Here is a 113,773-nt window from a genome sequence, read left to right as displayed (position 1 = left end):
CTGAACCTGCTGACCCGTTCGAACGGCGTGCGCCGCCGGTCGGCGCGGGCCGCCGGGGCGGCCGGCTGGTCCGCGCGCACCCAGCCCACGGCCCCCGGGACGGGCCCCGCGCCGGCCCCGGACAGCAGCCTGGCCCAGGCGCCCAGGGCCACCGGCTCGGGCGGCAGCACCGGCACCGGCAGCGCTCCCCTGCGCGCCTCGGCCGGGACGCCCGCGGGGGTGCGTACGCGCAGGGCGGCCGCGCCGCCCAGCGTCTCGCCGCGGCTCAACTCGCAGAACAGCACGGGCAGTCGGGTGCGGTTCCACAAGCGTTGCGGCAGCGGCTGGAGCACGGCGACCGGGCCCTGCCGGGAGAGGTGGTGCAGCAGCCGGTGCGCGTGGCCGCTGTGCCACAGGGGGCCCGCGCAGTCGCTGACGAACAAGACGATCCGCCGGCCGGTGGGATCGCTGAGCCGATCCGCCGAGTGCATCGGGGCCGCGTAGGCGTCGGGGCTGCGGCTGACGGCCGGTTCACCGTCCGGCCCCTGGTGGAGATGACTGACCTGGATGTCGGAGAAGGCGCCCAACTGGCCGAAGACCTGCTGGAGTTCGACGAACAGACGGTCCCACACCCGCATCGAGGACGAGGCGTCCAGGACCAGCTGGAGCCGGGCGTCCCCCCGGGTCACCGCCCGGTACACGGGCAGGATCAGGCCCCCCGCCTGCGCGCTGCGTTCCGCCGTCGCCGTCTCGTCGAGCCGGGTGCGCAGCGGCGGTGCGGGGCTCCGGTAGCGCTGCAACCGCCGTAAGGCGCGCTGGAGTTCGAGCGGGGCGGGCAGTACGGGGGCCGCGGGTACGCCGACCGGCAGCGCGGCGGCCCGCCCCGCGCCGCGGGTCCGTTCCACCCCGTCCTGCGGGACCGGGTACAGGCTGACCCGCCCGTCGGCCCCCACGTCCTGCGGTGGCCGCTCCTGCCGTTCGGGGCGCTCCCCCCGCGTCCGTCCGTCCCCGTCCGGGCCGCGTGCGCCGTCCGGCCGGGGCGCGGGCCCGCCGCCGGTCCCGGCGGGCCGGTCCTCCTCGTCGGGGGCCTCGACCGGCCGGGTCCAGCGCGCCAGCCAGAGCGCGTCGCACAGCTGCGGCACATCGGGGTCGAGCCCGACGTCACGCAGCCGCGCGACGAGTTCGGCGAGCGGATCGCCGCCGCGCGGCACGGGGGCCGGGGCGCCGCCGGGCTCGACGGGGCCGCCAGAGGCCGGTCCGGCGCCCGGGGTGCCGGGACGGCGGCCGTCGGGCGGGACGGGGCCGTGGCGGGCCGCTGCGTCGGGCATCAGGCCCTCACCTCGGGCGGTCGAGTCGCTGGATGAGCAGGTCGGCCAGGCGGTCCCGACTGGGCGGCGCTGCCGCGTCGGTGAGGTAGATCGCGTTCAGCAACTGGTCCGCCGCGAGGAGTTCACTGCGCGACCGCTCCAGGAACCGCGTGATCAGATCGTCCCCCGCGCGCGCCGCCTCGTCGCCGAGGTGGGCGCGGACGAAGGTGGCGAGCCGGTTGTGGTCGGGGCGCCCCAGCTCCAGGTGGATGCACCGGCGCATCAGCGGGGCCGGGAAGTCGCGCTCCCCGTTGCTGGTCAGTACGACGAACGGGAAGGCCCGGCAGCGCACCCGGCCGTCCCGCACCCGGACCTTGACGCCGTCGGCGGTCAGCACCTCGGCCTCGCCGTCCGGCAGTCGGTCGGCGATGCGCTCCAGCTCGGGAATGGCGAACTCGCCCTCCTCCAGGACGTTCAGCAGGTCGTTCGGCAGGTCGATGTCGCTCTTGTCCAGCTCGTCGATGAGCAGCACGCGCGGGGTGTCGGAGGGCAGCAGCGCGGTGCCGAGCGGTCCCAGCCGGATGTAGCTGCCGATGCCCTCCACGGCGCCCGGCGAGCCCGCCGCCGACCCGAACCCGCCCTGCGCGGCGATCTGCACGTCCTGGAGCCGGGCGATCGCGTCGTAGTGGTACAGCCCGTCCTGGAGCGCGGACCGGCTGACGATCGACCAGCGCAGCACGTTGCCGAGGCCGAGTTCGTACGCCACCGAGTGGGCGAGCGTGCTCTTGCCCGCGCCGGGGCTGCCGGTGACGAGCAGGGGGCGGCGCAGGTAGAGCGCCGCGTTGATCATCTCCAGCTCCTCGGCGCCCGGCCGGTGCAGTTCCGCCAGGTGCCGGTGCGCGCCGAGCCTGCGGTCCTGCGAACCGTCGCCGGAACCGGCCGCGTCACGGCTGGTGAAGTCACGCCAGGGGGGCGGATCGGGCAACCGCTCGATCCCGTCGTGCGGTTCGCCGGCGCCTCGGTAGATGAGCCACTCACTGGATTCGGTCATGATCCGGTCCTCATCACTCGTCCACCGCCGCGGCCGTCCGAACGTGCATCACGTTATCCATCCTGGAGGTGCCTGGTAAGGGGCCGGCCGGCCCCGCGGGCGGGTGCGTTCAAGGGGCCTCCAGCAGGTCTCCGGTCCCGGGCAGCGGCTGGTGGGGGTCGTCGTACAGCAGGGCGACGCCGTCGGCCCAGAACGACTCCGTGCGGCCCGCGCGCAGCCGCATCCGGAGGTCGTGCACGGCCTCGGGCAGGTGCTGCGCGCTCGGCGGTTCGGCGACGCCGTCGATCGTGCCGCGGTGGAACTCCCCGCAGACCGCGTCGGCCCGGCCGTGCCGCCGGCGCCACAGGGCGACGCCGTAGCCGCCGAGCACGATCCGGGCGAGTGCCTCCGCGTCGTCCTCGTACCGGAGGTCGCCGTACCGGCAGAGCACCGGGACGGTGCCGTGCGACAGGGCGCGCAGCTGCTCCACGGTCGGTACGGGTTTGCGCAACCCCTCGTCGCAGTCCAGGACTTCGGCCTTGGCGCGGTGCGCGTGCAGCCAGCGCCAGCGGGCCCGGCGCTCCGCGTCCAGCTCGTCCGGGTCGTCCCACTCGTCCTCGCCGTCGGCACCGTCGGCTTCGGCCGTGCCGTCCGGTCCTCCCCCGCCGTACGCGCCGAACGCCTCGTCGGGCAGCCGGTCGCGGTCGGAGCAGCGCACGACGACGGGCCGCAGCGCACCCAACGGCTCCTGCCCGGAGGCGAGTTGCCAGTTGTCGACCTCCAGGCCGAGCAGCGCGTGCGGCAGCGCCACCTGGAGGAGAGCGGGCCTGCCGGGCTCGTCGCAGTGCCGGAAGGCCTCCCCGAGCGGACCGGCCAGCTGCTCGGGCAGGTCGGCCAGCGGCGTGCGCTCGGCCTCGTGCAGCCGGACCACCTCGCCGCCGGGCGCGGCCACCGAGACCGACCAGTCGCAGCGGTCGGGCTCCCAGCCGCGCCGCACCAGTTCGAGCAGGGCGGAGGGCCGGCCCGCGCTGCCGACGGAACGGCCACGCGCGCGTGCGTCGGGTCCACCGTGCCGCCGGTGCCGGCTGCGCCCGCCGGGGCCGTCCGCCGGACGGACGCCGCCGGAGACCGTGTCGGGGGCGGCGCGCTCCGCCTCGTCCCGTCGGCGCAGCCGCTCGACGCGCTGCTCGGCGAGACCGGACCGGTAGCGGGCGCCGAGCCGCTGCGCGGCCTGCCACACCCAGACCCACAGGGCCTTCTCGGCGTCGGCGGTGCTGGGCACGACGAACGGGCGCGGAGCGGACATCGCGCGCATCGCGTAGTCGAGGACGAGTTCCAGCGCCCCGTCGTCGCTGGCGCTCTCGTACAGCGCCCCGAGGCCGTCGCGCCAGCCGCGTGGCGCGGGCAGCGGGGTGAGGGCCTGGAGGTCGGGGAGGGAGTCGAGGATGTCCAGCAGGCCGCGGGTGCTCTCGGGCGGCGGGAGTTCGGCGAGCCGGCCCAGCAGCTGGATCCGCTCGTCCGGGCTGAGGGTGCGGCCCGGCCGCGCGCCGAGCCTGCCCTGTACGTCGGTCCAGGTCTGCCGCCGGGCGGCCGGATGGCGCTGCCGGTCGCGGTGGTAGCGGTCGTGGGCGTGGAAGACCGCCTGGTAGAGGTCGCTGTGCTCGGCCGTCGTCATCGCGGGGACCCGTAGGGTGCGCAGCTGCTCGATCCCGGTGGACGTGCCGCCGGGCCGGTGGTCCGAGCGCGCCTTCAGCACGCCGATCACCTCGCCCCGCTCGGGGTCGATCACCGGGCCGCCCGAGACGCCGTACGGCAGGTCGTTGTCGCCCAGCCGCATCTGCACGTCCGAGGACCAGCCGCCGATGGTGCCCTGCACGGTGAGCGTGCCGTCCAGGACCTGTAAGCGGCCCTCGTTCTCGGTCCAGCCCGCGTACAGCACCCGGCCCTCGCCGTAGTAGGCGGCCGGGCGCTCGGAGACGTACACGCACTCGTGGTCGTCGACGGGTTCGGTCAGCTGGATCAGCGCGAGGTCCGGGGCGGGCCAGTTGCCCGCGGGCAGGGCCTGTCCCGCGCGGTCGGCGCGGTCGGGAAGCGTGGCCACCACGCGGCCGGGGGCGGCGGACGTGCCCCGCCCCGGCGCTGTCTCGTACACCACCGCGACCTCGCCCCCCTCCCCGCCGCAAGCTACGTGTGCGCAGGTCAGAACCCAGTTCGGGGCGACGAAGAAGCCGCTACCGAGGAACGTGCCGGGCTCCTCCAGGGCATACCCGACGGCCGGGCGATGAATGCGCACGGTCGCCGCGACGACGAGTCCACGCAGCGCACGACGGGCCGCATCGAACGCGTTCGATGCGCCCGGGGCGTGCCCGCCCGTCACTCCGGGCCCCCGCCCACGGTGCCGTCGGCGCCCCCGTGCATCGGCGCGCCGGGGGACGCGCCCGCGCGCCCGGCCCCGTCCGCCCCGGACGACGAGCCGTCACGCGCGCGGGAGCCCGCGCCGGGGCTCGCGGGAGGTGGGGCGCCCAGGTCCGGCGGTCCGCTGTTCCAGGTGAGGGTGACCGTGATGCCGGCCTTGGCCTCGCCGTCGGCGAGCAGGCCCACGACCTTCCCGGCCTTGGCGGTCAGCTCGATGCCGAACTCGACGCTCACCTCGTCGGGCCGCACCGCGCGCAGCGGCTCCGCCAGCGACCGCGCGACCCCCGTGACGAGCGCGTGCAGGCTCTCCACGCTCGCCTCCACCCGCTCGGCGAACCCGGTGTCGCTGTACGACAGCCGCCCGGACGGGGCGGAGAGCTCCCCCGCCCCCGAGATCCGGGCCCACACGGGCGTCCCGTCCGGCAACGCGATGCGCGCCACCCGCGTCACGTCCTCACCACTCATGACACTCCCCCGCCCTCCCCAGTCCCCCCGGCCCCGCCCGTCGGTGCGCGGGCCGGCCATGGGGTTCCGACCGCGCGAGGGCCCCGGCGGCCCTCGGGGCGCCGTCACCCTGCGCCTATCCTTTTCCTGTCCCCTCCCCCGACGGAGAGCGGGTCTCTTCCTCCCCTCGCAGGAACAAGGGTCCTTCCCCCGAGGGGGGATCCCTATCCCTGCGACCGACCCACGGAGCACGATCCATGTACTTCACCGATCGCGGAATCGAGGAACTCGAGAAGCGGCGCGGCGAGGAGGAGGTCACCTTCGAGTGGCTCGCCGAGCAGCTGCGGACGTTCGTCGACCTGAATCCGGACTTCGAGGTGCCGGTGGAGCGGCTGGCCACCTGGCTGGCACGGCTGGACGACGAGGACGACGAGTAGGCCGTTCGCGGCGGTTCGCGTGGAGGGGCGCCCCGGGGCGCCCCTTTTTCGTGCGCCTGCGCGCCGGGTGCTCACCGGAACAGGTGCCTTGACTTTCCCCGTCCGCGATATATCGTGTTTTACGTGAGACGCGATATGGCGTGTCACGCCGCCGCGTGGAGGAGGTCCGCACCATGACCGAGTGGTCCGTCGCCGAGCCGAGGAAGCTCTCTTTCGACGAGCCCGTGAGCGAACTGCGCGTGCGCATCGTCGACGGCACCGTGAACATCGTGGGCACCGACGAGGGACCCGCCCGCCTGGAGATCTCCCGGATCGAGGGACCGCCCCTGGTGGTGAGCCATCACGACGGGCACCTGACGGTGGCGTACGACGACCTGCCATGGAAGGGCTTCCTCAAGTGGCTCGACCGCAAGGGCTGGCGACGCAGCGCCGTGGTCTCGCTCGCCGTGCCGGCGGGCACCCGCGTGGAGGTGGGCGTGGTCAGCGCCGGGGCCGTGGTCTCCGGCATCGAGGGCCGCGCCGAGGTGAGAGGGGTCAACGGGGACACGACCCTGGTGGGCCTCGCGGGCCCGGTGCGCACGGACACGGTCTCCGGGAGCGTGGAGGCCCAGGCCCTCACCGGCGACCTCCACTTCAACTCCGTGTCCGGCGATCTGACGGTGGTCGAGGCGGGCTCCTCCGTGAAGGCCGACTCCGTGAGCGGGTCGATGATCGTCGACCTGGATCCGACCAGCCGCCCCGCGACGATCGACCTGAGCAGCGTCTCGGGCGAGATCGCCATCCGGCTGCCCCATCCGGCGGACGCGCGGGTGGAGGCGAACACCGCGAGCGGCTCGGTCTCCAACGCCTTCGAGGACCTCCGGGTCAGCGGCCAGTGGGGCGCCAAGCGCATCACCGGCCGCCTGGGCGCGGGCAACGGCAGCCTCAAGGCGACGACGGTCTCCGGCTCGATCGCCCTCCTGCGGAGGCCCCCGACGGAAGACGCGCCGGACGACGCCTGGGACGAAGCCCCTCACGAGGAGCCGCAGACCGAGCCGGCGCCCGGCCCGGCACAGCAGACCCCGGCCCCACCAGCACCAGCGACGGCACCAGCACCGGCACCAGCACCAGCACCAGCACCAGCACCAGCACCGGCGACGGCTGCGGCCCCGGCAGCGGCGACGGCGGCGGAGCCGCCCCCGACCTCGGCCGCGGCCCCGGATCCGACCTCGGCTCCGAGCCCGGCCACGGAGACCGGCCGGGAGGACGAAGGGCGCTCAGGCCGACCCGCCGACTCGGGGGACAATGCCGTTTCCGGCCAGGGCGGCGAGAGCTCCTCCGGCGGCCCGGCCGACAGCACGACCGACAAGAAGGTGCTCTGACATGCCTCCCGTCTTCGCCCACGGCCGTCTCCGTCTCTACCTGCTGAAGCTGCTGGACGAAGCGCCGCGGCACGGCTACGAGGTGATCCGCCTCCTCGAAGAACGCTTCCAGGGGCTCTACGCGCCGTCGGCGGGCACGGTCTACCCCCGGCTGGCCAAGCTGGAGGCCGAGGGCCTGGTCACCCACACCACCGAGGGCGGCCGCAAGGTCTACGCCATCACCGACGCGGGCCGCGCCGAACTGGCCGACCGCAGCGGCGAACTGGCCGATCTGGAGCTGGAGATCCGCGACTCGGTCGCCGAGCTGGCCGCTGAGATCCGGGCCGACGTACGCGGGGCCGCGGGGGATCTGCGGCGCGAGATGCGGGCGGCGGCCACCGAGGCCCGGCAGGGCGGCGGGGCGGGCTCCGCGGACCAGGGCGAACAGGGCGAGTACGGGGAGTACGGCGACAAGGAGTCGTGGCGCATCGCCAAGGAGGAGATGCGCCGCGTCAAGCAGGAGTGGAAGGAACAGGCCCGCCGGGCCAAGGACGAGAGCCGCCGCGCCCGCGAGGAGGCCCAGCGGGCCCGCCGCCAGGCCAAGGAGGCGCAGGAGAGGGCCCGCACCCAGGCCCAGGAAGAGGTGCAGCGCATCGCCCGCCGGGTCCAGGAACAGGTCCAGGACCACTTCGCCCGGGGCGACTGGCCGACCGGCGTCCGCGAGGGCCTGACGGAGCTCGCCAAGGAGTTCGGGGACTTCGGCAGGGAGTACGGCAGGGACTTCGGCTTCGGCCGCACGGGCACGACGGGCACGGCCGGCTCCACGACGGCCACGGCGGGCCCGACGCCGACCACGCACCCGGAGGACTCCCGCACCGGGAAGTCCCGCCCGGCGGAGGCATCCCGCCCGGCGAACGACTCCTTCGGCACGGACGACTCCCTCGGCGCGGACTACTCCCGCACCCCGCAGGACTTCCCCGCCGCCTACGAGCCGGCCTGGGCGCACGAGGACACCGGCGGTGAACCGGCCCGGGATCTGGACCGCCTGCTCGACCGCTTCCGGGACGACATCCGCGACGCGGCCCGCGACCACGGCGTCACCGCCGACCAGCTCCGCGAAGCCCGACGCCACCTGTCCACGGCGGCGGCGCACATCGGGGTGATCCTGCGAGCACCGAAACCCTGACGCCCACTCCCGGCGGACCGGCCGGCAGCCAGGCCACAGCACAGCCGCGGACCGACGGCAGACCGACGGCAGACCAGCCGCAGCCAGACCGGCCGCAGAGCATCAGGCAGGCAGGCAGGCGAGCAGGGCTGACAGCCTGCCCGGCCCGGCCTGGCTCAGCCTGCCCTGGCCTCGGTCGCGGCTCCGGGTTCGCCTCCTCGCCCGGTCCCGTACAGCACCCGGGTGAGGGACGCGTGGGTGACGCCGTGGTCGGCGAGGATCTCCGCGGAGACGCCCCGGCGGGTGGTGAGGGCGAGCAGCAGATGCTCGTCGCCGATGTGCCGTTCCCCGTGGGCGACGGCGACGCGCAGGGTGCCGGTCAGCAGGTCCTTGGCGCCGCGGCTGAACGCCCGCCGCCCGGACCGCCCGCCGAAGAGGCCGCCCCGCCCGGCGGCGGCCAGTGCTCCCTCGCCGTGCGTCTCCTCGACCCTGGACACGATCTCCGACAGGTCGATGCCGAGCCCGGACAGGGCGTCCGCGTCGGCCCGGGAGAGTCCGCCGCGGCGGCGCGTCTCGTCCAGGTCCCGTACCAGCCCCGCCCGTCCGCCGGGCGGCAGACCGAGCGAGGCCAGGGCGAAGGAACCGCGGCTGCCCTCGCGGTCGAGCAGGGACAGCAGCACATGGGTCTCCTCGACCCGCGCCGCCCCCTCCCGTTCGGCATGTCCCGCCGCGCCCTCGACCACGGCACGGGCGTCCTTCGTGAACCGCTCGAACATCAATGCCTCCCGTACTTCTTGTGCACGGCCTGCCTGCTGACTCCGAGCTCCGCGGCGATCTCCTGCCACGACCAGCCCTGGTTGCGCGCGCTGCGCACCTGCACCGCCTCCAGCTGCTCCAGCAGCCGGCGCAGTGCCGCGACGGCGCGCAGTCCGACCCGAGGATCGCGGTCCCCCGCGCGTTCGGCGAGATCCGTTGCTTCGGTCATGATGTCAACCTACGTTGACACGCGAGCCCTGTCAACCATGGTTGACACGAACGGCATGCGAAAGGCGGGCCCGGAACCCCGGACCCGCCTGACGACCCGCGGCGGAGACTCAGCCGTGGGTGAGCACGATCTTGCCGAACTGGTCGCCCGACGCGAGCCGTTCGAAGCCCTCGCGGGCCCGGTCGAGCGGCAGCACCTCGTCGATGACGGGCCGGACCCCGGTGGCGGCGCAGAAGGAGAGCAGGCCCTCCAGCTCGTCCTTGGTGCCCATGGTGGAGCCGACGACCTTCAGCTCCAGGAAGAAGATCCGGGTCAGCTCGGCGTGCGAGGGCCGGTCACCGCTGGTGGCGCCGGAGATGACGAGCGTGCCGCCGGGCCGCAGGGACTTCACCGAGTGCGACCAGGTCGCCGCGCCGACGGTCTCGATGACGGCGTCCACCCGCTGGGGGAGCCGCGCGCCCGGCTCCACCGCCTCGACGGCGCCGAGTTCCAGGGCCCGCTTCCGCTTCGCCTCGTCCCGGCTGGTGGCGAAGACCCGCAGTCCGGCCGCGCGGCCCAGCACGATGGCCGCCGTGGCGACCCCGCCGCCGGCGCCCTGGACGAGGACCGAGTCGCCGGGCCGTACACCCGCGTTGGTGAAGAGCATGCGGTACGCCGTCAGCCAGGCGGTGGGCAGACAGGCGGCCTCCGCGAAGGAGAGTTCCTTGGGCTTGGGCAGGATGTTCCAGGTCGGCACGGCGACCTGCTCGGCGAAGGTGCCCTGGTACCGCTCGGTGAGGATGGACCGGGGCTCGTCGGGCCCGACCCCGTGCCCGGTCTGGCCGATGACGGAGTGCAGGACGACCTCGTTGCCGTCCTCGTCGACCCCGGCGGCGTCGCAGCCGAGGATCATCGGCAGCCGGCCCTCGGGGAGCCCGACGCCCCGGAGCGACCAGAGATCGTGATGGTTGAGGGAGGCGGCCCTGACATGGACGGTGCTCCAGCCCGGCCGGGCCTCGGGGGCCGGGCGCTCCCCCAACTCCAGGCCGGAAAGCGGCTGGTCGCGGTCGATTCGGGCGGCGTAGACGGCGAACATGCAGCCGACGATAGGGTCCGGCGGCGGCAAGCGAAACCGGACGCCACTGTGAGACATACCCTCTTGCGCGGCCCAGCGCCTCCACCCACCCGCCGCGCGGACCGGACACCGGGCCGGGAACGTCCAGCCAGATTCACGGACCGACCGGACACCGGCCGGGAACCTCCACCCCACGCCCACGGCCCGACCGGACGGCGGCCGGGAACGGCCACCGGATCCACGGCACGACCGGACCCAGGCAGGGAACGGCCACCCCGTACCCACGGCACCACCGGGCACCGGCCGGGAAGCTGCGGCCGTCCTCACCCGAACGGACGGGTCGGTGGGCAAAAAAAGTGGCCCCGCCGAAACCGGCGGGGCCACCCACACACGCGTCAGCGACGCGCGACCCCTTCGGCACGGGCGGCCGCGGCGACCGCCGCGGTCACCGCGGGAGCGACCCGCTCGTCGAACGGCGACGGAATCACGTAGTCCGCCGCGAGGTCGTCACCGACGACCCCCGCCAGCGCCTCGGCCGCCGCGATCTTCATGCCCTCGGTGATCCGCGACGCCCGCACCTGCAGCGCGCCCGCGAAGATGCCCGGGAACGCCAGCACGTTGTTGATCTGGTTCGGGAAGTCCGACCGCCCGGTCGCGACGACGGCCGCGTACTTGTGGGCGACGTCCGGATGCACCTCGGGCGTCGGGTTGGCCATGGCGAAGACGAACGCGCCCTTCGCCATCGACGCCACCGCCTCCTCCGGGACCGTGCCGCCGGAGACGCCGATGAACACGTCGGCGCCGGCCAGCGCCTGCTCCAGCGAGCCGCTCAGCCCGGCCTTGTTGGTGAACCCGGCCAGCTCGCGCTTGACGTCGGTGAGGTCCTCGCGGTCCGCCGAGACGATGCCCTTGCGGTCGGTGACCGCGACGTCCCCGATGCCGGCCTCGACCAGCATCCTGGCGATGGCGACGCCGGCGGCGCCGGCGCCCGAGATGACCGCGCGCAGTTCGCCGATGCCCCGGCCGCTCAGCCGCGCGGCGTTGCGCAGCGCGGCGAGCGTCACGATCGCCGTGCCGTGCTGGTCGTCGTGGAAGACCGGGATGTCGAGGGCCTCCTGGAGCCTGCGCTCGATCTCGAAGCAGCGCGGCGCCGAGATGTCCTCCAGGTTCACTCCGCCGAACGAGGGTGCGAGGCGCACCACCGTCTCGATGATCTCGTCCACGCCCGTGCAGGCGAGCGCGATCGGAACCGCGTCCACACCGCCGAACTGCTTGAACAGAATCGCCTTGCCTTCCATGACCGGGAGGGAGGCCTCCGGGCCGATGTCGCCGAGCCCGAGCACGGCCGTGCCGTCGGTCACGACGGCGACGACGGACGACTTCCAGGTGTAGTCGTTCACCAGCTCCGGCCGCTCGGCGATCGCGGTGCACACCCGCGCGACGCCGGGCGTGTAGGCGAGGGACAGGTCGTCCTTGTCGCGAACCGGGACGGTGGCCTGCACGGCCATCTTTCCGCCGCGGTGCAGCGCGAACACCGGGTCGAACGAGTCGAGGGGCTCCGCACCGCCCTCCTGGCCCGTTCGGTCGGCGTTTTCGCTGCGAGGATTGACGATCTCCGCTGCCACTGTGTCTTACCCCTTAGGTCTGCATGGTTTGAGGGTGGCCACTCCTGATTGAGAAGTGGGCGGGCATCGCGCGGGCCCCAGAGGTGATGCGAACGGGCGCCTGCGCGTCGGGCGCGCCGCACACGCGCCCTGAGCCCCGGATGAGGGGTGTAAAAATCCTTCTTACCGGACGGAGACCACAGCCGACGAGTCCATTCCGTGCAAGGTCACATGGCTCACTCTGTGGACCTTGGACAGAGGTCACCTTGAGTGACATGAGTCATGCGCGATCTCTCGCCAACCTCTCCGGAACCCTTGACACGGACTCAAGTCGGCGAACAGGGCGCACGGCGAGCGATCACACCGTGAGATGAACCGAAGATCTTTCGGCCGGAACGGGGGATTCCCGCAGATGGTCCGGCTCCGACCGGTCGTGATGTACCGGACTGATGCGGTTCGGGGGTCGCCCGTTATCCGATTTTGACATGGCTGGCCCCCTGAATGGCGTAGTCCGAATGGCAAGATGCCGTAATCACACGAGGTCGCGACACCCGAAGGTGTGTGTTCTCGTCGACCCATCGGCATTTGTCGACCCATCGGCATCTCCATCCATCCGCCGGAGGAATCCACCATGACCGCAAGCTCCACCCGACGCATGACCGCCGCGCGCACCCGCCTGGCAGCGGTCGGATCCCTCGCGGTCGCGGGCGCCCTGCTCCTCACCGCCTGCGGCGACCAGACCGAGGGCGGCGGCAGCTCCTCCGAGTCGTCGAGCGGCTCCGACAAGGCGCCTCTCTTCTCGAAGCTCCCGGCCGACATCCAGAAGGCGGGTGTCATCAAGGTCGGCACCAACGCCGAGTACGCCCCGATGGAGTCCGTCGAGGGCGGCAAGATCGTGGGCGTCGACCCGGACATCGCCGCCGCGCTCGGCAAGCAGCTCGGCGTCGACTTCCAGTTCACCTCGGGCGGCTTCGACACCCTGATCACCGCGGTGAACACCGGCCGCTACGACGTCGCCATGTCGTCGATCACGGACAACAAGCAGCGCCAGGAAGGCCTGGACGACAGCGGCAAGAAGCTCGGCACGGGCGTCGACTTCGTCGACTACTTCACCGCCGGCACCGCCATCTACGTCCAGAAGGGCAACCCCAAGGGCATCAAGACCATCGACGACCTGTGCGGTCAGACGGTCGCGGTGCAGCGGGGCACCACCTACGAAGAGGCCCTGCAGACGCAGTCCAAGACGTGTACGACGGGCGGCAAGAAGGCCATCAAGATCGAGTCCTTCGAGAACGACACCGAGGCCCAGACCCGCGTGAAGTCGGGCGGCGCCGTGGCCGGCGTCAACGACTACCCGGTGGCCGTGGACATGGCCCGCAAGGCGGGCAACGGCAACACGTTCGAGGTCCTCGACAAGCAGTACGAGGCCGCTCCGTTCGGCATCGTCGTCAACAAGAAGAACACCCAGCTGCGTGACGCCCTGAAGGAGGCCGTCGACGCGATCATCAAGGACGGCTCCTACCAGAAGGTGCTGGAGAAGTGGGGCGCCGAGAGCGGCGCGATCAAGGCCTCCGCGATCAACGGCGGCAAGTGATCCACCCGCACCTCTTGAAGTCTTCGAAGGGCAGTCCCCATGACTGACAAGCTCGACAAGTCCTCCGCGGGCGGCGCACCACCCGAGGACACCCCGCCGGTGGCCAAGTCCTCGGCGTTCTCCGGCCCGCCGGAGGCCATCAAGGCCATCCCGGTGCGCCACTACGGCCGCTGGGTCAGCGCCGTGGTCGTCATCGCGCTCCTGGCGCTGGTGGTCAACGCCTTCGCCAACGGCGACATCCAGTGGGACACGGTCGGCGACCAGCTGTTCAACTCGACCGTCATCGCGGGCGCCGGACGGACGCTGCTGATCAGCATCCTGTCCATGGTGCTGGGCGTGGTCCTCGGCGTTCTGCTGGCCGTCATGCGGCTGTCGAAGAACCCGGTGACCAGCACGGTCGCCTGGCTGTACATCTGGTTCTTCCGCGGCACCCCGGTGTATGTGCAGCTGCTGATGTGGTTCAACCTGGCGCTGATCTTCCCCGTCCTGAACCTCGGTCCGATCTACAAGGACGAGATGACGGACGTCATGACGCCGTTCATGTGCGCCCTGCTCGGACTCGGTCTGAACGAGGCCGCGTACATGGCGGAGATCTGCCGGGCCGGCCTGCTGGCCGTGGACGAGGGACAGACCGAGGCCGCGCACGCGCTCGGCATGAGCCACGGCAAGACGCTGCGCCGGATCGTCATCCCGCAGGCGATGCGGGTGATCGTGCCGCCGACCGGCAACGAGTTCATCAACATGCTGAAGACCTCGTCGCTGGTGTACGTGGTGACGTACAACGAACTGCTCCGCTCGACCTCGGTGATCGGCTCCTCCTCGTTCGCCGTGATGGAGCTGCTGTTCGTCGCTTCCATCTGGTACCTGGTCATGACCAGCGTCTTCAGCGTCTTCCAGTACTACCTGGAGCGGTACTACGCCCGCGGTTCGAGCCGCAGCCTCCCGCCCACGGTCTTCCAGAAGATCCGGGCGAACCTGCTCTCGATCGGCCGCGAAAGGAAAGCGTCATGACCGCGATGGTGAAGGCCGAGGGCGTGCACAAGTCCTTCGGCGCGGTCGAGGTCCTCAAGGGCATCGACCTGGAGGTCAAGAACGGCGAGGTGTTCTGCCTCATCGGCCCCTCCGGCTCCGGCAAGTCGACGTTCCTCAGGTGCATCAACCACCTGGAGAAGATCAACGCCGGACGGCTGTACGTCGACGGCGATCTGGTCGGCTACCGCCAGAAGGGCGACAAGCTGTACGAGCTCAAGGACAGCGAGGTCGCGCTGAAGCGCCGGGACATCGGCATGGTGTTCCAGCGGTTCAACCTGTTCCCGCACATGACGGCGGCGGACAACGTCATCGAGGCCCCGATCCAGGTCAAGGGCGTCAGCAAGGCGAAGGCGAAGGAGCGCGCGAAGGAGCTTCTGGACCGCGTCGGCCTCGCCGACAAGGCCGGCAGCTACCCCTCGCAGCTCTCCGGCGGCCAGCAGCAGCGCGTCGCCATCGCCCGGGCCCTGGCCATGGACCCGAAGCTGATGCTGTTCGACGAGCCGACCTCGGCCCTCGACCCGGAGCTGGTCGGCGACGTCCTCGACGTCATGCGCGACCTGGCCGAGTCCGGCATGACGATGGTCGTCGTCACCCATGAGATGGGCTTCGCCCGCGAGGTCGGCGACAGCCTGGTCTTCATGGACGGCGGAGTGGTCGTGGAGTCCGGCAACCCGCGCGACGTCCTGACCAACCCGCAGCACGAGCGGACGCAGGCGTTCCTGTCGAAGGTGCTGTAGCGGCACGGCGGACGGGCAGGGGCGGTACGGGATTCCCGTACCGCCCCTTCGCGCCGTTCGGGACGCGCCGGCCGGCTGATTCCGGCCGGTTCGCGGGCGCGGTCACTTCACCGCGAGCACCAGGGTGTCGGAGGGTGACGCCCACACGGGCCGAGCCTCGCTGAAGCCCCGTTCGAGCAGCACGCGAGCGTGCCAGGCGGCGGAGGGCGTGTCGCCGTCGGCGTGCTCGCCGTAGATCTCGAAGCGGCGGGCGGTCGGCCCGGCGAGGACGGGGTCCTTGGCGGCGAGCTGCCACCACTCGGCCCAGTCGAGCACCCCGTCGGCCCTGGCCTGATCCATACGGGCGTGCCGCTGCGCGCGCTCCGCCGCGTTGATCCGGGGCGTCGAGTCGTCGATCATGTGGTCCGCGTTCATGAAGACACCGCCGTCGCGGACGAGTTCCGCGACCTGACCGTAGAGGGCAGCGAGGGGTTCGCTGTGCAGCCAGTGCAGGGCCGTTGCGGTCAGGACGGCGTCGTACGTGTCGTACGGCAGCCGGGCCCGCCAGTCGGGGTCCTTGAGATCCGCGGCCACGAGGGTGACGCGGTCGTCGCCGTCGAAGGTGCCCTCGGCGATGGCGAGGAGCGCCGGATCGAGGTCGACGCCGGTGCTGGTCGCGCCGGGGAGGCGGGCGAGCAGCCGGGCGGTGACGGTGCCGGTGCCGCAGGCCAGGTCGAGGACGCGCGGGGCGGGCCCGACGAGCGCCTCGACCATGTCGAGCATGATCCGGAACCGTTCCTCGCGGTCGGGCATGTACCACTCCTGCTGGCGGTCCCAGCTCCGCTGCCAGGCGGCCCAGTCGGCGCCGGTGGCCGCGTCGGTGACGCCGTCCCCGGCACCGGTCGTGGCACCGTCCCCGGCACCGGTCGTGCTCGTCTGCGCGTCCGTCATCGCAACCCTCCGCCGCGTTCGTCGCGTAATACCCTGGAAGCACGAACGGCCGTTACCCCGCCCGCATCCCGACCATAGAGCGCCACCGTAAGGACTACAAGTGGAACTGGCCTATTACTCGGACTACGCCGTGCGCCTCGTCAACAGCGAGGAACCGGCCCGGGGCAAGGACGCGCTGACCTCCGTCGAGGCGGTCCGCGCCCTCTTCGGCGGCAACCAGTCGGCGGGCCGCCGGGCCACCGACGCGGACGTCACCCGGTTCCGCTCGGTCCGGGGCCGGCTGCGCGCGGTCTTCGAGGCGGCCGACGGCGGCGACGAGACCCTCGCGGTGGACCTGCTGAACTCGCTCCTCCTGGAGTTCCCGGTGAGCCCGCAGATCTCGGGCCACGACTTCCGCGACGACGACGGCCGCCCGCTGTGGCACATGCACCTGGCCGACCACCCGTCGAACGCGACGGCGGGCTACGCGGCCATCGCGGCCATGGGCCTGGCGTTCCACCTCACCGAGTACGGCGTCGACCGCCTGGGCCTGTGCGAGGCGGGCCCCTGCCGCAACGCCTACCTCGACACCTCGACCAACCGCTCCCGGCGTTACTGCTCCGACCGCTGCGCCACCCGCGCGAACGTGGCGGCCTACCGTGCCCGCAAACGCCTGGAGGCGGACCGGACGGCCGGCACCGGCCTGGCCGCCGACAGGGCCCAGCGCACCACCGCCAGCGGCGAGCGCTGACCGGGCTTCAGCGGGCGGTAGCGCAGCCGCACCTTGCCCAGGATCAGCTCGTCGGGCACGGTCCCGTAGTCGGTGCTGTCGCCGCCGGCGTAGGCATTGTCCCCGCGGACCCACCACCCGCCCTCGCGGCGCTCCGCGGCCCGCTTGACGACGAGCAGGTCCTGCTGGAACGGATGGCGCAGCACGATCACGTCACCGACCCGGACCCGGGCGCCGTACTGCACCACCAGCCGGTCCCCCTGGTACAGCGTGGGAACCATGGACGGGCCGGTCACCTCGGCCAGCCCGAAGAGCGCGGTCGCCCTCGCGCGCTCGGTCTCCTGCGACAGCTCCGGCATCGCCGGCACCTCCCCGGTCTGTTCCTCCACCAGTCTCAGTCTGACCCCGGACTTTTGTCCTAAGCCCATGGGGGCACTCGCGAAAAGCCGTCTCCCAGGGAGTAATGTCCCACCTGAGAAGACGATCACGAGGAAGGAACGCTCCATGCTTTCCCGCCTGTTTGCCCCCAAGGTCAAGGTCAGCGCACACTGCGACCTGCCCTGCGGTGTGTACGACCCGGCCCAGGCCCGCATCGAGGCGGAGTCGGTGAAGGCCGTCCAGGAAAAGATGGCCGCCAACGACGACCCGCACTTCCAGGCGCGCGCCACCGTCATCAAGGAGCAGCGTGCCGAGCTCGCGAAGCACCACGTCTCCGTGCTGTGGAGCGACTACTTCAAGCCCCCGCACTTCGAGAAGTACCCCCAGCTGCACCAGCTGGTCAACGACACCCTGAAGGCCCTGTCGGCCGCCAAGGCCTCGACGGACCCGAAGACCGGCGAGAAGGCCCTGGAGCTCATCGCCGAGATCGACAAGATCTTCTGGGAGACCAAGAAGGCCTGATCGAGGCCTGATGTTCGCCCCGGGTCGTCCGGCCTGCCCCCGCGCCGGTCGCGACGCCCACCTGTCCGCACCCGGTCCGCGGGCCGCCGTACACGGCGCCCCCCACGGTCCGGGTGCGGTCTCCTTCTCTCCCCTTCCCGGACGCCGCCCGCGTGCGATCCTGGCCCCGTGACCCTCGAGGACCTGAAAAGGCTGCGGCAGGCGCGGGACCGGATGGACCGCGAGTACGCGGAGCCGCTCGACATCGCGTCACTCGCGCGCACCGCGCTGATGTCCCCGGGCCATTTCCAGCGCAGCTTCCGCGAGGCCTACGGCGAGACGCCCTACGGCTACCTCATGACCCGGCGGGTCGAGCGCGCCAAGACCCTCCTGCGCCGCGGCGACCTGACCGTGACGGAGGTCTGCATGGCGGTCGGCTGCACCTCGCTCGGCTCGTTCAGCTCCCGCTTCACCGAGCTGGTAGGCGAGACCCCGAGCGCCTACCGGGCGCGGTCGCACGAGGCCGGCGCGGTGATCCCGTCCTGTGTGGCCAGGACGTACACCCGCCCGCTGCGCGGCAGGCCCGCCTAGGCTGGCGCCATGGACCTCAAACTCCACCAGTGTTTCGTCGCCGTCGACGACCACGACAAGGCGCTGCACTTCTACGTCGAGGTGCTCGGTCTCGAAGTCCGCAACGACGTCTCCTTCGAGGGGATGCGCTGGGTGACCGTCGGTTCGCCGCTCCAGCCGGACGTGGACCTCGTGCTGGAGCCGCCCGGCGCGAACCCGGACTTCTCCCCCGCCGACCGGGAGGCGATGGCCCGGCTGCTCGCCAAGGGGGTGCTGCGCGGGGTCATCTTCACCACCGCCGACTGCGACGCGCTGCACGCGCGGGTGCTGGAGGCCGGCGTCGAGGTGCTCCAGGAGCCGACGGACCAGCCCTACGGGGTGCGCGACTGCGCGTTCCGCGACCCGGCGGGCAACATGCTGCGGTTCATGGAGCGGACCGGATGAGCCGACCGGTCGGCTGGGCCCACGCGTTCGTCGACCGTCCCGCCGGGAGCTTCGCGGCGGCCTGCGACTTCTGGACCGCCGTCACGGACACGTCCCTCTCCGAGGCCAGGGGCGAGGACGGGGAGTTCGTCACCCTGCTGCCGAAGGACGCCGACGCCTGCGTGAAGGCCCAGGCGGTCACGGACGGCGAGGGCGGCGCGCATCTCGACCTCTGCGTGCGGGATGTGCCCGGTTTCGTCGCGGCGGCGCTGGACCTGGGCGCGGAGACGGCCGCCGCGCACGACGGCTGGGCCGTCCTGCGCTCACCCGCCGGACAGGTGTTCTGCGCGGTGCCGTGGCTCGGGGAATCGGCGCGGCCGCCCGTGGTGGCCGGCAGCCGTCTGGACCAGGTGTGCATGGACGTCCCGCCGTCGGCGTACGAGAGCGAGGTCGCCTTCTGGAGCGGCCTGTTGCCCGACTGGTCGGCCCGGCCGGGCTCCCGGCCCGAGTTCCACGTGGTCGAGCCGCCGCCGGGGCTGCCGATCCGCATCCTGCTCCAGCGGCTCGACGCGGAGGGCGTGGCCCGCGCCCATCTCGACCTGGCCTGCGGCCAGGACATCGACGCCGTACGCGCCCGGCACGAGGAACTCGGCGCGGTCCTCGTCGCCCGGCGTCCCCACTGGACGGTGATGCGCGACCCGGCCGGCGGGCTGTACTGCCTGACCGCGCGCGACGCGGAGACGGGCGGGCTGCCGCGCGCCGGTACCCGGACCGCCGGCTCGACGTCCGACCGCTGACGACGGCCCGCGGACCACTGACGGTCACTGCGCCACTGAGGCCACTGGGGCCACTGACCGCCGGCTCACGGACCGGCTACGGCCCCTCGCCCAGCGGGGCGCCCACCCGCAGGTTCCACCGCCCCGCCCGGCCGCTCAGCTCCACGGCGGTCAGCGGGCGCACGTCGAGGCGCCAGAAGGCCGCTTCCGGCAGGCCCAGCGCGCGGACGAGCAGGGCGCGCACGACGTCGGGTTCCACCACGGCGGTCACCCGCCCCGGCGCGCGGGCGGTGTCCTCCAGCCAGGCCCCGGCCCGGTCGCAGAGGCCTCGCACGGTCTCCCCGCCGTGCGGGGCGTGCGCCGGATCCGCCAGCCAGGCCGCCACCGCCTCCGGCTCGGCCGCCGTCACCTCGGTGAGGGTCCGGCCGCGCCAGCGGCCCACGTCCAGTGCGGCGAGCTCGGGCACCCGGGGCGCGGGCACGCCCAGCGCCTCGGCGGTCTGCAGGCACCGGGTGGAGGGCGAGGCGGCCGAGCGGTCCGCGCCGGGCAGCAGCGCGGCGGCCGACCGGGCGCGGCGCACCCCGGCGGCCTCCACCTCGCAGCTGCCGTCGTCGAATCGCGCCTCACGCAGGGCCGAGGTGACCGCCGGTGATATCAGGGTCACGCGGCTGGTCATCGGTCTCCGCTCGGTGAGGTCGGTGAGGTCGGGAGGTCGGTGAGGTCGGGAGGTCGGTGAGGTCGGGGCGGTCAGGAGGTCGGGGCGGTGGGGGCTTCGGGTTCGTCCTCGGTCTCGGCGGCCTTGTGCCGGGCGCCCGGTTCCACATAAGCCTCGCAGCGCGGGTTGTGGCACGGGCCCGGCACCCAGCGCGGGACCCACGCGCCCAGCGTCTTGTGTCGCCGGACGACGGACTGCACTGGCTGCCCGCAGGCGGGGCAGACGCGTTGTTCCCGGTCCATGCCCTCCAGGGTAGGGCGGCACGGACGCGAGCGCTCCCCGCCGTACGTCAGTGTTCCCTGCTGTACGTGCGTACGACCGCGCCGTTGCCGAAGGAGCGCGTCCCGCCGAGGGTGAAGCGGGCGATGCCGGATCCGGCGCCGAACATCGGCATGCCGGTGCCGTAGACGATCGGGTAGGTCTTGATCACGAGTTCGTCGATCTCGTCGAACAGCTCGCCCGCGAGACGGGAACCGCCGCACAGGTAGATGTCGAGGCCGCCGTCCTCCGCCTTCAGTTCGCGGACCTTGTCGAGCAGTCCGTCCGCGATGATCTCGACGTCCGGGGAGGGCGACTCGCCGAGGGTGCGTGAGGCGACGTACTGGCGCAGGTGCGCGTAGGGGCTGGTGATGCCCTCCTTCAGCGCCAGGTCGTAGCTGGCCCGGCCCTGGATGATCGTGTCGAACCTCTTGTTCGCCAGGTCGTCGAAGCCGAGCGCGCGACGGCCATGGGTCGGCACGGTCTCCGGGTGCTCCGACGTGAGGAAGTCGAGGAATTCCGCGTCGACGTAGGAGATCATCTCCGCGCCGTCGCCGTCCACGTCCCCGATGAAGCCGTCGACGGAGCAGGCGATGAAGTACGTGAGCTTTCGCAAGTGGGGCTCTTTCCGTAGGCTGCCGTCCGAACCACTTCAGTTGTAGTACTTCACCTGTAGTGGTTGCAAGCGGGTTTCCCGGGGTTTCGGGAAACGGAGCCAAGTGAGAGGGAAGGTTCCGCATGGCCGGAAATCCGGAACGCCGGGCGGCCCTGGTGGACGCCGGGGTGGAGGTGCTCGCCCGGGAGGGCGCGCGAGGGCTCACGTTCCGCGCGGTGGACTCGGCGGCGGCGGTGCCGGTGGGCACCGCCTCCAACTACTTCACCGGGCGCGACGACCTGCTGCGGCAGATCGACGCCCGGCTGCACGTCCGGCTGGCGCCCGACCCCGAGGTGCTCGGCGCGCTGCTGGCCCGGCCGCGCGACCGCTCCCTGGTCACGGCGTTCATGCACGACCTGATCGCCCGGGCGACCCGTGACCGGAGCGGCTACCTCGCCCTGCTGGAGATGCGCCTCGAGGCCACCCGGCGCCCCGAGCTGCGCGCCTCCTTCACGATGTCGGTGCGCGGCGACCTGGACCAGGGCATGGACTTCCACCGCGAGGCCGGCCTGCCCGGCGGCGACGAGACCGTCGTGGTCCTGTACCTCGCGATGCTCGGGCTGATCCTGGAGCACCTCACCCTGCCGGACGTCCTGGACGGCGTCCTGCCGGGAGTGGGGGTGCCGGAGGGGCTGGTCGAGCGGATCGTGGCGACCGTCGTCCCGGACGGCGCCGAGGAACGCGCGTAGGGCGCACGGCGGCGGGTCCCGCACACCGTGGGGATGTGCGGGACCCGCCGACCGGCACCCGCCCGAGGCCGGTCCGGCTCTCCTCCTTCGCCCTCCTTGCCCTCTCGCCCTCCTTGCCCTTCTCGCCCTCCTCGGCCCGGTACCGGTCGAGGTCCTGATCTCGGCCCTGGGTCGTGGTTCCGTCTGTGGCCTGCTCCTGGTCCTCGTCCTGTGGCCTGCTCCTGGTCCTCGTCCTGCGACCGGTCGGGACCTAGCTGCTGCGCCGGGTCACGAACTCCGCCAGGGAGAGCAGGCCGCCCGCCGACTCCGGGTCCGGGATCGCCCGGGACAGTTCCTGCATCGCGCGGGCCATCCGGTCGGCGGCCTGCTCCTGCGCCCACTCGCGGCCGCCGGCGCGTTCGACGGCGAGCGTCGTGCGGTCCAGGTCGGCCGGGTCGTAGGGCGCCGCGTACAGCGCGGCCAGTTCGCCGGCCGCCGGAGTGCCGGAGGTCAGCGCGGCGACCACCGGCAGGGACTTCTTACGGGCGGCGAGATCCGCGCCGGCCGGCTTGCCGGTGTGCCGCGGATCTCCCCACAGACCGATGACGTCGTCGATGAGCTGGAAGGCCAGCCCGGCCTCCCGGCCGAACGCGTCCAGCGCGTCCACGTCCTCCTCGGCCGCCCCGGCGTACAGCGCGCCCACCGCACAGGCGCAGCCGAGCAGCGCTCCCGTCTTGGCCTCGGCCATGACGAGCACCTCGTCGAGGGTGATGTCGGTCGGGTCCCGCTTCTCCAGGGCCGTGTCCGCCTGCTGGCCGGCGCAGAGTTCGATCACACAGGCCGCGACCCGGCGGGCGGCCGCCGAGGACGCGGGATGCGGGTCCGCGGCCAGCAGCCCGAGGGCGAGGGCCTGGAGGGCGTCCCCGGCGAGGATCGCGTCGGCGTCGCCGAAGACGGTCCAGGCGGTGGGGCGGTGCCGGCGGGTGGCGTCCCGGTCCATCACGTCGTCGTGCAACAGCGTGAAGTTGTGGACCAGTTCGACCGCCGCGGCCGCCCGCAGGGCCGCCGCGCGGGCCGCCGGGCCACCGAGCGCGGCGGCCGCGGCGAGCACGAGGGCCGGGCGGATCGCCTTGCCCGCGTTGCCCGCCGCCGGGCTCCCGTCCGCGTGCTCCCAGCCGAAGTGGTAGAGCGCGACCCGGCGCATGGAGCCGGGCAAGGAGTCGACGGCCGCGCGCAGTTCGGGGTCGACCGACGCCCGCGAGCGCTCCAGGATGACCGCCGCGTCGTGGCCGTCGGCCGCACCGGGGCCGTTGTCGCCCTGGCTGCCGATGGATCTCCGCCTTTCGCGCGTCTCACCCCGGTGCCGCGTGATGGCGGACGTCACCGCCAGCGGCCGATCTCGACGTTCTCCAGGACGCCCAGTGCGTCCGGCACGAGGACCGCGGCCGAGTAGTAGGCCGTGACCAGGTACTTGATGATGGCCTGTTCGTTGATGCCCATGAACCGCACGGACAGGCTCGGCTCGATCTCGTCCGGGATGCCGGACTGGCGCAGCCCGATGACGCCCTGGTCCTCCTGGCCCAGGCGCAGCGCGATGATGGAGCTGGTGCGCGCCGCGCTGACCGGGATCTTGTTGCACGGGTAGATCGGCACCCCGCGCCAGGTGGGGATGCGGTTGCCGCCCACGTCGATCGTCTCGGGGACGAGCCCGCGCTTGTTGAGCTCACGCCCGATCGCGGAGATCGCGCGCGGGTGGGCGAGCAGCATCTTGGTGCCGCGCCGCCTGCTGAGCAGTTCGTCCAGGTCGTCGGGGCTCGGCACGCCGTCGTGCGGCTGGAGCCGCTGGTCGTACTCGCAGTTGTGCAGCAGCCCGAACTCGCGGTTGTTGACGAGTTCGTGCTCCTGGCGCTCCTTGAGCGCCTCGACCGTCAGCCGCAGCTGCTGCTCGGTCTGGTTCATCGGCTGGTTGTACAGGTCCGCCACGCGCGAGTGGATGCGCAGGACGGTCTGGGCGATGCTCAGTTCGTACTCGCGTGGCCGCGCGTCGTAGTCCACGAACGTGTGCGGGATGTCCGGCTCACCGGCGTGACCGGCGGCGAGGTCGACCTCCTTCTCGCCGTACTTGTTGGTGCGCTGCTCGGGGATCGCGCGCAGCTGCTCGAGGTGTTCGCGCAGGGAGTCGGCGCGCTCCGCGACCTGCTCGACGTCCTGCCGGGCCAGGATCAGCACGGTGCAGGCGGTGTCCGCGCGGGCCGTGTACTCCCAGATGGCGTCCGCGTCGAGCAGTGCCTGGTCGCCGAAGTACGCGCCGTCCGCGAGGACGCCGAGCACCTGGTCGTCGCCGTAGGGGCCGGTGCCGACCTTCTCGACGCGGCCGTGCGCCAGCAGGTAGACCTCTTCGCTCTGGCTGCCGAAGGAGGCGATGACCTCACCGGGGCCGAACTCCCGCTGCCGGCAGCGCTGGGCGAGTTCCCCGAGCACCTCCTCGTCCTCGTAGGAGCGCAGCGCGGGCAGTTCGCCCAGCTCGGCCGGGATGACCTCCACGCGGTCACCGGTCTTCACGAACGTGATGCGGCCGTCCCCCACCGCGTACGTCAGACGCCTGTTGACCCGGTACGTGCCGCCCTGTACGTCCACCCAGGGCAGATTCCGCAGCAGCCAGCGGGAACTGATCTCCTGCATCTGCGGTGCGGACTTGGTCGTGGTGGCCAGGTTCCGCGCGGCCGCGGTGCCGAGACTCTGCTGCGGCTTGCCCGATTCCGCGCGGACCTCTTCGCCTACCGACATGAGAAATGCCCTCCCGATTCATGCACGGGCGCCGAACTGCGCCGATGCACTCCGTTCACGCGGCAAGCCTTCCATCACGGTGTGTGCTCGTGCTATTACCCGAAAGAGCGGGAATGGATCAACGTGGGCAGGGAAGAGCTACGTTTCACCGAACGGTGTTCGACAATGAGCGGGTGACCGATCTCCGCCCCCGCCTGCCGTCCCCGCTGCAGGAGGTGTCCGACGACCGGTTCGGCCGGTACGGCGTCCGGCTGCTGCTGAAGCGGGACGACCTGATCCACCCCGAGCTGATCGGCAACAAGTGGCGCAAGCTCGCGCCCAACCTGGAGCGCGCGGCGGGCCGCACGCTCCTCACCTTCGGGGGCGCCTACTCCAACCACCTGCGGGCCACGGCGGCCGCCGGGCGGCTCCTGGGGCTGCCCACGGTGGGCGTGGTGCGCGGCGACGAACTGGCGGGCCGGCCGCTGAACCCGTCCCTGGCCCGGTGCGCGGCCGACGGCATGCGTCTGCACTTCGTGGACCGCTCGGCCTACCGCCGCAAGAGCGATCCGGACGTGCTCGGCCGGCTGCGGGACACGGCCGGCGTACCGGACGCGTACGTCGTGCCCGAGGGCGGCAGCAACGCGGCGGCCGTCCACGGGTGCCGGGCGCTCGGCGAGGAGCTGCGCGGCCGTACCGATGTCGTCGCCCTCGCCTGCGGCACCGGCGGCACCCTCGCCGGCCTGGCGGCAGGCCTCGCCCCCGGTCAGCGGGCCCTGGGGATACCGGTCCTCAGGGGAGGCTTCCTGGACGGCGGCGTACGGGCGCTCCAGGAGGAGGCGTTCGGCGGCCGGCGGGGCGAGTGGCGGCTCGACGAACGCTTCCACTTCGGTGGCTACGCGCGTGTCACCCCCGAGCTGGAGGCCTTCGCGGCGGACTTCGAGCGACGCCACGCGGTGCCGGTGGAGCGTCTCTATGTCGCCAAGTCGCTCTACGGCCTCGTCGCGCTGGCAGCGGAGGGCGCCTTCGCGCGCGGGACGACGGTGACCGCCGTGATCACGGGCCGCCCGTTCCCCTGAGGGGCGGCCGGGCCTACGCCGCCTCCCGGAACGCCGCCGCCTCCTCCAGGTCCAGCCGGCGCAGCAGCGTGCGCAGCATCTCGTCGTCGATGTAGCGGCCGTCCCGCAGCCGGACGAACATCTCGCGCTCGGCGCTGATCATCTCGCGCGAGAGGCGCCGGTAGGTGTCGTCGACGGTCTCACCGGTGATCGGGTTGACCTGCCCGAGGCGCTCCCAGACGGCGTTGCGGCGCCGCTCCAGGACGCTGCGCAGCCGGTCGGCGAGCGGTGGCGGCAGGGCGTTGCGCTCGTCGGCGAGCAGCGCGTCCAGGCGCTCCTCGGCGACCCGGGACGCCTGTGCCTGGGCGTTGGCCTCGGCCAGCGTCGCGGCCTGCGGGTCGGGCTCGGGGAACTTCAGCAGGCGGATCAGCGGCGGCAGGGTCAGCCCCTGCACCACCAGGGTGCCGATGACCGTCGTGAAGGTGAGGAAGAGGATCAGGTTGCGGTACGGGAAGGGCGCCTCGCCGTGGTCCACGGTGAGCGGGATGGAGAACGCGATGGCGAGCGAGACCACGCCCCGCATACCGGCCCAGGCGATGACGATCGGCCCCCGCCAGGTCGGATTGGCCTCCCGCGCGCGGATCCGCGCCGACAGCAGCCGGGGCAGGAAGGTCGCCGGGTACACCCACAGGAAGCGCGCCGCGACGACCACGAGGAACAGCGCGACGGCGTACCAGGCGGCGTCCACGCCCTCGTAGGCGCCGAGGCCCTTCAGGACGACGGGCAGCTGGAGGCCGATCAGCGCGAAGACCGCCGACTCCAGGACGAAGGCGACCATCTTCCACACGGCCTCCTCCTGGAGGCGGGTCGCGAAGTCGACCTCCCACGCGCGGTGGCCCAGGTAGAGCGCGACCACGACCACGGCGATGACCCCGGAGGCGTGGAACTGCTCGGCCGCCGCGTAGGCGACGAAGGGGATCAGCAGGGAGAGCGTGTTCTGGAGCAGGGGCTCCTTGAGGTGGGTGCGCAGCCAGTGCAGCGGGGCCATCAGGATCAGGCCGACGGCGGTTCCGCCGACCGCCGCGACCAGGAACTCCTCGATGCCGCCGGCCCAGGACGCGCCTTCGCCGACCACGACCGCGAGGGCCACCTTGTAGGCGGTGATCGCGGTGGCGTCGTTGAGCAGCGACTCGCCCTGGAGGATCGTGGTGATCCGCGACGGCAGGCCGACCCGGCGGGCCACCGCCGTGGCCGCGACCGCGTCCGGCGGCGCGACCACCGCGCCCAGCACCAGCGCCGCCGTGAGCGGCAGCCCGGGGACGATCAGATAGGCGGCCCAGCCGACCGCGAAGGTCGCGAAGAGCACGTATCCGACCGACAGCAGGGCCACCGGCCGCAGCTGGGCGCGCAGGTCGAGATAGGAGCTGTCGGTGGCCGACGTGTACAGCAGCGGCGGCAGCAGGAGCGGCAGCACGACGTCCGGGTCCAGGGTGTAGTCGGGTACCCCCGGCAGGTAGGACACCACCAGGCCGACGGCCACCAGCAGCAGCGGCGCGGGCACCGGGGTGCGCCGGGCCGCCGCCGCACAAGCCGCGCTGCCGGCCACCAGCAACAGCAGTGGCATCACATCCATGTCAAGACCGCCCTCGTTTTTCCGCGCGGTCGTCCGCACGCCCGTCGTAATCTGGCAATCATGAAACAGTGCACGCACGCCGACGCGCTGCCCCACCCCGAACCCGTCCCGCTCGGCGAGACGTGTCCGGAGTGCCTGCGGGACGGCACCCACCCGGTGCAACTTCGGCTGTGCCTGACCTGCGGCCATGTCGGCTGCTGCGATTCCTCGCCGAGCCGGCACGCGACGGCGCACCACAGGGAGTCCGGCCACCCGGTGATGCGGACCTTCGAGCCCGGCGAGAACTGGCGCTGGTGCTTCGTCGACCATGTCCTCGTATGAGGAGACCCGTATGAGGAGACCATGACGCCCCGGCCGTCCGGCGGGTACGGTTCGACCATCTGACGCCTGGGTACGTCAACCCGGCGCGCCCTGTTCCCATTTGGGCCGACCGACCCTCTAGACACGGAGCGTGTTCACAGCTTTACTGTGAGTGACGCCAGGGGGTTGGGGTCCCGGGGACAGAAACTTGAGAGCGCGATAGCGTCACCGCTGCACCACAGACGCGTTACCCCGGGGGGCGACCCTCGGCCCCGAAAAGCTTGTACCACCTTGGAGGTGAGGGTGTCCCAGATCGCAGGCGAGCCCGCGACCCAGGACTTCGTGGAAGTCCGGCTGCCGGCTGCGGGTGCCTACCTGTCGGTGCTGCGGACGGCCACGGCCGGCCTCGCGGCCCGTTTGGACTTCACCCTGGACGAGATCGAGGACCTGCGCATCGCGGTGGACGAGGCTTGCGCGATCCTGCTCCAGCAGGCCGTGCCCGGCTCGGTACTCAGTTGCGTGTTCCGCCTCGTCGACGACTCACTGGAAGTCACCGTCTCCGCGCCGACCACGGACGGACACGCCCCCTCGCGGGACACCTTCGCCTGGACCGTCCTGTCCGCCCTCGCGGGCAAGGTGTCCTCCGCCGTCGACGAGGACAAGACCGTGACGATCAGTCTCTACAAACAACGCGGCGCGGGACCCGGGCCGGCGTGAGGAACGGGGACGGGCCGGTGCGGGACGAAGAGCGCGGCACACGGGAGCTGCCGGCCGAGAACGCCGAGATTCCAGTCTCTCCGGACGGTTCCCGACGCATGGCGGACGGCATCGACGGCATTCCCGAGCAGGCCCGGCCGCATCCGGAGGACGACTCGGTCCCCGCGCAGGCGGGCCTGCCGGAGGGTGCCGTGCAGGGCTCGCCTCGGGAGAGGCGGAGCGGGGGCTCGCCCCCGGGCCGAGCAGAGGCGAGGGCTCGACAGAGGGCGACGGGCGGGACAATGAGCGAGCACCAGCGAGACGGCGAACAGAGCGTGCCGGGCACGCAGCACGAACCACCGGCCACCCCCGCCCCGGGGGACCGCAGCGGAGCGCGGGCGATGTTCGTCGAACTGCGCAAGCTCGAGAGCAGCAGCGCCGAGTACGCGGAGATGCGCAACCAGCTGGTCCGCATGCATCTGCCGCTCGTCGAGCACCTCGCGCGGCGCTTCCGCAACCGCGGCGAGCCGCTGGACGACCTCACCCAGGTCGCCACCATCGGCCTGATCAAGTCGGTCGACCGCTTCGACCCGGAGCGCGGCGTGGAGTTCTCCACCTACGCGACCCCGACGGTCGTCGGCGAGATCAAGCGGCACTTCCGTGACAAGGGCTGGGCGGTGCGGGTGCCGCGCCGGCTCCAGGAACTGCGCCTGGCGCTGACCACGGCGACGGCCGAGCTGTCGCAGCAGCACGGCCGCTCCCCCACGGTCCACGAGCTCGCCGAGAAGCTGGCGATCTCGGAGGAGGAGGTCCTGGAGGGCCTGGAGTCGGCCAACGCGTACTCCACCCTCTCCCTGGACGTGCCCGACACCGACGACGAGTCGCCGGCGGTCGCGGACACCCTCGGCGCGGAGGACGAGGCGCTGGAAGGCGTCGAGTACCGGGAGTCCCTCAAGCCGCTGCTGGAGGACCTCCCGCCGCGCGAGAAGCGCATCCTGTTGCTGCGCTTCTTCGGCAACATGACCCAGTCGCAGATCGCGCAGGAGGTCGGCATCTCACAGATGCACGTCTCGCGGCTGCTGGCCCGCACGCTGGCCCAGCTGCGGGAGAAGCTGCTCGTCGAGGAATAGCGGCACGAGCGACACAGCGGAGCGGCGGCGGCCTACTCCGATGCGCGGCCCGGCCCCCGGATCCCGAGGGCCCGGGTCGTCTCCCCGTTCACGAGCAGGACGAGCGAGGTGACGGCGACGGCCGCGAGCGCGATGCCCGCCGGGATCGCCAGGCTGTCGGCCTGCAGGAGGTTGTAGGCCACCGGCAGCGCCATGATCTGGGTGATGACGGCGGGTCCCCGGCTCCAGCTGCGCAGGCCCAGCAGCCCACGGGCGGCGAGCAGCGGCAGCAGCGCGAGCACGATCAGCGTGACTCCGCCGGTGACGGCCTGCTGACGGTCGCCCGGGTCGCCCGCGATGCCGAGGACGAGCATGCACACCCCGCCGACGACCAGCGCCAGCCCCTCCAGGGCGACGAGCGCGGCGGCGTACGTCAGCCGGCGGGGGCGGGGTCCGGCGGTCTCCGGGGCGGTGGAAGTCTCGTCACTGCTCACCCCAGAAGGGTAGCCCGCACCCCTGACCGGGCCCCGGGCCGCCCGCGCGGGACGCCGCGGCGCTCGTGTCGAGGCTCACTCCGCGATCTCTTACCCGATCCCCACCTCGGCCTGTGCCCGGTACCACCCAGTAGGTACGCTGCAACTCATGCGTGCACTTCTCGTGGTCAATCCGGCGGCAACCACTACCAGTGCACGGACGCGCGACGTTCTCATCCACGCGCTCGCGAGCGAGATGAAACTCGAGGCGGTCACGACCGAGTACCGCGGACACGCGCGCGACCTGGCCCGGCAGGCGGCGGACAGCGGAAACGTCGATCTGGTCGTGGCCCTCGGCGGTGACGGCACGGTCAACGAGGTGGTCAACGGCCTCCTGCACGCCGGCCCCGATCCGGAGAGCCTGCCCGGCCTCTCGGTGGTCCCCGGCGGCTCCACCAATGTCTTCGCCCGCGCCCTGGGGCTGCCCAACGATCCGGTGGAGGCCACCGGCGCGCTGCTGGACGCCCTGCGGGAGGACAGCGAGCGTACGGTCGGGCTCGGCCTGGCCGCGGGCACGCCGGGCACGGAGGACGAGGCGGTGCCCTCGCGCTGGTTCACGTTCAACGCCGGGCTGGGCTTCGACGCCGGAGTGGTGGGACGGGTGGAGCAGCAGCGCGAGCGCGGCAGAAGATCCACCCACGCTCTTTACATCCGTCAGGCCGTGCGCCAGTTGTTGGGTGAGTCACAGCGCCGGCACGGGTCGATCACCCTGGAACGGCCGGGCGCCGAACCGGTGACCGATTTGGTGCTGTCCATAGTCTGCAACACGGCTCCGTGGACCTATCTGGGCAATCGCCCGGTGTACGCGTCGCCTAAGGCCTCGTTCGATACGGGGCTCGACGTACTGGGTCTCAGCCGTCTGTCCACGGCCTCCGTCGCCCGATATGGCACCCAGTTGCTCACTTCGTCCCCCGAACGGGGCCCGCACGGGAAGCATGCCGTCTCACTGCACGACCTGGACCAGTTCACCTTGCATTCGAAGGTCCCTCTGCCCCTTCAGATGGACGGTGACCACCTGGGGCTGCGAACCAGCGTGACGTTCACAGGCGTACGCCGTGCACTGCGTGTGATTGTGTGAGCAGAAAGGGCTGAAGTCCTTTCACTCGAACGTTTAGGCCAGGGTCCACCCCATGGAAGTACGGCTGTGACCTAGTCGACACCGAGGAATCAAAAAAAACTTTCCGGAAGGGGTTGTATCCGCCGCTGAGGTTTGCGAGTCTCTACGTGGCGATCGGGACAGCCCGCAACACCGGCATCCACTGATCACCGGAACCCCTCTTCAAACAACAGGACCGCGCCAGGGAACCTGGCTGGTGGCCCTTCACTTGTTGAGGGATTCGTGAAAGCGTTCACATTCACAAGCAACCTGCACGTAATACCAAGGAGAGGTAGCAGCCATGGACTGGCGTCACAACGCCGTTTGCCGCGAGGAAGACCCCGAGCTCTTCTTCCCCATCGGCAACACCGGTCCTGCGCTGCTGCAGATCGAGGAAGCCAAGGCCGTCTGCCGTCGCTGCCCGGTTATGGAGCAGTGTCTGCAGTGGGCGCTCGAGTCCGGCCAGGACTCCGGCGTCTGGGGTGGTCTCAGCGAGGACGAGCGTCGCGCCATGAAGCGCCGCGCCGCCCGCAACCGGGCCCGTCAGGCTTCCGCCTGACAACACCCGCCCCGCAAGCCTGAGCTTGGCGGCGCGTACAGCGAGTACGCATCTTCCCGCCCCCGAGCCGCAGCGCGCAGTACCCCCGATGCGCAGCACAAGCTGGCAACGAGCATTCGAGCCCCGGACCCCTGAACGGTCCGGGGCTTCTTGCTGTGCGCCCGCCCGGGCCGCGTCTCGCCCGCCGCCCGCCCGGGCCGCGCGCCGGCGCCGTACGCCCGGGCCCTTCGCGCACGCCGACACCCGCGTGCGCCGCCACCGGCCCGCTACTTCTGTGCGCGCACCGGGATGTCCAGGATCACCTGGGTGCCGCGCTCCGGCCCCGGGACCATGTCGAAGGTTCCGCCCAACTCGCCCTCCACCAGCGTCCGCACGATCTGCAGGCCGAGGTTGCCGGAGGTGTGCGGGTCGAAGCCCTCGGGCAGCCCGACGCCGTCGTCCTGGACGGTGACCAGGAGACGCGTCTCCTTCGTGGTGCCGCCGCGGACCGCGGAGACCTCGACCGTGCCGGTGTCGCCCTCGACGAAGCCGTGCTCCAGGGCGTTCTGGAGGATCTCGGTGAGGACCATGGACAGCGGGGTGGCGACCTCGGCGTCCAGGATGCCGAAGCGTCCGCTGCGCCGGCCGGCGACCTTGCCCGGCGAGATCTCGGAGACCATCGCCAGCACCCGGTCGGCGATCTCGTCGAACTCCACCCGCTCGTCCAGGTTCTGAGACAGCGTCTCGTGCACGATGGCGATCGAGCCGACCCGGCGGACCGCCTCCTCCAGCGCCTCGCGGCCGCGCTCGGACTCGATGCGCCGGGCCTGGAGGCGCAACAGGGCCGCCACCGTCTGGAGGTTGTTCTTCACCCGGTGGTGGATCTCCCGGATGGTCGCGTCCTTGGTGATCAACTCGCGCTCGCGACGGCGCAGTTCGGTGACGTCGCGGAGCAGCACGAGCGCGCCGATGCGGGTGCCCTTGGGCTTGAGCGGGATCGCCCGGAACTGGATGACCCCGTCCTTGGCCTCGATCTCGAACTCGCGGGGCGCCCAGCCGCTGGCGACCTTGGCGAGGGCCTCGTCCACCGGACCACGGGTCGGGGCGAGTTCGGCGGTGGTCAGGCCGAGGTGCTGGCCGACCAGGTCGGAGGCGAGGCCCATGCGGTGGTAGGCCGACAGCGCGTTCGGAGAGGCGTACTGGACGATTCCGTCGCCGTCGACGCGGATCAGGCCGTCGCCGACGCGCGGGGCGGCGTCCATGTCCATCTGCTGGTTAGGGAAGGGGAAGGAGCCGGCCGCGATCATCTGGGCCAGGTCGGAGGCGCTCTGGAGGTAGGTGAGCTCCAGCCGGCTCGGGGTGCGCACGGTGAGCAGGTTGGTGTTGCGGGCGATGACCCCGAGGACGCGGCCCTCGCGCCGTACGGGGATCGACTCGACGCGGACGGGGACCTCCTCGCGCCACTCCGGGTCGCCCTCGCGCACGATCCGGCCCTCGTCCAGGGCGGCGTCGAGCAGCGGGCGGCGGCCGCGCGGGACGAGGTGACCGACCATGTCGTCCTGGTAGGACGTCGGGCCGGTGTTGGGCCGCATCTGGGCGACCGAGACATAGCGGGTGCCGTCCCGGGTGGGGACCCACAGGACCAGGTCGGCGAAGGAGAGGTCGGAGAGCAGTTGCCACTCCGAGACCAGCAGGTGGAGCCACTCGAGGTCGGAGTCGTCGAGTGCGGTGTGCTGGCGTACGAGTTCGTTCATGGAGGGCACGTCTGCGAGCGTACCCGTGGGTCTGTGCGGGGCCTAAAACGGTCGGCGGCGCGCGGGCGGCCGGGCCCGGAAACACCCGCGGGCCGCGGCGCCTGAGAGGGACCCTCAACCCTCCCGGCACCGCAGCCCGGAGCAATATCGGCCGCGGGGTGTGCGGTCCCGTCGACCGAAGGGTGAGGAACCGGGGCAGTCAGGGCAGAGAGCTCCGGGTCCTCGGTCCGCCCTCCTGTGCGGGGAAGACGGAGGTTCTGTGTCGCACTGCCCTCCCATTGTGGACTAGACCACTAGGGGTGTCCATGAGGGGAAGGCCGTTCGTTGTCTGGGTAGGGGGACGCTCTGACATCCACAACGCAGCCTAGCCTGTGCGGGTTCCCGCGCGGGGCCAGTTACGGGGGGCATTTTCCGCGATCCGCTCCCGAGCCGGCCGTCCCACCCCCCGCGCACCCGAAGACGGACCCTGCCGATTCTGTTAGATTGACCCCATAGATTGGTCTAAACCACATAGCCCTTCCGGGTCCCCCGTGCCCCTCTCAGAACGGCAGGCCAGCGTGGAAGTTGTCATCGTTGCGGACGCCCGCTCGGGCGGCGAGCTCATCGCCGAGGCCATGGCGCAGCTCCTGCGGCGCAAGCCGGACGCCCTGCTCGGCGTGGCCACCGGCTCCACCCCGCTGCCCGTCTACCAGGCGCTGGCGGCCCAGGTGCGCGCCGGGTCCGCCGACACCGCGCGGGCGCGGATCGCCCAGCTCGACGAGTACGTGGGCCTGCCCGCCGAGCACCCCGAGTCCTACCGCTCGGTGCTCCGGCGCGAGGTGCTGGAGCCGCTCGGCATCGGCATGGAGGCGTTCCTCGGGCCGGACGGCACGGCCACCGACGTGCAGGCCGCCTGCGAGGCGTACGACCGTGCGCTGGCCGCGGCCGGCGGAGTGGACCTCCAACTGCTCGGGATCGGCACCGACGGGCACATCGGCTTCAACGAGCCGTGCTCCTCGCTGGCCTCGCGCACCCGGATCAAGACGCTGACCGAGCAGACCCGGGTGGACAACGCGCGGTTCTTCGACGGGGACATCGACCAGGTGCCCCATCACGTCATCACCCAGGGGATCGGCACGATCCTGGAGGCCCGGCACCTGGTGCTGCTCGCCACCGGGGAGGGCAAGGCGGACGCCGTCGCGGCCACCGTCGAGGGTCCGGTCGCCGCGATCTGCCCGGCCTCCGCGCTCCAGCTGCACCCGCACGCGACGGTCGTCGTCGACGAGGCCGCCGCGTCCAAGCTGAAGCTCGCGGAGTACTTCCGGCACACGTTCGCCGCCAAGCCGGCGTGGCAGGGCATCTGAGGTCACGCCGCCACCGGCACGACGAGGGCGCCGGGCTCCTCCTCAGGAGCCCGGCGCCCTCGTCGTGGTGGTGCGGGGTGCTCAGGCGGGCGGCCCGGCCGCGATGACCTCCGCCGCCGCGCGGCCGCACACCCGGGCCGCGCCGTGGGTGGCGATGTGCAGGGCGCCGCGGGGCGGGGCCTGCGGGACGCCCATCTCGACGACGACCGTGTCCGGGCGCGCCGCGAGGAGGATGTCGAGGGCCGCCGTCATCCAGGGGTGGCGGTGCTCGTCGCGCACCACGGCCACGATCCGCCGCTCCCCCGCCGCGATCAGCGCCGCGTGTCCCGCGTCCGCGCCCGCGAAGCTGCCGGTGTCCGTGCCCGGCAGCAGCCGGCCCAGCTCCGCGGCCACGCCCCACGGGGTCTCGTCGCCGACGGCGATGTTCGCGACCGGCGTGAGCGCGGCGACGTACGGGGGCTCGGTGAGCGGGGTGAAGACCTCGTCGCCGGTGAGGCGCAGCGCCCGGCGGGCGGCGATCAGCCCGACGTCGGGCCGCCCGGCGCCGCGGGCCGCGCGCGCCGTTCCCTCGTCGGCGCCGGCCGTGGCCGTGCGCCGCGGAGCCGTCCAGCGGGCCAGGGCCCGCACCCGTTCCGCCGCGTCTGCGAGGCGTTGCTCGGGGAGCTCGCCGGTACGGACGGCGGTGACCAGGGCGTCGCGCAGACGGCGTACCGTCTCGTCGTCCGCCAGGCCGCCGCCCACGCAGATGGCGTCGGCGCCGGCCGCGACGGCGAGGACGCTGCCGCGCTCGATGCCGTAGGTCGCGGCGACGGCCTGCATCTCCATGCCGTCGGTGACGATCAGGCCGTCGTAGCCGAGTTCCTCGCGGAGCAGGGTGGTGAGGATGTGCGGGGACAGGGTCGCGGGCCGGGCCGGGTCCAGGGCGGGGACCAGGATGTGCGCGCTCATCACGGCACGGGTGCCGGCGGCGATGGCGGCGCGGAACGGGGTCAGCTCGCGTTCCGTCAGGACGGCGGGGTCGGCGTCGATGCGCGGGAGCGCGTGGTGGGAGTCGACGGCCGTGTCGCCGTGCCCCGGGAAGTGCTTGGTGCAGGCCGCCACGCCCGCCGACTGCAGGCCGGTGACGTAGGCGGCGGTGTGCCGGGCGACCAGGCCGGGGTCGGCGCCGAAGGAGCGGACTCCGATGACCGGGTTCGCGGGGTTGGAGTTCACGTCGGCGGAGGGCGCCCAGTTGAGGTTGACGCCGCACTCCGCGAGGCGGCGGCCCAGCTCCGCGGCGACCTCCAGGGTGAGCGAGACGTCGTCCACCGCGCCCAGCGCGTGATTGCCCGGGAAACTGGAGCCGGTGCGCACCTCCAGGCGCGTGACGTCTCCGCCCTCCTCGTCGATCGCGACCAGGACGTCGTCCCGCTCGGCCCGCAACTGCGCCGTCAGCGAGGCGAGTTGTTCCGGCGAGGCGATGTTCCGGCCGAACAGGCCGACCGACGCCAGGCCCTCGCCGAGGCGGCGCAGCAGCCAGTCCGGGGCGGTGGTGCCGGGGAAGCCGGGCTGGAGGACCGTCAGGGCGTCACGGGTGAGTGTGTCGGTGCCGCTGGCGATTGTCGTCATCGGGGCGTCATCCCTTCACGGCGCCCGCGGTCAGCCCCGCGGCCATCTTGCGCTGGACGAGGAGGAAGAGGGCCACGATCGGCAGGGCCATCATGGTGGCGCCGGCCATCATCGGGGCGTACTCGGTGCCGTGCTTGGTGGAGAAGTTGCTGAGCCACACGGTGGCCGTCTGGTTCTTCTGGCTGAGCAGCATCAAGGCGTAGAGGTACTCGTTCCAGGCCTGGATGAAGCCGTAGACCGAGGTGGCGACCATGCCCGGCGCCAGCAGCGGGAAGACCACCCGGACGAAGGCCCCGGTGCGGGAGCAGCCGTCGACCATGGCGGCCTCCTCCAGCTCCTTCGGGATGTTGACGATGAAGCCGCGCAGCGTCCACACCGTGAAGGGGAGGATGAAGGTCAGGTAGGTGAGGATCAGGCCGGACAGCTTGTCGTACTGGCCCAGGTCGTTCAGGAGCAGGAAGACCGGGATGATCATGGCGACGAGCGGGACCATCTGGACGGCCAGGATGCCCACGATCACGACCTTGCGGCCGCGGAAGGCGAACCGGGAGATGGCCAGGGCGGCCAGCATGCCGACGACGACGCCGATCGCCACGACCGCGAGGGAGACGAGCAGGCTGCGGCCCACCGGGCCCCAGAAGTCGGCGATGTGCAGCGCGCGGCTGAAGTTGTCGAGGGTGAGTCCCGTCGGCAGCAGGCTCGGATCCGGGTCGATCGCGTCCTTCGCCGGCTTGAACGCCGTGTTGAGCATCCAGTAGACGGGGAAGCCCGCGACGGCGAAGACGAGCACGCCGAGGAGGTTCCAGCCCACCTTCGACCTGCGGCGCCCGGACCGGTTTCCCGCCCGGGTCGCCCCGGAGGCAACGGCGCTCATTCGACCTCTCCGATCTTCAGCATCTGGCGCATGTAGACGGCGACCACGCCGAGCAGCAGCAGCACGGTGATCAGGGCGATCGCCGAGCCCTGTCCGTAGTCGTTGACGACGAAGGCGCGGTCGTAGGAGTACGTCGTCAGGATCTGGAACTCGGATTCCGGGTGTCCGTTGCGCATGACGAAGACCTGGGGGAAGACGCCCATGTCCCAGATGACCGACAGGGTCGTGAGCATCACGATGATCGGCTTGAGGATGGGCAGGGTGACGTACCGGAAGACGCCCCAGGCGCCCGCGCCGTCGAGGCGGGCGGCCTCCTCGAGTTCGGCCGGGACCTGGGTGAGGCCGGCGCTGAGGGTGATGACCACGAAGGGCACGGCGCCCCAGACGACGAGCAGCATGATGACCGCCAGCCCCTGCGGCCCGCTGGCGAACCAGTTGTGGCCGATCAGCTCGACGCCCGGCAGCCTGCTCAGGACCGCGTTGAGGATGCCGTAGTCGGCGTCGAACAGCCACTTGAAGACCGTGGTGGCGACGATGACCGGCATGCCCCAGCTGGCCACGAGCGCGATGTTCACCAGGGTCTTCACCCAGCCCGAGACCCGCTGGAGGAGCAGCGCGATCAGCATGCCGATGACCATCGTGAAGATCACGCAGCCGGCCGCGAAGACGACCGTGCGGAACACGACCTGCCAGAACTCGCCGTCGCCCAGCACGCCGGTGAAGTTGTCGAACCCGACCGACTCGGCCGGCTGGAAGCCCCACAGCTGGGACTGCCCGAACTTCTGGAAGGACAGGGTGACCAGCCGGACCAGCGGATAGCCCATCACCAGGGCGAGGACCAGCAGGCAGGGGGCGAGGAGCAGCCAGGGCGTCGAGGCCCCGCCGGAACTCCGGCCGCGGCGTGGTCTTGGCACCACGGGTGGTGGTGGCGGCGACTGCCGCGTCGGCGGCACTTTGGCAGTGGTCGTGTCTGCGGCACTCATCCGCGCGCTCCTCAGCGGTCCCTCGGGTCGTACGAAGGCGAAGCCCCGTACGGGTCGTACGGGAGGCAGGGCCCCGCCCCGATGAAGCCCTCCGGGGTGGTCGGGGCCCTGCCGTCAGGTCACTTGGTGTTGATGACCTTGTCGATCGCGGCGTCCGCGTCCTTCGCGGCGGCCTCGACCGTCTTCTTTCCGGTGCCGATGCTCTGGAGCATGGTCTGGAGCACCTGGGCCTTCTCGACCTGACCCCAGCCCGGGGCCATCGGGACGAACCAGTTGGACTCGGCGGCGGTGGCCGGCACCGCGGTGGCCGGGTCGCTCTTGAGGGTCGCGAGGTCGGTCTTGTTGTTGGGCAGGTTGCCCTTGGCGATCAGACCCTTCTGGCCGGACGGGCCGGTGAAGGCGTTGATCCACTCGGCGGCGAGGGCCTGCGCGTCCGACTTCACCGGGACGGCGAGGTCGGAGCCGCCCAGGAAGACGGGGAGGTTCTTGCCGGACGGGCCGGGCATCACGAAGTTCTCGACGTTGTTCGCGAGCTTGCCGGTCTTGTCGTTCTCCTTCGCCGCGGCGGTCGCGCCCTCCCAGGCGGGGGCGAAGATCATGCCGGACTTGCCCTGGCCGTAGACGATGTACCGGTCGGACTCGTCCTTGGTCTTGTCCCCGTGCATGTACGTGTCGAGGACCTTCTTGAACTCGGTGAGGCCCTTGACGGACTCGGGCGAGGAGAGGTTGGCCTTCCACTGGCCGCCCTCCTCCTTGGCGATCGAGCCGTCGGCGTCGTAGACGAAGGACATGGCCGCGTACCAGTCACGGCTGGGCTGGTACCAGGCGGAGAACTTGTCGCCCTCCTTCTTCTGGACCTTGTCCAGGGCGGCGGTCAGCTCGGTGTAGGTCTTCGGGGTGGTCTTGACGCCCGCCGAGGCGAAGAGGTCCTTGCGCCAGTTGGCGACCCGGCCGCCCGCGTAGTACGGGACGCCGTAGGTCTTGCCGTCGTAGGTCACCGAGGCCTTGAGGCCGTCGAGCCAGGCGGAGGAGTTGTCGAACGTGGCGGCGTCCAGGGGAGCGAAGGCGCCCTTGACCATGTAGCCGAGCATCTCGGTGTTGCCCATCTCGACGACGTCGGGGGCCTTGTCGGTGGCGAGGACCGCGTCCAGCTTGGCGTTCTTGTCCGGCCAGCCGTAGTACTCGTGGTCGATCTTGACGCCGGGGTGAGCCTTCTGCACCGCCGCGTCGGCGGCCTTCACGAGCTCGGGCCAGTTGTTCTGCGCGTCGACGGTGAGCCAGACCGTCAGTTCCTTGGCGTCGGTGCCCTTCGAGTCCCCGCTGCCACCGTCGTCCCCGCACGCCGCGATGGAGACCATCATGCCCGCGATACCGATCGCGGCTATCAGCTTGCGCTTCACGCCATCCTCCTCAGGGATGCCACACCCCCCGCCCACGGGCCGGGACCTCGATCTCTGGACCAATGGTGTAGACCAGTGCGCAGAGCTTGGCTCAGACCAATAAGCCTGTCAAGGGTGGCCGAACCCCCTCCGAACAGCCGTTATGGGACCTACATATGCAGGAACCTTTAAGTAAGAAGCCCTCGAAAACCTCGGCTCCGGAGGGCATCGCTCCGGTAGACCATTTGCCCTGGTGGACTAGACCAGCAAAGGTTGCGACGGTATACAGAGGGATCACGGAACGGTGGGGCACCATCCCCGCGTCCGTGCCACGATGTGAGCCGCGGCCGACGGCGTGTCGGCCATTTCGGCACCCGCAGCCGGGAAGGCAGGCCATGAGCACCGACGTCAGCAGTGCGGAGAACGAGGGTGGGGCGACCGTCCGTACCGCGCGTGTGCCCAAGTACTACCGCCTGAAGAAACACCTGCTCGACATCACGGAGACACAGTCTCCGGGCACCCCGGTCCCGCCGGAGCGCACCCTGGCGGCGGAGTTCGACACCTCGCGCACGACGGTGCGCCAGGCCCTCCAGGAACTCGTCGTCGAGGGCCGTCTGGAGCGCATCCAGGGCAAGGGCACCTTCGTCGCCAAGCCGAAGGTGTCCCAGGCGCTCCAACTCACCTCGTACACCGAGGACATGCGCGCCCAGGGCCTGGAGCCGACCTCACAGCTCCTGGACATCGGCTACATCACCGCCGACGACCGCCTCGCCGACCTGCTCGACATCACGGCCGGCGTCCGGGTCCTGCGCATCGAGCGCCTGCGCATGGCCAACGGCGAACCGATGGCCATCGAGACGACCCATCTGTCGGCGAAGCGCTTCCCTGCCCTGCGCAGGTCACTGGTCAAGTACACGTCGCTGTACACCGCCCTCGCCGAGGTGTACGACGTCCGGCTCGCCGAGGCCGAGGAGACCATCGAGACCTCGCTGGCCACCCCGCGCGAGGCGGGGCTGCTGGGCACCGACGTCGGCCTGCCGATGCTGATGCTCTCCCGCCACTCGCTGGACCAGGAGGGCCGGCCGGTGGAGTGGGTGCGGTCGGTGTACCGGGGCGACCGGTACAAGTTCGTGGCACGACTGAAGCGGCCCGCCGAGTAGAGGGTCTGTGGAGGGTCTTCCGCTGGGCTTATCCGTCACTTACATTGCCTGCGCATTACATCTGTGATCAAGGCGATCAGTGAGGGGACGGAGCCGCCGATGTCCGACGAGAAAACGAGGGAACCGGTGGTGACGCCTGCGCGCGTCGCCATCGCCCTCTGCCTGATCGCGCCCTTCGTGGCCATGCTGTGGGTGGGTTCGTACGCCAAGGTGGATCCGGCGTTCATCGGGATCCCCTTCTTCTACTGGTACCAGATGCTGTGGGTGCCCCTCTCCGCCGCGCTCACCGTGACCGCGTACAAGCTGTGGCAGCGTGACCAGCGCGGCCGCGCCGGCGCTTCCTCTTCCGCGAAGGGCGGTGCGTCGGAGTGAAGGACGGCGTGAACGGCGTCGCGCTCGCCGTCTTCATCTTCTTCTTCCTGGCCGTCACGGTCATGGGCTTCCTGGCCGCGCGCTGGCGCAAGGCCGAGAACGAGCACAGCCTCGACGAATGGGGCCTGGGCGGCCGGTCGTTCGGCACCTGGGTCACCTGGTTCCTGCTCGGCGGCGACCTGTACACCGCGTACACCTTCGTCGCCGTACCGGCGGCGATCTACGCGGCGGGCGCGGCCGGCTTCTTCGCGGTGCCGTACACGATCCTCGTCTACCCGCTGATCTTCACCTTCCTGCCCCGCCTGTGGTCGGTGTCGCACAAGCACGGCTATGTGACGACCTCGGACTTCGTGCGCGGCCGGTTCGGCTCGAAGGGCCTGTCGCTGGCGGTCGCCGTCACCGGCATCCTGGCGACGATGCCGTACATCGCGCTGCAGCTGGTCGGCATCCAGGCCGTGCTCGACGTGATGGGCGTCGGCGGCGGCGAGAACACCAACTGGTTCGTGAAGGACCTGCCGCTGCTGATCGCGTTCGGCGTGCTGGCCGCCTACACCTACTCCTCGGGGCTGCGAGCCCCCGCGCTGATCGCGTTCGTGAAGGACACGCTGATCTACATCGTCATCGCGGTGGCGATCATCTACATCCCGATCAAGCTGGGCGGGTTCGACGACATCTTCGCCAAGGCGGGCGAGGCGTTCGGCCAGACCAACCCGGCGACGGGCAAGCCGCGCGGCGCGCTGGCGCCGGCTGACCCCGGCCAGTGGACGTACGCCACGCTGGCGTTGGGCTCGGCGCTGGCGCTGTTCATGTACCCCCACTCGATCACGGCGACGCTGTCGTCCCGCAGCCGTGAGGTGATCCGCCGCAACACCACGATCCTGCCGCTGTACTCCCTGATGCTGGGTCTGCTGGCGCTGCTGGGCTTCATGGCGATCGCGGCCGGGGTCAAGGTCACCAACGGCCAGCTGGCGATCCCGCAGCTGTTCGAGGACATGTTCCCGTCCTGGTTCGCGGGGGTGGCGTTCGCGGCGATCGGCATCGGCGCGCTCGTGCCCGCGGCCATCATGTCGATCGCGGCCGCGAACCTCTTCACCCGCAACATCTACAAGGACTTCATCAAGCCGGACGCGACGCCCGCGCAGGAGACGAAGGTCTCCAAGCTGGTCTCGCTCCTGGTGAAGGTGGGAGCCCTGGTCTTCGTCCTCACCATGGACAAGACGGTCGCCATCAACTTCCAGCTGCTGGGCGGCATCTGGATCCTCCAGACGTTCCCGGCCCTGGTCGGCGGCCTGTTCACCCGCTGGTTCCACCGCTGGGCCCTGCTCGCGGGCTGGGCGGTCGGCATGGTCTACGGCACCTTCGCCGCGTACGGTGTCGCGTCCCCGACCCAGAAGCACTTCGGCGGCTCGTCGAAGGAGATCCCGGGCATCGGCGAGATCGGCTACATCGGTCTCACGGCGTTCGTGATCAACGTCGTCGTCACCGTGGTGCTGACCTTCGTCCTGAAGGCGGCCAAGGCTCCCGACGGCGTCGACGAGACACGCCCGGAGGACTACACGGCGGACGCGGGCGACCCGGGCGTGGCCGTGGAGCTGCCCCCGGCGACCGCGGGCGCGGGCCACTAGCGCCCGTCCGGCCGCGCGGGTCGCCCGGACTCCGCGGATCACTCGGGCCGCGGGACGGCGTCGGTGCCTCATCGGCCCCGTACGCCGACCGGGTCCCGCGCGGCGCGCGGGACCCGGTCGGCGTACGGGGCCACGGCGGGAGGCGCCGACGCCCTCTTCCACGGGGTCGCTCCCGGCACGCTCCGCGACCGGGGCGTCGGGCAGACTCGGGGCCATGGACATGGTGATCCGGCGGGTCGCGCCGGGCGAGTACGAGGCGCTCGGCGACATGACGGCCCGCGCCTACCTCGACGACGGCCTCCTCGACTTCGGCGAGAGCGACGGGTATCTGCGCGAACTGCGCGACGTGGCCAAGCGCGCGGCCGCCGCCGAGGTGCTCGTGGCCGTGGAGGACGGCCGTCTCCTCGGCGGCGTCACCTTCGTCCCCGGCCCCGGCCCCCTGTCCGACATCGCGGTCCGCGGCGAGGCCGAGATCCGCATGCTCGCGGTCGACGGGGCCGCCCGTGGCCGGGGCGCGGGGGAGGCCCTCGTCCGCGCCTGCCTCGACCGCGCCCGGGCGGCGGAGGGCTGCACCGCCGTCGTCCTGTCGACCCAGCGCGTGATGTACGCGGCTCATCGCATCTACGAACGCCTGGGTTTCGTTCGCACGCCCGAGCGGGACTGGAATCCCATGCCGGACCGGAACGATCTCACCCTGATCACCTATCAGCTGACGCTCTGAAACCGCCCCGACACAACATCTGGTGGTGGCGTGACGGGTGAGCACAAGATGTATGCTCATGCTCGCTGTCGCCGCAGGGGAATCCGGTGCGAATCCGGAACTGTCCCGCAACGGTGTACTCGCGTGCATCCATACCCGTATGCGCACGCCTGTTCAGTCCGAGGTCCTGCCGACAGCGCGCCCGGCCGTCCGGTCCGGGTGCCCTGACGTCCGGGTCTCGTGGAGTGGGCCGGTGGACGCGACGCCCCGCGCGCTCGTGTGCTGCCCCCTGCCCTCCGCAAGGCCCATCGCCGAGCGAGGGAGTGCCCCACGTGACCATCGCGCCAGCCGACCCGGTTTCCGTCACCGAGCTGGAGACCGACGGTCCCGGTACCGCGTTGCTGCGGACCCTGACCGAGCTGACCGCCGACCTGCCCGACGCCGACCCCGGCCGGGTCGCCGCCGTCGCCCTGCGCGGCCGGTCCGCGCGGGCCGCCTCCGAGGTCACCGCGGAGCTGCGCGAGCTGGCCACGGAGGGGGCCGCGGGCCTGATCTCCGAGGACCCCGCCTACTCGAAGCTGGCCGCCCGGCTGCTGACGATCAGCATCGCCGCGGAGGCCGCCTCGCAGGGCGTCACGTCGTTCACCGGATCGGTCGCCGTCGGCCACCGCGAGGGCCTGATCGCCGACCGCACCGCCGAGTTCGTGCGGATCCACGCGGCCCGCCTCGACGCCCTGATCGACGAGCAGGCCGACGACCGCTTCGGCTACTTCGGGCTCCGTACCCTGCACAGCCGCTACCTCCTGCGGCACCCGATCACCCGCAAGGTCGTCGAGACGCCGCAGCACTTCCTGCTGCGCGTCGCCTCCGGCCTCGCCGAGGACGACACGTCCCGCTCCCTGGACGAAGTCGCCGCGCTCTACCGGCTGATGAGCCGGCTGGACTACCTGCCGTCCTCCCCCACGCTCTTCAACTCCGGCACCCGGCACCCCCAGATGTCGTCCTGCTACCTGCTGGACTCCCCGCTGGACGAGCTGGACTCGATCTACGACCGCTACCACCAGGTGGCCCGGCTGTCGAAGCACGCGGGGGGCATCGGGCTGTCGTACTCCCGCATCCGCAGCCGCGGTTCGCTGATCCGCGGCACCAACGGGCACTCCAACGGCATCGTGCCGTTCCTGAAGACGCTCGACGCCTCGGTCGCCGCGGTGAACCAGGGCGGCCGGCGCAAGGGCGCCGCGGCGGTCTATCTGGAGACCTGGCACTCCGACATCGAGGAGTTCCTGGAGCTGCGGGACAACACCGGCGAGGACGCCCGCCGCACGCACAACCTGAACCTCGCGCACTGGATCCCGGACGAGTTCATGCGCCGGGTCAACGCCGACGCCCCCTGGTCGCTGTTCTCCCCCGCCGACGTGCCCGAGCTCGTCGACCTGTGGGGCGAGGAGTTCGACGCGGCCTACCGCAAGGCGGAGGCGGCCGGTCTCGCCAGGAAGACCATCCCGGCCCGTGACCTCTACGGCCGCATGATGCGCACCCTCGCGCAGACCGGCAACGGCTGGATGACCTTCAAGGACGCGGCCAACCGCACCGCCAACCAGACGGCCGAGCCGGGCCACGTCGTGCACTCCTCCAACCTCTGCACGGAGATCCTCGAGGTCACGGACGACGGCGAGACGGCCGTCTGCAACCTGGGTTCGGTGAACCTCGGCGCGTTCGTCGACACGGCGGCCGGCGCGATCGACTGGGAGCGGCTGGACGAGACCGTCCGCACGGCCGTCACCTTCCTCGACCGGGTCGTCGACATCAACTTCTACCCGACCGATCAGGCGGGCCGCTCCAACGCCCGCTGGCGTCCGGTCGGCCTGGGCGCGATGGGCCTCCAGGACGTCTTCTTCAAACTGCGGCTGCCCTTCGACTCGCCCGAGGCGAAGGCGCTGTCCACCCGTATCGCCGAGCGCATCATGCTCGCCGCCTACGAGGCCTCCGCCGAGCTGGCCGAGCGCAACGGCCCGCTGCCGGCCTGGGAGAAGACCCGTACGGCCCGCGGCGTGCTGCACCCGGACCACTACGGCGTCGAGTTCAGCTGGCCCGAGCGCTGGGCGGCCCTGCGCGAGCGGATCGCGCAGACCGGCATGCGCAACTCCCTGCTGCTCGCCATCGCCCCCACCGCCACCATCGCGTCCATCGCGGGCGTGTACGAGTGCATCGAGCCGCAGGTGTCCAACCTGTTCAAGCGCGAGACGCTGTCCGGCGAGTTCCTCCAGGTCAACTCCTACCTGGTGCAGGACCTCAAGGACCTCGGCGTCTGGGACGCCCGCACCCGCGAGGCGCTGCGCGACTCCAGCGGCTCGGTGCAGGACTTCGCCTGGATCCCGGCGGACGTGCGCGCCCTGTACCGCACGGCGTGGGAGATCCCGCAGCGCGGTCTGATCGACATGGCCGCCGCCCGCACCCCGTACCTGGACCAGGCCCAGTCCCTGAACCTCTTCCTGGAGACGCCGACCATCGGCAAGCTCTCCTCGATGTACGCGTACGCCTGGAAGTCGGGCCTGAAGACCACGTACTACCTGCGCTCCCGCCCGGCGACCCGCATCGCCCGCGCGGCCCAGGCGCAGGCCCCCGCCGCCATCCCCGTGCAGCAGGTGACCTCGGAAGAAGCCGTCGCCTGCTCCCTTGAGAACCCCGAGTCCTGCGAGGCCTGCCAGTAATGACCAGCGAAGCCACCACCGCGTCCGCCAAGAACCTGCTCGACCCGGGCTTCGAACTGACCCTCCGGCCGATGCGCTACCCGGACTTCTACGAGCGCTACCGGGACGCCATCAAGAACACCTGGACCGTCGAGGAGGTCGACCTCCACTCGGACGTCTCCGACCTGGCGAAGCTGTCCGAGGGCGAGCAGCACATGATCGGCCGGCTGGTCGCGTTCTTCGCGACGGGCGACTCGATCGTGGCGAACAACCTCGTGCTGACGCTGTACAAGCACATCAACTCCCCCGAGGCACGCCTGTACCTGTCGAGGCAGCTCTTCGAGGAGGCCGTCCACGTCCAGTTCTATCTGACGCTCCTGGACACCTACCTCCCGGATCCGGAGGACAGGGCGGCGGCCTTCGCCGCGGTGGAGAACATCCCGTCCATCCGCGAGAAGGCCGAGTTCTGCTTCAAGTGGATCAACGAGGTCGAGAAGCTGGACCGGCTGGAGAGCAAGGCCGACCGCCGCCGCTTCCTGCTCAACCTGATCTGCTTCGCCGCGTGCATCGAGGGCCTGTTCTTCTACGGCGCCTTCGCGTACGTCTACTGGTTCCGCAGCCGGGGCCTGCTGCACGGTCTCGCCACGGGCACCAACTGGGTGTTCCGTGACGAGACGATGCACATGAGCTTCGCCTTCGAGGTGGTCGACACCGTCCGCAAGGAGGAGCCGGACCTCTTCGACGACCGGCTCGAGGAGCAGGTGACCGCCATGCTGCGCGAGGCCGTCGAGGCGGAGCTGCAGTTCGGGCGCGACCTGTGCGGCGAGGGGCTGCCGGGCATGAACACCGACTCGATGCGGCAGTACCTGGAGTGCGTCGCCGACCAGCGTCTGTCGCGGCTCGGGTTCGCCCCGGTGTACGGCTCGGAGAACCCCTTCTCCTTCATGGAGCTCCAGGGTGTTCAGGAGCTGACCAACTTCTTCGAGCGCCGTCCGTCGGCGTACCAGGTGGCGGTGGAGGGCACCGTCGACCTGGACGAGGACTTCTGAGCCGCCCTCTCCCCCCGGGCCTCCTGGGCCTCCCTGATCTGCCGGTCGGCGCGCCGGTCGCGCACGACGCCGAGCACGGACGGGAGGACCAGGAGGACGAGGATCCCGAGGACCATGAGCATTCCGATGAGGCCTTCGATCTGGTTCGCGTTCATGGACACCAGTGTTGTCCCGGACACCCCTGACCGTGAGTGGCAGGACTGCCGCACACCTTCAAATTCCTGCCACTGCGGGTGCACACTGGCACCATGCTGAACAACGTGGCCGCCGTCCTCGTCGACGGCGTGCATCCTTTCGAACTCGGCGTCGTCTGCGAGGTCTTCGGCCTCGACCGCAGCGACGAGGGGCTGCCGGTGTACGACTTCGCCGTGGTGTCGGCGGAGGGCCCGGTCCTGGGCACCCATGTCGGCGGGCTCACCGTCTCCACGCCGTACGGCCTCGACCGGCTGGAGGAGGCCGACCTGATCGCCGTGCCGGCCGCGGACGCGAACATCGACCGCGCGTATCCGCCCGAGCTGCTCGCCGCGCTGCGCCGGGCCGTGGACCGGGGCGCCCGGGTCCTCAGCGTCTGCTCCGGGGTGTTCGTGCTGGGCGCCGCGGGGCTGCTCGACGGGCGGCGCTGCGCCGTGCACTGGCGGCACGCGGACGTGCTGGCCCGGCGCTACCCCCGCACGACCGTCGAACCGGACGTGCTGTACGTCGACGCGGACCCGGTGATCACCTCGGCCGGCACGGCCGCCGGCATCGACGCCTGCCTGCACCTCGTCCGCAAGGAGCAGGGGCCCGAGGTCGCCAACCGGATCGCCCGGCGCATGGTGGTGCCGCCGCACCGGGACGGCGGCCAGGCCCAGTACATCGAGCGGCCGCTGCCCCGGTCACGGTGCGACACCGTCGGCGAGGTGCTCGCCTGGATGGAGCAGCACCTCGACGAGGAGGTCACGGTGGAGCAGCTCGCGGAACGCGCCCACATGTCACCGCGCACCTTCGCCCGCCGGTTCCAGCAGGAGACGGGCACCACCCCGTACCGCTGGCTGCTGCGCCAGCGGGTACTGCTGGCCCAGCACCTGCTGGAGGCGACGGACGAGACGGTGGACGCGATCGCCTGGCGCGCCGGCTTCGGCACCGCCGGGGCGCTGCGCCACCAGTTCGTGCAGGCGCTGGGAACCTCCCCGAACGCCTACCGGCGCACGTTCCGCGGTCCGCAGGCCGCCGCCTGAGCCGCGGCTCTCACCCGGACACCGCCCGCAGCAGCAGCCGGCGCGGCCGGAGCGTGATGCCGATGTGCGTCCGGTTGTCGGAGCCCGGCGCCGGCTCGAAGCGGAACGCGGACGCCACCACCGCGGCGATCAGTGTCAGCTCGGCCATCGAGAAATGGTCGCTCGGGCACTTCCGGTTGCCGACGCCGAACGGCGTCATGGCGTACTTCGGCACCTCCGGGGAGCGGCCGGGCAGCCAGCGGTCGGGATCGAACTCCGTGTTCCGCTCGTACGACCGCGGATCGCGCTGTACGGCGTACGGGCTGTAGACGATGTCGGCTCCCGCGGGAATGCGGTAGCCACCGAGCTCGGTCTCGGTCACCGCGCGCCGGGTCAATATCCATACGGCGGGATACAGCCGCATGGTCTCGACGACGACATTGGCGGTGTGCTGGAGCTTTCGCACGTCGTCGAATGCGACCGGCCGGTCACCGACGACGCTTTTCACCTCTTCGCGGATCTTGTCCACCTGCTCGGGGTGCTCCGTGAGGACATGGAGCAGCGACATGACCACGGAGCCTGCTGTTTCGCTGCCCGGGGTGAGTATCGCGACGACCTGGTCGTGGATCTCCTGTTCCCCGATGGGCTCGCCATTCTCGTCCTTCGCCTCCAGCAAAGCCGTCAGCAAATCGTTCGGCTTTTGACCGGATGCGCGGCGGTCGGCGATGATCTCGTCCACCAGCCGATGCAGATCGGCCAGTGCCCGGTTGAATTCGCGGTTGGCCGGAATCGGTACCCGATAAAGCGGTCCGAGGGGCATCACCATGCGCTGGTACATACCGGCGAACAGGGTCGCGAGCGCGGAGGTGATGCGCTCCGACCGGGCGTCCATATAGCTGCCGCGCATCAGACAGCGCGCGGAGATGCGCACGGACACCCGGAAGGCCTCCGCGGTGACGTCGAGGACCTCGCCCCCTCGCCAGCGTTCGACGAGCGCGTACGCCTCCTCCTCCATGATCGGCCCGTAGCCGGGGATGGCGTCGAGCCGGAACGCGGGCTGGATCGTGCGCCGCTGGCGGCGGTGCAGCGGGCCGTTGGCCGTGGCCACGCCCTCCTTGCCGAGCAGGCTCTCCAGGGACTCCCACAGGGGCCCCGAGATGATGTAGTCCGGGCTGAGCGCCAGGGCGCCGGTGAGGTCCGGCGCGGTGACGGCGTAGACCGTCTTGGGGCCGAGCCTGAGGCGGACGATGTCTCCGTGGTCGCGGAGCCGGGCCAGGAAGGCCAGCGGATCACGGGCCAGCTTCCAGCCGTGCCCGAGGAGCGGGACCCTGCCACCGGCCAACGGTGGCTCACGCAGTTCGGGCGCCGCGGGGGTCGCGGGTTTCACCGACTCGACGGTCATTTCTCACCTGCCGCTTCGTTGTTGACGTACGGGGGCGTGGACCGGTCGTCCCAGCTGTCGACCATGTATCGGCCGGACTCGTGGTGGAACCAGTAGACGGAACTGAACCAGTTGCGCATATTGCCGAGGCAGGACCGTACGGCGGCGCCGAGTTGATTTCCGCGAACCGTCCCGTCGGCAAGCCGGTCGGCGAGCAGCAGGACGTCCTTCTCGACGACCAGGAATTCTGCAATGCATTCTTCGACGCGTCGCCTTACTTCCTCGACCGCCTCTTCCAGGGTCAGCCCCTCATGGGTGATGAGACTGATTCCGAGATTGTGCACCTCATCGCCCGCTATTTCCTTGGGCAGCGAGCAGAGGTCGTTGTACCAGGCGGCGAATTCCTGGCTCAGCAGCGCCGCGCGGCGAAATGCGGGGTGCTTCCTCACCGGGTCCGGGAGTTCAAGCCCCGCACTCGGCTCCAGCAGGTCGGTCCAGATCCAGTGTGCAAAGGTGAGCCGACGCAGCGCCAGATATTCCTCGACGTCGGGAATGCGCCCTTCGACGCGGTTGTGGAATTCCCGGTCGTACGCCTCGATCACGGCATGGAAATGCCGGGTGAACCGGGCGTTCCAGGTGGCGGGGAGGAAGGAGTGCAGCCGGCCCACGCTGTCCGCGAGCCCGGCGACCAGCGGATCCGGGTGGCGCAGATGCTGCACCGGGGAGTCCAGGGCCGCGTGCAAGCGGAACCTCAGCCGCCGCCAGGCGGACCTCCGGCCGTGCACGACGTCACGGTCGTGCCGGTCGTCCCAGATGAAGAACCACGCGCTGTAGTCGGCGATGGCCTGCATGACCTCGTCGGGTGCGCCGAGGTAGAAGCCGGCCATCAGGTCGGTGTAGCAAAGTCCGTCGGCATATTCTGCGACCTTGTCCGCCGGCATCAACCGCATTTCCAGCAGCCAGGAGCGCGTCTTCTCCTGCAACTGGGGCCAATACGGATGCAGTTGCCGGGGAAACGCCGCCTCGATGACCGGAAGAGAGAGCGAGGGAGGGACCGCGGGCGCGGTCACCGTCGCTGTGGTGCTGTATGTGGTGCTGTATGGGAAAGCTGGCACGGACAACCCCTCTCAGCCGCCAGTGGGCACACACCCCTCCCCCCGTGCCGGGCGTGCGCCGTTGCGTATCCCCGCACTTCCCATTCAGCACTACAACTGACCGTTCTGGGAACGGATTTGCTTCATTCACCACCCCAACATGCCGAGAATCCACCCCTGCATGACTGGTTACGGATCAACACGTGTGCAGTAGATGTGCGTAAGCGATCGAACGTCCGTCGGACACACGAACGACGCCCGGCCGGAGGGATCCCGGCCGGGCGTCGTGGTGGTGCGGGTGGGCTCAGTCGTTGGCGACCACGGGATACCGGGGCTCGTTCTCGGCCATCTGCCGCAGGGCGTCCTTGCGTTCACGCTTGGACAGACGGTCGATGTAGAGGTAGCCGTACAGGTGGTCGGTCTCGTGCTGCAAACACCGAGCGAAGTATCCGGTGCCGCGCACCTTGATCGGATTGCCCTGCTCGTCCTGACCGGTCACCTCGGCGTAGTCGGGACGGGCCAGCGGCGCGTAGGCGGTGGGCACCGACAGGCAGCCCTCGTTGCTGTCGTCGAGCCGGCGCCGGTCCGCGGGCAGTTCGACGAGCTTGGGGTTGCAGACGACACCGGTGTGCCGGACGCCCTCGTCGTCGGGGCAGTCGTAGACGAAGACCTTCAGGTCGACGCCGATCTGGTTGGCGGCCAGGCCCACGCCCTCGGCGGTGTGCTGCGAGGCGAACATGTCCGCGACCAGCTGCCGCAGTTCGTCGCCGAACTCGGTGACGTCCTTGCACTCCTTGTGCAGCACCGGGTTCCCGACGACGGTGATCGGCCGCGAGGCGCCGGCCTCACGCCATGCCAGCTCGCGCGCCTCCGCCTCCTCGGTGTCGATGACGAAGCCCTCGTCGTCCACGGGAAGCACGCCCGTGTGCTGCTGATCGGTGTCCTGCTGCGCCATGACCGACGATGCCTTCCTCAGTGAAACAGGGGGAGAAGTTGCTGATACAGGGTACGGGGAAGCGGTCCTCCAGGGGCGCGGGGCCGCATCGGTACGCGCCTCGGCCGCGCGGGCGCGACCCGCCACGGCGGCGCCGCGGCAGGCCCGGACCTAACAGACCTCTTCCAGGTCCCGCCAGTCACGGGAGTCCGGGCTGTCCGCGACCCATCCGTCCAGCAGCCCCCGGACCAGCGAAGCCGGCGCGGCCACCCCGCACTCCCGCTCCGGCACCCACAGCTGCCCGTCCGTCCGGTGCCCGAGCGGGCCCGGATGCCCCGGCTCGCTGTGGTCGTGCGGGTCGAGATGCTCGCCGTCACCCTCGTCGGACGGCATCCGCGACTCCGAGCACATCCGGCAGAGCAGCCGCACCGACGACGACCAGTCCTCCGCGGCGAAGCCCGCGTCGGCCGCCAGCTGCTCCAGCGCGTCCCGGTCGGACTCGGTGGCCGCCTCCAGCAGGACGACCCAGGTCGGCACGGGCGACGGCGCCCACAGCTCGATCTCGTCGAAGACCGGGTAGGAGTGGCCCGTGGCGGTGGTCCGCTCGCCGTGCGGCACCCCGTCGTGCAGCACGACCTCGCCCCAGCGCCGCCCGGACGAGGGCAGCGGGATGGACAGGACCTCCATCCGGGCCGGGTCCAGCCGCCGCCCCCACACCACCTCGGCCTCGCCCTCGGGCGACAGCCGTACGGCAGCGCTGCCCAGCTCCATGCCGACCGGCTCACCGGCGCCTATGGCGTCGCCGGGCACCCGCAGCCCGTACGCCTGCCAGGCGCGGCGGGCCAGCGGCCAGTCCTGGAGGGCGGTGGCCGCGATCCCCACGTTCCACCAGTCGGGGGCCCCGGCCTCACGGTCGAGCAGGGCGACGGCCCGCAGTCCCGCCGTGCGGGCCTGCTCCCAGTCGTGCCGGAACTTGTGCAGCAGGGCGAGGTTGAACCAGGACTCGGACAGCCAGGGTTCCAGATCGGCGGCACGTGTCAGCAGCGCCCCCGCGTCCTCGTACCGCCCGTCGCCGATCAGCGTGAACGCGCGGTCGGTGGCCTGCCGCCAGGAGGCGGAGGGCCGGTGCCGTCCCTTGCCGAAGATCCTCACGATTCCCGCCTGCCAGTTCCGTTCTGTGGGCTGGCCAGTGCCCCCGGACACTCTCTCCCTCGCATCCAACCACGTGTGGCCGGAGGGCCGCTCATTACCCATGGGTTACCCACCCACGGGCGAGGTCAGACCGTCCCATCCGCCGCCCGCCGCCCTTCCCGGGCCGCCGCGCGCGGCCCCTGTGTTCCAGAGCACCCTGGCCAGGGCCTCCACCACCTCGGGCGCGTAGTCCCGGCCGGTGCCGAGGCGCAGCTCCTCCAGGGCGGTGAGAGGCCCACCGGGACCGCTGCCCTGGACCTTCTCCTCGTATGCGTTCACCACCCGGACTATGCGCGCGGCCACCGGCTGCTCCGGGTAGGGGTCGGCCTGCCGCTCGACGACCGCGGCCACCTGGGCGCCCGCCCCGGTCTGGCGGACGACGGCCCCGCCGAGCAGCGCGATCCGCCGCTGCTGGGCGGCCGGCAGCCCGGCGGTGGCCCCGGCCGGGACCGGGTCGACGAGGCTGAGCTGGCCGATGTCGTGCATGAGGGCCGCGTACTCCAGGACGCTCAGATCGGGCTCCGGCAGCCCCAGGTCCCGGCCCACGGCCTGGCTGAGGGCGGCGACCCGGCGGGCGTGGCCCGCGGGGGTGTATCCGGCGATCTCGGTGGCGCGGGCCAGCGAGGCGATGGTCTGCCGGTAGGTGGCCCGCACCGCCGCGTACCGGCGCAGGGACAGCTGGGTGAGCAGCAGCGGTACCGAGAACACCGGCAGCGCCCACAGCCCGACCACGGCCACCGCGAGCGCCATCACCGCCCCCGTCGCGCAGACCGCCGAGCCGATCCCGGGCACCGCCCGCAACTCGTCCCGCAGCAGCGGGGCGAACGGCCAGCCGGTCCGGGAGTGGGCGAGCGCGGCGGCGACCACGGCGTCGCACAGGACGGTCAGGACGAGCAGCGCGAGCACCAGCAGCGCGTAGGCGGGCCCGCTCCAGCCGTCGAACACCCCGCGGTTGTGCAGGGGCTGGAAGCAGACGGCGGCGAACCCCACGGACAGGACCCGCCGCACCAGGTGGTCGAGGACGGCCTGTCCCCGGGCCAGCTGCGGCACGCTGCCGAGCAGGGAAGCGGCGACGACCACCGCGACGACTTGGGTGACCCCGTGCTGGGTGGGGTGCCCTGCGTGGCCGCCGACCAGCGCGTACGACAGCGACCCCGCGGTGCCGAGCGGCGCGGCCTCACGCAGCCGCGGTCCGCTCTGGGGGCGGGTGAGCTCCCCGACGGCGACGAGGATCCCGAAGGCGAGCGCGACGGGGCGGTCCTCGACGCCCGTCATGCACGTGAGGAGGAGGGAGCCGGCGACGAGGAGCGCCGCCGCGCAGTGGAGGGCGACGTGCGAGCGGCGGACGGTCATCGGCGGGCCTCGGACCGGTCGTCGGAGGGCTGCGCGGGCAGGGCCGGGCGGTCCTCCTCGGCGGTCACGACCGGATGCCAGCCGTCCCGGGCGATGGCGTGCGTCAGCGCCGCGACCATCCGGGGGTCGAACTGGGCGCCCGCGCACCGCCGCAGCTCCTCCAGCGCGACGGGCACCGGCCGGGCCCTGCTGTAGGACCTGGTGGACGTCATGGCGTCGAAGGCGTCCGCGACGGCGACCACCCGGGCCGGTTCCGGGATCTGGCTGCCCACCAGCCCGTACGGGTAGCCCTTGCCGTCGAGGCGTTCGTGGTGGTGCAGGATCGCCGAGCGGGCCTCGCCGAGGAAGGAGATCCCGCGGGTGATCTCGTGCCCGTACTCGGGGTGCAGCTCGATGACCCGCCGCTCCTGCGGGGTCAGCGGCCCGTCCTTGCGCAACAGCCGGGTGGGGACGCCGAGTTTGCCGACGTCGTGCAGGATCCCGGCGAAGCGGAGCATGTCGATCCGGTCCTCGCCCATCCCCAGTTCGCGCCCGATCAGCACGGAGGCCTGGCCGACGCGCTCGCTGTGCCCGCGCGTGTAGCCGTCCTTGATGTCGACGGCCTGCACCAGGGCGCGGATGGTGGCCTGGTGGGCGGCGCGCTCCCGGTGGTACTGCGCGAACACCCACCACGAGACGGCCATCGGGAACAGCACGAGCAGGGCGGCCACCGGCCCGTACGGGCTGAGCCACAGCACGGCCATCATCAGCCCGCCGAGCCCGTGCACCGCCAGCGGCGCCAGGGAGCGCAGGAACAGCCCCCGGCAGACCGGCCACGGCGGCAGCCCCTCCGCGAGCGCCAGCATCCCGCCGTCCAGCAGGGCGAGCGCGGCGCAGAACACCAGCACGGCCGCGCCCGCCGGCACGAGCGCGTACGGCAGGTCGGAGCCGGCCACGGCGTCCCGCCCGCCGAGCACGGCGTGCACCTGGGCGGCCGCCCACACGGCGAGCGACGCGTGCGCGGCCCGCCAGACCCGGCGCAGCAGAAAGGGGCGCCGCTCGACGTGCGAGAACAGCGCCCCGGGCAGCGGGACGAGCGCGGCCGCGGCCGGCGCGAGCAGGAAGGCCCCGGCGAGCAGCACGGGGTGGAGGGTGCCGGAGAACCTGCGCCGGGCGATGCGCTCGCCGCCGGCGTACAGGGCGGCCAGCAGCGCGACGGCCCACCAGGGGGTGGGCGCGCCGGGCAGCGAGGGGAGCGTGCAGAGCAGGGCACCGAGGGCGACACCGGCGACGTATCCGCGCGCACGCGCCGGAATGCCCTCCATGACGCCTCCCCCAGCCGTACCTGTCCGGGCTCAGGAGCCTAGGACGGCCGGGGGTGGGTCCGCGGGCGTATCACCCGCGAATTAGCACATTCGAGTGACGGCGGCGGGTTCCGGACGCGGCTGCCGGGAACCGGGATTCCGGGCAGCGGGCCGTCCGGAAGGCGCCTCAGGACTCCTGGGGCGTCGCCGTCACGTCGTGGTCGGGGACGGCCTGGCCGGAACGGATCAGGTCGATCCGGCCCATGACCTTGGCCCGCAGGTCGGTCGGCACGTCGTCACTCCCGCAGCACCGCTTGACCAGCTTCTTCACGGCCTCCTCCAGCCCGTACTTCTCCAGGCAGGGGGAGCATTCCTCGAAGTGGTGCTGGAACTTGTCCCGGTCCACCGGGGGCATTTCGCTGTCGAGGTACTCGTAGAGGTGGTCGAGGACCTCACCGCAGTCCGTCTCGTGCGGATCTCCGCAGCTCATGAGCCCGAACCTTTCGCTTCGTTCGACTCTCCGGCACCGGCCGGGACCAACCCGCGCTCACGGGCGTAGTCCTCGAGCATGCCGCGCAGTTGACGGCGGCCCCGGTGCAGCCGGGACATCACCGTACCGATGGGTGTCCCCATGATGTCCGCGATCTCCTTGTACGCAAAGCCCTCTACGTCGGCGAGATACACGGCGATCCGGAACTCCTCGGGGATGGCCTGAAGCGCCGCCTTCACGTCCGAGTCGGGCAGGTGGTCCAGCGCCTGCGACTCCGCGGAGCGCAGACCGGTGGACATGTGCGACTCGGCGCGCGCCAGCTGCCAGTCCTCGATCTCCTCGGCCGCACTGCGCTGGGGCTCGCGCTGCTTCTTGCGGTACGAGTTGATGAAGGTGTTGGTGAGGATCCGGTACAGCCAGGCCTTGAGGTTGGTGCCCTCGCGGAACTGGTGGAAGGACGCGTACGCCTTCGCGTACGTCTCCTGGACCAGGTCCTCGGCGTCCGCCGGATTGCGCGTCATGCGCAGCGCGGCCGAGTACATCTGGTCGAGGAACTCGAGCGCGTCCCGCTCGAAGCGCGCGCTGCGCTCCGCGGTCGATTCCGCGCCCGTCTCCTGGCTCACGCCCTGGCCCTCGGGCAGCTCCGCCTGGCCGTTGTCGGTCCCTGCGTCGGTACCGGTGACCGGACCCACCTCCTCAAGATCGCGGGTAGGACCGAAACCGATCCCACTCGAATCGGAGGATAGACGACTACCCGCGCCTGCCGCCGCTCCCATGGGGGCGGTCTTCGTCGCGTGCAGCACCGTCCAGTCCAGATCGGTGCGGCTGGCGCGGCTCGGGCAGATGGTCGAACCCATGCGGCGGACTTCCTCTCCCACTGACATCGGTGCCGGTTGTTCAGCACTTCTGTCCGCCTCAACAGCGCCCGGCCCCGCCGCATTCCCGACCCGCGCGGCGTCACCCGAGTGACGCGACCCACCCGACGACGGCGGCGGTGACGACCTCCAGCGTCTCCTCCTGCGTGACCCCGGACCGCTTGGGCACGGCGAACGCGTGATCGCCGTACGGCACCTCCACGAGGTCGTACCCGCCCGCGGGGAACTCGTCCGGCCTGCCGAACGTGTCGTTGCCGCCCTGGACCACGAGCGTCGGCACCCCCGCCCCGAGCAGCTCGTCGGCGCGGGACCGCTCCGGTCGGCCCGGCGGGTGGAGCGGGAAGCCGAGTGCGAGCACGGCGTGCGCGCCCAGCTCGGTGGCCGTGCGGCAGGCCACCCGCGCGCCGGCCGACCGGCCGCCCGAGATCACCGGCAGCCCGGGCGCGGCGACGGTCGGCCAGATCCCGCGCCAGCCGACGTCGAGGGTCTTCGGCGCGGGCGCGACCTTCTTTCCCGCCACCCGCCAGGGCTGCTCCACGAGCGCGACGCTCACCCGGTGCCCGGGCAGCACGGCGGCGAGGGCCTGGAGGTCCCGGGCCCCGACACCGCCCCCGGCGCCGTGGCCGACCGCGAGGACGAGCCGCGGCCTCTTCGCGGGGTGCCAGGTGACACGGGCGGTGCCCGCCTCGGTCTCCACCGTCTCGGTGCTCACCACTGTTTCGCTGCTCACGTCAGAAGAGTGTGCCCTCCTCGGGCCCCTCCAGCTCCTTCAGCAGCTCCGGGCCGTTGTTGCGGACGTTGCTGACGGTCGTGGACACCGGGTAGGCGCGCATCAGCCCGGGCGGCGGGGCGTCGAGGAGGGAGCGCAGGTCGTCCACGTCCGTCCGCGCGGGGTCGAGCCAGGCGTCCCAGCGGTCCGGGGTGAGCATCAGCGGCATCCGGGGGTGGATGTCGGCGAGGGCGTGCGGGCCGTCGGCGGGGGCCACGGCGAGCGGGGAGGTCTCGGCCTCGGTCGTGATCACCGAGCAGGTCACCCACCAGGCCTGCGGATGGTCGTCGGGCAGGGTCCGGTCCCGCCAGAACTCGTACAGCCCGGCCATCGCGAAGACCGTGCCGTCGGCCGGGAGCACGAAGTAGGGCTGCTTGCGCGGCCGCTTCCGCTTCCCCTCGACCTCCAGGTCCCGTTCCTGGACGCCGGTGACCCACTCGTAGTAGCCGTCGGCGGGCAGGACGCAGCGCCGGGTGGCGAAGGCGCGGCGGAAGGAGGGCTTCTCGTGGACGGTCTCGGCGCGTGCGTTGATCATCCGCGCGCCGCCCTCGGGGGTCTTCGCCCAGGACGGGACCAGTCCCCACTTCAGCTTCCGCAGCTGCCGAACCGGCCGCTTGTCCCCGGCGTCCTTCAAGGGACGGTCGAGGACGGCGTAGACCTCCTTGGTCGGCGCCACGTTGTAGTCGGGCTCCAGGGCCTCCTCGGGCTCCCACTTCTCGACCTCAAAGATTCCTGCGAGATCCTCGGGCCTGCGACTCGCTGCATACCGTCCGCACATACGTGCCACACTGCCAGACTCCGTACGAGGACAGGAGCCACCCCGAACCATGGAGAGCACCGCCGCCATCGCGCTGCCCGACCTGTGGGACCGTCTCGTCGGCACCCAGTCCGACCCCGACGTGTGGGTGGTGGTGGCCACCGCGGTCGCCGCCCTCGCGGTCGTCGTGCCGCACTCCCTGTGGCGGATATCGCGCAACGCGATCACCATCGCCCACGAAGGCGGTCACGGCCTGGTCGCGCTGCTGACCGGGCGCCAGCTGACCGGGATCCGGCTGCACTCCGACACCAGTGGCCTGACCCTCAGCCGGGGCAAGCCGCACGGCCTCGGCATGATCCTCACCGCGGCGGCCGGGTACACCGCTCCCCCGCTGCTCGGTCTGGGTGGCGCGGCCCTCCTCGGCGCCGGCCGCATCACGCTGCTGCTGTGGGTGGCCACGGCCCTGCTGCTCGTGATGCTGGTGATGATCCGCAACGCGTACGGCGCGCTCACGGTGGTCCTCACCGGCGGCACCTTCCTGCTGGTGTCCTGGCTGGCGGGACCGCAGGTGCAGGCGGCCTTCGCCTACGCGGTCGTGTGGTTCCTGCTGCTGGGCGGCGTCCGGCCCGCCTTCGAGCTCCAGGCGAAGCGTTCCCGCGGCGGCGCGGGCGACTCGGACGCCGACCAGTTGTCCCGGCTGACCCATGTGCCGGCGGGCCTGTGGCTGTTCCTCTTCCACGCGGTGAGCCTGTGCGCCCTGCTGGGCGGGGGCCGGTGGCTGCTGGGGCTGTGAGGCAGCCGCGGGACGAGGCGTCACGGGGGCGCGGGATGTGCCTCCACGGCGGTGCCGCGGGCCGCGGCCGGCCCCGACGGCGCCGCACCCGATGCACGGCCGCCCACTAAAGTGGAGCCCATGGCCCCGAACCCCGCACACACCGCCCTCTGGCCCGCCCCGCACGCGAGCGAGGCCGTCGCCGCGACGGTCCACGTGCCGGGGTCGAAGTCCGTCACCAACCGTGCCCTCGTCCTCGCCTCGCTCGCCTCCGAGCCGGGCTGGCTGCGCCGTCCCCTGCGCTCCCGCGACACCCTGCTGATGGCGGGTGCCCTGCGCGAGATGGGCGTCGGCATCGAGGAGACCGTGTCGTCCAGCTCCTCCGGCGCCGGGAGCCCCGACGGCACCGGCGAGGCCTGGCGGGTCCTCCCCGCGGGGCTGCGCGGCCCGGCCACGGTCGACGTCGGCAACGCGGGCACGGTGATGCGCTTCCTGCCGCCGGTCGCCGCCCTCGCCGACGGCCCCGTCCGCTTCGACGGCGACCCGCGGTCGTACGAGCGTCCCCTGCACGGCGTCATCGACGCGCTGCGGGTCCTCGGCGCCCGGATCGACGACGACGGCCGCGGCGCGCTGCCGCTGACCGTGCACGGCGGCGGCGCGCTGGACGGCGGCACGGTGGAGATCGACGCCTCGTCCTCGTCCCAGTTCGTGTCGGCCCTGCTCCTCTCGGCCCCCCGCTTCAACCAGGGCGTGGAGGTCCGTCACATCGGCTCCACGCTGCCCTCGGTGCCGCACATCCGGATGACGGTCGACATGCTGCGCGCGGTCGGCGCGCAGGTGGACACCCCGGAGTCGGGCGGCGAGCCGAACGTCTGGCGGGTCACCCCGGGCGCCCTGCTGGGCCGCGACCTGACGATCGAGCCGGACCTGTCCAACGCCCAGCCGTTCCTGGCGGCTGCCCTGGTGACGGGCGGCCGGGTGCTGATCCCGGACTGGCCGGCCCGCACCACCCAGCCGGGTGACCGGCTGCGGGAGATCTTCACCGAGATGGGTGGCTCCTGCGAACTGGCCGACTACGGCCTCGTCTTCACCGGTTCGGGTGCGATCCACGGCATCGATGTCGACCTGGGCGACGTCGGCGAGCTGACCCCGGGCATCGCGGCGGTCGCCGCCCTCGCGGACTCCCCGTCCACCCTGCGGGGCGTGGCCCACCTGCGTCTGCACGAGACGGACCGGCTGGCCGCGCTGACGAAGGAGATCAACGAGCTCGGCGGCGATGTGACGGAGACCGCCGACGGTCTGCACATCCGCCCGCGCCGGCTGCACGGCGGGATCTTCCACACCTACGACGACCACCGCATGGCGACGGCCGGCGCGATCATCGGCCTGGCCGTGGAGGGCGTGCAGATCGAGAACGTGGCGACGACGGCGAAGACGCTGCCGGACTTCCCGGAGCTGTGGACCGGGATGCTCGGGGTATAGGGACTCTCGCCATGCGCCGCTACGACAAGCACACCGACCAGGACGACATCCGCAGCCGCCCGAACCGCAAGGGCAACCGGCCTCGCACGCACATCCGGCCCAAGCACGAGGACTCCGTCGAGGGCATGGTCCTCACCGTCGACCGGGGCCGCCTGACCTGTCTGGTCGACAACCGGATCGTGATGGCGATGAAGGCCCGCGAACTGGGCCGCAAGGCCGCGATCGTGGGCGACCGGGTCGCGATCGTCGGCGACCTGTCCGGCAACAAGGACACCCTGGCCCGCATCGTCCGGATCGAGAAGCGCACCTCGGTGCTGCGCCGCACCGCGGACGACGACGACCCCTTCGAGCGCGTCGTCGTCGCCAACGCCGACCAGCTCGCCGTGGTCACCGCGCTCGCCGACCCCGAGCCCCGCCCGCGTCTGATCGACCGCTGCCTGGTGGCGGCGTTCGACGGCGGCCTCACGCCCCTGCTGGTCATGACGAAGTCGGACCTGGCCTCACCGGACAAGCTGCTGGAGCTGTACGGCCACCTCGACATCCCGTACGTCGTCACCAGCCGCGACGAGCTGGAGAACGGCGACGCGGCGGACCGGGTGCGCGAACACCTGACCGGGCGGATCACGGCGTTCGTGGGGCATTCCGGCGTCGGGAAGACGACCCTGGTCAACGCGCTGGTCCCGGAGGAGCGGCGGCGGGTGACCGGCCATGTGAACGCGGTGACCGGCCGCGGCCGCCACACCACGACGTCGGCGCTGGCCCTGCCCCTGGCGGGCACGGACGACTGGGTGATCGACACCCCGGGCGTACGGTCCTTCGGCCTGCACCACGTCGACCCGTCCCGGGTGATCCTCGCCTTCCCCGACCTGGTGCCGGGAACGGAGGGCTGCCCGCGCGCGTGCAGTCACGACGAGCCCGACTGCGCGCTGGACGCCTGGGTGGCCGACGGCCACGCCGACCCGGCACGGCTGTACTCCCTGCGCCGGCTGCTGGCCACCCGCGAGCGCACCGAGGGCGACTGATCCACGAGCTGATCCACGGGCTGACCACCGCGTTGTTTGCGTCCGCCCGGGCCCGGTAAGTGCATAATCGCACCGAGCCGGGGCCGGACCGGGCCGGGCGGACGGAGGGACAGCACATGGCGTGGCTGCTGGTGGTCGTGGCCGGGTTGCTGGAGACCGGCTTCGCCGTGTGCCTCAAGCTGTCCCACGGCTTCACGAGGCTGTGGCCGACCATCGCCTTCTGCGCCTTCGCGCTGGGAAGCTTCGGCCTGCTGACCCTCTCCCTGAAGAAGCTCGACGTGGGTCCCGCCTACGCGGTGTGGACGGGCATCGGCGCGGCGGGCACCGCGATCTACGGCATGGTCTTCCTCGGCGACCTGGTGTCGGTCCTGAAGCTCGTCTCGATCAGCCTGGTGATCATAGGAGTGATCGGACTCCAGCTGTCCGGGTCGGCTCACTGACCCGACCGGTCGGCCGGCTGTCTCTGGAGCGCCCCCCGCACCAGCTCCGCGACGCCGTTCTCCCCCGTCGGCGGCGCGGACACACAGGACAGGGCGAGCCGGACGGCGAGCTCGCAGGAGCGGGCCAGTTCGGCGGCGTCGGCCCGGACGGCGCCGGGACCGGAGAGCACGGCCACGGCCCGGTCGCGGACGGCGCCCACCAGGTCGGCGGGCGAGGGCAGCGGCCCGTCCGCCCGTCGCTGGGCCGGCACGGCCGAGGAGGACGGCACCGCCGAGAGCGTCGGCGAGGGCAGGCGTTCGCTCCAGAAGCCGGTGAGGACCGCCCGTACGAGGACGTTGTCGCGGGCGGCGGAGGCGGTCCACTCGGCGGTGGCGGTGAGCCTCTCCCGGGCGTCGCCGTGCACCGCCAGCGCCCGCTCGACCCCGGCGAGGTAGGCGTCGGCCTCGCGCCGGACGAGCGCCCGGGCCAGGCCTTCCTTGCTGCCGAACTCGTTGTACAGCGTCTGCCGGGACACCCCGGCCGCCGCGGCGACGTCCACCATCCGCACCGCGGCCCACGGTCGTCGTGCGAGCGCCTCGAAGGCGGCGTCCAGTAGGGATTCCCGCGCTGCAGGCATCATCGCCTCCCTGGGGCGAGCGGCTCTGCGCCCAGGTTTGACGCGGACGGGGGCACTGTCAAGGGTTCGCGGCGGCGACCGGTGGTCCACCGGCCGTGTCCACGGGTCCTCCCCGTCCGTCCCGCGGTCCCCTGTGGCCCGTTCTCACCTTCGGCGGATACGGTTCGTCCCATGCCGGACTACCACGACGACCTCCGACTCGCGCACGTCCTCGCCGACGCCGCCGACGCCGTGACCATGGACCGTTTCAAGGCCCTCGACCTCAAGGTCGAGACCAAACCGGACATGACCCCGGTGAGTGAGGCCGACAAGGCCGCCGAGGAACTCATCCGGGGCCAGCTCCAGCGGGCCCGTCCCCGCGACGCGATCCTCGGCGAGGAGTACGGCGTCCAGGGCACCGGCCCCCGCCGCTGGGTGGTCGACCCGATCGACGGCACGAAGAACTACGTACGGGGCGTTCCCGTCTGGGCCACCCTCATCTCGCTCACGGAGGCGGGCGAGGGGGGCTACCAGCCCGTGGTCGGCGTCGTCTCCGCCCCGGCGCTGGGCCGGCGCTGGTGGGCCGCGAAGGGACACGGCGCCTTCACCGGCCGCAGCCTGACCTCCGCCACCCGGCTGCGTGTCTCCGGGGTCTCGGAGCTCTCGGACGCCTCCTTCGCGTACTCCTCGCTGACCGGCTGGGAGGAGCGCGGGCTCCTGAACGGCTTCCTCGACCTGACCCGTGAGGTGTGGCGCACGCGCGCGTACGGCGATTTCTGGCCGTACATGATGGTCGCCGAGGGCTCGGTCGACCTGTGCGCCGAACCCGAGCTCTCGCTCTGGGACATGGCGGCCACGGCGATCGTCGTGACGGAGGCCGGCGGCGCCTTCACGGGCCTCGACGGGCGCCCGGGTCCGCACAGCGGCAACGCGGCCGCGTCGAACGGCCTGCTCCACGAGGAGCTGCTGGGTTACCTCAACGAGCGCCACTGAACGGTCCGCCCGACACTCACAGATGAGCGCGCGCGCCCTCAATTGGCTGCGCGCGCCCTCTTGTTGACCCTCGCTTTACCTGCCACGCTGACAGCACCCCCCACTTGTGAACTTGTGAATCCGTGAACAACCGTGGATTCTTAGGAGGTGGCTCCAGCCATGCTCGTCCGCGACGCCATGAGCACGGTGGTCCTCACCATCGGCCCCGCACACACCCTCCGTCAGGCCGCCGCCCTGATGGCCGCCCGCCATGTCGGCGCCGCCATCGTCCTCGACCCGGACGCCGGCGGCATCGGCATCCTCACCGAGCGGGACATCCTCAACTCCGTGGGTCTCGGGCAGGACCCGGACACGGAACGGACCCACGCCCACACCACCAACGACGTCGTCTTCGCCGCTCCGGGCTGGACCCTGGAGGAGGCGGCCCGGGCCATGGCCCACGGCGGCTTCCGGCACCTGATCGTCCTCGACCGCGACGAACCGGCCGGCATCGTCTCGGTCCGCGACATCATCCGCTGCTGGGCGCCGGCGCGGCAGCAGGTACCGGCCTGAGCGCGCGAACGGGCCGGACCCCCGCGGGGGTCCGGCCCGTTCGCACACGACGAGCGGTCCAGTGCTGTCGGCCGCGCAGGGTCCGTCGGGACCACGGCCTCCAGCCGCTCGCCGCGCATTCTGTCGACCTGATCCTACAGTGGACTTCATCCAAATCGATCCAGAATCTAAAGTCACACCTGTTCGGGACCTGGTCCCAGTAGCTGCTAGGCTGAATCCATGAGCGACCTTCTGGAACGACTGCGCGGACGCGGATGGCGGATGACCGCGCAGCGGCGTGTCGTGGCCGAGGTGCTCGACGGCGACCATGTCCACCTGACCGCCGACGAGGTGCATTCCCGGGCCGTCCTCCGGCTGCCCGAGATCTCCCGGGCGACCGTCTACAACACGCTCGGCGAACTGGTCTCCCTCGGCGAGGTGCTCGAGGTCGCCACCGACAAGCGCGCCAAGCGGTACGACCCGAACGCGCACCGCCCGCACCATCACCTGGTGTGCGCCCGGTGCGGCGCGATCAAGGATGTCCACCCGAGCGGGAACCCGCTGGCCGACCTCCCCGACTCGGAGCGCTTCGGCTTCACGGTCTCGGACGTCGAGGTGACGTACCGCGGGATCTGCCCGAACTGCGCGGCGGCCTGACCGACGCCCGCGGGCCGGATCCGGCGCACTCCCTCCCCGTACGCGGGGTTCCCTGATCTGACGGGTCGTCATATCGTCGGGTGCTGTGGGAGTTCCGTATCCGAAACTCAGCGCACGTGATCTGACCCGAACCTTCGGCCGGGGTCCGGGCGCGGTGGCCGCCCTCGGCCCCCTCGACCTCACCGTCGCCCCCGGCGAGTTCACCTGCGTCGTCGGCCCCTCGGGCTGCGGCAAGTCCACCCTGCTGCGCATCGCGGCGGGTCTGCTGCGCCCGAGCACCGGCACGCTGGAGATCCGCACCGCGAGCCCCAGGCCCGCGGCCATGATCTTCCAGGACTACGGCATCTACGACTGGAAGACGGTCCGCGCCAACGTCCGTTTCGGCCTCGACGTCCAGCGCGTCCCCCGCCGCGAGGCGAACGCCCGGGCCGACGACTGGCTGGCCCGCACGGGCCTGACAGGTTTCGCGGACGCCTACCCCGCGACCCTCTCGGGCGGCATGCGCCAGCGAGTGGCCCTCGCCCGCGCCCTGGCCGTCGCACCCGAAGTGCTGCTGATGGACGAGCCGTTCGCGGCCCTGGACGCCCAGCTCCGCACGATCCTCCAGGACGAGCTCCTCGACCTCACCCAGACCACCCGCACCACCACCCTCTTCATCACCCACAGCCTGGAGGAGGCGATCGTCCTCGGCGACCGCGTCCTGGTGATGTCCGCCCGCCCCGGCCGGATCATCGCCGAGCACCGCCCGCCCTTCCCGCGTCCGCGCACCGGGGACATCCGTTCGACCCCCGCTTTCACGGCGCTCAAGGGCGAGCTGTGGGAGCTGCTGCGCAGGGAGGCGGTGCCGGCGTGAGCACCCTGCTGGAGAAGTCCGGCGCGGGCGCGGACCCGAGTCCCGACGGGCCGGTCCTGGTCCGCCGGCCCGGCCCCGAGGAACTGCACCCCGTACGCACCCACCGCCGCCGCCGGGCGCTCGAACTGTCCCTGGCCCTCGCGGTCCCCCTGCTGCTGGTCCTCCTCTGGCAGCTGGCGGCCGTCCGCGGCTGGATCGACGACCGCGTCTACCCGGCCCCGTCCACGATCCTCGCCGACGGCTGGGACCGGGCGGCCGCCGGCGAGCTGTGGCCTGACGTGTGGGCCACCCTGAAGCGCGTCCTGGGCGGCTACGCGCTCGGCACGGCGTCGGGCTACGCGCTGGGCCTGCTGATGGGGTCGCTGGCGCTGGTCAGGGCAGCCCTGGAACCGCTCCTGGACGCCCTGTACGTCGTGCCGAAACTGGCTCTCCTGCCGGTCTTCCTGAACATGTTCGGCCTGGGCGAGGTGCCACAGGTGGCGCTGGTGGCGACGACGGTCTTCTTCTTCGTGTGGATCTCGACGATGTCGGCGGTGCTCGCGATCCCCTCCGGCCACCGCGACGCGGGCCGGGTCTTCGGCGCCTCCCCGTGGCAGATGTTCCGCCATGTCCTGCTCCCGGCCTCGCTGCCCGCCGTCCTGGTGGGCGCCCGGATCGCGGCGGGGGTGGCGGTCCTCGTCATCGTCGCCTCGGAGCAGATCGCCGCGGCGGACGGCCTGGGCCACCTCGTCTTCGACTCGCGCGCGCTGTTCCAGAACGACGTGATGTTCGTCGGGATCGTCTGCGTGGCGGTGCTCGGGGTGGTCTTCTCCGAGCTGGTGCGCGTCGTGGGGCGGCTGCTCACGCCGTGGGCGCCGCGGGACCGGGGCCGGGGGCAGTCATGAGCGGACGTCTCCGCGGGTGCGTCCGCGCCCTGCCGGTCGCCCTGGCCGTCACGGCCCTGCTGAGCTCGACGGCGTGCTCGTCGCCGTACGCGGGCGACGACGACGCCGGGGCCCGGTCCGAGGCCGCGACGCGCGCGGTCCGACCGGTCGAGGGCTGCGGCACCACCTCCTGGACGGACCCGGCGGACCTCTCCGCCGGACGCACTCCCGCCCGCTGCCAACCGGGCGCCCCGCCTCCCTCGCCCCTCTCCGAACGCCGCAGGCTCACCCTCGCGACGGGCACGCTGAGCGCGGAGTACGTGGCCCCGCTCCAGGTCGCCCTCGACAAGGGCGAGTTCGCGCGGGAGGGCCTGGACGTCACCCTCAAGGTGCTGCCCACGCCCGACGCCCTGCCGCTGCTGGCCAAGGGGGACGTCGACGCCCTGTGGGCGGCTCCGGAGGCGGCGGTCATGAACGGTGTGCGGGGCGGCTTCGACATCCGCTGGGTGGCGGGGAACTTCTCGCCCGGCCCCGGCTCGAAGAGTGGTCTGTGGGTACGGCTGAAGGACGGCGAGAGCGCGGCGGACGTCACGATGTCCGGCCGCCGGCTGGGCACGATGATCGGCAAGGGCTCGGTGATCGCCTACCCCATGGAGAAGGCGCTGCAGCGGCACGGGGGCGACCTGGCCCGGATCCAGTACCAGCAGCTGGGCTCCGCCGACGTCCTCACCGCCCTGCAGAACGGCGGCGTCGACTCGGCCTGGCTGCTCGACCCGGTCTGGCGCAGGGTCGAGGGCGAGCCGGGGTACGCCTTCCTCGGCGGCCAGCCTCCGGGCGAACCCCTGGGCGGCCTGCTGTACGGCCCGAGTCTGCTCGCCGACGACGTGGACGCGGGGGTGGCCCTGCTGCGGGCCTACATCCGCACCGTGAACACGTACTTCGCCGCGGACTACAAGACGGACGCCGGGTTCGTCGGGTACCTCGCGAAGCTGCTGAAGATCGACGAGGCGATCCTGGAGTCCACGCCCTCGCTCCGGATGGACTGGGAGATCCGCGCGGGCACGACCGACCGCCTCCAGGCCGCCTACGAGGCCCAGGGCGTCACCGCGGAGTCGGCTTCCCCGCTCCCCGAGTCGAGAACCGTGAACCGGCGCCTGTACGAGGAGGCCGTGGGCCACGCACCGTGACGCCCCGTGACCACGCACGGGAGACGAAACGACCGAGGGCCGGAACCCTTGCGGATTCCGGCCCTCGGACTTTGAGTAGCGGGGACAGGATTTGAACCTGCGACCTCTGGGTTATGAGCCCAGCGAGCTACCGAGCTGCTCCACCCCGCGCCGTTGAATGCAACGTTACGTGAAGGGGAAGGACAAAGGCAAATCCATTGACCGGCGCCCACCTGCGCAGGTCAGAGCCCCCCGGGGGGCGGGGCGTGGCGGCCACGTCGGCACCCGCCACACCCGGCGCCGGCGCCGTCAGGCCGAGAGCTCTTCCCGCAACGCGTCCCGCAGCCGGGCCGCCCGCTCGGCCACCTCGGCCGGGCCCAGCGACACCGCCCGGTCGGCCCACCGCTGCCCCTCGGCCAGCTCGCCGCGACGCGCGTAGACCAGGGCGAGCCGCAACGCCGCCCGCCCGTGCCCGGCGTCGGCCGCGCGCGTCCACCACACGGCCGCCTCGGGCTCGCTCCCCTCCCGCGCGAGCAGCAGCCCGAGGTTGAACGCGCCGTTGCGCGACCCGGCCTCCGCGGCCGTGCGGTACCAGCGCGCCGCCTCCACGACGTCCCCGCGCGCGGCGGCCAGCATCCCGACCCTGACCTGCGCCCGCCGGTGGCCCTGGGTCGCGGCCCGCTCGTACCACTCCTCGCACTCGGTCTTCTCGTGCACGGTCTCGCCGAGCTCGTGCGCGGGCTGCGGGGGCCGCCGCGCGTCCAGCACGGCCGCCAGCCGGTAGGCCGCCTCCGCGCTCCCGCCGCCGGCCGCGCACCGCAGATGCCGCTCGGCCTCCCGCTCGTCCCCGTCGCGCAGGCGCGCGATACCGACCTGGAGGGCCGCCTCGGTGTGCCCCGCGGCCGCCGCCCGCTCGTACCAGCGCAGCGCGACGGCGTCCTCGCCGCGCCCCGCGAACAGGATCCCGAGGTTGAACGCGGCGTCGACGCTGCCCGCCTCCGCCGCCTTGGAGAACCAGGGCTCGGCGCCGGCCGTGTCGCCGCCCCGGAGCAGCAGGATGGCCAGCGCGTTGGCCGCCTCCCGGTGCCCCGCGTAGGCGGCGCGCCGGTACCACTGCTCGGCCTGCACGGTGCGGCCCTGCTCGGCGCAGAGCAGGGCCAGGTTGTAGGCGCCGTTGTCGTCACCGGCGTCCATCGCGGCCCGGTACCACCGCTCGGCGGTCTGGGTCTGCCCCCGCTCGGCGTGCAGCGCGCCCAGCGCGTTCGCCGCGTTGCCGTCGCCCTCCTGCGCGGCCCGCAGCCACCAGATGGCCGCGTTCTCGGTGTCGCCGGCGTCGCGCAGCAGGAACCCGAGCGCGCAGGCGGCCCGTGCCTCGCCGTCCTTGGCGGACGTGAGGTACCAGCGCCCGGCCTCCTTCAGGTCGCCGCGCCGCTCCAGGATCGTCCCGAGGTGCAGGGCGGCCCGCCGGTGTCCGCGCGCGGCGGCCTGGCGGTACCACTGCTCGGCCTCCGCCCGCACGATGACACCGTTGTCGTGCTCGCACCCGTCCGCGTCGCCGCCGGTCCGGGCGCCTTTGCACTCCTGGTGGTCGAGGGCCCGGGCCAGCCGGTAGGCCGCTTCCCGGTGCCCCCGCTCGGCGGCGGCCCGCATCCACTGCTCCGCCCCGGGGTCCCCGCGGTGCTCCAGCAGGTCGGCGAGGGCGTACGCGCCCAGCGCGTGCCCCTGCTCGGCGGACTGGCGCAGCCAGTACTCGGCGGCAGGCTCGTCGCCGCACTCGCGGCGGTGGCGGCCCAGGGCGTGCGCGGCGGCGGCGGAACCGGCGACGGCGGCGACCCGCCACCACCCGGCGGCCTCGTCGGGGTAACCGCGCTGGTGGAGGAGGACGCCGAGGTTGTTGGCGGCGGCGCGGTCGCCCTCCGCGGTGGCGGCACGCAGATGGGGCTCGGCTCCGTCGAGGTCACCGCGGCGCAGCAACATGGCCCCGAGGACGCTGACGGCCTCGACGTCGCCGGCTTCCGCCGCGAGCCGCAGGCTCATCTCCTCGACGGCCTCCCCCGTCTCGACGGCCTCCGCCGTCTCGTCCCGGCTCTCGTCCGGGGTCGCTTCCTCACCGGAAGGCTGCACAAACCGCCCTGTCTCGAACAGAGTTGCCTTGTCCCCCATAACGTCCATCGTCGCACCACCCGCAACCCGGGTACACCTGGTATACCGCGGCCCGTAAGGTCACTTCAGCGTTTTGTCGACATGCCCACAGAGAGACAAGTCAAACACAGAACGCCCAACTCCCCACAGCGGCGCGGCCACCAGGCCCCCCGGCACATGCGTTCGCACACCACGAAGGCCCGGATCCTGGAAAGGATCCGGGCCTTCGTCTTCAGTAGCGGGGACAGGATTTGAACCTGCGACCTCTGGGTTATGAGCCCAGCGAGCTACCGAGCTGCTCCACCCCGCGTCGTGTTCCACAACCGTACCACGACGCGGGGTGGACAAGATCAGCCGCCGCTGGGGCTGGGACTCGGACTCGGACTGCTGCCGACGGTGCCTCCGGAGCCGCTGCCGGAGCCGCCGTTCGGACTCGCCGAACTCGTGGGGCTCGGAGTGCTGCTCGCCTTGGCGCCCTTGTCGGCCGCGGCCTGCGCCTCCTCGGCCCGCTTCAGCGCGGCCTCGAGATCCTTCTGCGCCTTGGCGTACGCGTCCCAGTCCGGCTTCTTCAGCGCCTCCTGGCCGGCCTCGAAGGCCTCCTGGGCGTCGGCCAACGCCTCCCGGACCGTCGGGTTGCTGGACGTCGGCGGCGTGGTCGTGCCGCCCTCGTCCGCCGGCGGCTTGGTCGCGCTCTCCGCGCCGAACACCTTGTTGAGGGCCTCGTCCAGGGTGTCCTCGAAGGCGGTGTTGCCTCCGTAGGTCACCAACACCTTCTTCAGGAGCGGGTACTTGAGTCCGCCACCGCGCACGTAGACCGGTTCCACGTAGAGCAGGCCGCCGTCGAGCGGCACCGTGAGCAGGTTGCCGTACTCGATGTCGGAGTCGCCGCCCTTGAGGAGCCTGATGGACTCGGCGATGTCCTGTTCGGAGTTGAACTGGCTCTGCACCTGTTTGGGCCCGTCGACCGTCGTGCTCGTCGGCAGTTTCAGCACTCTGATCTTGCCGTAGTCGGGAGTCCCCGCCTCGGAGTCGACCGCCATGAACGCGCTCAGGTTGTCCCGGCCGTTGGGCGTGAACGTCGTCGTCAGCGAGAACGCCTGCGCCTTCTGGTCGGGCATCCTCATGCTCAGGTAGTACGGCGGGACCGCGTCACCCGACTTGTTGGACGGGTCGTCCGGCACCTGCCACACCTCGCTGCCGCTGAGGAACGTCGTCGCGTCCTTCACGTGGTAGCGGGTGAGCAGCTCGCGCTGGACCTTGAACAGGTCCTGCGGGTACCGGAGATGGGCCATCAGGTCGGTCGAGATGGACGACTTGGACTTCACCGTGCCGGGGAAGGCCTTCATCCAGGTCTTCAGGACCGGGTCCTCGGTGTCCCACTGGTAGAGCTTGACCTCGCCGGTGTACGCGTCGACGGTCGCCTTCACCGAGTTGCGGATGTAGTTGACCTGGTTCTGCTGGGCCACCACCGCGCGGTTGTCGTTGGTCGCGGTCAGCGAGTCGGCCGTCGTGTCGCCGAGGGTCGTGCGGGAGGCGTACGGGTAGCCGTTCGTCGTCGTGTAGGCGTCGACGATCCACTGGATCTTGTGGTTGACCACGGCCGGGTAGGCGTCGCCGTCGATGGTGAGCCAGGGGGCGACCGCCTCCACGCGCTCCTTGGGCGTGCGGTTGTACAGGATCCTCGAACCGTCGCCGATGGCGCCGGAGTACAGGATCTGCGGTTCGCCGAACGCCACCGCGTACGCGGCCCGGTTGACCGGGTTGGAGAGGTTGACCCCGCTCTTGCCGGTGTAGCTGGTGGTCTTCTCACCGGCGTCGTCGGAGTAGTCGATCTCCTTCTGGGGACCGCCGACGATCGAGTACGCGGTCGTCTTCTCGCCGTAGTAGATCCGCTGCTGGTACGTGCCCAGGTCGCCCACGGAGGGCAGGTTGGACTCGGTGAAGAGCGGACGGCCCTCGGCGTCGGAGGTGGTGCCCTTGGCGGCGACCACGCCGTAACCGTGGGTGTAGCGGAAGTGGTTGTTGATCCAGTTCTGCTTGTCGACGCCCGCGAGGTTCAGCTCGCGCAGACCGATGACGGTGTCCTGGTCGGCCCCGTTCACGCTGTACCGGTCCACGTCCAGGTTGGTCGGGAACGCGTAGTACTTCCGCATCTGCTGGAGCTGCTGGTACGTCGGGGAGACGATGTTCGGGTCCAGGACGCGGATGCTCGCCGTGGTGTCGACGTCGTCGCGCAGCGTCGTCTTGTCCTTGGTGGTGCTCGTGCCCGAGTACTCGGTGACCTGCGCGCCGTCGATGCCGTACGCCTCGCGCGTCGCCTTGAGGTTCTTCTCGACGTACGGGGCTTCCTTGGCCTGCTCGTTCGGCTGGACCTGGAACTTCTGGACGATCGCCGGGTAGAGCCCGCCGATGAGGATGGCCGAGAGCACCATCAGGCCGAAGCCGATCACCGGCAGCTGCCAGGTGCGCCGCCACAGGGTGGCGAAGAACAGCAGGGCGCAGATGACGGCGATGCAGAACAGGATCGTCTTGGCCGGCAGGTAGGCGTTGGCGTCGACGTACCGCAGGCCCGTCCAGTTGTCCGTCGCCTTGAAGTCGCTCGACTTCACGGCCAGTCCGTAACGGTCCAGCCAGTAGGCGACCGCCTTCAGCGTGACGAAGATGCCCAGCAGCACCGACAGATGGCCGGTGGCCGCGGCGGTGGCGCGCGCGCCCGGGCTGGTGACGCGCAGCCCGCCGTACAGGTAGTGGGTGAGCGCGGCGGCGATCAGCGACAGGATCGTGGCGGCGAAGCCGAAGCCGAGCAGGAACCGGTACCAGGGCAGGTCGAACGCGAAGAACGACACGTCGAGGTGGAACTGCGGGTCCTTCTGGTGGAAGGGCACGCCGTTGACCCACATCAGCCAGGTCCGCCACTGCCCCGCCGCAGAGGCGCCGGCGATCAGGCCGACCAGGGCGGTGATGCCGAGCAGCAGCCATGTCTTGTACGGCGCGATGCCCATGCGGTAGCGGTCGAGGCTCTGCTGCTCCACCGACATCGCGCTGAGCGGCGGCCGCAGCCGGTGCGCCAGCCAGATGTTGAAGCCGACCGCGAGGGCCATCAGCAGGCCGAAGACGAAGAACAGCCCGATCTTGGTCCACAGCGTGGTCGTGAAGACCGACGAGTAGTTCACCGAGCGGTACCAGAGCCAGTCGGTCCAGAATCCCGCGAACATCGTGAACGCCATGCCGAGTACGGCTAGGACGCCCAGTGTCATGAGCAGGGTCCGGACGCGCCGGGACGGGCGGCCCACTCTGATCCGCGGCCCCGTGGGGCCTCCGCCGCGGTCCGGCATCTGGAAAGCCAAGGTGCGCACCTCGAAAGTCGCGATTGATTCCGTCAGGCCCGCGTGTTCGTGGACCGTTCGTGGCCCCCCGTGATCGTGGGCCCACACCTATGCAACTTACTCACCGTTTACTCGGTTCCCGATTCCACCCCTGAACGAGGCAGGATTGTGACCATGTCCAACACTCCCATGGCGGCGAGCCCGCTCACCCGGGCCGTACTCGAGATCGACGAGTACGCCTCCGGCCTCGGCTGGGACCAGCCCGCCCGCCTTTTCGCCCTCGTAGACACCGCTCGGCTGCGCACCCAGGAACCATCGCTCGCCGCCCAGCTCGGCCTCCAGGACGAGCCCGAGACCACCGGTCTCACCCCGATCGAGCAGGACGAAGTACCAACGGACAAGCCGCTCGACGAGTTCCTCGCCACGATCGCCTGGCCCGACGCGGTGGTCGGCTGCGCCCTCACCGTGGAGCGTCTGATGCTGCCCCCGACCGCCGAGGCACAGGTCCCGCAGGGCCTGAGCGACAAGAAGCTCGCGAAGTGGGTCGCGGAGCACCCCGACCGTCAGGAGGTACGGATGACGGTCGGGGTCCTGCGTGACGGCACCCGCGACTCGGCCCTCCGGCTGCGCGAGAAGGACGCCCCGACGGAGGTCCTCACCGGCGCGGGCCTGGTACCGGGGCTCGCCGAGGCGTTGTCGGCGACGTTCGCGGAGTAGCCCTTCCGGTTACTTCGTGCACGTCGGCAGGTCCGCGGTGTCGCCGCCGCGGATGTCCTCGAGGGCGTCGAGGGCGTCGTCGATGGTGTCGACCTTGACGAGCCTGAGCCCCGAGGGGGTGTCCTTGGCGGCGGCCGCGCAGTTCTCCGCGGGGGTCAGGAAATACTGGGCGCCCTGACTGCGCGCGCCCACCGTCTTCATCTCGATGCCGCCGATCGGCCCGACCTTGCCGGCGTCGTCGATGGTGCCGGTGCCGGCGACGAACGTGCCGCCGGTCAGACTGCCCGGCGTGAGCTTGTCGTAGATGCCGAGCGCGAACATCAGACCGGCGCTCGGCCCGCCGACGTCGGCCAGCTTGATGTCGATGGTGAACGGGAAGGTGTGGTCGGTCCCGGCCGAGATCCCGACGATGGCCCGCTTCTCGCCGCTGTCGTCGGAGGTCGCCGTCGTGATGGTGACGTCCTGGGTCTCGGTGGCCGTCTTGTTCGCCTTCTCGGCGGCCGCCTGGTCCTTCGCCGGGACGATGCGGAAGACGACCTTCTCCCCCGGCTTGTGCCGGGTGACCAGCTTCGCGACGTCGCCCGGCTCCTTCACCGCGGTGCCGTCCACGGCCTTGATCACGTCACCGGCGTGCAGCCGGCCCTCCGCCGGTGAGCCCTTCACCACCGTCGAGACGATCACCCAGGACGTCACCGGGATGTCCAGCTCCTTCAGGGCGGCGACCTTGGCGCTCTCCTGGGACTGGCTGAACTCCTCGGCGTTCTCCTGGGTGGACTGCTCCTCGGTCTTGCCGTCCGGGTACAGCGTGTCGTGCGGCACGACCTTGTTGTCGTGCGCGAGCCATCCGTAGACGGCCTCGACCAGGTTCATCCGGTAGTCGGCGCTGGTGACCCGCACGGTGGTCATGTTCAGGTGCCCGCTGGTCGTGTAGGTCTTGCGCCCGGAGATCTGCAGCACCGGCTCGCCGCCGTGATCGCCGAGGGTGTTCACCGTCGGCCCGGGGGACATCTCCGCGTACGGCACGGGGATGAGCACGCCCGCACACAGGAGCGCGATCAGCATCAGGGTGGAGGCGAGCATCGTCGCGGTGCGGCGTGGCATGTCTCGACACTACGGGACGCCTCTGTCGGCGCACCGTCAGGGCTGCCACCCGGGTCACGTACGCGAGTGGGGCTTCTCCATGGCCGCCCGGAAGCGGGCGTATCCGTCCAGTTCAGGGCCGTCGCTGCGGGCCTTCCGGGTCCGGTTGGCCCACGTGCCCCACAGACCCGCGCCGACAGCGGCGACAAGCGGAATCAGCAACCAGGCGAGTGCCGCCATGCCGACCTCCCAACCCCGATGAGCCACCGCAACTGACTGATCAGCAGATTAACCATCCGCACCGACAACGCTCACGGCAGGGGTGGGGTTACGCAACCGGAGGAAAATCAGCAGGCGCCGACCCATTCGTCGGTACCGTCCGAGAACTTCTGGTGCTTCCAGATGGGCACCTCGTGCTTGAGGTCGTCGATCAGCTTCCGGCAGGCCTCGAAGGCCTCGCCCCTGTGCGGGCAGGAGACGGCGACCACGACGGCCAGATCACCGACCCGGAGATCGCCCACCCGGTGCACCGCGGCCAGCGCCCGCACCGGATATTCGGCGACGACCTTCTCCGCGACCCGCCGCATCTCCGCCTCCGCGCCCGGGTGGCAGGAGTACCCGAGGGCGTCGACGTCGGCGCCGCCGTCGTGGTTGCGCACCGTGCCGACGAACAGCGCGGTGCCGCCCGCGGCGTCGTCCCCGACGGCCCTGAAGACCTCGTCCAGGGAGAGCGCGGTGTCACGGACGGCGATCAGCTTGATGGGGTCCTGCGCTGCCCGCTCGCCGGGGTGCTCGTCGTTGGCTGCCATGCCCCCATCGTGCCGCACCCCGGGGAGCGGGCGAAATAGCCTGATCACCCGGCACGCACGCGTGGCCGTTTGGAGCGACCTACGAAAGCGGCCCGTCCGGCGCCCGGGGACTTCGCACGTCCAGGAGCGACCGGGGGAAAGAAGGACCGGCGCGGGGGGGTCCGGGGGGCGCGCCCGCCGGGGAGGGGGCGGGAAGGGGCGGCGGGGTGTGAGAGCAGCAGCCCGCGCGCCCCCGCGTTCACCGCCGCCGGGCCTTCCGGGCCCGCCGCACCACGGCCGCCGCGCCCAGCAGGGCGACCGTCGCGCCCGCGGCGCCCGCGGCGGTGGCGTCCTTGCGCCCGAGCCGCCGGCCGACGACGGTGTGCCGCCCGGCCACCTCCGCCAGCAGCTCCGCGAGGACCTCCTCGTTGGTCCAGCGCGGCCGCCATCCCGCGTCGTGCAGCCGGCTCCCGCTCACCACCCAGGGGTACATCGTGTAGGCAAGGTCTCCGGCCGGGGACGGCGTCAGACCGATGCGGTGCAGCCGGGCGGCGGCGCCCAGCGCGACCGCCGACGGCAGCTCCATGCGCCGGATCCCGCTGAGCTCCTCGACCTCCTCCTGCTCCAGCCATCCGTCGCAGCCCACGGCCAGCTCGCCGTCGACCTTCTCCAGGACGGCGTACTCCAGGGCGCTCACCAGGTCCTCGACATGGCAGAACTGCCAGGCCGGACGCGATCCGGCGACGACCAGCAGCCGCGGCGACTCGAAGTACCGCGTCAGCGCGGTGTCCGTACCGCCGACCAGCACCGCGGGCCGCACCACGGTGACGTTGAGCCCCGGATGCGCCCGAGGCGCGCGCCGGGCCAGCCGTTCGATCTCCAGGAGGTCCCCGACGCCGGTCGCCTCCGCCGTGGCCCGCAGCTCGGCGTCCTCCGAGAGGGGCAGCTCGTTGTCCTCGAGCGCGCCGTAGACCATCGCGGAGGTGCACAGCACCACCCGGTGCACGCCGGCCGCCGCGGCGGCCGTCAGCACGGTCTGCGTGCCGCGCACGTTGTAGGCCGTCCGGGCGGCGGCGTCACTCCCCAGGTCGAGGTCGAGGGCGAGGTGGACCACGACGTCCGCGCCGCGCAGCTTGTCGGCGATCGCCGGGTCCCGGACGTCGAGGATGTGCCACGTCGCCGCGTCGCACTCGCCGCGCCGCTCGTCGATGGCAACGACCTGCTTGATCTGCTCGGACGCGGCGAGCCGCTCGGTGAGCAGCGCGCCGATCCCGGTCGCGGCGCCGGTCACGGCGACGACGGGCCCGCGCGCGCCGGCCGGGGTCGAGTGGTTTCGCGCTGCGCGAACCTGCGGATCTGGGGAACTCACCAGGTGTCTCCAGCGGTTGTCTTGGCATACGGGCGCGAGTGAAGCGTACGTACCAGGTGGCATCCATCCTGCCGCAGGCCAGGAGTCGGCGAAGCACCGAGGCCCGATCGAGCCGGGGTGTCTACGCTGGGTGGTGTTGCAGGGCAGTCGCCGCCGGCCGAGAAACCGGTGGCCTTACCAGCCGAGGAACCCCGTGAGTGACACCCCATTCGGATTCGGCCTTCCGCCGGAGGAGCCGGAAGACGGCGACGAGGGCAAGAAGAAGGACCCGCAGAGCGGCGGTGGTCAGGGACCGGCCAACCCGTTCGGATTCGGCGGCCTGCCCGGCGCCGGAGGCTTCGGCGCCCCCGGTGCGGACAACCCGCTCGCCGCGATGTTCGGGTCGCTGAACCCCAACGACCTGGGGGCCGCCTTCCAGCAGCTGGGCCAGATGCTCTCCTACGAGGGCGGCCCGGTGAACTGGGACATGGCCAAGCAGATCGCCCGCCAGACGGTCGCCCAGGGCACCGCCGACGGCGTGAAGGACGCGAGCGTCGGCCCCTCCGAGCGCACCGCGGTCCAGGAGGCCGTCCGCCTGGCCGATCTCTGGCTGGACGACGCGACGTCCCTGCCGTCCGGCGCGGGCACGGCGGTGGCGTGGTCCCGCGCGGAGTGGGTCGAGGCGACCCTGCCCGCGTGGAAGGAGCTCGTCGACCCGGTCGCCGAGCGCGTCGGCGCGGCCATGGGCGATGTCCTGCCGGAGGAGATGCAGGCCATGGCCGGCCCGCTGATCGGCATGATGCGCTCGATGGGCGGCGCGATGTTCGGCTCGCAGATCGGCCAGGCCGTGGGCGTGCTCGCGGGCGAGGTCGTCGGCTCGACCGACATCGGCCTGCCGCTCGGCCCGGCGGGGCGTGCCGCGCTGCTGCCGGTCAACATCGAGGCGTTCGGCAAGGACCTCGGTGTGACGAAGGACGAGGTGCGGCTCTACCTCGCGCTGCGCGAGGCCGCCCACCAGCGTCTGTTCGCGCACGTGCCGTGGCTGCGCTCGCACCTGTTCGGCGCCGTCGAGGGCTACGCGCGCGGGATCAAGGTCGACACGGCCAAGCTGGAGGACGTGGTCGGGCAGTTCGACCCGCAGAACCCGGAGCAGCTGCAGGACGCGCTCCAGCAGGGCATGTTCCAGCCGGAGGACACCCCGGCCCAGAAGGCCGCCCTGGCCCGTCTGGAGACGGCCCTCGCGCTCGTGGAGGGCTGGGTGGACGCGGTGGTGCACGCGGCCGCGAAGCCGCGCCTGTCGTCCGCGGACGCCCTGCGCGAGACGCTGCGCCGCCGTCGCGCCTCGGGCGGTCCGGCGGAGCAGACGTTCGCGACGCTGATCGGTCTGGAGCTGCGTCCGCGCCGTCTGCGGGACGCCTCCCGCCTGTGGGCCTCCCTCACGGACGCGCGCGGGGTCGACGGCCGGGACGCCCTGTGGGCCCACCCGGACATGCTGCCCACGGCGTCCGACCTGGACGACCCGGACGGCTTCGTGCACCGCGAGCAGCTGGACTTCTCCGAGCTGGACAAGATGCTCGGCGAGGCGGCCGGCGGCGGCTCCGGCCACAAGCCGAACCTGAAGAAGGACGACGAAGGCACCGACTCCGAGGACGACGGCACCGAGTGAGCCTGTACGACGACGCGGTCCTCGTCCTGAAGGGGTACGAGGGCCAGGAAGAGCTGCGCCGGTCCTACCTGGACCATCTCGCGGCGCACCCGGACGGCATGTGGAAGGCCTGCGGGGACGGCCACGTCACCGCGAGCGCGCTGGTGATCGACCCGGAGCGCGGCCGCGTGCTGCTGACCCTGCACAAGAAGATGCGGATGTGGCTCCAGATGGGAGGCCACTGCGAGCCGGCCGACGAGAGCCTGCGGGCCGCCGCGCTGCGCGAGGCGACCGAGGAGTCCGGCATCGAGGGGCTCGCCCTGCTGCCGGGCGGCCCCGTACGCCTGGACCGGCATCCCACGCCGTGCGCGTGGCATTTCGACGTCCAGTACGCGGCGCTCGCTCCGGCCGGGGCCGTGGAGGCCATCAGCGACGAGTCCCTCGACCTGCGCTGGTTCGCCTACGACGAGGTCCAGGACGTGGCCGACGAGTCGGTCGTACGGCTGCTGGAGGCGACGCGCGCCCGGCTGTGAGGCGCACGGATGCACGGGCGAGGACGGATGCACGGGCGACGGTGACCCGGAACGGGTGAGGGGCGACCTTCGAGGTGGCCGCCCCTTACGTCTGCACGTCTGCTTCCCGGACGGTCAGCTCCAGGCGTTGCCCTGGTTCTGCTGCCGCACGCCCTGCTGTCCCATGCCGTACTGGGCCGCCAGGCCGGAGCCGATCTGGGCGTTCTGCGGCGGCAGCAGCTCGCTGGGCTGCACGAGCGCGTAGCCGCTGCCCATGAAGCTGAGCTCCCAGCCCTCACCGGTGTTGCCGCGCCTGCGCCACACCCCGGAGGAGTGCGTCTGGGCCTGCATCTGCACCCGCAGCCCGGTGGACCAGGCGACGATGGCGTCGGCGTCGCAGTTGACGTACTTGTCGGGAGTGACCTGCATCATCAGCGGCGCGCCCGAGGTCATCAGGGCGACCTTGCCGCGGCCGGTGATGTTGAGCTGGTACTTCCCGGAGCCGGAGATGCCGTAGAGGCTGTCGACGGCGATGACCTCGTGGTGCAGCGAGGAGTCCATGGCCAGGACATAGCTGCTGTCCACGGTCAGGCCGTCCTGCTCCACGTCCATGAGGTGGACGTGCTGGGCGAGGTTGGCGAGGTAGACCGTGCCCTGCCCGTGGCAGCGCATCAGGTCCAGGCCCTCGCCCGTGCGGGCACGCGCGCGTCCCTGCTGGCTGTTCTGGTACTCGGCGTCGAACTCCACCAGCCCCTGGTAGGCGACCATCGTGCCCTTGCGGGCGAGGATGTCGTCGTGGCCCTCGAGGCCGACGCGGAGCATCTGCTTGTTCTGGAGGCTCCAGCGCTCCTGGGTCTGCGAGTCGTTGTGCGCGAAAAGTGAGCTCTGCATGGCGTTTCTGGCTCCCCCTCAGCCCCGGACCCGGAGGCGGTCGGTGCTGTCCTCACTGGGCTGGACGACGACGATGCCCTGGCCGGAGAAGGCCATCTGGTAGGCCTCGCCGCTGCCCCGGCCGATGAGCGACTGCGCCTTGAAGCTGCGCTTGCCCTTCACCTTGAGGTTCGGCGACCAGGCGACGAGCGCGTCGGGGTCGACGTACGTCTCGTCCTCGCCGCCGCCGCAGTCGACGACGATCGGCTTGCCCCGGGAGGTCAGCGCGACCCAGCCCTGCCCGGAGATCTTGGTGTTCCACAGTCCCTGGCCGGCGAACTTCGCGAGCCCCTTGACGCGCTCGACGCCCCAGGTGAGGTGCGCGTCGAAGGCGAGCAGGTTGGTGGCGTTGACGGAGATGCCGTCGCCGTTGAGGTTGATCACGACGACGTTGGCCCCGTAGTCGGCGAGGTAGAGCAGACCGTCGCCCGAGCACTTCATCAGGGGCGCGCCCTCGCCGGTCATCCAGTCGCGCGCGATCTGGCGCACGGCCGGCGGGTTGGGCTCGTACTGCACGAAGCCCTCGTAGGCGACCATCGAGCCCACACGCGCGAGGAGGTCGTTCCCGGTCTGGAGGGCGACCTTCAGCATGTGGTTGCCGTGGTTCTCCATACGGGCGGTGACGGGTGCGGGGGCATAGCCCGCGAGTGGCTGGTTCATGACGGGCTCCCTCAGACCTCGTACGGCTGGACGACGATGAAGTTGCCGGGAGCGCCCCGGAACTGGAGGTTGACGCTCTCCCCGGTGTCTCCGGGGTAGGCGTTGCGCCGCATGCGGACCTGGCTGGAGACGACCACCTGGGCGGCGGACGACCAGGCGACGACGGCGTTGCAGTCGGCGAACGTGGTGGGGGTGACCGGCAGGACGACGGGCGTGCCGTGCGTCTTGACGACGATCGTGCCGGTGCCCGTGAACTGCATGGTGAACAGGGCTCCGCCGGGGATGCCGTGCCCCTCGATGCGACGGACCTCGTACTGGAGGCTCTCGTCGAAGGCGAGGACGTTCTCCGCGGAGACGCAGATGCCGTCACCCTGGAGTTCGATGGGGTGCAGCATCGTGGAGTTCTCGGCGAGGAACACCTGTCCCTGGCCGGTGCAGCGCATCAACTGCATCTCCTGGCCGGTGGCGTTGCCGACGATGCGGCCGGAGAACCCGGCGCCCTTGTAGCTGAAGTCGACCTTGCCCTGGTACAGGACCATGCTGCCCTGGCGGGCGAGCACGGGCTGACCGCCGATCCCGAGGTCGACGCGGACCAGCTTCTTGTTCTGCTGGGTCCAGCGCTGTCCGGTGGGCGTCTCCTTGAACTGCTGGAGCGCGGCGGCGACTCCGGCACCGCCCTGGGGTGCGCCCTGCGGGACGCCGTAGGCCTGCTGCTGGCCGGGGACCTGCCCGAACGGCGGCTGCTGACCGTAGCCGGGCGGCTGGGGCGGCTGACCGTAGCCGGGCGGGGCCTGCGGGGCGTGGGGAGCCTGCGGCGGCTGGCCGTATCCGGGAGGCATGGGCGCGGTCGGCGCGGGGCCCTGACCGTACGGCTGCTGCGGCGGCTGGCCGTAGGGCGCCGGGGCCGGGGCGGGCGGCGGTACGTGGCCGCCGCCGGGCGGGGTGAGGGGCGCGACGATGGTCGGCGCGGCGTGCACCGGGGGCGCGGGCGCCGGAGCGGGCGCCGGAGCGGGCGCCGGGGCCGGGGCGGGCGGGGGCGCGAAACCCTGCGCGGCGGGCTGCGGCTGCGCCGGCGCGGGAGCCGGCGCGGACGGTGCGCCGAACGCGGGCGGGGCGAAGCCGGGAGCGGCGGCGCCGGCCTGCGGCTGCTGCGGCGCGGCGGGCGCCTCCTCCTCGGCGACCTCGCCGCCGAAGTTCTTCAGCAGCGCGTCCAGACCGCCGTCGAAGCCCTGCCCGACGGCCGCGAAGCGCCAGACGTCCTTCAGGTAGAAGTCACCCAGCATCACGGCCCGCTCGCTGGAGAACTCGGAGCCGTTGAACGCGTAGCGGGCCACTTCCTCGCCGCCCGCGACGATCCGGAGATAGCCGGGGTTGATCTGCGACATCTGTCCGGCGCCGTCGAGGGTCGCCGTGAAGGACAGCTTCTGGATCTGCGGCGGAATACGGTCGAGGGTGATGCGGAAGGACTCCGTGTCGCCCGCCTGGGCGCCCAGGAGCTGGATGGACTCCTCGGGCGACTTCGGCTGGTTGAAGAAGACGAAGTACCGGTCGTCCGAGAGCCGCTCGTCGGCGTCGAGGCCGAAGCAGCTGATGTCGAAGGTCAGGCCGGGAGCGGTGATCTGCACGCCTACGTACAGATCGGTGCCCGCGGTGAGGTCACTGATCCTGGCCTTGTGGCCGCGCTGGAATTCCCTGGGCATGCGTAACGACCGTCCCCCATCCCGATTGTGAATGCGTCGCGTCAGGCTAACGGCAAAGTCGGACAACGCACGATGTCGGTACAGACCCGGTACACAACCGACCTCACCTGACGGGGGCTCGGCTCACCTCGTCTCCGCAGGTCACTCCTCGTCCGCGGCGGACAGGTGCGGCAGCCGTTCGGCCGCGACGACGCCCTCGAGATAGCCGCGGGCGCGCTCGGTGCGCGGGTACGCCTCCAGCAGCCGCCAGAAGTCGGGTCCGTGACCGGGCACCAGCAGATGCGCGAGCTCGTGGGCGAGGACGTAGTCGATGACGTACTCGGGCATGCCCTTCAGGCGGTGCGACAGGCGGATGCTGCCCTCGGCCGGGGTGCACGAGCCCCAGCGGGTGTTCTGGTTGGTCACCCAGCGGACCGAGGAGGGCCGGGCCCGGCCGCCGAAGCACTGGGCCGACAACCGCTCGGCGCGCTCGGCCAGCTCCGCGTCGCCGGGGACGCGCCGGCTCTCCTGGGCGGCGAGCTTGTCGAGCATGACGCTCACCCAGCGTTGCTCCTCCGCCTCGGACATCCGGGCGGGGATGAGCACGATGGTGCGATCGCCCTCGCGGTACGCGGAGACCGTCCGCCGTCGACGGGCGCTTCTGCGGACCTCGATCGCGCTCGTTCCTGAGCCGCTCGGCGGCTGGCTCGGCGTGCCGCGCTGTGGTGTTCCGGCGCGGTGCAGTGGGTCGGCGGACACGCCCCGACGTTACCCGCTGCGCACGGGGGAAGTCCCGACTCCGGGACGGTCGGGTTCCGATCCGTCGTGCCGTTTTTGCCTCGTACGTCGGATTTGTACGATGAACGCCCCTGCCTGTGGACAACTTTCGGCACGCTCGAGCAAGGTCCGGGCATGCTGGCACTCGTCGGCGGAGCGAGGACACCCCACGCCCCTCGCTCCGCCGATGTGACGGGGAGTGTCCAGACATGAGGCATACGGGGGCCTGCGATGCATCCGATGGTGAAGCCCGCGCTGCGGCGCGGCTGGCGTGACCTCCACACGGTGCAGTTCGGGATGACACCGGCGCACGCGCTGACACTCGGCCCGGTGGACACGGCCACGGGCAGCTTCCTCGAGCTGCTGGACGGCACCCGCGGGCCGGCGCTGTTGCGCGAGGAGGGCCGCCGCATGGGCCTGCCCGACGGCCATGCCGACCGGCTGGTGGAGCGGCTGGCGCGGGCGGGGCTGCTCGACGACGCGCGCGGCGGCGGACCGGAAGCCGCGGATCTGCGGGAGCGCAAGGAGGTCCTGGACCGGCTGCGCCCCGACCTCGCCGCCCTGTCGCTCCTCACACCGGATCCGGGCGACGCGATCGGGCACCTGGCCGTCCGGCGCCGGCTGCGCGTCCAGGTGCGGGGCGCGGGCCGGGTCGGCGCGGTGCTCGCGGCGCTGCTCTCGGGTGCGGGCGTCGGCGAGGTGGACGTGCGGGACGGCGGCCGGGTCGAGCCGGGGGACGTCGCACCGGGCGGCCTGCCCGCCGAGGAGGTGGGCGAGCGCCGGGACGAGTCCGCCCGCCGCGCCGTACGCCGGGCCGCCCCCGGCCCCGCACCCCGCAGGGTCCCGGGGACGCCGGCCGAGCCGGACGCCCCCGGCCTCTCGCTCGTGGTCATCGCCCCGCGGGACGACGTGTCCGTGCACGCGCCCGCCCCCTCGGCGGCGGAGCCGCTGATCGCCTCGGGCACACCGCACCTCTATGCCGGGGTCGTCGAGGGGACGGGTGTCGTAGGGCCTCTCGTCCTGCCGGGCGAGACGGGCTGCGCGGGCTGCCTGCATCAGGAGCGCACCGACCGGGACCCGGCCTGGCCGCGGCTGGTCGCCCAGTGGCACTCTGGGCGGAGGCGTGCGGCGCGCGCCTGCGACCTCACCCTGGCCACCACCGTCGCCGGACTGGCGGCCGCCCACGCGCTCACCTTCCTCGACGGCCGGACCCCGTCGAGCGCCGGAGCCCGCTGGGAGGTGTCCGTCCCCGCCCTCCAGTGGCACGCCCGACCGCTATCACCCCATTCCGCCTGTCCGTGCGGGGCCGCCGAGAAAGGTAAGCAGGAACACATCTCCGACTACCGGGGAACGCACGCGACAATGGCAGGGCAGCATTCGCAGGAGTTCTGCCGTACGACGGACGCCGCGCGGCTGGCCGGTACTTGGAGGGCGCATGTCTGATCTTCCCCGGAAGGCGGTCACCCGGACCGCCAAGCTCGCCGCGCTCCCGCTCGGCTTCGCCGGGCGGGCGACCTGGGGTCTGGGCAAACGGATCGTGGGCGAGTCCGCGGAGATCGTCGGCCGCGAGCTGCAACAGCGCACCGCCGAGCAGCTCTTCAAGGTGCTCGGCGAGCTGAAGGGCGGGGCGATGAAATTCGGACAGGCCATGTCCGTCTTCGAGTCCGCCCTGCCCGAGGAGGTCGCCGGTCCCTACCGCGCGGCCCTCACCAAGCTCCAGGACGCGGCCCCGCCGATGCCCGCCCGCACGATGCGCTCGGTGCTCGCGGAGCGGCTCGGCGAGGACTGGTCCGACCTGTTCCTGGAGTTCGACGACCAGCCGGCCGCGGCGGCCTCGATCGGCCAGGTGCACCGAGCGGTGTGGCACGACGGCCGGGAGGTGGCGGTCAAGATCCAATACCCCGGGGCGGGCGAGGCTCTGCTGTCCGACCTGAACCAACTCAGCCGTTTCGCAAGGCTGTTGGGGCCTCTCGTTCCGGGTATGGACGTCAAGCCGCTGATCGCCGAACTGAAGGACCGTGTCTCCGAGGAGCTCGACTACAGCCTGGAGGCACAGGCCCAGCAGGCCCACGCGGAGGAGTTCGCCGACGATCCCGACGTGGTGATCCCGGCGGTGGTCCACCAGCGTGAGCAGGTCCTGGTCACCGAGTGGATCGACGGCGTTCCCCTGTCCGAGGTGATCACCGACGGCACCCAGGAGCAGCGCGACCGGGCCGGCCAGCTGCTGTCCCGGTTCCTCTTCTCCGGCCCGGCCCGCACCGGCCTGCTCCACGCCGACCCGCATCCCGGCAACTTCCGCCTCCTGCCCGGCGGACCGGACGGCGAGGACGACTGGCGCCTGGGCGTCCTGGACTTCGGCACCGTGGACCGGCTCCCGGGCGGCCTGCCGGACCCGATCGGCGACTCCCTGCGCATGACCCTCGACGGCGACGCGGAGGCGGTCTACGAACTCCTGCGCACGGAGGGCTTCGTCAAGGACTCCATCGAGCTGGACCCCGACGCCGTGCTCGACTACCTCCTGCCGATCATCGAGCCGGCCCAGGTGGACGAGTTCACGTTCAGCCGCGGCTGGATGCGCAGCCAGGCGGCAAGGATCGCCGACCCCCGCTCCCCCGCGCACCAGCTGGGCAAGCAGCTCAACCTGCCGCCGGCCTATCTGCTGATCCACCGGGTGACGCTCAGCACGATCGGCGTGCTGTGCCAGCTCGGCGCGACGGTGCGGCTGCGCGAGGAACTGGAGGAGTGGCTGCCCGGGTTCCTGGCGGAGGAGGTCCTGGAGGACTTCGAGGCGGAGGAGTCGGTCGTCGAGGCGTGAAATGCCGGGCATCCTCACCCCTCTGTGACGCGATTCACCACCACTCCGAGTCCAGTCGGCCCTCGATCGCCCTGAGGTTCTCGCGGGCGCAGGCCTCGCAGAAGTAGCGCCGGACGCCGTTCTCCACGGAACAGGTCCAGGTGACGGGCGGGGGCTCCGCCGCCCGGGCGCCGCAGCGGGCACACATGAGGGGGCCGGGCTCCGTCGGGGAACCGCCTCGGTCACCGTCTCCGGGAGGACTCGTCATCCTCGGGACGATAACGCCGAGGCGGTGGATCTCGCGCACAACGCACCGCGGGGGCCGGTCCGTTCGGACGGACCGGCCCCCGCGGGGAGAGCTTCGCCTCCCCTGCCGGGAGGCCACCGCTTCAGGTGGGGGTGATTACTGCATCACGGCCATGGCGAGCGCCCGCCGGGCGCGCAGCGAGGCGCGCTCGGCCCGTCGCTGCATCCGGCGAGCGGTCGCCAGGCGCAGGGCCCGGCGTTCCCGCTCGGCCGCGTGCAGTCGGTCGTGCATATGCGCACGAGCCAGGGCTTCTGGGATGAGTTGCATCTCGCGTGTCCTGTTCTGACGCGAGTCGTACGCGCCGGTGGTGGTGACGTCTTCGGTCGCGGAGCCTGCGGGCTCGCTGGTGAACGGCTTCATCGGGGCCTGCTTCTTGGGGTCTTGCGTGAGGGGGCGGTCGATCGTTCCTGCGGTGTTCATGCTGTGACCGGGTTCTTGCGCGGGCGGCCACGCGGCCGCTTCCGGGCGACGACGACACCCTGGACGAACAGCTCGCCACCCCAGACACCCCACGGCTCGCGCCGCTCCTTGGCGCCTGCGAGGCAGGCCTCCATCAGCGGGCAGGTGCGGCAGAGGGACTTGGCGTACTCGACGTCGGCCGGCGACTCGGCGAAGAAGACCTCCGGGTCGTAGGAACGGCAGGGGACGGGTACGCCGAGGTTCTCGATGGCGTCGTCGAGCGCGGTGAGCGCCGTGAGCGGGGTCAAGGTGGAGTCCTCCGTGAGGCCGGGCGGGGGGATCGTTTCGGAAGGCGGTACTGACGGGGCGTGCGCTTCGAGTTGCACGGTCGTCTTTCCTCGTCTGTCGGTCCGGTCCTGTGGGACCGGGTGTCGGCTGGGTACCGGGTTCTTTTCTTGTCCCGAGGCCCCTTCGCTCCGCCGTCCCCGTTGTTCGGGGCAAACAGAAGGGCCGCGGATCCCGGGTGGGTTCCGCGGCCCTGAAGGCGCCGGCCTGATCGAAGATCAGGCTGGATCACTCCAGGGTTCTGGCCCACGGAAGGCCCACATCAGGTGGTGCTGCGTCGTCTGCTTCCGGGCTCCGGCACCGGCTGCCGTAAAGGCATAGGCGTGCGCCTGTGCCCCTACTGCTTCCAGTGCCTCGGTCGGTCGCTCATTGCGCTCGCGGCTGGCAAGAGCCACGGGGGCAACGGAGGAGGACGCCGGACGGTCGGCACGGATGCCGGACAGACCGGTGCCCAGGATCGAGGCGTCGAGGATGCACGTGGAGACGACCGAGGGATCGGTCAGTTTGGCGGTGGAGCTGCGGTTGATGATGATCACTGGAATCGCCTCCTCTCGGCGTCTCGGGGGACCGGGGATGAATCCGGTCCGGCGGGTATGCAAGTACAGCACGGAATCAGGGCCTTCGAGAAGGCCGCCGTTCCCGTGTCTAAGAACCTATGGGGATTGCCGGGGCATGCGCAAACTATTTTTCCGACGAGTTCGGATCAGTTGGCCGGCCGCCCGCCCTCAGTCCCCCTCGTCGTCCCCTTCGACCTCTTGGCCTGCGCAGATGGCCAGGACATCGGCTCCATAGCGATGGAACTTGCGCACGCCGACCCCCGGGATACGCGCGAGCTCGCCCTCCTCCTCGGGCACGGCCTCGGCGATCGCCATCAGCGTCTTGTCGGTGAAGACGCAGAAGGCGGGCTGCCCCGCCCGCTGCGCCTGGACCGCCCGCCAGTCGCGCAGCCGTTCGTACAGCCCCTCGTCCATGTCGGAGGGGCACTCCTCGCAGCGCATCAGCTTCATCTCGCCGGCGTCGGTCAGCGTGCGTCCGCAGACCCGGCAGCGGGCCGGGGACCGCTGGGTCCGGCGCCGCTCGACCGGACCGCCCGCCGCGGCGCCGGTGAAGCCGCGCTCGATGCCTCCGGCGCCCGCCGTGCTCCCCACCCCACGGCCGACGGCGGCGCCCGAACCGGGACGCAGGCCGTCGAGGAAGCGGCTGGGGCGGCGGGTCGGACGGCCGCCGGGCGAGCGGGAGAGCGCCCAGGAGACCTGCAGGCGCTCCCGGGCCCGGGTGACTCCGACGTAGAGGAGGCGGCGCTCCTCCTCGATCTGCTCGTCGGTCTTGGCGTAGGTGATCGGCATCATGCCCTCGGCAACGCCGACCAGGAAGACGACATCCCATTCCAGGCCCTTGGCCGAGTGCAGGGAGGCCAGGGTGACGCCCTGGACGGTCGGGGCGTGCTGGGCGTTCGCCCGTTCGTCGAGCTCGGCGACCAGGTCGGCGAGGGTGGCGCCGGACTGCGCGGCGGCGAAGTCCTGCGCGAGTGCGACCAGCGCCGCGAGCGACTCCCAGCGTTCCCTGACGGCCCCGGAGCCGGCCGGCGGCTGCGGAGTCCAGCCCTCCCCGGAGAGGACGGCACGCACCTGGGAGGGCAGGTCGACGGCGTCCTCCAGAAGGGCGTCGTTGCCGCCGAAGCGGGCCGCGCCGCGCAGGGCGACGCCCGCCTTGCGGACCTCGGGCCGGTCGAAGAATCGCTCCGCGCCGCGCAGCTGGTACGGGATGCCGCGGTCGGCGAGGGCCTGCTCGTACGTCTCCGACTGCGCGTTGGTGCGGAACAGGACGGCGATCTCCGCGGCCGGGACACCGGCGTCGAGGAGCTCGCGGATCCGGCGGGCCGCGCCCTCGGCCTCGGCCGGCTCGTCGGGATACTCGGCGTAACCGGGCTCGGGCCCCGGGCCACGCTGGGAGACGAGCTCCAGGCGGTGGTCCGCCGCGCGGCCCCGGGCCTGGGAGAGCAGCCCGTTGGCGAGGTGGACGACCTGGGGGGTGGAGCGGTAGTCGCGGACCAGCTTGACGACGGTGGCGCCGGGGTGGCGGGCACGGAAGTCGAGGAGGTGGTCGGGGGTGGCGCCGGTGAAGGAGTAGATGGTCTGGCTGGCGTCCCCGACCACGCACAGGTCGTCCCGCTCGCCGAGCCACAGTTCGAGCAGCCGCTGCTGGAGCGGGCTGACGTCCTGGTACTCGTCGACGACGAAGTGCTGGTACTGGGCGCGGACCTGCTCGGCGATGTCCTGCCGGTCCTGGAGGACGGCGACGGTCAGCAGCAGGACGTCCTCGAAGTCGATGACCCCGCGCTGTCGCTTGAGGTCCTCGTAGGTCTGGTAGAGCTTGGCGATCTCGGCGGGGTCGCGGGGGATCCCGCGGCCCGCCCTGGCCGCGGCCAGGGCGTAGTCGGCGGGGACGGTCTGGGTGACCTTGGACCACTCGATCTCCGCGGTGGCGTCCCGCAGCTCGCCCCGGTCGAGACGGATGCGGCAGGCGGCCGCCGCGTCGGCGACGATCTGGATCTTGCGGTCGACGATCCGGGGCAGCGAGCCACCGATCGCTTTCGGCCAGAAGTACTGGAGCTGCCGCAGGGCCGCGGAGTGGAAGGTGCGGGCCTGGACGCCCTGGGCGCCGAGCAGGCGCAGCCTGCCCCGCATCTCCCCGGCGGCGCGGTTGGTGAAGGTGACGGCCAGCACACTGGAGGGCTGCAGGATGCCCGCGCGCACCCCGTAGGCGATGCGGTGGGTGATCGCCCGGGTCTTGCCCGTGCCCGCTCCTGCCAGCACGCACACCGGGCCGTGCAGCGAGGTGGCCACCTCGCGCTGCTCGGGGTCGAGCCCTTCGAGCACCGCGTCGGCCGAGTCCGGTGCCTGCGGGAAGAGGGAGGAGTGCGTTGCTGCTGTCACATGGCCATGCTGCCAGGTCGGCGGAGACGCACGGGCCGGTTGTCCACAGGCGAGCCCTCGCAGTCGTACTAATGCGGCGCGTGTCACCCTCGGGGAACGGGCCCGGCGGGAATGGTGGCTCCTTCACGTACGTTCTCCCCCTGCGACCACCTGCCGCCGACCCGCCGAAGGAGCACAGAAGACATGCTGGGCACTGTGACGATGTACAGCACCACGTGGTGCGGCTACTGCCAGCGGCTGAAGAAGCAGCTCGACCGCGAGGGCATCGGATACACCGAGATCAACATCGAGCAGGACCCGGCGTCCGCGGCGTTCGTGGAGAAGGCCAATGGCGGAAACCAGACGGTTCCGACCGTGCTGTTCCCCGACGGCTCCACGCTGACGAACCCCTCGCTGGCGCAGGTGAAGCAGAAGATCGGCGCGTGACCGTGCTCGGCGCGTAGCCGCACAGCCGCACATGTGAAGGGCGGTCCCCCGGATGCCGGGGGACCGCCCTTCACATGTCGTGGGTCAGACGAAGCTGCGGGTCGGCAGCGGCTTGCCGTACCAGAGCTCGATCAGCCGGGCCGCGATGGAGATGCCGTAGGGGGGCAGCACCTCGCCGGACTCGAAGGCGGCGCCGAGTTCGTCGCGGGAGAACCAGCGGGCCTCGTGGATCTCGTCGCCGTCGACGTTGATGTCGAGGGACGTGGCGCGGGCCATGAACCCCAGCATGAGGCTGGACGGGAAGGGCCAGGGCTGGCTGGCGATGTAGTCGACCTGGCCGACGGTGACGCCGACCTCCTCGAAGACCTCGCGGCGCACGGACTGCTCGATGGACTCGCCGGGCTCGACGAAGCCGGCCAGGGTCGAGAAGCGGCCCTCGGGCCAGTGGACCTGGCGTCCGAGGAGGATGCGGTCCTCGTCGTCCGTGACGGCCATGATCACCGCGGGGTCGGTGCGCGGGTAGTGCTCGGCCCCGCAGGCGGGGCAGCGGCGGATGTGGCCGGCCGCGGCGATCACCGTGCGCTCGCCGCAGCGGGAGCAGAAGCGGTGCAGGCGCTGCCAGTTCTCCAGGGCCACCGCGTGGACCATCAGACCCGTCTCGCGCGGCGACAGCAGCAGGCCGGCCTCGCGCAGACCGGCCGGGCGCGCGGACTGGTCGATCCGGCCGGGGAGCGCGTCCTTCTGGAGCGCGAAGTAGCTGACGCCGTCCTCGTCGGTCCCCAGGAAGTAGCGGTGCGCCTCGGTGAGGGGCGCCTCGAACGACGGGGTCATGACGAGTTCGGTGTGGCCTTCGGACGTCTCGTCGATGAGGACCTGGCCGCCGGAGACGACGAAACAACGCGTCGTGGGGTGGCTCCACGCCGCGGCGAGCCAGGCCTCGTCGAGCCGGTGGTGGGCGGCGCGGTCGACACCGCTCGGCGCGGTGAGCGAGATGGGTCGATCGGCGTTCTGGTCGGTCCAGGTGGTCACGGGTACTTCCAACTCCCCCGGTGGAACGGTTGTTTCGGCGGGTGGTTCAGCGGGACGTACGGCAGAGGACGACCGGTCTGGGTGCGATGTCGCGGTGCGGGGCGGTCTCTCCAGTGTGCCCCGCGCGCGGGTCCCCTCCCGACCGTGCGAGGGCGTCAGGGCGCATGGCTCCAGGTCTCGGCCAGGTCGCCCCAGAGGTACGCGGTGGTCTCGACGCCCTTGAGGAGGAGATCCAGCTCGACCTTCTCGTTCGGCGCGTGCCAGCCGTCCGAGGGGACGGAGATGCCCAGGAAGAGCACCGGGGCGCCGAGGACCTCCTGAAGGTCGGCGGCCGGTCCGGAGCCGCCCTCCCGGGTGAAGCGGACCGGCCCTTCGAAGGCGCGGCCCATGGCGCGGACCACGGACCGGAGAGCCGGGTGGTCGAGCGGGGTCAGACACGGGCGCGTGGCCGGGCTGAAGGTGATCTCGTGCCGGATCCCCGCGGGCAGCTGATCGGCGGCCCAGGCGCGGACGGCCTTCTCCACCTGCTCGGGGTCCTGGCCGGCGACCAGCCGGAACGACAGCTTCACGAAGGCCGAGGACGGGATGATCGTCTTGCTGCCCGGGCCCTGGTAGCCGCCGCCGATGCCGTTGACCTCGGCGGTCGGGCGGGCCCAGACGCGTTCCAGGGTGGTGTGCCCGGCCTCGCCGTGGGTGGCGCGCGACCTGGCGGTGCGCAGCCACCGGTCCTCGTCGAAGGGCAGCTCGGCGAAGAGCTCGCGCTCGCGGTCGGTGAGCTCGACGACGCCGTCGTAGAAGCCGGGGACGGCCACGCGCGCGTGGTCGTCGTGCAGGGCCGCGACCAGGCGGGCGGCCGCGGTGGCCGGGTTGGGCACGGCACCGCCGAAGGAGCCCGAGTGGATGTCCTGGTCGGGGCCGAACAGCCGGATCTCGCATTCGGCGAGTCCGCGCATGCCGGTGCACACCGTGGGGGTGTCCTCGGACCACATCCCGGTGTCGGAGACGATCACGGCGTCCGCGGCGAGGCGGTCCGCTCGCTCCTCGACCAGGGCGCGGAAGTTCGGCGAGCCGGACTCCTCCTCGCCCTCGATCAGCAGCTTGAGGTTGACGGCCGGGGCCCGGCGGCCGGTGGCGGCGAGATGGGCGCGGACACCGAGGGTGTGGAAGAAGACCTGGCCCTTGTCGTCGGCGGCGCCCCGCGCGAAGAGGCGGTTCCCGCGGACGACCGGCTCGAACGGGTCGGTGTCCCAGCCGTCCTCGCGGGCGGCGGGCTGCACGTCGTGATGGCCGTAGACGAGGACGGTGGGAGCCTGCGGATCGCCGGACGGCCACTCCGCGTAGACGGCCGGAGCGCCCGGTGTCCCCCAGACCTCGACGGTCGGGAAGCCGGTCTCCTCGAGCTTGGCGGCGAGCCAGTCCGCGCTGCGCCGTACGTCGGGTGCGTGGTCGGGCTGTGCCGACACCGACGGGATGCGCAGCCATTCGGCGAGGTCGTCGAGGAAGGCGGCGCGGTGCTGCTCGATGTACGTGCGGACGGCGCTGACGGCAGTGTCAACGGGATGGCTCATGGTCACGAGCCTATCGGCCCGCACCGACATCCTCGCCTGGGCCTTGCGCGGGATCTGCTTGCGCGGCCGGTGCGCCGCGGTCGCCCCCGGGACCGTCCTCCCCGGTCAACAGGCGCTCCAGGGCGGCACGATCGGGCAGACCCTCCGGTCGTACGACGTCTCCGCTGCGTACATAGAGGAACGCCGCTGTGACGGATTCCACGGGCACACCCTGCTGCTCGGCCCACGCGAGCCGGTAGAGGGCGAGCTGGAGGGGGTCGGCGGTGCGGGCCCGGTGGGTCTTCCAGTCGACGATGTCGTAGGTGGCCGTGTCGCCGTCGCCCTCCTTGTAGACCGCGTCGATACGGCCCCGTACGACGCGGCCGGCGAGGGAGAGCTGGAAGGGCGCCTCGACGCGGTACGGCGTGCGGTGGGCGTACTCGGTGTTCTCGAAGGCTTCCTTGAGGGCTTCCAGGTCGCGTTCGTCGGTGATCTCCGCGTCGTCGCCGGGCAGCTCGTCCGGGTCCAGCAGGGGCAGCGTCAACTCCTCGAAGCGGGCTTCCACCCATGCGTGGAACCGGGTGCCCCGGCGCGCGGCCGGTTGCGGGGGGCGCGGCATGGGGCGCGCGAGTTCCTGCGCGAGACCGTCCGGATCGGCGGCCAGCCGCAGGACCTGCGAGGCGGTCAGGGTGGTGGGAAGGGGCACGTCCGTGACGCTGCGGCGGGCGCGGAGCAGCTCGCCGGCGAGCGCGTCGAGGTCACGGTCCCAGGAGGCGACGGCGCGGGCTTCCTCCGGGGTGAGGAAGGGGCGGCGCGGGCGGGCCGCGGGACGCTCCGGTGCCGTCGCCTGGTGGGGCACGGCGGGACGGGCGTTCTCGAAGGGCGCGTCCGTGAACGGGTCGGACGCGTCGTCGTGCGGATCGCCGTACCCGGGGGCGCCGTCCCCCGGATCGCCGTAGGCGTCGTCGTGGGCCGCGGGATCGCCGTAGGCGTCGTCGTACTCGGGCTCGTCGAACCCGGGCTCGTCGAACCCGGGCTCGTGGGCGAGCTCGTCCTCGTCGGGTGGCGGGGGCCAGTCAGGGTCGTCGTAGGTGTCCGGGTCGTGGGTGGCGCCGGGGTGGTCGCCCCGGTGCGAGGCGAGGTCCTCCAGGTGGGCGAGGACGGTCTCGGCGGCGGCGCGGCGGCGGGCGAGGGAGTCGTCGTCCAGGGGGAGCGGCCAGACCTGGTCGACCGTGGCCCGGTGCAGGACGGGGTTCTCCGCGTCCTCCTCCGGCTCGTCCGCCCATGCCTCGATCTCGCCGTGCCCGGCCGCGCAGTGCCGGTACAGCTCCTGGAGGAAGCCGGACGGGCCGCGCGGCTTCTTCTGGGTGGGGCCCCACCAGTGGCCGGACCCCAGGAGCAGGGAGCGGGGGCGGGTGAAGGTGACGTAGCCGAGGCGGAGTTCCTCGGTGTGCTGGTGTTCCTTCATGGCCTCGTGGAAGGCCTTCATGCCCCGCGCGTCCCAGGAGTCGAGCTCGGGGAGGGTGTCGGCGTCGCCGCGCAGGGCGTGCGGCAGCACCTTGGCCTGGGCGGTCCACTTCTCGCGGCCCTGGCCGCTGGGGAAGGTCCCGGTGACCAGGCCGGGGACGGCGACGACGTCCCACTCCAGCCCCTTGGACCTGTGCGCGGTGAGCACCTTGACGGTGTTCTCGCCGCCGGGGAGGGCGTTGTCGAGGCCCTTCTCGTACTGGGCGGCGGTGCGCAGGAAGCCGAGGAAGGCCAGCAGGCTCGCCTGGCTCTCGCTCGCGGCGAAGGAGGCGGCGACGTCGAGGAAGTTGGACAGGGTCTCGCGGCGCCGGGCGGCCAGGGCCTGCGGCGACGCCGACAGTTCGACCTCGAGACCGGTGACGGCCAGGACGCGGTGCAGCACGTCCATCAGGGGGTCGGCCAGGGAACGGCGCAGGTCGCGCAGTTCGGTGGCGAGTCGGGCGAACCGCACGCGCGCGTCCGGCGAGAAGGGCAGCCCGTCGTCGTACCCGGCGCCGCCGTCGCCGTACAGCGGTGACTCCAGGAAGGTGTCGAGGGCGTCCGCGAGCGATATCACCTCGGACGGGTCGATGCCCTCGACGGCCTCGGCGAGACGGCGGTCCGGGTCGTCGTCGCCCCCGCGCGCGTGCGTGACGAGCAGCCGCGCCCTCCGCCCCAGGAGCGCGAGGTCGCGGGGGCCGATGCGCCAGCGCGGACCGGTGAGCAGGCGGACCAGGGAGGCGTTGGCGCCGGGGTCCTGGAGCACCTCGCAGACGGCGACCAGGTCGGCGACCTCGGGCAGGTGCAGGAGGCCGGAGAGGCCCACCACCTCGACGGGGACGTCCCGGGCGACCAGCGCTCCCTGGATCTCCGCGAAGTCGGTGGCCGTGCGGCACAGCACGGCGATCTCGCCCGGCGCCTTGCCGGTGCGCACGAGGTGGGCGATGGAGTCGGCGATCCAGTCCATCTCCTCGGCGTGCGTGTTCAGCAGGGCGCAGCGCACCACGCCGTCGCGCTCGGCTCCGGGGGCGGGACGCAGGGCCTCCACGCCCGCGTGCATGGCGCGCAGCGGTTCGGCGAGGCCGTTGGCGAGGTCCAGCAGGCGGCCGCCGCTGCGGCGGTTCTCGCTGAGCGACTGGCGTCGCGCCCTGCTCCCGTCGGGGAGCGCGAAGTGCTCGGGGAAGTCGTCGAGGTTCGCCACGGAGGCGCCGCGCCAGCCGTAGATGGCCTGGCAGGGGTCGCCGACGGCGGTCACGGGGTGTCCGGTGCCGCCGCCGAACAGGCCGGCCAGCAGGATGCGCTGGGCCACCGACGTGTCCTGGTACTCGTCGAGGAGGACCACCCGGAACTCCTCGCGCAGGATCGGTCCCACCTCGGGAACCTGGGCGAGCCGGGCCGCCAGGGCGATCTGGTCGCCGAAGTCGAGCAGGTCGCGCTCCCGCTTGGCCGTCCGGTAGCGCAGCACGAGCTCGGCCAGTTCGCGGCGGGCGGCGGCCGCCTCGGGCACCTTGCGCAGGTCCGCGTTGGTGAGCCTGGCGCCCTCCAGGCCGCTGAGCAGTGCGGCGTCCCACGCGCGGAGGTCCTCGGGCCGGACGAGGTGTTCGGCGAGTTCGGCGTCGAGCGCGAGGAGGTCGCTGATCAGGTCGGCGAAGGAGCGGGTGAGCGACGGGTAGGGGCCGGGGGCCTCGCGCAGCACCCGGGCCGCGAGCTGGTGACGGGTGGCGTCCGCGAGCAGCCGGGACGTCGGCTCCAGGCCGATGCGCAGGCCGTGGTCGGTCAGCAGGCGGCCCGCGAAGGAGTGGTACGTGGAGATCACCGGCTCGCCCGGCGGGTTGTCCGGGTCGATGAGGTCGGGGTCGGTGACGCCCGCCTTGACCAGTGCCTTGCGGACGCGCTCGGCGAGTTCTCCGGCGGCCTTGTTGGTGAAGGTCAGGCCGAGGACCTGGTCGGGGGCGACCTGGCCGGTGCCGACCAGCCACACCACGCGCGCGGCCATCACGGTCGTCTTGCCCGAGCCGGCTCCGGCCACGATCACCTGCGGGGCGGGCGGCGCGGTGATGCAGGCCGTCTGCTCCGGGGTGAAGGGGATCCCGAGGAGCTCCTTGAGCTGCTCGGGATCGCTGATACGGGCGGGCATGTGGAGAGGCTAGCGGCGGGCACTGACAGTCGATGACAAATCACCCGCGGGGAAGGAGAGAAGCGCAGGTCAGCTCCTGTGGTGCGGTCCGTCACACGGGTCCGTCACGAACCGGGTCCGTCACAGGCCGGGTCCGTCCGTCACGACCCGGGTCCGCGCCGCACGGGTCCGCGCCGCACGGGTCCGTCACGGGACGGGGTCCGTCACTCGACCACGTGCCGTCCCTCGGGCCGGGCGCTGCACGAGGCGCGGAACGCGCAGTGGGTGCACTGCTGGCCGGCGGTCGGCGTGAAGCGCTCGTCGAGGACCTTGCCGGCCGCCGTGGCGAGCAGGTCACCGACCCACTCCCCCGCCTCGCCCTCGAGGGCTTCCTGCGCCTGCACCTTGGGCAGGCTCTCGCCGCCGTCCCGCTTGGCGGCGCCCTGCCGCAGCTGGACGAGTTCGGCGCCGCCCGGCGCGGGCCGTACGCCGTCGAAGGCCTCGTCGACGGCGCCCTCGCGGACGGCCAGCTGGTACACGGCGAGCTGGGGGTGGCGCTCGACCTCACGGGCGGTCGGGGCCTGCTTGCCGGTCTTGAAGTCGACGACGTAGGCGCGGCCCTCGGCGTCGGCCTCGACGCGGTCCATCTGACCGCGGATGCGCACCTCGTACTCACCCGCTTCGAGGGTGACGTCGAAGTCGTGCTCACTGGCGACCGGCGTGCGGCCGGTGCGGTCCATCACATGCCACTTCAGGAAGCGTTCGAGCGCCGCACGCGCGTGTGCCTTCTCCTGCGCGGACTTCCACGGGGCGTCGAAGGCGAGGGCGTTCCACACGGAGTCGAGGCGCTCCATGAGGACGTCGAGGTCGGCCGGGGTGTGTCCGGAGGCGACCTCGTCGGCGAGGACGTGCACCACGTTGCCGAACCCCTGGGCGACGGTGGCGGGGGCGTCGGCCTTCACCTCGCGGCCCAGGAACCACTGGAGGGCGCAGGTGTTGGCGAGCTGGTCGAGGGCGCTGCCGGAGAGCACGACGGGCTGGTCGCGGTCACGCAGCGGCACCTTGCTCTCGGTCGGCTCGAACATGCCCCACCAGCGGTACGGGTGGGCGGACGGCACCAGGGGCCTGCCGTCCTCGTCGGCGAGCGCGGCCAGCCGGGCCAGCCGGCGGGCGGCGGCCTCCCGCAGGACGGCGGAGGCCCGCGGGTCGACCGTCGTGGCGCGCAGTTCGGCGACCAGCGCGGCGACCGCCAGGGGGCGGCGCGGGCGGCCGGTGACGTCCTTGGGCTCGACGCCGAGTTCGGTCAGGAAGCGGGAGGGCTGGTCGCCGTCGTCGGCGGGGGCCTTCACGGCGGTGACGACGAGCCGCTCCCGCGCGCGCGTGGCGGCGACGTAGAACAGGCGGCGCTCCTCGGCGAGCAGCGCTCCCGGGGTGAGCGGCTCGGCGAGTCCGTCGCGCCCGATGCGGTCCGCCTCCAGGAGGGAACCCCGGCGGCGCAGGTCCGGCCAGAGGCCCTCCTGGACGCCGGCCACGACGACCAGGCTCCATTCCAGGCCCTTGGCGCGGTGGGCGGTCATCAGGCGTACGGCGTCGGGGCGCACGGCACGCCGGGTGAGGGTGTCGGCGGCGATGTCCTCGGCCTCGATCTCGGCCAGGAAGTTCAGGGCGCCGCGGCCGCCGGTGCGTTCCTCCGCGCGCGCGGCGGTGGCGAACAGCGCGCACACGGCGTCCAGGTCCCGGTCGGCGTTGCGGCCGGCCGCGCCGCCGCGCCGGGCGGCCCGCTCCAGCCGCGTGGGCCAGGGGGTGCCGTCCCACAGGCCCCACAGCGCCTCCTCGGCCGTGCCGCCGCGCGCGAGACCTTCCCTGGCCGCGGCCAGCAGCGCGCCGAGGCGCTGGGCGCCGCGCGCGTACGTCGGGTCGTGGGCGACCAGCCGCTCCGGCGCGGCCAGGGCGCGCGCGAGCAGTTCGTCGGAGGGCGGCGGCAGCGCGTTGCCCGCGGCGCGCTCCTCCTCGCGCAGGGCCCGGCCGAGGCGGCGCAGGTCGGCGGCGTCCATGCCGGCGAGCGGGGAGGCGAGGAGGGTGAGGGCGGTCTCGGTGTCCAGCCAGCAGGCGTCCGCACCGGCCTCGGGACCGCCGTCGTCCGCCGGCGCCGCCGCGGAGGCCTCCGCCGTCGCCACCGCCCGCAGGGCCGTCAGCAGGGGCGCCACGGCGGGTTCGTGGCGCAGGGGGAGGTCGTCGCCGTCGATGTCCAGGGGGACGCCCGCGGCGGTGAGGGCGCGGCGGACCGTCGGGATCGTGCGGGAGCCGGCGCGTACCAGGACGGCCATCTCGCTCCAGGGCACGCCGTCCTCCAGGTGCGCGCGGCGCAGGATGTCGGCGACGTTGTCCAGCTCGGTGCCGGGGGTCGGGTACGTGTAGACCTCGACGCCCCCGCCGTCGCGTACGGCGCCCAGCTCGCGGTGGGCACGGACCTTCTCGGCGGGCAGACGGGTCAGCGGCATCCGCTGGGTGAGCAGCCGGGTGGCGGCCAGCAGGGCGGCTCCGGAGCGGCGGGAGGTGCGCAGGACCTCGACGGGGGCCGGACGGCCGTCCGGGCGCGGAAAGGCGTCGGGGAAGTCCAGGATGCCGTTCACGTCGGCGCCCCGGAAGGTGTAGATCGACTGGTCGGGGTCGCCGAACGCGACCAGGCTGCGGCCGCCGCCGGCGAGGGCGTGCAGGAGCCGCACCTGGGCCGGGTCGGTGTCCTGGTATTCGTCGACGTACACGGCGTCGTACCGCGCGGAGAGCCGTTCGGCCACCTCGGGACGGTGGGCGAGGAGGACCGCACGGTGGACGAGTTCCGCGTAGTCGATCACGCCGTGCAGATCGAGCACGTCGAGGTACTCGGCGAGGAAGGACGCGGCGGCGCGCCAGTCGGGGCGGCCGATGCGGTGCGCGAAGGCGTCCAGGGCGGCGGGGTCGAGTCCCAGCTCACGGCTGCGGGCGAGCACCGCGCGGACCTCGTCGGCGAAGCCGCGCGTGGTGAGACAGGCGCGCAGTTCGTCCGGCCAGCGCACATGCGCGAGGCCGAGCCGTTGCAGGTCGAGCTGGCCCGCGAGCAGCTCGCGGACGGCCACGTCCTGCTCGGGTCCCGAGAGCAGCCGCAGGGGTTCGACGAACAGGTCGGCGTCCTGGTGGGCGCGGATCAGGGCGTAGCAGTACGAGTGGAAGGTCGTCGCCTGGGGCGCGCGGGCGGCACCCATGCGATGCGCCATGCGGTCCCGCAGCTCCACGGCCGCCTTGCGGCTGAACGTGAGCACCAGGACGCGCTCGGGGTCGCCGCCGCGGGCGATCCGGGCGGCCACCGACTCGACGAGGGTGGTGGTCTTGCCGGTGCCGGGGCCCGCGAGGACGAGCAGCGGACCGGCGCCGTGGTCAACCACGGAGCGCTGGGCGGCGTCCAGACGAGGGGGACCGACCCGGGCCGGCGGGGTACGCACCAGTCGGTAAGCGCCACGGTCCCCCTGTCGCCCCTGGGGGTGCGACAGGCGCCTGGTGGAGGAAGAGGAGCTCACGTGGTTCGCCGGTCCTGGTGGGTGTACTGGTTGACGGAGCACCGATCGGGAAGAGCGGTGATCGCGGGATGAGGGGGACGCGCGCAGCCGACGCTACGCCGACGAGCGGGCCGGAAGGACGGCTTCCGATTCTTCTCTCGAAGCTCTCGCAGCCCTCACGCTCCTCCCGTCCCGGATGTCACGCGTCTCCCTCGACCCTCGAACGTACGCCATGGCGCGGACGTGCCCCCTTTGCGGTGTTTCCCCCGTACGGGGCACAAGATCCCCTCGGCGCCGCCCGATGGCGGAAGCTGTCAGATGTGACCTTCCGCGCGCTCGCCGCCGTCCCACCGCGCCCGCTTCATGTCGAGGCGGGGCAGATGCCCCTGGGCGGCCCTGCTCGCCTGCTTCAGAGGCGTGCCCTCGACGCGGTAGTGGTCCAGCGCCCGCAGCTCGTGGCCCGGGAGCAGCGCCCCGTCGGCGCGGACGACACGCCACCACGGGACGGCGCCGCCGTAGAGGGCCATCACACGGCCCACCTGTCTCGGCCCGCCCTCCTCCAGCCACTCCGCGACGTCCCCGTACGTCATGACCCGCCCGGGCGGGATCAGCTCCGCGACCTCGAGGACCCGCTCGGCGTACTCCGGCAGCGCGTCCGTGTACTCCGGGCGGGCGTCGTCCGGAGGGCTCTGCTCGCTCATCCGCCCCATCCTGCCCCACGGCACCGACAATGCGACGGGCCCGCGACCCTGTGTGACCCTCGCTCCCGGGCGGCGCTTCAGGCAGACTGTGCGCCCCCGCGTTTGCACCCTGATGCCCCCGTGTGTCGGTGGGGCATGCCACCATCGTGCGGGCGGTGACACCGGTGATACGAGATCAAGAAGAGACGATGAAGCAGCAGGGCGTGCATCCTGAGGGCGCGGAAAGCACCTCTGACGCCTCGCCGCGCCCGGACATCACCGGCGAGGTACGGGAAGAGGTGCACATCGACGAGGTCGAGGGCGACGAGCCGCTGCTCCCCGCGCGCGTGCACCGCCCTTCCGACCTGATGCGGCTGCTGGTGGGCGTGCTCGCCGTGGCCCTGCTCCTCGGCATCGCCGCCTTCGCACACGGGACGACCTCGGGTCTCGAACAGGACATCAACAAGGGCACCGGACAGGCGCCCGATCTCCTCATCAAGATCGCGGGTCTGGCGTCCAGCATCGCGATCCTGCTGGTCCCGGTCGCCTTCGCGATCGAGCGGCTGATCAAACGCGACGGTCTGCGCATCGCCGACGGAGTCCTCGCGGCCGTTCTCGCGCACGGTGTGACCCTCGCCACCGACCTGTGGGTCGCGAAGGCCGCCCCGGGTTCGATCCAGGAGGCGCTCACCCAGCCCTCCCCCGGTGACATCCACGCCCTCACCGATCCCGTGCACGGCTATCTCGCGCCGGTCATCGCCTATATGACGGCCGTCGGCATGTCCCGTCGGCCGCGCTGGCGCTCAGTGCTGTGGATCGTGCTGCTCCTCGACGCCTTCTCGATGCTCGTCACCGGCTACACGACACCGTTCTCGATCATCCTCACGGTGCTGATCGGCTGGACGGTCGCGTACGGGACGCTGTACGCGGTCGGCTCCCCGAACGTGCGCCCCACGGGACGGACGCTGATGGCGGGCCTGCGGCACGTCGGCTTCCGGCCGGTGAGCGCGGCCCGCGAGGAAGGGCCGGACGCGGCGGAGAGCGACCGGGGCAGACGCTACTTCGTCACCCTGGAGGACGGTCCACCGCTCGACGTCACGGTCGTCGACCGGGAACAGCAGGCCCAGGGGTTCTTCTACCGGGCGTGGCGCAATCTGACCCTGCGCGGCTTCGCCACCCGCAGCAGCCTCCAGTCGCTGCGCCAGGCGCTGGAGCAGGAGGCGCTGCTCGCCTACGCGGCCATCGCGGCCGGCGCCAACGCGCCGAAGCTGATCGCCACCTCCGAGCTCGGCCCCGACGCGGTCATGCTCGTCTACGAGCACACCGGCGGCCGCACCCTCGACTCGCTGGCGGACGACGAGATCACCGACGACCTGCTGCGCAACACCTGGCACCAGGTGCAGGCGCTCCAGTCGCGGCGCATCGCGCACCGCAGGCTCGCGGGCGACGCCATTCTGGTGGATCGTTCCGGCACCGTGATCCTCACCGATCTGCGCGGCGGCGAGATCGCGGCCGGCGACCTCCTGCTGCGCATGGACGTCGCCCAGCTGGTGACGACGCTCGGCCTGCTCGTGGGCGCCGAACGGGCGGTGGCCTCCGCGGTGGGCGTGCTCGGACCCGACGCCGTCGCGGACTGTCTGCCGATGCTCCAGCCCATCGCGCTGACCCGCTCCACGCGCGCGACGCTGCGCCGCCTGGCACGCGAGCGTGCGCAGCGCGAGCGGGAGGCGGTCCTGGAGGCCTCGCAGCAGGCCAAGCAGGCCCGGCTGGAGGCGGCGGGGCACGACGACGCCTCACCCGTCGTCCTGGAGAAGCCCGACAAGAAGGCCGTGCGCGCGGAGGCGCGGGCCGAGAAGCGGGCCATCGACGACGCGCTGGAGGAGGCCCGCGAGGAGGATCTGCTGACCCAGATCCGGCACGAGGTGCTGCTGATCCGCCCCCAGGCGCCGGTCGAGCCGGCCCGGCTGGAGCGGGTGCGGCCCCGCACCCTGATGAGTTTCATCGCCGGCGCCATCGGCGCCTACTTCCTGCTGACGCAGCTCACCCACATCGAGTTCGGTCCGCTCATCGCCAACGCCGAGTGGGGCTGGGTCGCCGCCGCCGTGCTGTTCTCCGCCGTGAGCTACGTCGCCGCGGCGATGAGCCTGCTGGGGTTCGTGCCGGAGCGGGTGCCCTTCCCGCGGACCGTGGCCGCGCAGGTCGCCGGGTCGTTCGTGAAGATCGTGGCCCCGGCCGCGGTCGGCGGGGTCGCCCTCAACACCCGCTTCCTCCAGCGCGCGGGAGTGCGGCCCGGTCTCGCGGTGGCCAGCGTCGGCGCCTCGCAGCTGTTCGGGCTCGGCTGCCACATCCTGATGCTGCTGTCGTTCGGCTATCTCACCGGCACCGAGAAGACACCGTCGCTGTCGCCGTCCCGCACCGTCATCGCGGGTCTGCTCACCGTGGCGGTGCTCGTGCTCGTGGTGACCTCGGTGCCGTTCCTGCGCAAATTCGTCGTCACGCGCGTGCGATCGCTCTTCGCCGGAGTCGTGCCGCGCATGCTGGACGTGCTTCAGCGGCCGCAGAAACTGGTCACCGGCATCGGCGGCATGCTCCTGCTGACCGCCTGCTTCGTGATGTGCCTGGACGCGTCGATCCGCGCGTTCGGCGACGAGTCGACCTCGCTCAGCATCGCCAGCGTCGCCGTCGTCTTCCTCGCCGGCAACGCGCTCGGCTCCGCCGCCCCGACACCGGGCGGAGTCGGCGCCGTCGAGGCGACCCTGACGGTCGGTCTGATCGCCGTGGGCCTGCCCAAGGAGGTCGCCGCCCCCGCGGTGCTGCTCTTCCGTCTGCTGACGCTGTGGCTGCCGGTGCTGCCGGGCTGGCTGGCCTTCAACCACCTGACCCGCAAGGGCGCCCTCTAGAAAGGGCGCGGCGCCCGTACCTCGTACGGCCCGCGCCCCGCGCGCGGGTCCGGGCGCCGCCGCAGGATGGGATCATGCCGAACCCCTCCCGCCTGCGCGCCGTCGCCGTGACCGCCACCGCCCTGCTGCTGTCCTGCGTGGTGGCGGGCTGCGGCGACGACGCGCAGGACGAGGACCTGACGGCGCAGAAGCTGAGCTGGAAGGACTGCCCGGCCCCCTCCCGGGCGGAGGGCGGCGGCAGCGCCCCGTCGCCGCTGCCGGACGGCGACGCGTGGCAGTGCGCCACCATGAAGGCGCCCCTCGACTGGGACGACCCCGAGGGCGACACGATCGGCATCGCGCTGATCCGGGCCCGGACGAGCGGCGACGAGAGCGACAGGATCGGCTCCCTGATCTTCAACTTCGGCGGTCCCGGCGGCTCGGGCGTCTCCACCCTGCCCGCCTTCGGCGAGGAGTACACGGCCTTGCGCACCCGCTACGACCTGGTCAGCTTCGACCCGCGCGGGGTCGGCCGCAGTGCCGGTGTGCGCTGCGAGAACGACCAGCGGCTCGACGCGTACTTCCAGCAGGACGGCACACCCGACGACGCGCGCGAACGCACCGCGCTGCTGGACCACACCAAGGACTTCAACGCGGCCTGCGAGAAGAACTCGAAGAAGATGCTGCCGAACGTGCGGACCACGGACGCGGCCCGCGACATGGATCTGATGCGCCAGGTCCTCGGCGACGACCGGCTCTCCTACTTCGGCATCTCGTACGGCACCGAACTGGGCGGTGTGTACGCCCACTTGTTCCCCAGGAACGTGGGACGCGCCGTCTTCGACGCGGTCGTCGACCCGACGCAGACGTCCGAGCAGGGCTCGCTCGGGCAGGCCAAGGGCTTCCAGCTCGCCCTCGACAACTTCGCCGAGGACTGCACGTCCAAGACGCGGGAGTGTCCCGTCGGGGACACCGCGCAGGACGTGAAGAACAGGATCGCACGACTGCTCGACAGCCTGGACAGCAAGCCGATCCCGGGCATCTTCCCGCGCGAACTGACCCAGAGCGCCGCGACCAACGGCATCGCGCAGGCGCTGTACTCGAAGGACTTCTGGGAGTACCTCACCGAGGGCCTGGAACAGGCCTACGCCGGGGACGGCAAGGTCCTGATGCTGCTGTCCGACCTGATGAACGGCCGCAACGAGAACGGCGAGTACAGCAACATCGCGGCCGCCAACATCTCCATCAACTGCGCCGACGACGCGCCCCGCTACTCCCCCGCCTATGTGCAGCGCAGGCTGCCGGAGTTCCGGGCCGCCTCCAGCCTGTTCGGGGACTTCCTGGCCTGGGGCATGGTCAGCTGCACCGACTGGCCCGTCCGCGGCGCGGCCGCCCGTCCCGACGTGAGCGCGCCCGGGTCGGCGCCGATCCTGGTCGTGGGCAACACCGGCGACCCGGCCACGCCGTACGAGGGGGCCCGGAAGATGGCCGCCGCGCTGGGCCGCGGAGTCGGGGTCGAGCTGACGTACAAGGGGCAGGGGCACGGTGCGTACGGCAGCAAGAACGCGTGCGTCCAGACGGCCGTGAACGGCTACCTGCTGAACGGCAAGGTGCCGGCCGCAGGGACCGTCTGCTCCTGAAGCCTCCGCGCATTCCCAGGAAACTCGCAGGTCAAAAGGTTATCCACAGGCCCCGACGCGTGTGCTGCGGGCCGCCTAATATGGCCTGACAGCCGTTCGCCGCCGAGTGCGGACGGCCTGCGAGGGGGGAAGTGCACATGGCGCGATTCGTACGGTGGACGGCGCTGGGGGCCGCCGCCGCGCTGCTGGTTGCGGGATGCAGCAGCGGCGCGTCGGACGGGGACGGGGACGACAAGGGCGGGACGGCCGGCGCGCGGCCCACCGACGCCTCCTCCGGAGCGACCGCCCCGACGGCCGCGCTGCCCGCCTCGCTGACCGGGCAGAAGCTCGACTGGGGGCGCTGCAAGGCCACCGCGGACTCCGCCGCGCCCGGCAGCGACTGGCAGTGCGCGACGCTGAAGGTGCCGCTCGACTGGTCGAAGCCGGACGGCAACACGATCGGCCTCGCCCTGGTGCGCACCGAGTCCCGCGCCGAGGGGAGCAAGCGGGCCGGCTCGCTGCTGTTCAACTTCGGCGGCCCCGGCGGCTCGGGAGTGTCGACGCTCCCCTCCTACGGCTCCGCGTACTCCGCGCTGCGCGATCAGTACGACCTGGTGAGCTGGGACCCGCGCGGGGTCGGCGCCAGCGAGGGCGTCCGCTGTCGCGCCGACAAGGACATCGAGGCCGCCGAATCCCTCGACTCCACCCCGGACACCGCGGCCGAGGAACAGGCGTACTTCACGGACGCCACCGACTTCGGCAAGGGCTGCGAGAAGGCCGCGGGCAAGCTGCTGGCCCATGTGTCGACGACCGACACCGCCCGCGACATGGACCTGATGCGCCAGGTCCTCGGCGACGCGAAGATGCACTACTTCGGCATCTCCTACGGCACCGAGCTGGGCGGTGTGTACGCCCACCTGTTCCCGAAGAACGTGGGGCGGGTGATCCTCGACGCGGTCGTCGACCCGAGCGCCGACTCGGTGGGCCACGCGCAGAACCAGGCCCGCGGCTTCCAGCGGGCGCTCGACGACTACCTCGAGTCGACCGGGCAGGACCCCGCCGAGGGAAGCCGGAAGATCGCGGATCTGCTGGACCGGATCGACACCGACCCGCTGCCCACGTCGGACGGGCGCAAGCTGACGCAGACGCTCGCGGTCACCGGCATCGTCCTGCCGCTGTACAGCAAGCAGGGCTGGCCGAGTCTGACCAGCGCCCTGAAGTCGGCGCAGGCCGGAGACGGCTCCGAACTGCTGACGCTCGCCGACGGCTACAACGAGCGGGACACCTCGGGGCACTACGGCACGACGACCCACTCGCAACGGGTCATATCGTGCCTGGACGACAAGCAGCGGCCGACCGCCGAGGCGACGAAGAAGCTGCTGCCGGAGTTCGAGAAGATCTCGCCCGTGTTCGGGGACTTCCTCGGCTGGGACACGGCCGGCTGGTGCCACGACTGGCCGGTGGCCGGTCAGTACGACACCCCGGAGGTGAGCGCGGCGGGTGCGGCGCCGATCCTGCTGGTCGGCAACACCGGGGACCCGGCGACGCCGTACGAGGGCGCGCGGAAGATGGCGGACGAGCTCGGCAAGGGCGTCGGCGTTCTGCTCACCTGGAAGGGCGAGGGGCACGGTGCGTACGGCAGCGGGAGCGACTGCGTCGACACGGCGGTGGACGCCTACCTGCTGAAGGGGACGGTGCCGAAGGACGGCAAGGTCTGCTCATGACGACGGCGGGGGCTTCGCGCACTCGTGGTACGCGAAGCCCCCGCCGACCGCACCGGGTGCCCCGGGGCGCCAGAGGAACCGCCGGGTCAGTAGACCGGCTTGCTCGGCTCGATCTGGTTGACCCAGCCGATCACGCCGCCGCCGACGTGCACGGCGTCCGAGAAGCCCGCGGACTTCAGCACCGCGAGGACTTCCGCACTGCGGACGCCCGTCTTGCAGTGCAGGACGATCTTCCTGTCCTGCGGCAGCCCCTGCAGGGCGGTGCCCAGCAGGAACTCGTTCTTGGGGATCAGCTTGGCGCCCGGGATGGAGACGATCTCGTACTCGTTCTGCTCGCGGACATCGATGATCTCGATGTTCTCGCCCTCGTCGATCCACTCCTTGAGCTGCTTGGGAGTGATCGTCGAGCCGGCGGCCGCCGCCTGGGCCTCCTCGGAGACGACGCCGCAGAAGGCCTCGTAGTCGATGAGCTCGGTGACGGTCGGGTTCTCGCCGCAGACCGCGCAGTCGGGGTCCTTGCGGACCTTGACCTGGCGGTACTGCATCTCCAGGGCGTCGTAGATCATCAGACGGCCGACGAGCGGCTCGCCGATGCCCGCGAGGAGCTTGATCGCCTCGTTGACCTGGATGGAACCGATGGACGCGCACAGCACGCCCAGCACGCCGCCCTCGGCGCAGGAGGGGACCATGCCCGGCGGCGGGGGCTCCGGGTAAAGGCAGCGGTAGCAGGGACCGTGCTCGGACCAGAACACGGACGCCTGGCCGTCGAAGCGGTAGATCGAACCCCACACGTACGGCTTGTTCAGCAGCACGCACGCGTCGTTGACCAGGTAGCGCGTCGCGAAGTTGTCCGTGCCGTCGACGATCAGGTCGTACTGGCTGAAGATGTCCATCACGTTGTCGGCTTCGAGCCGCTCTTCGTGCAGGACCACGTTCACGTACGGGTTGATGCCGAGGACGGAGTCGCGGGCGGACTCGGCCTTGGAGCGGCCGATGTCGGCCTGGCTGTGGATGATCTGGCGCTGGAGGTTCGACTCGTCGACCTCGTCGAACTCCACGATGCCGAGCGTGCCCACGCCCGCCGCGGCCAGGTACATCAGCGCCGGCGAGCCCAGGCCGCCGGCGCCCACGCAGAGCACCTTGGCGTTCTTCAGCCGCTTCTGCCCGTCCATCCCGACGTCGGGGATGATCAGGTGGCGGGAGTACCTGCGAACCTCGTCTACGGTGAGCTCAGAGGCTGGCTCGACCAGGGGTGGCAGCGACACGGGGACTCCGTTGGTCGGTCGATCACTACGGTTGTTCTCCCCGTAACACTGTCATGGCCTTCTTCATTCCGAGACACCCGTTCCGATCCGCGAGACGAGTTCGTCCCAGTAGCCGGGCAGGGTCTCCCAGGGGCCCGCGAGGCCGCCGCGATCGGTGCCGTCGGTGAACCAGATCGTCGCGGCGCCCTGCCAGCGAGCGATGCGCAGCGCCTCGTCGAGGTGACCGCGCGGCACGCCGTGCACGAGGTGGCAGAAGCGCTCGGGCGGGTGCTCCGCGGTCCACTCGGCCACCTGGGACCAGCGGTAGTCGCTCCAGGGGCCCGCGAAGGTGACCACCTGGTCGGCGTGCTCGGCGTAGCCCGGGTACGGGTGGGTGCCGTGGCCGAGGACGAGGTGGGGCGCGTCGCTGAGGGTGCGGAGTGTCCGGACCGCGCGCCGCAGCCCGGGGAACTCGGCGCGCCCGGCCGGGCACCGGTCCAGGAGGAAGCCGTCGACCTGGTACCAGTCGAGGTGGCGTTGCGCGTCGGAGATCACTTCGGCGAAGGGACGGGCCCCGTGGCGGATGTCGAGGCGCCCGAGGACCCGGATGCCGGCGTTGCGCAGCCGGCCCGCGGCCTCCAGGCAGCGTGGGTCGGGCCGGACGCCTGGGCCGTCGTCGACGTCGAGGACGACCCAGTGCAGGGGCCGGCCGGGGCGGGCGAGTTCACGCCACTCGACCGGCGCGAGCAGGGGGTGCGCGAGGCCGGGTACGCCGAAGCCGGTGCGGACGTCGGTGCTGCCGGCGCTCGCGGTATCCGCCGGGGTTCCGGTCAGATACGACATGCGGCCTCCATCCAGATGTCGGCGAGGGACTCCTCGAGGTTGATGCGGGGCCGCCAGCCGAGCCGGTCGCGGGCGGTGCGCACGTCGGCCTGCTGCCAGCTGCCGCAGCCGTCCGGATACGGGTACGCGACGGGGCCCGCGTGGTCGGACTCGGGGCGGGGGTGGCCGATGGCGGGCCTGAGGTGGCCGCCGGGCGGTCCGTCGAGTTCGTGCAGGGCACCGCCGTATCCGGCCACGCGCGCGAGGATCGCGGCGGCGTCGCGCAGGCGGACGGCGCGGCCCGAGCCGATGTTGATGACGCCCTGCGCGGCGGAGAGCGAGGCCGCGTGCACGGCGCGGGCGACGTCACGGACGTCGATGAAGTCGCGTTGCACGCCGAGGCCGCCGAGTTTGAGCTCCCCGTCGCCGGACTGCATGGCGCGGCGCATGGCCTCCGCGAGCCGGCCCAGCGGGGAACCGGCGGGCGTGCCCGGACCGGCGGGCGAGAAGACCCGGAGCACGACGGCGTCCAGACCGGAGCCGAGGACGAGTTCGGTCGCGGCGAGCTTGCTCACGCCGTACGGGCCGCCGGGGCGGGGCACGGCGTCCTCGGCCGTCGAGGAGCCGGGCTGGCTCGGACCGTACTCGGCGCCGCAGCCGATCTGCACCAGCCGTGCGCCGCAGCCGCTGCGGCGCAGGGCCTCACAGACGGTGGCGACGGCGACGGTGTTGTGCCGGGTGAGTTCGCGGGCGCCGCCCCGGGTGGTGCCCGCGCAGTTGACGACGACCTGGGGGTGGACCGCGTCGAGGAAGCGGGTGAGCGCGCCGGGGCTGCCGGACGCGAGGTCGAAGCGGACGTCGGCGTCGTCACCGCGGCCGAGCGCGGTGAGCTGGACCGCCGGGTCGGCGAGCAGACGGTCGGCGACGAAACGGCCGAGGTAACCGTTGGCTCCGATCAGCAGAACCCTCATCGTGCGGCTCCCGGGGTGTGCGCCGTGGCTGTGGCCGGGACCACGGGGGCTCCGGTCGCCGCGGGTCCTCCGGCTGCTCCGGCGACCACGGGGGCGCCTGTGACCGCGGGTGCCCCGGTATCTCCGGTCGCTCCGGATCGGGAGGTGGTCATCTGGTCTCTCCTTCAAGCGTGTTGCGGTGGGGTGCGGCTGGGGAGGTGAACACGGGCGTCGCGCCGTCGGAGCGCGGCGGGGAGTGCGCCGCGCCCGGCGGCCGGGACACCGACGACGGACGCCGGAACGACAGACGTCCGAGCGGCGGGCGTCCGAGCGGCGGGCGCCGGAGCAGCAAACGTCCGAGCGGCGGGCGTCCGAGGCCGGGGCCTGGGCCCGTACGGAGTGGGCGGGCGCGGGGGTGGGGGCGGATCGGCGTGACCGGCCGGTTCGGCGCGGACGGTGGGTTCCGGACGGCTCTTCCGCTCAGCACGGCTGATCCGTTCGCGCGTGGGCCGAGGCCCGGGTCAGCGTGCGGGTCGCGTGGAAGAGCAGGGTCAGTGCCGCGGCCCCGCAGACGAGGGAGGGGACGCCGGCCGGGCCCCAGGCGGCCACGAGGCTCTCGACGGGGGTGGCCAGGAAGCCGCAACCGGGGAGCCGGCCCGCGAACACCGTGGCCGGGGCGAGCACCTCGGCCGTGCCGACGGCGCCGAGCGCGACCGCCGGGACGTGGGTGAATCCGTACACGGTGAGAAGTCGGGCGAGGAAGAGGAGCGCTCCCAGCGCGAGGGTGTGACCGTAGGCGGCCGGTTCGTCCAAGGCCGCGGCGGCCGACGGGGTCAGCGCGGCCAGGGCGCACAGGAACAGGGCGAACGTGCCGAGCAGCAGCGGCTGCACGGAGGCGGCGAACTCCTCCAGTCCGCGGCTGGCGTCCAGTCGGCGCCGGGCGCGTACGGCGAGGAAACGGGCGCTCCAGGCGGCGGGCGCGCAGGCCAGGGTGAGGGTCAGCAGCGGGGCGGCGGCGAAGGGCCAGGGGCCTGCCGCCGTCCCGTCGGGCAGGCCGTCGGGACCTCCGGCGACGGCGGCGCGCAGCAGGCTGTCGCCGAGGGCCGCGTAGCCGAGGAGCCAGCAGGTCCAGGCGCCCGACCGGTGCGGGCCCGGGTGGGCGCCGCGGTGGGGGCTCAACGGGCCGCGGCGCAGGACCGCGCGCAGGGCGAGGGCGACGGCGAGGACGCCCGCGGCCCCGACGAGCAGACTCGTGCGCCCGTGGGTGAGACGCACGCCGGTCACGGCCGCGGCGCACAGGACGCCCGGCAGGAGCGTGAGCAGGGCCCGGTCCAGGCGGGGCCGCGGGGTCGCCGTGACCGGCACGGGCGGGGGCGGGTCACCGTCGCGGGAGACGCGGGCGTACATCTCCTCCGCGAGGGAGAACACGTCCCGGTGCCGGAAGCGCGCGGCGGTGCGGTCGGTGACCCCGTGGGCCTCCAGGCCCGCCGCGATCTCCAGCGGGTCGACGGCCCGTTCGCACAGGTCACGATGCCGGTGCATCAGTGCCTTCACCGGGTCCACGACGCCTCGGCGGGGGGCGGTCGGCCTGCGGCCCCCGACCTCGGCGTCCGGGTGTGCCTCGAAACTCCCCGGCGCCCCGGCGCCTCCCGGCGCTCCCGGCACCTCGGCGGCTCCCGGTGCTCCCGGCCGGTCCAGTTCCTCGAGCCCGCTCATCGTGCACCCTCCGTCGCAGCGATCGGTGAGGCGTCCCGCGCCGCGTGTCCCGTCGCCCAGGCCGGTCCACGCACGGCGGTGACCTCCGCGTCCGGACCGGCCCAGTGGCCCGGCAGACACGCCTCGGCCGGCACGGCGAACGGACGGGGATCGCCGTCGTCGAAGGCGCATCGCCGCATCGGGGCCCGGGCGACGAGCTCCAGGTAAATGCCGCGAAATGCCGCGATGTTCTGCTCGACCGTGAAGAGTTCCAGGGCCCGGGCGCGGGCGGCCGCGCCCAGGCGCGCACGGCGCTCCGGGTCGCGCAGCAGCGTCACGCACGCCTCCGCGAGAGCCCGCGGATTGCGCGGCGGAACGACCAGTCCCGTGCCGCCGATGACCTCGACCACCGCACCGACGTCGGTCGACACCGTCGCGCGGCCGCAGAACATCGCCTCGACCAGACCGACCGGGAACCCCTCGACGACGCTGGACAGGACGACGACCGCGCCGGCCGTGTAGGCCTCGGCGAGAGTGGGCGCCTCCGGGCCGCCGATCTCCTCGAAGGACACCGGGTTGTCGCCGACGGCGTGCGGTCCGTCCGCCTCGTCGGGGAAGAGCTGCGCGGCCAGCACGCGGCAGTGACCGAGGTAGGCCTGCCCCTCGGCACCGGCCGGAGCGCCGATGATCCGCAGGCGGGTGCGGGGCTCCTCCTTGCGGAGTTCGGCGAAGGCGTGCAGCAGGGAGACCAGGTCCTTCGCCGGTTCCACTCGGCCGACCCAGACCAGGGTGTGCGGATCGGCGGTGTCGAGGGAGTCGCCCGCCTCGGCGAAGCGGGACGCCTCCATGCCCGGGTAGACGGTGCGCAGCTTGGCCCGGTCGGCGCCGCAGCGCTCCTGCCAGCGGCGGGCGTGCGTGTTGCCGGGGGTGACGCAGGCGGCCTGCCGGTACACCTCGGCGGCGAGCCGGCCGTGGAACGCGGCCACCAGGGCGCGTACGGCGGGGGCCGCCTCGGCGGACGGCGCGCTTGCGGAGCCCGCGGCCGAGGGTCCCGGCCCCGAGTTCAGGTAGTGCGTCCGCAGCCGGACCCCGTACTCGGTCACCAGCAGCGGCACGTCGAAGAAGTGCCGCGCGAGCAGCCCCGGCAGGGCCGCCGCGCCGCCGGACGTGGCATGGCACAGGTCCACCGCGCCGAGGCCTTCCCTCCCGTCGCCTGAGCCCTCGTCGCCGTACCAGTCGAGCGAGAGGGGGCGCAGGGCGCGTTCGAGGTGTGCGGCGACGGCGAGCAGCTCGGGTACGCGCGCCTCGCGCGCCGTGCGCAGCGCGCCGGGGGCGCGACAGGCCCGCTCCAGGGTGCGCACGGCGTGCTCCGAGCGGAGTGCCCCCACCAGGCCGCCCTCGTCCTGGGCGAGTTCGGCGAGGCCGTACAGCGCAGTGGCGAAACGGTCCGCCTGAGCGGTCGAAGCGGCTCCCGGGACACCGGCCGGGCCCGGGGGGTCCCCCTCGCACAGCGCGGTCACCAACGCGCCGTAGAACTCCGTGAAGCGCCGGCGCGCGCGCCTGCCGTAGGCGACCCCGTCGTCCTCGGCCGTCCACAGCGGCGCCGTGCGCACCCGGCTGACCTGCGGCGGAAGCTCGACCCAGCCCGCTTCCTCCTGGTGTTCGGCACGGCTGAGCGCGTAGACGTCGAACTCGTGCTGCCCGAGCCCGCGCACGAGCCGGTCGCACCAGAGTCCGGCGTCACCGCTCAGGAACGGATAGCCGCCCTCCGTCAGCAGTCCGATGCGCACGCACACTCCCGATCTCCCGTTTGGGGAGCCGCCGTTGACCCGGCGGCTCGCAGCGGGACGAACGTATGCGGACAAGGTGGTGGTGGGGGGGGGGGGGGGGGCCCCCCCCCCCCCCACCAGGCGATGGGACTGCAGGACGACCACCGCGGGCGGGAGCG

At 72.1% G+C, this 113,773-nt stretch carries 104 protein-coding genes, 2 tRNA genes and 1 riboswitch (1 of these 107 cut by a window edge); of the genes, 45 read left to right on the top strand and 61 right to left on the bottom strand.

The genetic code is table 11. The features are described 5' to 3' along the window. The 4 genes from J2X68_RS17325 to J2X68_RS17310 form a co-directional block, all read right to left on the bottom strand. Positions 1-1,307: the 5' portion of an SAV_2336 N-terminal domain-related protein gene (locus J2X68_RS17325; protein WP_310433439.1), read on the bottom strand. The gene continues 2,191 nt to the left of window position 1, outside the view; the window shows 1,307 of its 3,498 coding nt (coding positions 1-1,307); its start codon is at positions 1,305-1,307; its stop codon lies off the left edge, out of view. A 7-nt stretch (positions 1,308-1,314) separates the two neighbouring features. Next, positions 1,315-2,337, bottom strand: a complete 1,023-nt coding sequence (locus J2X68_RS17320; RefSeq protein WP_020130728.1) for a MoxR family ATPase — start codon at positions 2,335-2,337, stop codon at positions 1,315-1,317. A gap of 109 nt (positions 2,338-2,446) precedes the next feature. Beyond that, positions 2,447-4,693, bottom strand: a complete 2,247-nt coding sequence (locus J2X68_RS17315) for a trypsin-like peptidase domain-containing protein (RefSeq protein ID WP_399040165.1) — start codon at positions 4,691-4,693, stop codon at positions 2,447-2,449. Further along, positions 4,690-5,196, bottom strand: coding sequence for a CU044_2847 family protein (locus J2X68_RS17310; protein ID WP_310433437.1), 507 nt, complete (start codon positions 5,194-5,196; stop codon positions 4,690-4,692). The genes J2X68_RS17315 and J2X68_RS17310 overlap by 4 nt, the downstream gene beginning before the upstream one ends. A gap of 236 nt (positions 5,197-5,432) precedes the next feature. Here J2X68_RS17310 and J2X68_RS17305 point away from each other — a divergent pair, with 236 nt between their 5' ends. The 3 genes from J2X68_RS17305 to J2X68_RS17295 all read left to right on the top strand — a co-directional run bounded on the left by J2X68_RS17305 (position 5,433) and on the right by J2X68_RS17295 (position 8,138). Then, a complete protein-coding gene (locus J2X68_RS17305) occupies positions 5,433-5,612 on the top strand; it encodes a DUF6104 family protein (protein ID WP_003992906.1) in 180 nt (59 codons plus the stop codon). A gap of 173 nt (positions 5,613-5,785) precedes the next feature. Continuing rightward, positions 5,786-6,973, top strand: a complete 1,188-nt coding sequence (locus tag J2X68_RS17300; protein ID WP_310433436.1) for a DUF4097 family beta strand repeat-containing protein — start codon at positions 5,786-5,788, stop codon at positions 6,971-6,973. A 1-nt stretch (position 6,974) separates the two neighbouring features. Beyond that, positions 6,975-8,138, top strand: coding sequence for a helix-turn-helix transcriptional regulator (locus J2X68_RS17295; RefSeq protein ID WP_310433435.1), 1,164 nt, complete (start codon positions 6,975-6,977; stop codon positions 8,136-8,138). A gap of 155 nt (positions 8,139-8,293) precedes the next feature. Here the strand turns inward: J2X68_RS17295 and J2X68_RS17290 are convergent, their stop codons facing one another. The 4 genes from J2X68_RS17290 to J2X68_RS17275 all read right to left on the bottom strand — a co-directional run bounded on the left by J2X68_RS17290 (position 8,294) and on the right by J2X68_RS17275 (position 11,781). Beyond that, positions 8,294-8,893: a Clp protease N-terminal domain-containing protein gene (locus J2X68_RS17290; RefSeq protein ID WP_310433434.1), complete on the bottom strand. Its 600-nt coding sequence runs from the start codon at positions 8,891-8,893 to the stop codon at positions 8,294-8,296. Next, positions 8,893-9,102, bottom strand: a complete 210-nt coding sequence (locus tag J2X68_RS17285; protein WP_016437953.1) for a helix-turn-helix domain-containing protein — start codon at positions 9,100-9,102, stop codon at positions 8,893-8,895. Before J2X68_RS17285 ends, J2X68_RS17290 begins: the two co-directional genes overlap by 1 nt. 109 nt (positions 9,103-9,211) lie before the next feature. Next, the gene (locus J2X68_RS17280) at positions 9,212-10,177 is read right to left on the bottom strand and encodes a zinc-binding dehydrogenase (RefSeq protein WP_310433433.1); all 966 of its coding nucleotides are present in this window, start codon (positions 10,175-10,177) and stop codon (positions 9,212-9,214) included. A gap of 374 nt (positions 10,178-10,551) precedes the next feature. After that, complete coding sequence (locus J2X68_RS17275) at positions 10,552-11,781, bottom strand: NADP-dependent malic enzyme (RefSeq protein ID WP_310433432.1); 1,230 nt, start codon at positions 11,779-11,781, stop codon at positions 10,552-10,554. A gap of 610 nt (positions 11,782-12,391) precedes the next feature. Between J2X68_RS17275 and J2X68_RS17270 the strand changes: the two genes are divergently transcribed. From J2X68_RS17270 to J2X68_RS17260, 3 genes are read left to right on the top strand one after another with little or no spacing between them, the layout of a single operon-like run. Continuing rightward, positions 12,392-13,354, top strand: coding sequence for an ABC transporter substrate-binding protein (locus J2X68_RS17270; protein ID WP_310433431.1), 963 nt, complete (start codon positions 12,392-12,394; stop codon positions 13,352-13,354). Between the two features lie 39 nt (positions 13,355-13,393). Then, a complete protein-coding gene (locus tag J2X68_RS17265; RefSeq protein ID WP_310433430.1) occupies positions 13,394-14,365 on the top strand; it encodes an amino acid ABC transporter permease in 972 nt (323 codons plus the stop codon). Further along, positions 14,362-15,123 carry an amino acid ABC transporter ATP-binding protein gene (locus tag J2X68_RS17260; RefSeq protein WP_310433429.1) on the top strand — a complete coding sequence of 254 codons (762 nt, stop codon included), beginning with the start codon at positions 14,362-14,364 and terminating at the stop codon, positions 15,121-15,123. Before J2X68_RS17265 ends, J2X68_RS17260 begins: the two co-directional genes overlap by 4 nt. A 102-nt stretch (positions 15,124-15,225) precedes the next feature. Here J2X68_RS17260 and J2X68_RS17255 read toward each other — a convergent pair whose 3' ends face one another. Further along, entirely contained in the window at positions 15,226-16,053 is an 828-nt protein-coding gene (locus tag J2X68_RS17255; RefSeq protein WP_310433428.1) for a class I SAM-dependent methyltransferase, read from the bottom strand. Positions 16,054-16,153: 100 nt separating this feature from the next. Between J2X68_RS17255 and J2X68_RS17250 the strand changes: the two genes are divergently transcribed. After that, a complete protein-coding gene (locus J2X68_RS17250) occupies positions 16,154-16,783 on the top strand; it encodes a CGNR zinc finger domain-containing protein (RefSeq protein WP_310433427.1) in 630 nt (209 codons plus the stop codon). Here J2X68_RS17250 and sodX read toward each other — a convergent pair. After that, the gene (sodX, locus tag J2X68_RS17245; protein ID WP_310433580.1) at positions 16,687-17,121 is read right to left on the bottom strand and encodes a nickel-type superoxide dismutase maturation protease; all 435 of its coding nucleotides are present in this window, start codon (positions 17,119-17,121) and stop codon (positions 16,687-16,689) included. The two genes, J2X68_RS17250 and sodX, sit on opposite strands and share 97 nt — an antisense overlap. 145 nt (positions 17,122-17,266) lie before the next feature. Between sodX and sodN the strand changes: the two genes are divergently transcribed. The 4 genes from sodN (at position 17,267) to J2X68_RS17225 (ending at position 19,431) form a co-directional block, all read left to right on the top strand. Next, positions 17,267-17,662 (top strand): superoxide dismutase, Ni, encoded by a 396-nt coding sequence (gene sodN / locus J2X68_RS17240; RefSeq protein ID WP_020130742.1) that lies wholly within the window; start codon positions 17,267-17,269, stop codon positions 17,660-17,662. Between the two features lie 168 nt (positions 17,663-17,830). Beyond that, positions 17,831-18,232 carry a helix-turn-helix transcriptional regulator gene (locus J2X68_RS17235; RefSeq protein ID WP_310433426.1) on the top strand — a complete coding sequence of 134 codons (402 nt, stop codon included), beginning with the start codon at positions 17,831-17,833 and terminating at the stop codon, positions 18,230-18,232. Positions 18,233-18,241: 9 nt separating this feature from the next. Continuing rightward, complete coding sequence (locus J2X68_RS17230) at positions 18,242-18,655, top strand: VOC family protein (protein ID WP_310433425.1); 414 nt, start codon at positions 18,242-18,244, stop codon at positions 18,653-18,655. Next, a complete protein-coding gene (locus J2X68_RS17225; protein ID WP_310433424.1) occupies positions 18,652-19,431 on the top strand; it encodes a VOC family protein in 780 nt (259 codons plus the stop codon). Before J2X68_RS17230 ends, J2X68_RS17225 begins: the two co-directional genes overlap by 4 nt. 76 nt (positions 19,432-19,507) lie before the next feature. Here the strand turns inward: J2X68_RS17225 and J2X68_RS17220 are convergent, their stop codons facing one another. From J2X68_RS17220 to J2X68_RS17210, 3 genes are all read right to left on the bottom strand, one after another. Beyond that, a complete protein-coding gene (locus J2X68_RS17220; protein WP_310433423.1) occupies positions 19,508-20,086 on the bottom strand; it encodes a histidine phosphatase family protein in 579 nt (192 codons plus the stop codon). A 71-nt stretch (positions 20,087-20,157) separates the two neighbouring features. Further along, on the bottom strand, positions 20,158-20,367 hold the full coding sequence (locus J2X68_RS17215) for a hypothetical protein (protein ID WP_310433422.1): 210 nt from the start codon (positions 20,365-20,367) through the stop codon (positions 20,158-20,160). A gap of 47 nt (positions 20,368-20,414) precedes the next feature. Then, positions 20,415-20,999 carry a dihydrofolate reductase family protein gene (locus tag J2X68_RS17210; protein ID WP_310433421.1) on the bottom strand — a complete coding sequence of 195 codons (585 nt, stop codon included), beginning with the start codon at positions 20,997-20,999 and terminating at the stop codon, positions 20,415-20,417. Positions 21,000-21,121: 122 nt separating this feature from the next. Here J2X68_RS17210 and J2X68_RS17205 point away from each other — a divergent pair, with 122 nt between their 5' ends. Next, positions 21,122-21,727, top strand: coding sequence for a TetR family transcriptional regulator (locus J2X68_RS17205; RefSeq protein WP_310433420.1), 606 nt, complete (start codon positions 21,122-21,124; stop codon positions 21,725-21,727). Between the two features lie 250 nt (positions 21,728-21,977). Here J2X68_RS17205 and J2X68_RS17200 read toward each other — a convergent pair whose 3' ends face one another. After that, positions 21,978-23,036, bottom strand: a complete 1,059-nt coding sequence (locus J2X68_RS17200) for a family 2 encapsulin nanocompartment cargo protein polyprenyl transferase (RefSeq protein WP_310433579.1) — start codon at positions 23,034-23,036, stop codon at positions 21,978-21,980. A 50-nt stretch (positions 23,037-23,086) separates the two neighbouring features. Then, on the bottom strand, positions 23,087-24,493 hold the full coding sequence (locus J2X68_RS17195) for a family 2B encapsulin nanocompartment shell protein (RefSeq protein WP_310433419.1): 1,407 nt from the start codon (positions 24,491-24,493) through the stop codon (positions 23,087-23,089). 173 nt (positions 24,494-24,666) lie between these two features. Between J2X68_RS17195 and J2X68_RS17190 the strand changes: the two genes are divergently transcribed. Then, positions 24,667-25,551, top strand: a complete 885-nt coding sequence (locus tag J2X68_RS17190; RefSeq protein WP_310433418.1) for a pyridoxal-phosphate dependent enzyme — start codon at positions 24,667-24,669, stop codon at positions 25,549-25,551. Positions 25,552-25,564: 13 nt separating this feature from the next. Here the strand turns inward: J2X68_RS17190 and J2X68_RS17185 are convergent, their stop codons facing one another. Continuing rightward, positions 25,565-27,163 (bottom strand): Na+/H+ antiporter, encoded by a 1,599-nt coding sequence (locus tag J2X68_RS17185; protein WP_310433417.1) that lies wholly within the window; start codon positions 27,161-27,163, stop codon positions 25,565-25,567. Between the two features lie 60 nt (positions 27,164-27,223). Between J2X68_RS17185 and J2X68_RS17180 the strand changes: the two genes are divergently transcribed. The 3 genes from J2X68_RS17180 to J2X68_RS17170 all read left to right on the top strand — a co-directional run bounded on the left by J2X68_RS17180 (position 27,224) and on the right by J2X68_RS17170 (position 29,289). After that, positions 27,224-27,484 (top strand): UBP-type zinc finger domain-containing protein, encoded by a 261-nt coding sequence (locus tag J2X68_RS17180; protein ID WP_310433416.1) that lies wholly within the window; start codon positions 27,224-27,226, stop codon positions 27,482-27,484. 282 nt (positions 27,485-27,766) lie between these two features. Further along, complete coding sequence (locus J2X68_RS17175) at positions 27,767-28,180, top strand: anti-sigma regulatory factor (RefSeq protein WP_020130755.1); 414 nt, start codon at positions 27,767-27,769, stop codon at positions 28,178-28,180. A 17-nt stretch (positions 28,181-28,197) separates the two neighbouring features. Further along, complete coding sequence (locus J2X68_RS17170) at positions 28,198-29,289, top strand: RNA polymerase sigma factor SigF (protein ID WP_399040156.1); 1,092 nt, start codon at positions 28,198-28,200, stop codon at positions 29,287-29,289. A gap of 32 nt (positions 29,290-29,321) precedes the next feature. Here J2X68_RS17170 and J2X68_RS17165 read toward each other — a convergent pair whose 3' ends face one another. Continuing rightward, positions 29,322-29,762 (bottom strand): hypothetical protein, encoded by a 441-nt coding sequence (locus J2X68_RS17165; RefSeq protein WP_310433414.1) that lies wholly within the window; start codon positions 29,760-29,762, stop codon positions 29,322-29,324. 148 nt (positions 29,763-29,910) lie between these two features. On the opposite strand from J2X68_RS17165, the gene J2X68_RS17160 reads away from it, so the two are divergent. Next, complete coding sequence (locus tag J2X68_RS17160; protein ID WP_310433413.1) at positions 29,911-30,879, top strand: diacylglycerol kinase family protein; 969 nt, start codon at positions 29,911-29,913, stop codon at positions 30,877-30,879. Positions 30,880-31,198: 319 nt separating this feature from the next. Beyond that, positions 31,199-31,456, top strand: a complete 258-nt coding sequence (locus J2X68_RS17155) for a WhiB family transcriptional regulator (RefSeq protein WP_016639615.1) — start codon at positions 31,199-31,201, stop codon at positions 31,454-31,456. 266 nt (positions 31,457-31,722) lie between these two features. Here the strand turns inward: J2X68_RS17155 and J2X68_RS17150 are convergent, their stop codons facing one another. After that, on the bottom strand, positions 31,723-33,189 hold the full coding sequence (locus J2X68_RS17150; protein WP_310433578.1) for a PAS domain-containing sensor histidine kinase: 1,467 nt from the start codon (positions 33,187-33,189) through the stop codon (positions 31,723-31,725). A 557-nt stretch (positions 33,190-33,746) separates the two neighbouring features. Between J2X68_RS17150 and nagB the strand changes: the two genes are divergently transcribed. Then, entirely contained in the window at positions 33,747-34,532 is a 786-nt protein-coding gene (nagB, locus tag J2X68_RS17145; protein WP_310433412.1) for a glucosamine-6-phosphate deaminase, read from the top strand. 81 nt (positions 34,533-34,613) lie between these two features. Here the strand turns inward: nagB and J2X68_RS17140 are convergent, their stop codons facing one another. From J2X68_RS17140 to J2X68_RS17125, 4 genes are all read right to left on the bottom strand, one after another. Next, entirely contained in the window at positions 34,614-36,140 is a 1,527-nt protein-coding gene (locus J2X68_RS17140; protein WP_310433411.1) for a glycoside hydrolase family 3 protein, read from the bottom strand. A gap of 7 nt (positions 36,141-36,147) precedes the next feature. Next, positions 36,148-37,014 carry a carbohydrate ABC transporter permease gene (locus J2X68_RS17135; RefSeq protein WP_310433410.1) on the bottom strand — a complete coding sequence of 289 codons (867 nt, stop codon included), beginning with the start codon at positions 37,012-37,014 and terminating at the stop codon, positions 36,148-36,150. Further along, positions 37,011-37,997 (bottom strand): sugar ABC transporter permease, encoded by a 987-nt coding sequence (locus J2X68_RS17130; RefSeq protein WP_310433409.1) that lies wholly within the window; start codon positions 37,995-37,997, stop codon positions 37,011-37,013. The genes J2X68_RS17135 and J2X68_RS17130 overlap by 4 nt, the downstream gene beginning before the upstream one ends. A 119-nt stretch (positions 37,998-38,116) precedes the next feature. Further along, a complete protein-coding gene (locus J2X68_RS17125; protein WP_310433408.1) occupies positions 38,117-39,397 on the bottom strand; it encodes an extracellular solute-binding protein in 1,281 nt (426 codons plus the stop codon). A gap of 374 nt (positions 39,398-39,771) precedes the next feature. Between J2X68_RS17125 and J2X68_RS17120 the strand changes: the two genes are divergently transcribed. From J2X68_RS17120 to J2X68_RS17095, 6 genes are all read left to right on the top strand, one after another. Next, the gene (locus J2X68_RS17120; RefSeq protein WP_310433407.1) at positions 39,772-40,536 is read left to right on the top strand and encodes a GntR family transcriptional regulator; all 765 of its coding nucleotides are present in this window, start codon (positions 39,772-39,774) and stop codon (positions 40,534-40,536) included. 99 nt (positions 40,537-40,635) lie between these two features. Beyond that, entirely contained in the window at positions 40,636-40,908 is a 273-nt protein-coding gene (locus J2X68_RS17115) for a DUF3311 domain-containing protein (protein ID WP_310433406.1), read from the top strand. After that, complete coding sequence (gene mctP, locus J2X68_RS17110) at positions 40,905-42,533, top strand: monocarboxylate uptake permease MctP (protein ID WP_310433405.1); 1,629 nt, start codon at positions 40,905-40,907, stop codon at positions 42,531-42,533. The genes J2X68_RS17115 and mctP overlap by 4 nt, the downstream gene beginning before the upstream one ends. A 214-nt stretch (positions 42,534-42,747) precedes the next feature. After that, a complete protein-coding gene (locus J2X68_RS17105) occupies positions 42,748-43,254 on the top strand; it encodes a GNAT family N-acetyltransferase (protein WP_310433404.1) in 507 nt (168 codons plus the stop codon). Positions 43,255-43,331: 77 nt separating this feature from the next. Next, a riboswitch (cobalamin riboswitch) is annotated at positions 43,332-43,421 on the top strand. A gap of 144 nt (positions 43,422-43,565) precedes the next feature. Next, entirely contained in the window at positions 43,566-45,944 is a 2,379-nt protein-coding gene (locus J2X68_RS17100; RefSeq protein WP_310433403.1) for a ribonucleoside-diphosphate reductase subunit alpha, read from the top strand. Beyond that, on the top strand, positions 45,944-46,972 hold the full coding sequence (locus J2X68_RS17095; protein ID WP_310433402.1) for a ribonucleotide-diphosphate reductase subunit beta: 1,029 nt from the start codon (positions 45,944-45,946) through the stop codon (positions 46,970-46,972). Before J2X68_RS17100 ends, J2X68_RS17095 begins: the two co-directional genes overlap by 1 nt. On the opposite strand, the gene J2X68_RS17090 is transcribed toward J2X68_RS17095, so the two are convergent. Further along, on the bottom strand, positions 46,885-47,127 hold the full coding sequence (locus tag J2X68_RS17090) for a hypothetical protein (RefSeq protein WP_310433401.1): 243 nt from the start codon (positions 47,125-47,127) through the stop codon (positions 46,885-46,887). The two genes, J2X68_RS17095 and J2X68_RS17090, sit on opposite strands and share 88 nt — an antisense overlap. 93 nt (positions 47,128-47,220) lie before the next feature. Between J2X68_RS17090 and J2X68_RS17085 the strand changes: the two genes are divergently transcribed. Then, positions 47,221-48,189, top strand: coding sequence for a helix-turn-helix domain-containing protein (locus tag J2X68_RS17085; RefSeq protein WP_310433400.1), 969 nt, complete (start codon positions 47,221-47,223; stop codon positions 48,187-48,189). Between the two features lie 10 nt (positions 48,190-48,199). Here J2X68_RS17085 and J2X68_RS17080 read toward each other — a convergent pair whose 3' ends face one another. The 10 genes from J2X68_RS17080 to J2X68_RS17035 form a co-directional block, all read right to left on the bottom strand. Next, on the bottom strand, positions 48,200-49,570 hold the full coding sequence (locus J2X68_RS17080; RefSeq protein ID WP_310433399.1) for a cytochrome P450: 1,371 nt from the start codon (positions 49,568-49,570) through the stop codon (positions 48,200-48,202). Beyond that, positions 49,567-50,619, bottom strand: a complete 1,053-nt coding sequence (gene cyc1 / locus J2X68_RS17075; protein WP_399040148.1) for an epi-isozizaene synthase — start codon at positions 50,617-50,619, stop codon at positions 49,567-49,569. The genes J2X68_RS17080 and cyc1 overlap by 4 nt, the downstream gene beginning before the upstream one ends. 328 nt (positions 50,620-50,947) lie before the next feature. Continuing rightward, positions 50,948-51,598: a peptide deformylase gene (def, locus tag J2X68_RS17070; protein WP_310433397.1), complete on the bottom strand. Its 651-nt coding sequence runs from the start codon at positions 51,596-51,598 to the stop codon at positions 50,948-50,950. 150 nt (positions 51,599-51,748) lie between these two features. Further along, positions 51,749-52,729, bottom strand: coding sequence for a hypothetical protein (locus tag J2X68_RS17065; RefSeq protein ID WP_310433396.1), 981 nt, complete (start codon positions 52,727-52,729; stop codon positions 51,749-51,751). Between the two features lie 105 nt (positions 52,730-52,834). Then, the gene (locus J2X68_RS17060; RefSeq protein ID WP_310433395.1) at positions 52,835-54,121 is read right to left on the bottom strand and encodes an HD domain-containing protein; all 1,287 of its coding nucleotides are present in this window, start codon (positions 54,119-54,121) and stop codon (positions 52,835-52,837) included. Then, complete coding sequence (locus J2X68_RS17055; protein WP_310433394.1) at positions 54,118-55,425, bottom strand: HD-GYP domain-containing protein; 1,308 nt, start codon at positions 55,423-55,425, stop codon at positions 54,118-54,120. The genes J2X68_RS17060 and J2X68_RS17055 overlap by 4 nt, the downstream gene beginning before the upstream one ends. Before the next feature lie 166 nt (positions 55,426-55,591). Continuing rightward, the gene (gene rsrA, locus J2X68_RS17050; protein WP_310433393.1) at positions 55,592-55,894 is read right to left on the bottom strand and encodes a mycothiol system anti-sigma-R factor; all 303 of its coding nucleotides are present in this window, start codon (positions 55,892-55,894) and stop codon (positions 55,592-55,594) included. Then, the gene (sigR, locus tag J2X68_RS17045) at positions 55,891-56,586 is read right to left on the bottom strand and encodes an RNA polymerase sigma factor SigR (RefSeq protein ID WP_310433392.1); all 696 of its coding nucleotides are present in this window, start codon (positions 56,584-56,586) and stop codon (positions 55,891-55,893) included. Before sigR ends, rsrA begins: the two co-directional genes overlap by 4 nt. 265 nt (positions 56,587-56,851) lie before the next feature. Beyond that, positions 56,852-57,499, bottom strand: a complete 648-nt coding sequence (locus tag J2X68_RS17040) for an alpha/beta family hydrolase (RefSeq protein ID WP_310433391.1) — start codon at positions 57,497-57,499, stop codon at positions 56,852-56,854. A 1-nt stretch (position 57,500) separates the two neighbouring features. Beyond that, entirely contained in the window at positions 57,501-58,316 is an 816-nt protein-coding gene (locus J2X68_RS17035) for an SOS response-associated peptidase (protein ID WP_310433390.1), read from the bottom strand. A gap of 49 nt (positions 58,317-58,365) precedes the next feature. Between J2X68_RS17035 and J2X68_RS17030 the strand changes: the two genes are divergently transcribed. The 4 genes from J2X68_RS17030 (at position 58,366) to J2X68_RS17015 (ending at position 62,011) form a co-directional block, all read left to right on the top strand. Next, positions 58,366-59,088 (top strand): M50 family metallopeptidase, encoded by a 723-nt coding sequence (locus J2X68_RS17030; protein ID WP_310433389.1) that lies wholly within the window; start codon positions 58,366-58,368, stop codon positions 59,086-59,088. Between the two features lie 120 nt (positions 59,089-59,208). Continuing rightward, a complete protein-coding gene (gene aroA / locus J2X68_RS17025; RefSeq protein ID WP_310433388.1) occupies positions 59,209-60,549 on the top strand; it encodes a 3-phosphoshikimate 1-carboxyvinyltransferase in 1,341 nt (446 codons plus the stop codon). 11 nt (positions 60,550-60,560) lie between these two features. Beyond that, positions 60,561-61,571: a ribosome small subunit-dependent GTPase A gene (rsgA, locus tag J2X68_RS17020; RefSeq protein ID WP_310433387.1), complete on the top strand. Its 1,011-nt coding sequence runs from the start codon at positions 60,561-60,563 to the stop codon at positions 61,569-61,571. A 116-nt stretch (positions 61,572-61,687) separates the two neighbouring features. Beyond that, the gene (locus tag J2X68_RS17015) at positions 61,688-62,011 is read left to right on the top strand and encodes a multidrug efflux SMR transporter (protein ID WP_057603330.1); all 324 of its coding nucleotides are present in this window, start codon (positions 61,688-61,690) and stop codon (positions 62,009-62,011) included. Here the strand turns inward: J2X68_RS17015 and J2X68_RS17010 are convergent. Beyond that, on the bottom strand, positions 62,005-62,631 hold the full coding sequence (locus J2X68_RS17010; RefSeq protein ID WP_310433386.1) for a TetR/AcrR family transcriptional regulator: 627 nt from the start codon (positions 62,629-62,631) through the stop codon (positions 62,005-62,007). The two genes, J2X68_RS17015 and J2X68_RS17010, sit on opposite strands and share 7 nt — an antisense overlap. A 168-nt stretch (positions 62,632-62,799) precedes the next feature. On the opposite strand from J2X68_RS17010, the gene hisN reads away from it, so the two are divergent. The 6 genes from hisN to J2X68_RS16980 all read left to right on the top strand — a co-directional run bounded on the left by hisN (position 62,800) and on the right by J2X68_RS16980 (position 67,691). Beyond that, a complete protein-coding gene (gene hisN, locus J2X68_RS17005) occupies positions 62,800-63,600 on the top strand; it encodes a histidinol-phosphatase (RefSeq protein WP_310433385.1) in 801 nt (266 codons plus the stop codon). A gap of 159 nt (positions 63,601-63,759) precedes the next feature. Beyond that, positions 63,760-64,152 (top strand): CBS domain-containing protein, encoded by a 393-nt coding sequence (locus J2X68_RS17000; protein ID WP_310433384.1) that lies wholly within the window; start codon positions 63,760-63,762, stop codon positions 64,150-64,152. A 219-nt stretch (positions 64,153-64,371) separates the two neighbouring features. Next, positions 64,372-64,788, top strand: coding sequence for a Fur family transcriptional regulator (locus J2X68_RS16995; protein ID WP_310433383.1), 417 nt, complete (start codon positions 64,372-64,374; stop codon positions 64,786-64,788). Between the two features lie 85 nt (positions 64,789-64,873). Next, positions 64,874-65,641: an ABC transporter ATP-binding protein gene (locus J2X68_RS16990; protein WP_310433382.1), complete on the top strand. Its 768-nt coding sequence runs from the start codon at positions 64,874-64,876 to the stop codon at positions 65,639-65,641. Next, positions 65,638-66,525: an ABC transporter permease gene (locus J2X68_RS16985; RefSeq protein ID WP_310433381.1), complete on the top strand. Its 888-nt coding sequence runs from the start codon at positions 65,638-65,640 to the stop codon at positions 66,523-66,525. Before J2X68_RS16990 ends, J2X68_RS16985 begins: the two co-directional genes overlap by 4 nt. Next, on the top strand, positions 66,522-67,691 hold the full coding sequence (locus J2X68_RS16980) for an ABC transporter substrate-binding protein (RefSeq protein WP_310433380.1): 1,170 nt from the start codon (positions 66,522-66,524) through the stop codon (positions 67,689-67,691). Before J2X68_RS16985 ends, J2X68_RS16980 begins: the two co-directional genes overlap by 4 nt. A 76-nt stretch (positions 67,692-67,767) precedes the next feature. Here J2X68_RS16980 and J2X68_RS16975 read toward each other — a convergent pair. The 4 genes from J2X68_RS16975 to J2X68_RS16960 all read right to left on the bottom strand — a co-directional run bounded on the left by J2X68_RS16975 (position 67,768) and on the right by J2X68_RS16960 (position 73,147). After that, positions 67,768-67,841, bottom strand: a tRNA-Met gene (locus J2X68_RS16975). A 138-nt stretch (positions 67,842-67,979) separates the two neighbouring features. Next, on the bottom strand, positions 67,980-69,842 hold the full coding sequence (locus J2X68_RS16970; RefSeq protein WP_310433379.1) for a tetratricopeptide repeat protein: 1,863 nt from the start codon (positions 69,840-69,842) through the stop codon (positions 67,980-67,982). A 206-nt stretch (positions 69,843-70,048) separates the two neighbouring features. Further along, positions 70,049-70,122, bottom strand: a tRNA-Met gene (locus J2X68_RS16965). A gap of 40 nt (positions 70,123-70,162) precedes the next feature. Then, positions 70,163-73,147: a UPF0182 family protein gene (locus J2X68_RS16960; RefSeq protein WP_310433577.1), complete on the bottom strand. Its 2,985-nt coding sequence runs from the start codon at positions 73,145-73,147 to the stop codon at positions 70,163-70,165. Positions 73,148-73,312: 165 nt separating this feature from the next. Here J2X68_RS16960 and J2X68_RS16955 point away from each other — a divergent pair, with 165 nt between their 5' ends. After that, positions 73,313-73,855, top strand: a complete 543-nt coding sequence (locus J2X68_RS16955; RefSeq protein WP_310433378.1) for a PPA1309 family protein — start codon at positions 73,313-73,315, stop codon at positions 73,853-73,855. Between the two features lie 9 nt (positions 73,856-73,864). Here J2X68_RS16955 and J2X68_RS16950 read toward each other — a convergent pair whose 3' ends face one another. From J2X68_RS16950 to J2X68_RS16935, 4 genes are all read right to left on the bottom strand, one after another. Further along, on the bottom strand, positions 73,865-74,956 hold the full coding sequence (locus J2X68_RS16950) for a PDZ domain-containing protein (RefSeq protein WP_310433377.1): 1,092 nt from the start codon (positions 74,954-74,956) through the stop codon (positions 73,865-73,867). Positions 74,957-75,010: 54 nt separating this feature from the next. After that, positions 75,011-75,175 carry a hypothetical protein gene (locus tag J2X68_RS16945; protein ID WP_310433376.1) on the bottom strand — a complete coding sequence of 55 codons (165 nt, stop codon included), beginning with the start codon at positions 75,173-75,175 and terminating at the stop codon, positions 75,011-75,013. Between the two features lie 107 nt (positions 75,176-75,282). Continuing rightward, entirely contained in the window at positions 75,283-75,744 is a 462-nt protein-coding gene (locus J2X68_RS16940) for a molybdenum cofactor biosynthesis protein MoaE (RefSeq protein WP_310433375.1), read from the bottom strand. A gap of 238 nt (positions 75,745-75,982) precedes the next feature. Further along, positions 75,983-77,092 carry an SDR family oxidoreductase gene (locus J2X68_RS16935; RefSeq protein WP_310433374.1) on the bottom strand — a complete coding sequence of 370 codons (1,110 nt, stop codon included), beginning with the start codon at positions 77,090-77,092 and terminating at the stop codon, positions 75,983-75,985. Between the two features lie 193 nt (positions 77,093-77,285). Between J2X68_RS16935 and J2X68_RS16930 the strand changes: the two genes are divergently transcribed. Both J2X68_RS16930 and J2X68_RS16925 read left to right on the top strand, forming a co-directional pair. Further along, positions 77,286-78,737, top strand: coding sequence for a zinc-dependent metalloprotease (locus J2X68_RS16930; protein ID WP_310433373.1), 1,452 nt, complete (start codon positions 77,286-77,288; stop codon positions 78,735-78,737). Next, positions 78,734-79,249 (top strand): NUDIX hydrolase, encoded by a 516-nt coding sequence (locus J2X68_RS16925; RefSeq protein WP_310433372.1) that lies wholly within the window; start codon positions 78,734-78,736, stop codon positions 79,247-79,249. The genes J2X68_RS16930 and J2X68_RS16925 overlap by 4 nt, the downstream gene beginning before the upstream one ends. Positions 79,250-79,363: 114 nt before the next feature. Here the strand turns inward: J2X68_RS16925 and J2X68_RS16920 are convergent, their stop codons facing one another. The 4 genes from J2X68_RS16920 to J2X68_RS16905 all read right to left on the bottom strand — a co-directional run bounded on the left by J2X68_RS16920 (position 79,364) and on the right by J2X68_RS16905 (position 83,256). Beyond that, a complete protein-coding gene (locus tag J2X68_RS16920; RefSeq protein WP_310433371.1) occupies positions 79,364-80,119 on the bottom strand; it encodes an AIM24 family protein in 756 nt (251 codons plus the stop codon). Between the two features lie 18 nt (positions 80,120-80,137). Continuing rightward, positions 80,138-80,818: an AIM24 family protein gene (locus J2X68_RS16915; RefSeq protein WP_020130800.1), complete on the bottom strand. Its 681-nt coding sequence runs from the start codon at positions 80,816-80,818 to the stop codon at positions 80,138-80,140. Between the two features lie 11 nt (positions 80,819-80,829). Then, a complete protein-coding gene (locus J2X68_RS16910) occupies positions 80,830-82,518 on the bottom strand; it encodes a TerD family protein (RefSeq protein WP_310433370.1) in 1,689 nt (562 codons plus the stop codon). Between the two features lie 141 nt (positions 82,519-82,659). Beyond that, entirely contained in the window at positions 82,660-83,256 is a 597-nt protein-coding gene (locus J2X68_RS16905) for a M48 family metallopeptidase (RefSeq protein WP_310433369.1), read from the bottom strand. A 249-nt stretch (positions 83,257-83,505) separates the two neighbouring features. Here J2X68_RS16905 and J2X68_RS16900 point away from each other — a divergent pair, with 249 nt between their 5' ends. Together J2X68_RS16900 and J2X68_RS16895 are read left to right on the top strand one after the other, a co-directional pair. Further along, on the top strand, positions 83,506-84,717 hold the full coding sequence (locus tag J2X68_RS16900; RefSeq protein ID WP_310433368.1) for a TOMM precursor leader peptide-binding protein: 1,212 nt from the start codon (positions 83,506-83,508) through the stop codon (positions 84,715-84,717). After that, positions 84,710-86,089 carry an AarF/ABC1/UbiB kinase family protein gene (locus J2X68_RS16895; RefSeq protein ID WP_310433367.1) on the top strand — a complete coding sequence of 460 codons (1,380 nt, stop codon included), beginning with the start codon at positions 84,710-84,712 and terminating at the stop codon, positions 86,087-86,089. The genes J2X68_RS16900 and J2X68_RS16895 overlap by 8 nt, the downstream gene beginning before the upstream one ends. Positions 86,090-86,123: 34 nt before the next feature. Here the strand turns inward: J2X68_RS16895 and J2X68_RS16890 are convergent, their stop codons facing one another. The 5 genes from J2X68_RS16890 to J2X68_RS16870 form a co-directional block, all read right to left on the bottom strand. After that, complete coding sequence (locus J2X68_RS16890; RefSeq protein WP_310433366.1) at positions 86,124-86,336, bottom strand: hypothetical protein; 213 nt, start codon at positions 86,334-86,336, stop codon at positions 86,124-86,126. A 135-nt stretch (positions 86,337-86,471) separates the two neighbouring features. Next, a complete protein-coding gene (locus tag J2X68_RS16885) occupies positions 86,472-86,795 on the bottom strand; it encodes a hypothetical protein (protein WP_310433365.1) in 324 nt (107 codons plus the stop codon). Beyond that, complete coding sequence (locus J2X68_RS16880; protein WP_005480495.1) at positions 86,792-87,160, bottom strand: WhiB family transcriptional regulator; 369 nt, start codon at positions 87,158-87,160, stop codon at positions 86,792-86,794. Before J2X68_RS16880 ends, J2X68_RS16885 begins: the two co-directional genes overlap by 4 nt. 177 nt (positions 87,161-87,337) lie before the next feature. After that, entirely contained in the window at positions 87,338-87,655 is a 318-nt protein-coding gene (locus J2X68_RS16875; protein ID WP_310433364.1) for a hypothetical protein, read from the bottom strand. 189 nt (positions 87,656-87,844) lie between these two features. Next, positions 87,845-90,055: an ATP-dependent DNA helicase UvrD2 gene (locus J2X68_RS16870; RefSeq protein WP_310433363.1), complete on the bottom strand. Its 2,211-nt coding sequence runs from the start codon at positions 90,053-90,055 to the stop codon at positions 87,845-87,847. A gap of 183 nt (positions 90,056-90,238) precedes the next feature. Between J2X68_RS16870 and J2X68_RS16865 the strand changes: the two genes are divergently transcribed. Then, on the top strand, positions 90,239-90,481 hold the full coding sequence (locus J2X68_RS16865) for a mycoredoxin (protein ID WP_062642532.1): 243 nt from the start codon (positions 90,239-90,241) through the stop codon (positions 90,479-90,481). An 84-nt stretch (positions 90,482-90,565) separates the two neighbouring features. On the opposite strand, the gene nudC is transcribed toward J2X68_RS16865, so the two are convergent. From nudC to J2X68_RS16840, 5 genes are all read right to left on the bottom strand, one after another. After that, positions 90,566-91,510: an NAD(+) diphosphatase gene (gene nudC / locus J2X68_RS16860; protein WP_310433362.1), complete on the bottom strand. Its 945-nt coding sequence runs from the start codon at positions 91,508-91,510 to the stop codon at positions 90,566-90,568. Positions 91,511-91,665: 155 nt separating this feature from the next. Further along, positions 91,666-93,078: a dipeptidase gene (locus tag J2X68_RS16855; protein WP_310433361.1), complete on the bottom strand. Its 1,413-nt coding sequence runs from the start codon at positions 93,076-93,078 to the stop codon at positions 91,666-91,668. A gap of 10 nt (positions 93,079-93,088) precedes the next feature. After that, entirely contained in the window at positions 93,089-96,700 is a 3,612-nt protein-coding gene (locus J2X68_RS16850; RefSeq protein ID WP_310433360.1) for an ATP-dependent DNA helicase, read from the bottom strand. Between the two features lie 203 nt (positions 96,701-96,903). After that, positions 96,904-100,233, bottom strand: a complete 3,330-nt coding sequence (locus J2X68_RS16845) for an ATP-dependent DNA helicase (RefSeq protein ID WP_310433359.1) — start codon at positions 100,231-100,233, stop codon at positions 96,904-96,906. Between the two features lie 293 nt (positions 100,234-100,526). Beyond that, complete coding sequence (locus J2X68_RS16840; RefSeq protein ID WP_310433358.1) at positions 100,527-100,913, bottom strand: MGMT family protein; 387 nt, start codon at positions 100,911-100,913, stop codon at positions 100,527-100,529. A gap of 188 nt (positions 100,914-101,101) precedes the next feature. Between J2X68_RS16840 and J2X68_RS16835 the strand changes: the two genes are divergently transcribed. The 3 genes from J2X68_RS16835 (at position 101,102) to J2X68_RS16825 (ending at position 107,114) form a co-directional block, all read left to right on the top strand. Beyond that, positions 101,102-103,792 (top strand): lysylphosphatidylglycerol synthase domain-containing protein, encoded by a 2,691-nt coding sequence (locus tag J2X68_RS16835; protein ID WP_310433357.1) that lies wholly within the window; start codon positions 101,102-101,104, stop codon positions 103,790-103,792. 74 nt (positions 103,793-103,866) lie between these two features. Continuing rightward, on the top strand, positions 103,867-105,411 hold the full coding sequence (locus tag J2X68_RS16830; RefSeq protein WP_310433356.1) for an alpha/beta fold hydrolase: 1,545 nt from the start codon (positions 103,867-103,869) through the stop codon (positions 105,409-105,411). A gap of 137 nt (positions 105,412-105,548) precedes the next feature. Continuing rightward, positions 105,549-107,114, top strand: coding sequence for an alpha/beta hydrolase (locus J2X68_RS16825; RefSeq protein WP_310433355.1), 1,566 nt, complete (start codon positions 105,549-105,551; stop codon positions 107,112-107,114). 86 nt (positions 107,115-107,200) lie between these two features. Here the strand turns inward: J2X68_RS16825 and moeZ are convergent, their stop codons facing one another. The 5 genes from moeZ to J2X68_RS16800 form a co-directional block, all read right to left on the bottom strand. After that, entirely contained in the window at positions 107,201-108,379 is a 1,179-nt protein-coding gene (moeZ, locus tag J2X68_RS16820; protein ID WP_310433354.1) for an adenylyltransferase/sulfurtransferase MoeZ, read from the bottom strand. 63 nt (positions 108,380-108,442) lie between these two features. Beyond that, positions 108,443-109,201 carry a spherulation-specific family 4 protein gene (locus J2X68_RS16815; RefSeq protein WP_310433353.1) on the bottom strand — a complete coding sequence of 253 codons (759 nt, stop codon included), beginning with the start codon at positions 109,199-109,201 and terminating at the stop codon, positions 108,443-108,445. Continuing rightward, positions 109,189-110,151 (bottom strand): NAD-dependent epimerase/dehydratase family protein, encoded by a 963-nt coding sequence (locus tag J2X68_RS16810; RefSeq protein ID WP_310433352.1) that lies wholly within the window; start codon positions 110,149-110,151, stop codon positions 109,189-109,191. Before J2X68_RS16810 ends, J2X68_RS16815 begins: the two co-directional genes overlap by 13 nt. 459 nt (positions 110,152-110,610) lie before the next feature. Further along, complete coding sequence (locus tag J2X68_RS16805; RefSeq protein ID WP_310433351.1) at positions 110,611-111,846, bottom strand: hypothetical protein; 1,236 nt, start codon at positions 111,844-111,846, stop codon at positions 110,611-110,613. Beyond that, entirely contained in the window at positions 111,843-113,615 is a 1,773-nt protein-coding gene (locus J2X68_RS16800) for a DUF3492 domain-containing protein (RefSeq protein WP_310433350.1), read from the bottom strand. Before J2X68_RS16800 ends, J2X68_RS16805 begins: the two co-directional genes overlap by 4 nt. Positions 113,616-113,773 lie beyond the last annotated feature (158 nt).

It is taken from the genome of Streptomyces sp. 3330 (genome assembly GCF_031456635.1).
Lineage (GTDB): Bacteria > Actinomycetota > Actinomycetes > Streptomycetales > Streptomycetaceae > Streptomyces.
Note: the sequence above shows the minus strand (reverse complement) of the source record. Positions and strands in the feature narration are given on the sequence as shown.

Coding starts and splice junctions, on each gene's coding strand:
- J2X68_RS17320 (WP_020130728.1), bottom strand. CDS start 2,337: ATGACCGAATCCAGTGAGTGGCTCATCTACCGAGGCGCCGGCGAACCG.
- J2X68_RS17310 (WP_310433437.1), bottom strand. CDS start 5,196: ATGAGTGGTGAGGACGTGACGCGGGTGGCGCGCATCGCGTTGCCGGAC.
- J2X68_RS17305 (WP_003992906.1), top strand. CDS start 5,433: ATGTACTTCACCGATCGCGGAATCGAGGAACTCGAGAAGCGGCGCGGC.
- J2X68_RS17300 (WP_310433436.1), top strand. CDS start 5,786: ATGACCGAGTGGTCCGTCGCCGAGCCGAGGAAGCTCTCTTTCGACGAG.
- J2X68_RS17295 (WP_310433435.1), top strand. CDS start 6,975: ATGCCTCCCGTCTTCGCCCACGGCCGTCTCCGTCTCTACCTGCTGAAG.
- J2X68_RS17290 (WP_310433434.1), bottom strand. CDS start 8,893: ATGTTCGAGCGGTTCACGAAGGACGCCCGTGCCGTGGTCGAGGGCGCG.
- J2X68_RS17285 (WP_016437953.1), bottom strand. CDS start 9,102: ATGACCGAAGCAACGGATCTCGCCGAACGCGCGGGGGACCGCGATCCT.
- J2X68_RS17280 (WP_310433433.1), bottom strand. CDS start 10,177: ATGTTCGCCGTCTACGCCGCCCGAATCGACCGCGACCAGCCGCTTTCC.
- J2X68_RS17270 (WP_310433431.1), top strand. CDS start 12,392: ATGACCGCAAGCTCCACCCGACGCATGACCGCCGCGCGCACCCGCCTG.
- J2X68_RS17265 (WP_310433430.1), top strand. CDS start 13,394: ATGACTGACAAGCTCGACAAGTCCTCCGCGGGCGGCGCACCACCCGAG.
- J2X68_RS17260 (WP_310433429.1), top strand. CDS start 14,362: ATGACCGCGATGGTGAAGGCCGAGGGCGTGCACAAGTCCTTCGGCGCG.
- J2X68_RS17255 (WP_310433428.1), bottom strand. CDS start 16,053: ATGACGGACGCGCAGACGAGCACGACCGGTGCCGGGGACGGTGCCACG.
- sodX (WP_310433580.1), bottom strand. CDS start 17,121: ATGCCGGAGCTGTCGCAGGAGACCGAGCGCGCGAGGGCGACCGCGCTC.
- sodN (WP_020130742.1), top strand. CDS start 17,267: ATGCTTTCCCGCCTGTTTGCCCCCAAGGTCAAGGTCAGCGCACACTGC.
- J2X68_RS17230 (WP_310433425.1), top strand. CDS start 18,242: ATGGACCTCAAACTCCACCAGTGTTTCGTCGCCGTCGACGACCACGAC.
- J2X68_RS17225 (WP_310433424.1), top strand. CDS start 18,652: ATGAGCCGACCGGTCGGCTGGGCCCACGCGTTCGTCGACCGTCCCGCC.
- J2X68_RS17220 (WP_310433423.1), bottom strand. CDS start 20,086: ATGACCAGCCGCGTGACCCTGATATCACCGGCGGTCACCTCGGCCCTG.
- J2X68_RS17215 (WP_310433422.1), bottom strand. CDS start 20,367: ATGGACCGGGAACAACGCGTCTGCCCCGCCTGCGGGCAGCCAGTGCAG.
- J2X68_RS17205 (WP_310433420.1), top strand. CDS start 21,122: ATGGCCGGAAATCCGGAACGCCGGGCGGCCCTGGTGGACGCCGGGGTG.
- J2X68_RS17195 (WP_310433419.1), bottom strand. CDS start 24,493: ATGTCGGTAGGCGAAGAGGTCCGCGCGGAATCGGGCAAGCCGCAGCAG.
- J2X68_RS17185 (WP_310433417.1), bottom strand. CDS start 27,163: ATGGATGTGATGCCACTGCTGTTGCTGGTGGCCGGCAGCGCGGCTTGT.
- J2X68_RS17180 (WP_310433416.1), top strand. CDS start 27,224: ATGAAACAGTGCACGCACGCCGACGCGCTGCCCCACCCCGAACCCGTC.
- J2X68_RS17160 (WP_310433413.1), top strand. CDS start 29,911: ATGCGTGCACTTCTCGTGGTCAATCCGGCGGCAACCACTACCAGTGCA.
- J2X68_RS17155 (WP_016639615.1), top strand. CDS start 31,199: ATGGACTGGCGTCACAACGCCGTTTGCCGCGAGGAAGACCCCGAGCTC.
- J2X68_RS17150 (WP_310433578.1), bottom strand. CDS start 33,189: ATGAACGAACTCGTACGCCAGCACACCGCACTCGACGACTCCGACCTC.
- J2X68_RS17140 (WP_310433411.1), bottom strand. CDS start 36,140: ATGACGACAATCGCCAGCGGCACCGACACACTCACCCGTGACGCCCTG.
- J2X68_RS17135 (WP_310433410.1), bottom strand. CDS start 37,014: ATGAGCGCCGTTGCCTCCGGGGCGACCCGGGCGGGAAACCGGTCCGGG.
- J2X68_RS17130 (WP_310433409.1), bottom strand. CDS start 37,997: ATGAGTGCCGCAGACACGACCACTGCCAAAGTGCCGCCGACGCGGCAG.
- J2X68_RS17120 (WP_310433407.1), top strand. CDS start 39,772: ATGAGCACCGACGTCAGCAGTGCGGAGAACGAGGGTGGGGCGACCGTC.
- J2X68_RS17115 (WP_310433406.1), top strand. CDS start 40,636: ATGTCCGACGAGAAAACGAGGGAACCGGTGGTGACGCCTGCGCGCGTC.
- J2X68_RS17105 (WP_310433404.1), top strand. CDS start 42,748: ATGGACATGGTGATCCGGCGGGTCGCGCCGGGCGAGTACGAGGCGCTC.
- J2X68_RS17095 (WP_310433402.1), top strand. CDS start 45,944: ATGACCAGCGAAGCCACCACCGCGTCCGCCAAGAACCTGCTCGACCCG.
- J2X68_RS17090 (WP_310433401.1), bottom strand. CDS start 47,127: ATGAACGCGAACCAGATCGAAGGCCTCATCGGAATGCTCATGGTCCTC.
- J2X68_RS17085 (WP_310433400.1), top strand. CDS start 47,221: ATGCTGAACAACGTGGCCGCCGTCCTCGTCGACGGCGTGCATCCTTTC.
- J2X68_RS17080 (WP_310433399.1), bottom strand. CDS start 49,570: ATGACCGTCGAGTCGGTGAAACCCGCGACCCCCGCGGCGCCCGAACTG.
- def (WP_310433397.1), bottom strand. CDS start 51,598: ATGGCGCAGCAGGACACCGATCAGCAGCACACGGGCGTGCTTCCCGTG.
- J2X68_RS17060 (WP_310433395.1), bottom strand. CDS start 54,121: ATGACCGTCCGCCGCTCGCACGTCGCCCTCCACTGCGCGGCGGCGCTC.
- J2X68_RS17055 (WP_310433394.1), bottom strand. CDS start 55,425: ATGGAGGGCATTCCGGCGCGTGCGCGCGGATACGTCGCCGGTGTCGCC.
- rsrA (WP_310433393.1), bottom strand. CDS start 55,894: ATGAGCTGCGGAGATCCGCACGAGACGGACTGCGGTGAGGTCCTCGAC.
- J2X68_RS17035 (WP_310433390.1), bottom strand. CDS start 58,316: ATGTGCGGACGGTATGCAGCGAGTCGCAGGCCCGAGGATCTCGCAGGA.
- J2X68_RS17030 (WP_310433389.1), top strand. CDS start 58,366: ATGGAGAGCACCGCCGCCATCGCGCTGCCCGACCTGTGGGACCGTCTC.
- aroA (WP_310433388.1), top strand. CDS start 59,209: ATGGCCCCGAACCCCGCACACACCGCCCTCTGGCCCGCCCCGCACGCG.
- rsgA (WP_310433387.1), top strand. CDS start 60,561: ATGCGCCGCTACGACAAGCACACCGACCAGGACGACATCCGCAGCCGC.
- J2X68_RS17015 (WP_057603330.1), top strand. CDS start 61,688: ATGGCGTGGCTGCTGGTGGTCGTGGCCGGGTTGCTGGAGACCGGCTTC.
- J2X68_RS17010 (WP_310433386.1), bottom strand. CDS start 62,631: ATGATGCCTGCAGCGCGGGAATCCCTACTGGACGCCGCCTTCGAGGCG.
- hisN (WP_310433385.1), top strand. CDS start 62,800: ATGCCGGACTACCACGACGACCTCCGACTCGCGCACGTCCTCGCCGAC.
- J2X68_RS17000 (WP_310433384.1), top strand. CDS start 63,760: ATGCTCGTCCGCGACGCCATGAGCACGGTGGTCCTCACCATCGGCCCC.
- J2X68_RS16995 (WP_310433383.1), top strand. CDS start 64,372: ATGAGCGACCTTCTGGAACGACTGCGCGGACGCGGATGGCGGATGACC.
- J2X68_RS16980 (WP_310433380.1), top strand. CDS start 66,522: ATGAGCGGACGTCTCCGCGGGTGCGTCCGCGCCCTGCCGGTCGCCCTG.
- J2X68_RS16970 (WP_310433379.1), bottom strand. CDS start 69,842: ATGGACGTTATGGGGGACAAGGCAACTCTGTTCGAGACAGGGCGGTTT.
- J2X68_RS16960 (WP_310433577.1), bottom strand. CDS start 73,147: ATGCCGGACCGCGGCGGAGGCCCCACGGGGCCGCGGATCAGAGTGGGC.
- J2X68_RS16955 (WP_310433378.1), top strand. CDS start 73,313: ATGTCCAACACTCCCATGGCGGCGAGCCCGCTCACCCGGGCCGTACTC.
- J2X68_RS16950 (WP_310433377.1), bottom strand. CDS start 74,956: ATGCCACGCCGCACCGCGACGATGCTCGCCTCCACCCTGATGCTGATC.
- J2X68_RS16945 (WP_310433376.1), bottom strand. CDS start 75,175: ATGGCGGCACTCGCCTGGTTGCTGATTCCGCTTGTCGCCGCTGTCGGC.
- J2X68_RS16940 (WP_310433375.1), bottom strand. CDS start 75,744: ATGGCAGCCAACGACGAGCACCCCGGCGAGCGGGCAGCGCAGGACCCC.
- J2X68_RS16920 (WP_310433371.1), bottom strand. CDS start 80,119: ATGCAGAGCTCACTTTTCGCGCACAACGACTCGCAGACCCAGGAGCGC.
- J2X68_RS16915 (WP_020130800.1), bottom strand. CDS start 80,818: ATGAACCAGCCACTCGCGGGCTATGCCCCCGCACCCGTCACCGCCCGT.
- J2X68_RS16910 (WP_310433370.1), bottom strand. CDS start 82,518: ATGCCCAGGGAATTCCAGCGCGGCCACAAGGCCAGGATCAGTGACCTC.
- J2X68_RS16900 (WP_310433368.1), top strand. CDS start 83,506: ATGCATCCGATGGTGAAGCCCGCGCTGCGGCGCGGCTGGCGTGACCTC.
- J2X68_RS16895 (WP_310433367.1), top strand. CDS start 84,710: ATGTCTGATCTTCCCCGGAAGGCGGTCACCCGGACCGCCAAGCTCGCC.
- J2X68_RS16890 (WP_310433366.1), bottom strand. CDS start 86,336: ATGACGAGTCCTCCCGGAGACGGTGACCGAGGCGGTTCCCCGACGGAG.
- J2X68_RS16885 (WP_310433365.1), bottom strand. CDS start 86,795: ATGAACACCGCAGGAACGATCGACCGCCCCCTCACGCAAGACCCCAAG.
- J2X68_RS16865 (WP_062642532.1), top strand. CDS start 90,239: ATGCTGGGCACTGTGACGATGTACAGCACCACGTGGTGCGGCTACTGC.
- J2X68_RS16855 (WP_310433361.1), bottom strand. CDS start 93,078: ATGAGCCATCCCGTTGACACTGCCGTCAGCGCCGTCCGCACGTACATC.
- J2X68_RS16850 (WP_310433360.1), bottom strand. CDS start 96,700: ATGCCCGCCCGTATCAGCGATCCCGAGCAGCTCAAGGAGCTCCTCGGG.
- J2X68_RS16840 (WP_310433358.1), bottom strand. CDS start 100,913: ATGAGCGAGCAGAGCCCTCCGGACGACGCCCGCCCGGAGTACACGGAC.
- J2X68_RS16835 (WP_310433357.1), top strand. CDS start 101,102: ATGAAGCAGCAGGGCGTGCATCCTGAGGGCGCGGAAAGCACCTCTGAC.
- J2X68_RS16830 (WP_310433356.1), top strand. CDS start 103,867: ATGCCGAACCCCTCCCGCCTGCGCGCCGTCGCCGTGACCGCCACCGCC.
- J2X68_RS16825 (WP_310433355.1), top strand. CDS start 105,549: ATGGCGCGATTCGTACGGTGGACGGCGCTGGGGGCCGCCGCCGCGCTG.
- J2X68_RS16815 (WP_310433353.1), bottom strand. CDS start 109,201: ATGTCGTATCTGACCGGAACCCCGGCGGATACCGCGAGCGCCGGCAGC.
- J2X68_RS16810 (WP_310433352.1), bottom strand. CDS start 110,151: ATGAGGGTTCTGCTGATCGGAGCCAACGGTTACCTCGGCCGTTTCGTC.
- J2X68_RS16805 (WP_310433351.1), bottom strand. CDS start 111,846: ATGAGCGGGCTCGAGGAACTGGACCGGCCGGGAGCACCGGGAGCCGCC.